At 58.8% G+C, this 115,343-nt stretch carries 94 protein-coding genes, 5 tRNA genes and 2 pseudogenes (2 of these 101 cut by a window edge); 69 read left to right on the top strand and 32 right to left on the bottom strand.

From position 1 onward, the window contains the following. The 5 genes from codY to C1713_RS10900 all read left to right on the top strand — a co-directional run. Positions 1 to 104, top strand: the end of a protein-coding gene (codY, locus tag C1713_RS10925; RefSeq protein WP_009443033.1) for a GTP-sensing pleiotropic transcriptional regulator CodY. It extends 727 nt beyond the left edge of the window; only the last 104 of its 831 coding nucleotides appear in the window; its start codon lies off the left edge, out of view; it ends in the stop codon at positions 102 to 104. Between the two features lie 295 nt (positions 105 to 399). Beyond that, a tRNA-Glu gene (locus C1713_RS10915) sits at positions 400 to 474 on the top strand. Positions 475 to 479: 5 nt separating this feature from the next. Then, positions 480 to 556, top strand: a tRNA-Asp gene (locus C1713_RS10910). Positions 557 to 567: 11 nt separating this feature from the next. Next, positions 568 to 643: transfer RNA gene (locus tag C1713_RS10905), tRNA-Phe, on the top strand. 83 nt (positions 644 to 726) lie between these two features. Then, positions 727 to 1,332 (top strand): DedA family protein, encoded by a 606-nt coding sequence (locus C1713_RS10900; RefSeq protein ID WP_102493924.1) that lies wholly within the window; start codon positions 727 to 729, stop codon positions 1,330 to 1,332. A gap of 54 nt (positions 1,333 to 1,386) precedes the next feature. Here the strand turns inward: C1713_RS10900 and brnQ are convergent, their stop codons facing one another. Continuing rightward, a complete protein-coding gene (gene brnQ, locus C1713_RS10895; RefSeq protein WP_420542805.1) occupies positions 1,387 to 2,775 on the bottom strand; it encodes a branched-chain amino acid transport system II carrier protein in 1,389 nt (462 codons plus the stop codon). Positions 2,776 to 3,050: 275 nt separating this feature from the next. Here brnQ and C1713_RS10890 point away from each other — a divergent pair, with 275 nt between their 5' ends. The 13 genes from C1713_RS10890 to C1713_RS10830 all read left to right on the top strand — a co-directional run bounded on the left by C1713_RS10890 (position 3,051) and on the right by C1713_RS10830 (position 14,875). Continuing rightward, a complete protein-coding gene (locus C1713_RS10890) occupies positions 3,051 to 3,422 on the top strand; it encodes a PTS glucitol/sorbitol transporter subunit IIA (RefSeq protein ID WP_102493923.1) in 372 nt (123 codons plus the stop codon). 193 nt (positions 3,423 to 3,615) lie between these two features. Then, a complete protein-coding gene (locus tag C1713_RS10885) occupies positions 3,616 to 5,202 on the top strand; it encodes an ArnT family glycosyltransferase (protein WP_102493922.1) in 1,587 nt (528 codons plus the stop codon). 146 nt (positions 5,203 to 5,348) lie between these two features. Continuing rightward, positions 5,349 to 5,729 carry a desulfoferrodoxin family protein gene (locus C1713_RS10880; RefSeq protein ID WP_009443028.1) on the top strand — a complete coding sequence of 127 codons (381 nt, stop codon included), beginning with the start codon at positions 5,349 to 5,351 and terminating at the stop codon, positions 5,727 to 5,729. A 191-nt stretch (positions 5,730 to 5,920) separates the two neighbouring features. Continuing rightward, the gene (gene prmA, locus C1713_RS10875) at positions 5,921 to 6,874 is read left to right on the top strand and encodes a 50S ribosomal protein L11 methyltransferase (RefSeq protein ID WP_102493921.1); all 954 of its coding nucleotides are present in this window, start codon (positions 5,921 to 5,923) and stop codon (positions 6,872 to 6,874) included. Further along, entirely contained in the window at positions 6,871 to 7,614 is a 744-nt protein-coding gene (locus tag C1713_RS10870; protein WP_102493920.1) for an RsmE family RNA methyltransferase, read from the top strand. Before prmA ends, C1713_RS10870 begins: the two co-directional genes overlap by 4 nt. A gap of 13 nt (positions 7,615 to 7,627) precedes the next feature. After that, positions 7,628 to 8,167: a TlpA family protein disulfide reductase gene (locus C1713_RS10865; RefSeq protein WP_102493919.1), complete on the top strand. Its 540-nt coding sequence runs from the start codon at positions 7,628 to 7,630 to the stop codon at positions 8,165 to 8,167. A gap of 27 nt (positions 8,168 to 8,194) precedes the next feature. After that, a complete protein-coding gene (locus C1713_RS10860; RefSeq protein WP_009443024.1) occupies positions 8,195 to 8,878 on the top strand; it encodes a cytochrome c biogenesis CcdA family protein in 684 nt (227 codons plus the stop codon). A 116-nt stretch (positions 8,879 to 8,994) separates the two neighbouring features. Continuing rightward, on the top strand, positions 8,995 to 9,528 hold the full coding sequence (locus C1713_RS10855; RefSeq protein ID WP_102493918.1) for an ECF transporter S component: 534 nt from the start codon (positions 8,995 to 8,997) through the stop codon (positions 9,526 to 9,528). Positions 9,529 to 9,590: 62 nt separating this feature from the next. Then, positions 9,591 to 10,487, top strand: a complete 897-nt coding sequence (locus tag C1713_RS10850; protein WP_245871114.1) for a choline/ethanolamine kinase family protein — start codon at positions 9,591 to 9,593, stop codon at positions 10,485 to 10,487. Next, on the top strand, positions 10,487 to 11,413 hold the full coding sequence (locus tag C1713_RS10845) for a DMT family transporter (RefSeq protein ID WP_102493916.1): 927 nt from the start codon (positions 10,487 to 10,489) through the stop codon (positions 11,411 to 11,413). Before C1713_RS10850 ends, C1713_RS10845 begins: the two co-directional genes overlap by 1 nt. Positions 11,414 to 11,428: 15 nt before the next feature. Next, the gene (locus tag C1713_RS10840; RefSeq protein ID WP_102493915.1) at positions 11,429 to 12,241 is read left to right on the top strand and encodes an NTP transferase domain-containing protein; all 813 of its coding nucleotides are present in this window, start codon (positions 11,429 to 11,431) and stop codon (positions 12,239 to 12,241) included. Positions 12,242 to 12,347: 106 nt separating this feature from the next. Beyond that, positions 12,348 to 13,994 carry a hydroxylamine reductase gene (gene hcp, locus C1713_RS10835; protein WP_102493914.1) on the top strand — a complete coding sequence of 549 codons (1,647 nt, stop codon included), beginning with the start codon at positions 12,348 to 12,350 and terminating at the stop codon, positions 13,992 to 13,994. A gap of 203 nt (positions 13,995 to 14,197) precedes the next feature. Beyond that, positions 14,198 to 14,875, top strand: a complete 678-nt coding sequence (locus C1713_RS10830) for a hypothetical protein (protein ID WP_314798558.1) — start codon at positions 14,198 to 14,200, stop codon at positions 14,873 to 14,875. 23 nt (positions 14,876 to 14,898) lie between these two features. On the opposite strand, the gene nikE is transcribed toward C1713_RS10830, so the two are convergent. The 4 genes from nikE to C1713_RS10810 are packed head-to-tail and all read right to left on the bottom strand — an operon-like array spanning position 14,899 to position 19,824. Further along, a complete protein-coding gene (gene nikE, locus C1713_RS10825; protein ID WP_102493912.1) occupies positions 14,899 to 16,518 on the bottom strand; it encodes a nickel ABC transporter ATP-binding protein NikE in 1,620 nt (539 codons plus the stop codon). After that, entirely contained in the window at positions 16,519 to 18,036 is a 1,518-nt protein-coding gene (locus C1713_RS10820) for an ABC transporter substrate-binding protein (protein ID WP_102493911.1), read from the bottom strand. Positions 18,037 to 18,058: 22 nt separating this feature from the next. Next, complete coding sequence (locus C1713_RS10815) at positions 18,059 to 18,898, bottom strand: ABC transporter permease (protein ID WP_102493910.1); 840 nt, start codon at positions 18,896 to 18,898, stop codon at positions 18,059 to 18,061. After that, positions 18,892 to 19,824: an ABC transporter permease gene (locus C1713_RS10810; RefSeq protein ID WP_102493909.1), complete on the bottom strand. Its 933-nt coding sequence runs from the start codon at positions 19,822 to 19,824 to the stop codon at positions 18,892 to 18,894. Before C1713_RS10810 ends, C1713_RS10815 begins: the two co-directional genes overlap by 7 nt. Before the next feature lie 254 nt (positions 19,825 to 20,078). On the opposite strand from C1713_RS10810, the gene serA reads away from it, so the two are divergent. The 12 genes from serA (at position 20,079) to C1713_RS10745 (ending at position 40,402) form a co-directional block, all read left to right on the top strand. Further along, positions 20,079 to 21,659: a phosphoglycerate dehydrogenase gene (serA, locus tag C1713_RS10805; RefSeq protein WP_050342913.1), complete on the top strand. Its 1,581-nt coding sequence runs from the start codon at positions 20,079 to 20,081 to the stop codon at positions 21,657 to 21,659. 145 nt (positions 21,660 to 21,804) lie between these two features. Continuing rightward, positions 21,805 to 22,674 carry a zinc metalloprotease HtpX gene (htpX, locus tag C1713_RS10800; protein WP_102493908.1) on the top strand — a complete coding sequence of 290 codons (870 nt, stop codon included), beginning with the start codon at positions 21,805 to 21,807 and terminating at the stop codon, positions 22,672 to 22,674. 386 nt (positions 22,675 to 23,060) lie between these two features. Further along, positions 23,061 to 23,768, top strand: a complete 708-nt coding sequence (gene deoD / locus C1713_RS10790) for a purine-nucleoside phosphorylase (protein WP_102493906.1) — start codon at positions 23,061 to 23,063, stop codon at positions 23,766 to 23,768. 229 nt (positions 23,769 to 23,997) lie between these two features. Further along, positions 23,998 to 24,603: a cytidylate kinase-like family protein gene (locus C1713_RS10785; RefSeq protein ID WP_102493905.1), complete on the top strand. Its 606-nt coding sequence runs from the start codon at positions 23,998 to 24,000 to the stop codon at positions 24,601 to 24,603. Positions 24,604 to 24,615: 12 nt separating this feature from the next. Continuing rightward, positions 24,616 to 26,037 (top strand): glycoside-pentoside-hexuronide (GPH):cation symporter, encoded by a 1,422-nt coding sequence (locus C1713_RS10780; protein ID WP_102493904.1) that lies wholly within the window; start codon positions 24,616 to 24,618, stop codon positions 26,035 to 26,037. 54 nt (positions 26,038 to 26,091) lie between these two features. Continuing rightward, positions 26,092 to 29,223 carry a beta-galactosidase, LacZ type gene (gene lacZ / locus C1713_RS10775; protein ID WP_102493903.1) on the top strand — a complete coding sequence of 1,044 codons (3,132 nt, stop codon included), beginning with the start codon at positions 26,092 to 26,094 and terminating at the stop codon, positions 29,221 to 29,223. Positions 29,224 to 29,262: 39 nt separating this feature from the next. Next, a complete protein-coding gene (locus tag C1713_RS10770; RefSeq protein ID WP_050342927.1) occupies positions 29,263 to 30,432 on the top strand; it encodes a galactokinase in 1,170 nt (389 codons plus the stop codon). A gap of 18 nt (positions 30,433 to 30,450) precedes the next feature. Continuing rightward, the gene (galE, locus tag C1713_RS10765; RefSeq protein ID WP_006689981.1) at positions 30,451 to 31,440 is read left to right on the top strand and encodes a UDP-glucose 4-epimerase GalE; all 990 of its coding nucleotides are present in this window, start codon (positions 30,451 to 30,453) and stop codon (positions 31,438 to 31,440) included. Between the two features lie 12 nt (positions 31,441 to 31,452). Next, a complete protein-coding gene (locus C1713_RS10760; protein ID WP_102493902.1) occupies positions 31,453 to 32,961 on the top strand; it encodes a UDP-glucose--hexose-1-phosphate uridylyltransferase in 1,509 nt (502 codons plus the stop codon). 196 nt (positions 32,962 to 33,157) lie between these two features. Then, positions 33,158 to 34,207: a LacI family DNA-binding transcriptional regulator gene (locus tag C1713_RS10755; protein ID WP_102493901.1), complete on the top strand. Its 1,050-nt coding sequence runs from the start codon at positions 33,158 to 33,160 to the stop codon at positions 34,205 to 34,207. Positions 34,208 to 34,240: 33 nt separating this feature from the next. Continuing rightward, positions 34,241 to 36,466, top strand: a complete 2,226-nt coding sequence (locus C1713_RS10750; protein WP_102493900.1) for an alpha-galactosidase — start codon at positions 34,241 to 34,243, stop codon at positions 36,464 to 36,466. A 147-nt stretch (positions 36,467 to 36,613) separates the two neighbouring features. Further along, the gene (locus tag C1713_RS10745) at positions 36,614 to 40,402 is read left to right on the top strand and encodes a phosphoribosylformylglycinamidine synthase (protein ID WP_102493899.1); all 3,789 of its coding nucleotides are present in this window, start codon (positions 36,614 to 36,616) and stop codon (positions 40,400 to 40,402) included. A gap of 445 nt (positions 40,403 to 40,847) precedes the next feature. On the opposite strand, the gene C1713_RS10730 is transcribed toward C1713_RS10745, so the two are convergent. From C1713_RS10730 to nadE, 5 genes are all read right to left on the bottom strand, one after another. Then, positions 40,848 to 41,948, bottom strand: coding sequence for a metal ABC transporter permease (locus tag C1713_RS10730; protein ID WP_102493898.1), 1,101 nt, complete (start codon positions 41,946 to 41,948; stop codon positions 40,848 to 40,850). Next, positions 41,941 to 42,816, bottom strand: coding sequence for a metal ABC transporter permease (locus C1713_RS10725; protein ID WP_102493897.1), 876 nt, complete (start codon positions 42,814 to 42,816; stop codon positions 41,941 to 41,943). The genes C1713_RS10730 and C1713_RS10725 overlap by 8 nt, the downstream gene beginning before the upstream one ends. Before the next feature lie 3 nt (positions 42,817 to 42,819). Then, the gene (locus C1713_RS10720; RefSeq protein WP_102493896.1) at positions 42,820 to 43,542 is read right to left on the bottom strand and encodes a metal ABC transporter ATP-binding protein; all 723 of its coding nucleotides are present in this window, start codon (positions 43,540 to 43,542) and stop codon (positions 42,820 to 42,822) included. A 247-nt stretch (positions 43,543 to 43,789) separates the two neighbouring features. After that, positions 43,790 to 44,740 carry a metal ABC transporter solute-binding protein, Zn/Mn family gene (locus C1713_RS10715; RefSeq protein ID WP_102493895.1) on the bottom strand — a complete coding sequence of 317 codons (951 nt, stop codon included), beginning with the start codon at positions 44,738 to 44,740 and terminating at the stop codon, positions 43,790 to 43,792. A gap of 137 nt (positions 44,741 to 44,877) precedes the next feature. Further along, a complete protein-coding gene (gene nadE, locus C1713_RS10710; RefSeq protein WP_102493894.1) occupies positions 44,878 to 46,545 on the bottom strand; it encodes an NAD(+) synthase in 1,668 nt (555 codons plus the stop codon). 65 nt (positions 46,546 to 46,610) lie between these two features. Between nadE and ybaK the strand changes: the two genes are divergently transcribed. Beyond that, positions 46,611 to 47,096: a Cys-tRNA(Pro) deacylase gene (gene ybaK / locus C1713_RS10705; RefSeq protein WP_039981064.1), complete on the top strand. Its 486-nt coding sequence runs from the start codon at positions 46,611 to 46,613 to the stop codon at positions 47,094 to 47,096. A 234-nt stretch (positions 47,097 to 47,330) separates the two neighbouring features. Further along, positions 47,331 to 48,824: a threonine synthase gene (thrC, locus tag C1713_RS10695; RefSeq protein WP_170950817.1), complete on the top strand. Its 1,494-nt coding sequence runs from the start codon at positions 47,331 to 47,333 to the stop codon at positions 48,822 to 48,824. Here thrC and C1713_RS12510 read toward each other — a convergent pair. Beyond that, positions 48,824 to 48,955, bottom strand: a pseudogene (locus C1713_RS12510) (secretion protein HlyD); the annotation flags it as partial. The gene thrC and the pseudogene C1713_RS12510 overlap by 1 nt on opposite strands. A gap of 162 nt (positions 48,956 to 49,117) precedes the next feature. Here C1713_RS12510 and pckA point away from each other — a divergent pair. From pckA to ftsZ, 17 genes are all read left to right on the top strand, one after another. Further along, positions 49,118 to 50,737 carry a phosphoenolpyruvate carboxykinase (ATP) gene (pckA, locus tag C1713_RS10685; RefSeq protein ID WP_102493892.1) on the top strand — a complete coding sequence of 540 codons (1,620 nt, stop codon included), beginning with the start codon at positions 49,118 to 49,120 and terminating at the stop codon, positions 50,735 to 50,737. Positions 50,738 to 50,754: 17 nt separating this feature from the next. Then, positions 50,755 to 52,875 (top strand): ATP-dependent DNA helicase RecG, encoded by a 2,121-nt coding sequence (gene recG / locus C1713_RS10680; RefSeq protein ID WP_009442990.1) that lies wholly within the window; start codon positions 50,755 to 50,757, stop codon positions 52,873 to 52,875. Between the two features lie 70 nt (positions 52,876 to 52,945). Beyond that, complete coding sequence (dapB, locus tag C1713_RS10675) at positions 52,946 to 53,734, top strand: 4-hydroxy-tetrahydrodipicolinate reductase (protein WP_050342958.1); 789 nt, start codon at positions 52,946 to 52,948, stop codon at positions 53,732 to 53,734. A 10-nt stretch (positions 53,735 to 53,744) separates the two neighbouring features. Continuing rightward, positions 53,745 to 54,776 carry an aspartate-semialdehyde dehydrogenase gene (locus C1713_RS10670; protein ID WP_102493891.1) on the top strand — a complete coding sequence of 344 codons (1,032 nt, stop codon included), beginning with the start codon at positions 53,745 to 53,747 and terminating at the stop codon, positions 54,774 to 54,776. 254 nt (positions 54,777 to 55,030) lie between these two features. After that, a complete protein-coding gene (mraZ, locus tag C1713_RS10665; RefSeq protein ID WP_009442987.1) occupies positions 55,031 to 55,474 on the top strand; it encodes a division/cell wall cluster transcriptional repressor MraZ in 444 nt (147 codons plus the stop codon). Continuing rightward, complete coding sequence (gene rsmH, locus C1713_RS10660; protein WP_009442986.1) at positions 55,471 to 56,412, top strand: 16S rRNA (cytosine(1402)-N(4))-methyltransferase RsmH; 942 nt, start codon at positions 55,471 to 55,473, stop codon at positions 56,410 to 56,412. The genes mraZ and rsmH overlap by 4 nt, the downstream gene beginning before the upstream one ends. Positions 56,413 to 56,424: 12 nt before the next feature. After that, positions 56,425 to 56,793, top strand: a complete 369-nt coding sequence (locus tag C1713_RS10655) for a cell division protein FtsL (RefSeq protein WP_009442985.1) — start codon at positions 56,425 to 56,427, stop codon at positions 56,791 to 56,793. A 6-nt stretch (positions 56,794 to 56,799) separates the two neighbouring features. Then, positions 56,800 to 58,290, top strand: coding sequence for a UDP-N-acetylmuramoyl-L-alanyl-D-glutamate--2,6-diaminopimelate ligase (locus tag C1713_RS10650; RefSeq protein ID WP_102493890.1), 1,491 nt, complete (start codon positions 56,800 to 56,802; stop codon positions 58,288 to 58,290). Then, complete coding sequence (locus tag C1713_RS10645) at positions 58,287 to 59,693, top strand: UDP-N-acetylmuramoyl-tripeptide--D-alanyl-D-alanine ligase (protein ID WP_102493889.1); 1,407 nt, start codon at positions 58,287 to 58,289, stop codon at positions 59,691 to 59,693. The genes C1713_RS10650 and C1713_RS10645 overlap by 4 nt, the downstream gene beginning before the upstream one ends. After that, complete coding sequence (gene mraY / locus C1713_RS10640; protein ID WP_009442982.1) at positions 59,693 to 60,679, top strand: phospho-N-acetylmuramoyl-pentapeptide-transferase; 987 nt, start codon at positions 59,693 to 59,695, stop codon at positions 60,677 to 60,679. Before C1713_RS10645 ends, mraY begins: the two co-directional genes overlap by 1 nt. A gap of 52 nt (positions 60,680 to 60,731) precedes the next feature. Beyond that, on the top strand, positions 60,732 to 62,114 hold the full coding sequence (gene murD, locus C1713_RS10635) for a UDP-N-acetylmuramoyl-L-alanine--D-glutamate ligase (protein ID WP_102493888.1): 1,383 nt from the start codon (positions 60,732 to 60,734) through the stop codon (positions 62,112 to 62,114). Then, a complete protein-coding gene (murG, locus tag C1713_RS10630) occupies positions 62,111 to 63,226 on the top strand; it encodes an undecaprenyldiphospho-muramoylpentapeptide beta-N-acetylglucosaminyltransferase (RefSeq protein ID WP_102493887.1) in 1,116 nt (371 codons plus the stop codon). The genes murD and murG overlap by 4 nt, the downstream gene beginning before the upstream one ends. A 5-nt stretch (positions 63,227 to 63,231) precedes the next feature. Next, entirely contained in the window at positions 63,232 to 65,580 is a 2,349-nt protein-coding gene (murC, locus tag C1713_RS10625) for a UDP-N-acetylmuramate--L-alanine ligase (protein WP_102493886.1), read from the top strand. Next, the gene (locus C1713_RS10620; RefSeq protein WP_009442978.1) at positions 65,577 to 66,305 is read left to right on the top strand and encodes a cell division protein FtsQ/DivIB; all 729 of its coding nucleotides are present in this window, start codon (positions 65,577 to 65,579) and stop codon (positions 66,303 to 66,305) included. The genes murC and C1713_RS10620 overlap by 4 nt, the downstream gene beginning before the upstream one ends. Beyond that, positions 66,306 to 67,007 (top strand): DUF881 domain-containing protein, encoded by a 702-nt coding sequence (locus tag C1713_RS10615; protein WP_102493885.1) that lies wholly within the window; start codon positions 66,306 to 66,308, stop codon positions 67,005 to 67,007. It abuts the gene before it with no gap. Further along, positions 67,004 to 67,375 (top strand): small basic family protein, encoded by a 372-nt coding sequence (locus C1713_RS10610; RefSeq protein ID WP_009442976.1) that lies wholly within the window; start codon positions 67,004 to 67,006, stop codon positions 67,373 to 67,375. The genes C1713_RS10615 and C1713_RS10610 overlap by 4 nt, the downstream gene beginning before the upstream one ends. Positions 67,376 to 67,497: 122 nt before the next feature. Beyond that, positions 67,498 to 68,751, top strand: a complete 1,254-nt coding sequence (ftsZ, locus tag C1713_RS10605; RefSeq protein ID WP_009442975.1) for a cell division protein FtsZ — start codon at positions 67,498 to 67,500, stop codon at positions 68,749 to 68,751. 190 nt (positions 68,752 to 68,941) lie between these two features. Here the strand turns inward: ftsZ and C1713_RS10600 are convergent. From C1713_RS10600 to ald, 9 genes and pseudogenes are all read right to left on the bottom strand, one after another. Continuing rightward, positions 68,942 to 69,502, bottom strand: a pseudogene (locus C1713_RS10600) (Rpn family recombination-promoting nuclease/putative transposase); the annotation flags it as partial. Positions 69,503 to 69,529: 27 nt separating this feature from the next. Beyond that, on the bottom strand, positions 69,530 to 69,736 hold the full coding sequence (locus tag C1713_RS12505; RefSeq protein ID WP_245871108.1) for a hypothetical protein: 207 nt from the start codon (positions 69,734 to 69,736) through the stop codon (positions 69,530 to 69,532). 28 nt (positions 69,737 to 69,764) lie between these two features. Next, positions 69,765 to 70,124, bottom strand: coding sequence for a chorismate mutase (aroH, locus tag C1713_RS10595; RefSeq protein WP_102493884.1), 360 nt, complete (start codon positions 70,122 to 70,124; stop codon positions 69,765 to 69,767). A 4-nt stretch (positions 70,125 to 70,128) separates the two neighbouring features. Continuing rightward, on the bottom strand, positions 70,129 to 71,724 hold the full coding sequence (locus tag C1713_RS10590) for an ABC1 kinase family protein (RefSeq protein ID WP_102493883.1): 1,596 nt from the start codon (positions 71,722 to 71,724) through the stop codon (positions 70,129 to 70,131). Positions 71,725 to 71,793: 69 nt separating this feature from the next. Next, a complete protein-coding gene (locus tag C1713_RS10585; RefSeq protein ID WP_102493882.1) occupies positions 71,794 to 73,419 on the bottom strand; it encodes an ABC-F family ATP-binding cassette domain-containing protein in 1,626 nt (541 codons plus the stop codon). 17 nt (positions 73,420 to 73,436) lie between these two features. After that, on the bottom strand, positions 73,437 to 74,192 hold the full coding sequence (locus C1713_RS10580; protein ID WP_102493881.1) for a glucosaminidase domain-containing protein: 756 nt from the start codon (positions 74,190 to 74,192) through the stop codon (positions 73,437 to 73,439). Between the two features lie 49 nt (positions 74,193 to 74,241). After that, positions 74,242 to 75,513, bottom strand: coding sequence for a nitrate reductase (locus C1713_RS10575; protein ID WP_102493880.1), 1,272 nt, complete (start codon positions 75,511 to 75,513; stop codon positions 74,242 to 74,244). Positions 75,514 to 75,680: 167 nt separating this feature from the next. Further along, complete coding sequence (locus C1713_RS10570; RefSeq protein WP_102493879.1) at positions 75,681 to 77,111, bottom strand: amino acid permease; 1,431 nt, start codon at positions 77,109 to 77,111, stop codon at positions 75,681 to 75,683. A gap of 117 nt (positions 77,112 to 77,228) precedes the next feature. Beyond that, positions 77,229 to 78,350 carry an alanine dehydrogenase gene (ald, locus tag C1713_RS10565; RefSeq protein ID WP_050342991.1) on the bottom strand — a complete coding sequence of 374 codons (1,122 nt, stop codon included), beginning with the start codon at positions 78,348 to 78,350 and terminating at the stop codon, positions 77,229 to 77,231. 531 nt (positions 78,351 to 78,881) lie between these two features. On the opposite strand from ald, the gene alr reads away from it, so the two are divergent. Further along, complete coding sequence (gene alr, locus C1713_RS10555) at positions 78,882 to 79,988, top strand: alanine racemase (RefSeq protein ID WP_102493878.1); 1,107 nt, start codon at positions 78,882 to 78,884, stop codon at positions 79,986 to 79,988. Between the two features lie 60 nt (positions 79,989 to 80,048). Next, complete coding sequence (locus C1713_RS10550; protein ID WP_102493877.1) at positions 80,049 to 81,263, top strand: DUF819 family protein; 1,215 nt, start codon at positions 80,049 to 80,051, stop codon at positions 81,261 to 81,263. A 73-nt stretch (positions 81,264 to 81,336) separates the two neighbouring features. On the opposite strand, the gene C1713_RS10545 is transcribed toward C1713_RS10550, so the two are convergent. Both C1713_RS10545 and C1713_RS10540 read right to left on the bottom strand, forming a co-directional pair. Continuing rightward, on the bottom strand, positions 81,337 to 82,641 hold the full coding sequence (locus C1713_RS10545; RefSeq protein WP_102493876.1) for a threonine/serine exporter family protein: 1,305 nt from the start codon (positions 82,639 to 82,641) through the stop codon (positions 81,337 to 81,339). Positions 82,642 to 82,816: 175 nt separating this feature from the next. Further along, positions 82,817 to 84,166: an MFS transporter gene (locus tag C1713_RS10540; protein ID WP_009442941.1), complete on the bottom strand. Its 1,350-nt coding sequence runs from the start codon at positions 84,164 to 84,166 to the stop codon at positions 82,817 to 82,819. 144 nt (positions 84,167 to 84,310) lie between these two features. Here C1713_RS10540 and C1713_RS10535 point away from each other — a divergent pair, with 144 nt between their 5' ends. Continuing rightward, complete coding sequence (locus C1713_RS10535; protein ID WP_009442940.1) at positions 84,311 to 84,991, top strand: Crp/Fnr family transcriptional regulator; 681 nt, start codon at positions 84,311 to 84,313, stop codon at positions 84,989 to 84,991. 66 nt (positions 84,992 to 85,057) lie between these two features. Here C1713_RS10535 and C1713_RS10530 read toward each other — a convergent pair whose 3' ends face one another. After that, complete coding sequence (locus C1713_RS10530; RefSeq protein ID WP_102493875.1) at positions 85,058 to 85,717, bottom strand: IMPACT family protein; 660 nt, start codon at positions 85,715 to 85,717, stop codon at positions 85,058 to 85,060. Further along, positions 85,714 to 86,340 carry a polysaccharide deacetylase family protein gene (locus tag C1713_RS10525; RefSeq protein ID WP_009442938.1) on the bottom strand — a complete coding sequence of 209 codons (627 nt, stop codon included), beginning with the start codon at positions 86,338 to 86,340 and terminating at the stop codon, positions 85,714 to 85,716. Before C1713_RS10525 ends, C1713_RS10530 begins: the two co-directional genes overlap by 4 nt. A gap of 155 nt (positions 86,341 to 86,495) precedes the next feature. Here C1713_RS10525 and C1713_RS10520 point away from each other — a divergent pair, with 155 nt between their 5' ends. From C1713_RS10520 to bioB, 10 genes are all read left to right on the top strand, one after another. Further along, a complete protein-coding gene (locus C1713_RS10520; RefSeq protein WP_102493874.1) occupies positions 86,496 to 87,869 on the top strand; it encodes an amino acid permease in 1,374 nt (457 codons plus the stop codon). A gap of 28 nt (positions 87,870 to 87,897) precedes the next feature. Further along, a complete protein-coding gene (locus C1713_RS10515) occupies positions 87,898 to 90,003 on the top strand; it encodes a methyl-accepting chemotaxis protein (RefSeq protein ID WP_102493873.1) in 2,106 nt (701 codons plus the stop codon). A gap of 37 nt (positions 90,004 to 90,040) precedes the next feature. Beyond that, on the top strand, positions 90,041 to 92,512 hold the full coding sequence (gene leuS, locus C1713_RS10510) for a leucine--tRNA ligase (protein WP_102493872.1): 2,472 nt from the start codon (positions 90,041 to 90,043) through the stop codon (positions 92,510 to 92,512). 51 nt (positions 92,513 to 92,563) lie between these two features. Continuing rightward, on the top strand, positions 92,564 to 93,712 hold the full coding sequence (locus C1713_RS10505; RefSeq protein ID WP_102493871.1) for an HD-GYP domain-containing protein: 1,149 nt from the start codon (positions 92,564 to 92,566) through the stop codon (positions 93,710 to 93,712). A gap of 142 nt (positions 93,713 to 93,854) precedes the next feature. Continuing rightward, positions 93,855 to 95,897 carry an excinuclease ABC subunit UvrB gene (gene uvrB, locus C1713_RS10500; protein WP_102493870.1) on the top strand — a complete coding sequence of 681 codons (2,043 nt, stop codon included), beginning with the start codon at positions 93,855 to 93,857 and terminating at the stop codon, positions 95,895 to 95,897. Positions 95,898 to 95,910: 13 nt separating this feature from the next. Further along, complete coding sequence (uvrA, locus tag C1713_RS10495) at positions 95,911 to 98,739, top strand: excinuclease ABC subunit UvrA (protein WP_102493869.1); 2,829 nt, start codon at positions 95,911 to 95,913, stop codon at positions 98,737 to 98,739. A 222-nt stretch (positions 98,740 to 98,961) separates the two neighbouring features. Continuing rightward, a complete protein-coding gene (locus tag C1713_RS10490; protein ID WP_006689918.1) occupies positions 98,962 to 99,879 on the top strand; it encodes an AEC family transporter in 918 nt (305 codons plus the stop codon). Between the two features lie 13 nt (positions 99,880 to 99,892). Next, the gene (locus C1713_RS10485) at positions 99,893 to 101,059 is read left to right on the top strand and encodes a metallophosphoesterase (protein ID WP_102493868.1); all 1,167 of its coding nucleotides are present in this window, start codon (positions 99,893 to 99,895) and stop codon (positions 101,057 to 101,059) included. Then, positions 101,046 to 102,488 (top strand): O-linked N-acetylglucosamine transferase family protein, encoded by a 1,443-nt coding sequence (locus tag C1713_RS10480; RefSeq protein ID WP_102493867.1) that lies wholly within the window; start codon positions 101,046 to 101,048, stop codon positions 102,486 to 102,488. The genes C1713_RS10485 and C1713_RS10480 overlap by 14 nt, the downstream gene beginning before the upstream one ends. Before the next feature lie 82 nt (positions 102,489 to 102,570). Continuing rightward, entirely contained in the window at positions 102,571 to 103,581 is a 1,011-nt protein-coding gene (bioB, locus tag C1713_RS10475) for a biotin synthase BioB (protein ID WP_006689915.1), read from the top strand. A gap of 58 nt (positions 103,582 to 103,639) precedes the next feature. On the opposite strand, the gene C1713_RS10470 is transcribed toward bioB, so the two are convergent. From C1713_RS10470 to C1713_RS10455, 4 genes are all read right to left on the bottom strand, one after another. Next, positions 103,640 to 104,338 (bottom strand): Crp/Fnr family transcriptional regulator, encoded by a 699-nt coding sequence (locus tag C1713_RS10470; protein WP_006689914.1) that lies wholly within the window; start codon positions 104,336 to 104,338, stop codon positions 103,640 to 103,642. Between the two features lie 2 nt (positions 104,339 to 104,340). Further along, positions 104,341 to 104,865: a flavin reductase gene (locus tag C1713_RS10465; RefSeq protein ID WP_102493866.1), complete on the bottom strand. Its 525-nt coding sequence runs from the start codon at positions 104,863 to 104,865 to the stop codon at positions 104,341 to 104,343. A 96-nt stretch (positions 104,866 to 104,961) separates the two neighbouring features. Continuing rightward, a tRNA-Val gene (locus C1713_RS10460) sits at positions 104,962 to 105,037 on the bottom strand. Between the two features lie 39 nt (positions 105,038 to 105,076). Then, positions 105,077 to 105,153, bottom strand: a tRNA-Val gene (locus tag C1713_RS10455). Between the two features lie 205 nt (positions 105,154 to 105,358). Here C1713_RS10455 and C1713_RS10450 point away from each other — a divergent pair. Beyond that, the gene (locus C1713_RS10450; RefSeq protein WP_102493865.1) at positions 105,359 to 106,501 is read left to right on the top strand and encodes an amidohydrolase; all 1,143 of its coding nucleotides are present in this window, start codon (positions 105,359 to 105,361) and stop codon (positions 106,499 to 106,501) included. A 50-nt stretch (positions 106,502 to 106,551) separates the two neighbouring features. Here C1713_RS10450 and lgt read toward each other — a convergent pair whose 3' ends face one another. The 4 genes from lgt to C1713_RS10430 are packed head-to-tail and all read right to left on the bottom strand — an operon-like array spanning position 106,552 to position 111,223. Continuing rightward, positions 106,552 to 107,376 carry a prolipoprotein diacylglyceryl transferase gene (lgt, locus tag C1713_RS10445; RefSeq protein ID WP_102493864.1) on the bottom strand — a complete coding sequence of 275 codons (825 nt, stop codon included), beginning with the start codon at positions 107,374 to 107,376 and terminating at the stop codon, positions 106,552 to 106,554. Positions 107,377 to 107,389: 13 nt separating this feature from the next. Further along, positions 107,390 to 107,941 carry a phosphoribosyltransferase family protein gene (locus C1713_RS10440; RefSeq protein ID WP_102493863.1) on the bottom strand — a complete coding sequence of 184 codons (552 nt, stop codon included), beginning with the start codon at positions 107,939 to 107,941 and terminating at the stop codon, positions 107,390 to 107,392. 4 nt (positions 107,942 to 107,945) lie between these two features. Next, positions 107,946 to 109,259, bottom strand: a complete 1,314-nt coding sequence (locus C1713_RS10435) for an aspartate aminotransferase family protein (protein WP_009442919.1) — start codon at positions 109,257 to 109,259, stop codon at positions 107,946 to 107,948. 17 nt (positions 109,260 to 109,276) lie between these two features. Further along, positions 109,277 to 111,223 (bottom strand): peptidase U32 family protein, encoded by a 1,947-nt coding sequence (locus C1713_RS10430; protein ID WP_102493862.1) that lies wholly within the window; start codon positions 111,221 to 111,223, stop codon positions 109,277 to 109,279. A gap of 341 nt (positions 111,224 to 111,564) precedes the next feature. Between C1713_RS10430 and C1713_RS10425 the strand changes: the two genes are divergently transcribed. The 6 genes in view from C1713_RS10425 to C1713_RS10400 are tightly spaced (at most 12 nt apart) and all read left to right on the top strand, a layout consistent with a single transcriptional unit that may run on beyond the window. Then, positions 111,565 to 111,918, top strand: a complete 354-nt coding sequence (locus tag C1713_RS10425; protein WP_009442917.1) for an NADH-quinone oxidoreductase subunit A — start codon at positions 111,565 to 111,567, stop codon at positions 111,916 to 111,918. Beyond that, on the top strand, positions 111,909 to 112,448 hold the full coding sequence (locus C1713_RS10420) for an NADH-quinone oxidoreductase subunit B (protein WP_050343041.1): 540 nt from the start codon (positions 111,909 to 111,911) through the stop codon (positions 112,446 to 112,448). Before C1713_RS10425 ends, C1713_RS10420 begins: the two co-directional genes overlap by 10 nt. Beyond that, positions 112,445 to 112,933 carry an NADH-quinone oxidoreductase subunit C gene (locus C1713_RS10415; protein WP_102493861.1) on the top strand — a complete coding sequence of 163 codons (489 nt, stop codon included), beginning with the start codon at positions 112,445 to 112,447 and terminating at the stop codon, positions 112,931 to 112,933. The genes C1713_RS10420 and C1713_RS10415 overlap by 4 nt, the downstream gene beginning before the upstream one ends. Beyond that, complete coding sequence (locus C1713_RS10410) at positions 112,933 to 114,033, top strand: NADH-quinone oxidoreductase subunit D (protein WP_102493860.1); 1,101 nt, start codon at positions 112,933 to 112,935, stop codon at positions 114,031 to 114,033. The genes C1713_RS10415 and C1713_RS10410 overlap by 1 nt, the downstream gene beginning before the upstream one ends. Before the next feature lie 12 nt (positions 114,034 to 114,045). Continuing rightward, on the top strand, positions 114,046 to 115,092 hold the full coding sequence (gene nuoH, locus C1713_RS10405; protein ID WP_006689899.1) for an NADH-quinone oxidoreductase subunit NuoH: 1,047 nt from the start codon (positions 114,046 to 114,048) through the stop codon (positions 115,090 to 115,092). 12 nt (positions 115,093 to 115,104) lie between these two features. After that, a protein-coding gene (locus C1713_RS10400) for a 4Fe-4S dicluster domain-containing protein (protein WP_102493859.1) crosses the window boundary here: on the top strand, positions 115,105 to 115,343 show its start. Its footprint extends 391 nt past the window's final position; only the first 239 of its 630 coding nucleotides appear in the window; the start codon lies at positions 115,105 to 115,107; the stop codon falls past the right edge of the window.

The raw sequence follows: 115,343 nt of genomic DNA, 5'->3' as shown, positions 1-115,343 counted from the left end.
TTGTGCGTGTCACGAACTCGTATCTCATGGAGAAACTGCCGGAACTCGAAGAGTACGCCGCTGATGTTCAGTGGGCGAATCTTGGCAGCGGGATGACGCTCTGAGATCGGATTTTATATTGTATGTAGATTGTAAGGAATCGCTGATAAAATGAGGTCTGTCAGATTGGTGTAGATTTTTTGTCCTATCAAGGAGACAAACCGGACGCATAGCTGAAGCTATGTGGAGGATTTGTCGACGAAGAGAGGGCGAAAAAGATGCGCTAAGATGACAGGACTGAATTTATCAGTGCTTCCGTAAATAAAATTTGTTGACAAGTGGGGTAAAATCCCATATAATGGCGTTCGTGAATGTGCGGCGGATGGTCTGCAAGGATCATCCGCCGCACAACGCGGATACGGCGCGTTGGTCAAGTGGTTAAGACACCGCCCTTTCACGGCGGCTTCACGGGTTCGAATCCCGTACGCGTCACCAGGAACGGCCCGGTAGTTTAGTTGGTTAGAATGCCGCCCTGTCACGGCGGAGGTCAGGGGTTCAAGTCCCCTTCGGGTCGCCATTTTTCCTTTTGCCTCGGTAGCTCAGTTGGTAGAGCAGGGGACTGAAAATCCCCGTGTCAGTGGTTCGATTCCGCTCTGAGGCACCACCTTGTAGCTGAGTCTCCGGTGCATCGTGTACGCACTGGGGATTTTTTGTTGGACGTTCTCTGTCTTGAAGGAGCGCATACCCGTGGAGCACTTTACGCAGATATTTCTCTCATTCATCGCCTCATGGGGCTATGTCGCCGTTGCCGTCCTCATGGCAGCGGAGAACGCGTGCATTCCCATTCCCAGTGAGCTGATTCTTGGCTTTGCCGGCTATCTCATCTTCGCGGGACACATGTCGTTCGAGGGCGCACTCCTTGCGGGCATGGTCGGCGGGCTCCTCGGCTCGCTCTTTGCCTATGAGATCGGCGCGCGCGGCGGGCGTCCCTTTGTGGACAAATATGGAAAATATTTCCTCATCAAGCAGTCACACGTAAATGTCGCACAGGACTGGTTCGACCGCTATGGACTCAAGGCGGTGTTCTTTAGCCGCATGCTGCCCGTCGTGCGCACCTTTATCTCGCTGCCGGCAGGATTCGCCCGCGTCGACCCGAAGCGCTTCTTCCTCTATACGATTGCGGGCGCGCTCCCGTGGACGGCGGCGATCCTCTACGCCGGCATGGTGCTCGGTGAGAGATGGACCGACCTCATGGAATACGGACACGAGGCGAGCATGATCTTCGTCGTTGTCGCCGTCATTGTGATTGTCGTCCTCTACCTGCGCTGGCGGAGAAAGAAGAATAGAAAATAAAAATGGCTTGTTGCACGAAACTGCAAATTTCGTACAACAAGCCCTCTTTTATGTCTATGTATCTGCTTCCTTGGGCGCCGGCGCTGTCTGAAAGAGCGAGACGCAGAGTCCAATGAGTGCACCGATGGCGGCGGGACAGACCCACCCCATCATGATCCCATAGAGGGGAATGGTTTGACGCAGCAACTCATGCAGAGCGGCGGGACACAACCCTGCCGCATGAAGACTGTCGATCAGCGAGAATATGAGTGTGAGAAAGATTGCTCCCTGATAGATGCTCTTTCGCCAGCCAATGAAATGATCGAAGAGCGAGAGAATCACAAAGACGATGACGAGCGGGTAAATCGTGACGAGGAAGGGCACGGCAAGCGTAATGATCTGGGTCAGCCCGATGTTCGAGGCGGCAAAGCTGAACAGAATGGAGATCAGAAGGAGCCGTTCGTACGAAATGCGGCCCTTTAGCAGCTTGTTGAAGAACAGGGCAGCACTCGACGTGATGCCGCAGCACGTTGTCAGACACGCCAGCCCGATGATGACGGCGAGCAGCAGATTGCCCGATGCGCCGAAGAAAATCCCGACGGCACCCGCGAGAATCTGCCCGCCGTTCTCTGACTGCCCCAGTACCGAGGCACTTGTCGCACCAATGTAGGCGAGCGATCCATAGACCGCCGTCATGAGCGTCACCGTGATCAGTCCCGAGATCAGACAGGCCGAGCCGATGGCATGGCGATCTGTGATCCCGCGCATCTGAATCGCATTCGTCACGAGTGCACCGATGGCGATCGAGGCAAGTAGATCCATTGTCTGATAGCCGTCCTGAAATCCCTGTGCGAATGGCGCCTCTAGGTAGGCGCCTGTCGGCGCAAGGATGTTCCCCAGCGGCGCGTGGAACGCCTGAGCAAAGAGGATAAAGAGAACAACGAGTAGAGCAGGGGTCAGCATCTTGCCCACGCGGTCGATGATCTTGTTCGGGTTCAACGAGAGATAGTAGGACGCAGCAAAGAAAATCGCCGTGTAGATCAGCTGCCCTAGTGCAAAATTCTCCTCCGTGAGGAACGGGCGGATACCGATCTCAAACGAGACTGCGCCCGTGCGCGGCATCGCAAAGAGCGGGCCGATGATGAGATAGAGCAGGATGAGCAGCACCGTCGCAAAGCGCGGCCATGTCTTTTCGCGCAGCAACGGCGTATATTCCCCGCCTGTCAGTGCGATCGCCGTGATGCCGAGCAGCGGCAGACCGACGCCCGTCGCCATAAAGCCGATCATCGCAAGCAGGGTATGCTCACCTGCCGCCTGTCCCAGTGCGGGCGGAAAGATCAGATTTCCCGCGCCGAAGTAGATGGAGAACATCATAAATCCGAGCGTCAAAAGATCCTTTTTATTTAACTTGTTTATGATTGATCCCTCCGAATCATATCCAAAAATTTCGATAAAATAGTTCAATTTGCATTATTACAGAATTGGGTCGGTATGTCAAGAAAGCATCGACGCCATTTCATGGGATATGCCGTGAATAATTTTATCTCTTGATCCCTTCATTTTATCCGCGGTTCCTTTACTAATCGGCGAATATATAGTATGATACAACTGATAACGATGATAATCTGATTTGTGGTCCTGTCACGGAGAGGATTGGTCTCGACCAGAAACGTTGTGACGTAAAACAGGTGTAAGGGGGACGTTTCTGTCCCGTATGGTGAAAGGCAGGAGTAGGCAGTATGAAATTCTATTGCGAAATTACGAGCATCGGTGAGGAATCCCTTCTGTTCCTAGATGATCCGAATGCCAACTTCATCATCATCTTTAACAATAATGCACCTGCGGAGCTGGCAGAGTTCTCCGTGCTGCACACGCCTGCGAACTACAACGCGGATCCCGCCGTCGGCGATACGCTGATCATCGGCGACAAGGCATTCACGATTACGGCGATCGGTGATGAGGCGCTGCACACGCTGCGGGAGCTCGGACACTGTACGCTTTCGTTCAAGGGCGGCGATACACCCGAACGCCCCGGCTGCATCATGCTGCAGGGCGATGCTCCTCTCGTCAAGGACGACATCAAGATGGGCGTGACGATCGAAATCTACTAACCGATGCGTCCAAGGGAGTCGCCGCAGATGCGGCGGCTTCTTTTTGCATTCTACATCAGATGCTCGACGCACAGTGCACATGATTTGCGTGCGGTTTGCGAGTATCGCCGGTGTAGGGACGTCAAATGATTTCAAAAAAATATCTTTCTATGGTACAATGCAGGGGATTGAAATGTAATGGGGGCATATCTGCATGAACGATGAGAAAAATCTTGCGTGGCCGGTCTATCTTGTCCTGCTCGCGGTGGTCTCGTTTCAGATCTTTTACGGCATCGGCGGATTGGCTTTGCTCGATCCCGATGAGCCGGTCTATGCGGAGACGGCGAAGGAGATGATCCGCTTTGGCGACTATCTTTCGCCGCGCATCTACAATGAGTTCTGGTACGACAAGCCGCCCATCTTCTACTGGCTGGTTGTGGCGTCGCTCAAGTTGTTCGGCGGATTCAGTGAGCTTGCGGCACGCCTGCCGGCATCGTTTATGGCGATTGGTTCCGTTCTTCTGACCGCACTGGCGTCGGCGCGTATTTTCGGTGCGCGTACGGGATTCTGGGCGGGCATGATCACGGGGACGAGCGTCTTTCTCATGTATATGGGAAAGGCGTCCGTCACGGATACGACGCTGCTCTTCTTCATGACGGCGGCACTCTTCCTATTCATTCATCGGCAGTACTGGCTGATGTACCTTTGCTGCGGACTTGCTGTTATGACGAAGGGGCCGATCGGTATTGTCTTCCCCGGCGGCATTATCTTCTTCTACCTGCTGCTTACGCGTCAGCTGGAGCTTTTGCTCCGCATGCATGTCCTGCGCGGCGTGCTGCTTGCCGCGCTTGTCGGTATGCCTTGGTACGTCTATATGTATACGGTACATGGGATGCCGTTCATCCACGACTTTATCGGCTTTCACAACATCAGCCGCTTTGCGCATCCGCTCCATCCTGTGCGCGACCACTGGTATTTCTATATCCCCGTCGTACTGCTCGGCTTTTTCCCGTGGACGGGGCTGCTCATTCAGTCGGTCAAGAACGCCTATCGTCACAGCTTCGGTGAGGAGGCGGAGCAGCTTGCGTTCTTCCAAGTCTGGTGGATCTTCGTCTTTGTCTTTTTCTCGTTTGCCCAGACCAAGCAGGTCTCCTATATGCTGCTCCTCGTTCCGCCGCTTGCGACCATCATCGGATGGAACCTCGCGCAGATGCTCGACGACTGGCGACAGACACATTTCGGCTGGGCTGGCGGCAGTGCCGTTCTCTTTCTCGTGATGGGGATTGGGTGGCTGCTTGCGGGAGACGGGCTTCCACAGCTCGCGGAGGGCGGACTTTGGCTGGGGACGCTGACACTCATCCTCGGTGCGGCGATCATCTACCATATCACCGCCTCGCATCGCCTCATGCTTGCCGCATGGCTGCACGTCATCATGGCCGTGGTGACGATGGTCATCGGCTTCGGCGTCATGATGCCGGCTGTCGAGGGAATTTTTAGCGTCAAGCAGGTTGCACGCGACTACGCAGCAGAGTATCATCCCTCCGCCGAGGAGGAGGGGCGCGTCCTCTACATCGATAAGCAGCTGCGCCCCGGCGTGATGCTCTATACGGATATCCCGGGACTTGAGGCGGATGTCAATCAGCCGGAGGAGCTCACCGCGATACGGGACGATCCACGCTCGAAGTACATCATCATGCGTGACTTTATGTACCAACGCAAGATCAAGGAACTCGGCGCGGAGCGCTGGCAGCTCGTGGAGGAAAAGGATGGACTCTGCATCTTCCGCGATGACGGGCCATAAAAAATTTTTTTGAACCAAAGAAGGATAATTCTATTTTGTGGAGAATTATTATTTGTGAAAAAAGATGAAATAGATCATATCTATGGCATCTGATACTCCACATTTAGGACTTTGCTGTGTATTATTGATTATTTAGGAGGATATTTATGTCAGTATTTTATCTTGCGGGAAAATCCCATGTTGTTGAGGTCTACGGCGATGAGGCACTCTCTCTTGCGTGCGGCGATACGCCGCTGAAGGAGCTGAAGCCGAACACGGTCGATGCGGCACAGGAGAAGCATGTTCCCGTGCCGACCTACGATGCGGCGAAGCATGAGGTGACGGTCAGCGTTGGCTCGGTGGCGCATCCGATGACGGAGGAGCATCTCATCAACTGGGTGATGCTCGTCACGAAGCGCGGCACGCAGCGTGTCAATCTCACGGCAGTGGATGCACCGACCGTTACGTTTCGTCTCGCTGACGGCGATGCGCCGGTCAAGGTGCTTGCCTACTGCAATCTCCATGGACTCTGGCAGGCAGAGATCTGAGCTTTAGTTTATCCGTGATCTCTTGAACATGGATAGCCGCTGCACGTTTGTATGGCGGCTGTTTTAGGAAGCACGGATAAACAGCCCCTTGGATTGTGCAAATGAAAAATCAGTCGCAATTCTCTCTGTACTCATGTATAATAAAATTATCGCATGAGCGATGCAGAAGAACGGCGACGGGGGGCGATGGTATGCGCTGGGCACAGGTGAGTGTTGTGACGACGCATGAGGGCGCAGATCTGATCGGGAATATTCTGATGGAGCTGGGCGCTGCGGGGACGGAGATCGATGATCCGTCTCTCGTGAATACGTACATCGATGCAGGGCTGTGGGACTATACCGATCTGCCGCGTGCCGAGGACACGGAAACTGTGACGGTGCGCGCCTATCTGCCTGAGGATGAGCGGCTCGAGAGCAGTCTCCTCACCCTCACGGAGCGCATTGAAGGGCTGCGTCGAGCCGATGCTCCGATCGGAGCAGGGACAGTTTCCCATGTCTTTGTCGCGGATGAGGACTGGGCGGAGACGTGGAAGGCGTATATCCACACTGAGAAGATCGGGCGGCGCATCGTTGTACGCCCGACATGGGAGGAATATACGCCGTTGGGGGATGAGATCGTCATCGATCTCGACCCCGGGGCGGCATTCGGAACGGGGGCACATGCGACGACAGCGATGTGTCTGCGCTGGCTTGAGCACGTTGTCTGCCCAGGGATGCGCGTCTATGACGTGGGATGCGGCTCGGGCATTCTCGCGATTGCGGCGTCGAAACTCGGTGCGGGCGAGGTGATCGCCATGGACTACGATCCCGTTGCAGTCTCCGTCGCCGAGGAAAACATCAAACAAAACCACGTCACGAACGTCGTCGCTCTGCAGAGCGATCTTCTCGCTGTATGTCGTGGAATGGCGCCGGCCGAGTTGATCACGGCGAACATCATCGCAGATATCATCATCCGCCTGTTTGACCAGCTGGACCAACATCTGGCGCGGGGCGGTGTCCTCCTCGCCTCGGGCATCATCGACGACCGCATCGACGATGTGGAGCAGGCGGCAAAGGAACACGGCTTTACCGTGCTCGATATGACCTGTGAAAAGGAGTGGGCGGCGATGATCATCCGCCGTACAGCGGATCTCGAAGAGGCATGAGACAGGTATTTTATCCCGGCGTGCTAACGGAGGATATTGCCATTACGGGGGGCGACGCCCATCATCTCGCCCGTGTCATGCGCGTCCAAATCGGCGACGTGATCACGGTTGTCGACGCGGCAGGACAGGCAGCGGAGATGGTGGTCACGGAACTCACGCGTGATACCGTGCACCTCCGTATGCAGCGCGTATTGCCTGCGGAGACAGAGGGCAGAGAGGTCATCCTCGTGCAGGCGCTCCTCAAAGGAGAAAAAATGGACTTTGTCGTCCAAAAGGCGGCAGAATTGGGTGCCGTATGCATGTGCCCCATCGTGACAGAGCACGTCGTCGTGCGTTATGACGCGAAGAAGGCGGCGGTAAAGGCGGCACGCTGGCAAAAGATCGCCGATGAGGCGGCCAAGCAGTGCGGACGCAGGATGTTGATGAGAGTGGCGCCGATCGTCTCACTCGCGGAGCTGCTGCAGGATCCGGCGTACATCGGTGCCGCTGATACAGTGACCGTCTTTTGCTATGAGCAGGAGGAGCGGCAGTCAATGCGTACAGTACTGCGCGGCACAGAGGCGCGGCGCGTGACGCTCATCGTTGGTGCGGAGGGGGGCTTTTCCCCTGCTGAGGCAGCGGCACTCACGGCGGCAGGCGGGCGGTCCGTCTCACTGGGACACCGCATTCTGCGGGCAGAGACGGCATCGCTCACAGCACTTGCCGTGACACAGTATGAACTTGGAAATCTTGATACATAATAGAGGAACAACAATGAAGAAGTATACAATATGTTTGGCGGCACTCGTCGCACTCAGTGTGTTCACGGGCTGCGGCAGCAGCAGTGCGGCCGATGAAGGGCGTGCTGCGGGCGCGCAGACGCAGGAGGCGCAGAATGCAGGACACGGGCTCGTGGGGGAGGCGGCACCGAAATTTGCCGTGAAGAATCTCACGGGCGAGGACGTCTCTGTCGAGGCGAAGGGCAAGCCCTACATCATCAATTTCTGGGCGACGTGGTGCCCGCCTTGTCAGGCGGAGATCCCGGATCTCGCGGCGTTCTATGCGGCACATCGGGAGACGGTGGATTTTTACGCCGTCAATTTGCAGGAGGAGGTACCTGCGGTTCAGAAGTTTTTGACGGAGCGGCAGGCGGAGCTGCCCGTTGTGCTGGATGCAAAGGGGAAGGCGTCGACGCTCTACGGCGTGCGTGCCATCCCGACGACTGTCGTCGTGAATGCAGAGGGAACCGTGATCTACCGTAAGACGGGTGGTGTGACGAAGGCGGAGCTGGAAGATGTCATCAACAAACACTGAGAGCTTTGTCGTTGGAGGGCACACCGCATGGAACTGACCCTCCTCGGCGGCGCATTCCTCGCGGGCGTGCTTTCCTTTCTCTCCCCCTGCGTCCTGCCCCTTCTGCCGACCTTTTCCCTGATTTTGGCGAAGAATAGCCGACAGGACGGGCGGGAGGCACAGCGTCTCTACGTCAATACAGCGGCATTTCTGGCAGGGTTTACCGTCGTCTTTGTCCTGCTTGGGGCGACGGCATCCCTCCTCGGCGCATGGCTTTTCTCCTATCAGGAGATCTTGCGGCAGGGCGCGGCGCTGCTCGTCATACTCATGGGACTCTTCATGACGGGATGGATCCGCATCCCACTCCTTCTGCGCGAGTATCGCCCCTTTCAGCGGCGCGGCTTTGACGGCGTCGGCGGGGCATTCCTCCTCGGGTGTGGCTTTACACTCGGCTGGACGCCGTGCACGGGTCCTGTGCTCGCAACGATCCTGCTTTATGCAGGCAGCGCGGCGACCGTCGGGGCGGGGGCTCTGTTGCTCCTCGTCTACAGCATGGGCTTTGCCGTGCCGTTTTTCCTCCTCGCTGTGATTTGGCGGCGCCATATCATGAAGCTGCGTGGCTTCTATCAGTATCTGCCGCGCATTCAGCAGGCAGCGGGCGTCGTGCTTATCCTCCTTGGTATTCTGCTCTGGGCGGATGGACTAAGCTATCTCGTTCGGATTTTGTCTTAGGGAATCGCTAATTTTATCCATGTTGTTTGAACCAACGGTCTTCCTTCAATATGAGGGGAGACCGTTTTCTCATTGAAGTTTAAGACAGTGTGTGGTATGGTATAGACAGTGTATTCATGGAGGTAGATATGAAAACATACGAAAGAAATGCCGCAGGATTTTCCATGCGTGAGATTGTCTTTACGGGGCTGATGACAGCTCTTGTCTTTGTGGCGACCTATGTGCCGCATATACCGATTCCGCTCGGCTACGCGCATCTCGGCGATGCCGTGATCTTCCTGCTCGCCGTGCTTGCACCGCGCCGCAGCGTCCTTTTCGCCGCGTGCCTTGGCTCAGCGATGGCGGATATTTTCGGCGGCTTTGCACTGTGGGCAGGGCCGACCATCCTCATCAAGCTCATCATGGCGGAGATCGTCTGCCGTTTGGGACGAAGCAGTGCTGTTCCGGCGGGACGCGCGCGGTGCGCGGCGGCCTTTCTCCTCGCAAGCCTTTGGATGGCGGCAGGATATACCCTCGCAGGAGCCATCCTCTACGACGGTATGGCGGCGGCACTTGCCTCCACACCGGGGCTCATTGCCGAGGGCATTGCGAACAGCATCCTTGCACTCCTTCTGGTGCCTGCCCTTCGAGAGCATATTCCGCGGTGGTGACAGCGGAACAGTAGGGTACAGGAAAGTGCTTCCCTAATGTGCAAGAAAGAAGAATGGATTCGATGAATGAAGCGCAGGAGCAGTTGATCCGGCGGACGATTCGACTGCATTTTGGGCAGAGTGCCGCCAAAGGGATTCTTCTGCCGCTGAAGGAAGGTATGACGAATGATTCGTTCCTCTTTGCTGCGGATGGGAAAAAGTATATTTTTCGCTGCAATGGAGAGGGGACGGAGCGTCTGATCGACCGCGAAAACGAGAAGGCGATCTATGAGCTGCTGTCTGCCACGGGCATCACGGAGCGCATCGTGGCACTAAGTACGCAGCCGGGGTATAAGATTTCGCGTTACTATGAGCACTCCCATGTCTGTGACCCTCATAATGAGCAGGAAGTCACTTCCTGCATGGAGGCACTGCGTTCTTTTCATGAGCGCAGGCTGCGCGGAGTAAAAGTATTTGACCCGTTTGCCGAGCTTCTCTTTTATGAGACGCTGATGCCGGCGGAGGCTCGCAGAGGCAGTACCTACATAGCCGTGCGGGAACAGGTGTTTTCGCTTCACTCCTTTGTCGCTCCGTTTTTGGCGGAGGCGGCGACACTCTGCCATATTGATGCCGTCTCGGATAATTTCCTCTTTGTGGAGGGGCGTGAGCGCCCCTATCTGATTGATTGGGAGTATGCAGGTCTGTCAGATCCGCTGATTGACATCGCTATGTTTGCCATCTATGCCGACTATCGTGAGGAGGAGACGGAGCAGCTCATCGCGGCATACTTCCCTGAGGGCTTTGATGCTCTGGCACGTGCACGCATCCATACCTATATGGCGGTGGGCGGACTCCTCTGGTACGATTGGAGTGTCTATAAAAGCTCGCTCGGCGTGACATTCGGTCCATACGAGGAGAGTCAGTTCCGCTTCGCGAAGGAATACGCCGTCAAAGCGCGGAAAGAGTGGGAGATGCTGTGATGGTGCGCGATCCGATGTGGGTGATGCTCGGTATCGTAAGCGGACTCCTCTGGGGCTGCAACAACTATCTCTACGGTGTTGGTGCATCGGCGGCAGGGGCAGGGCTTGTTGCCGGCATTGGCTTTCCGCTCGCCTGTACGGCGGTCAACGATATGAGTGCCGCGATTTTTTTGCTCGCAGTGAATGGCCTACGCGGGACATTTCGTGCAATACGTACGGTCGTTAGCCGATCCGGCCTCTTTCTCTGTGTCGCCGCCCTGCTTGGCGGGCCGATTGGACAGCTCTCCTACTGCCTTGGCATCCTGTGGGCGGGACCGACCTATGCGCTGGCACTCTCGGCTCTCTACCCTGTCGTTGGCTGTCTTTTGGCGCGTCTGCTCCTGCATCAGCAGGTTACACTGCGCATGGGCATCGGTATCGTTCTTGCTGTTGCCGGCGGGGTGATCACGGGGGCTGTACCGCCGGATCGTGCGCCGCTGCTCCTCCTTCCGGGAATGGCGTGTGCGCTCCTTGCCGCTCTCTGCTGGGGCGGTGAGATTGTGCTGGCCGTACGTGGTATGGCAGACATCGAGCCGGATCTTGCCATTACGCTGCGTGAGTGCATCTCGGGAACGGTTTTGCTGGGGATCACACTGGTCTTTTTCTCGGACGATGCTCCTCTGCAAGCACTTTCCGCAGCTCCTCTGCCCTTTATGACCCTCGCCGCCGCAGGCGCTGTTGCGGGCGCGTCCTATTTTCTCTGGTATGCGGTCAATCGTGCCATCGGCTGTGCACGTGGGATGGCGACGAATGCGTCCTATATTATATGGGGCGTATTGCTGCAATGGGGCATTGCCGGGGCGGAGATCTCGGGACAGATGGTGCTGGGCTGCGGCCTCGTCTTTCTCGGAGTCCTTCTTGTATCGCTGTATCCGCATTCTGAATGAGCCGATGATTGAGGCATGGGAGACGATATGACCAAAGATGCATTTGATGCGGCAATCGCATCGCTTGATGCGGATGATGCCGTGCGGCGGGCACAGGCAGCGGAACGCCTTGCCCCCTATCGCGTGACAAATGCGGTACTGATGGCGGCAGGTTATGGCAGTCGTCTTGCGCCCATCACAGACCATACGCCGAAGGGGCTTCTGCGCGTCCGCGGTGAGGTGCTGGTCGAGCGTCAGATCGCACAGCTCCGCGCGGCGGGAATTGCAGACATATTTCTCGTCGTCGGATATCTGAAGGAACAATTTTCCTATCTGGCATCGGATCCGCACATTCATCTGGTCGACAATGAGGACTATCATTGCTGCAACAATACGTCGTCCATTTTTCGTGTGCTCGACGTGCTCGATAATACCTATATATGCTCGGCAGACAATTACTTTACGGAGAATGTTTTTACACCGTATGTCTACCGCTCCTACTATGCGTCGGTGTATGGCGATACACCCAGCGAGGAGTACTATCTCACCGTGGACGGCAATGGACGCATCACCGAGGTGCAGATCGGCGGAGCGCATGGATGGTATATGCTCGGGCAGGCATACTTCTCGCGGGCGTTCAGCGCGCGTTTTGCTGCGCTCCTGCGCGAGGCGTATGAGCAGGATCCATCCGTGCGCGGTCTGCTCTGGGAGCAGTTCTATATGCGCCATATTGAGGAACTCGCGCTCGAGCGGCGGGAGTATGCAGACGGCATCATTTATGAATTCGATTCGCTGGCGGATATACAGGCGTTTGATGAAGGATTCCCAGTGGACTATTACATAAACTGAGAACTACTATTGATTATTCTCTAGTAACATATGTTACGTCGATGGAGTATTCCCTTTGCTATAATCGGACACAAGAAATGTGGATTTTCGCAAAGGAGAGTTATCTATGGATGCTAAGATGTTTTGCTTTCAGTGTCAGGAGACGGCAGGCGGAAAGGGCTGCACGGTGCAGGGCGTCTGCGGCAAGAAACCGGATGTCGCGGAGATGCAGGATCTCCTCGTCTATGTCACGAAGGGGCTTGGTGCGGTGACGACGGCGCTGCGTGCGGCGGGCAAGAAGGTCTCAGTGGAGACGAATCACCGCATTACGATGAATCTGTTCGTGACGATCACGAATGCCAATTTTGACCGCGAGGCGATCATGGATGTGATCGAGGAGAGCCTCGCACTGAAGGCACAGCTTCTGCGTGAGCTTGGCGATGTGTCGAGTCTCCCGGCGGCGGCGCAGTGGACGGGCGCGCGTGCGGACTTTGCGGCGAAGGCCAAGACGGTCGGCGTGCTCGCAACGGAGAATGAGGATGTGCGCAGTCTGCGTGAGCTGACGATGTACGGACTGAAGGGACTTTCGGCGTACATGGAGCATGCAAATGCACTCGGTTATGAGGATGAGGAAGTGGATGCGTTCCTGCAGAGCGCCCTCGCAAAACTCCTCGACGATTCGCTGGACGGCGATGCGCTGACAGCGCTTGTCCTTGAGACGGGCAAGTGGGGCGTTGCGGGCATGGCGCTCCTTGACAAGGCGAATACGGAGAGCTACGGCAACCCCGAGATTTCGAAGGTGAAGCTTGGCGTCAGAAACCGCCCCGGCATTCTCATCTCAGGTCATGATCTCAAGGATCTCGAGCGTCTCCTCGAGCAGACGAAGGGGACGGGCGTCGATGTCTACACGCACGGCGAGATGATTCCTGCGCACTACTATCCAAAGTTCAAGAAGTACGACAATCTCGTCGGCAACTATGGCAATGCGTGGTGGCAGCAGAAGGAGGAGTTCGAGAAGTTCAACGGGCCGATCCTCATGACGACGAACTGCGTTGTGCCGCCGAAGGACAGCTACAAGAACCGTCTCTTCACGACGGCGGCGGTCGGCGTGGAGGGCTGCACGCATATTCCCCTCGTGAACGGCGAGAAGGATTTCACGCCTGTCATCGAGTGCGCGAAGAAGTGTGCACCTCCGACGGAGCTGGAGACGGGCGAGATCGTCGGCGGGTTTGCCCATGAGCAGGTCTTTGCTGTGGCGGACAAGGTAGTCGAGGCCGTCAAGAGCGGCGCGATCAAAAAGTTCGTCGTGATGGCGGGCTGCGACGGCCGTATGAAGTCGCGTGAGTACTATGCGGACTTCGCTGAGGCACTGCCGAAGGATACGGTGATCCTGACGGCGGGCTGCGCAAAGTACAAGTACATCAAGAAGAATCTCGGCGACATCGGCGGCATTCCGCGCGTGCTCGATGCAGGACAGTGCAACGACTCCTACTCGCTTGCCCTCATCGCACTGAAGCTGAAGGAAGTGTTCGGTCTTGACGATGTGAACAAGCTGCCCGTGGTGTACAACATCGCGTGGTATGAACAGAAGGCGGTTATCGTTCTGCTTGCCCTGCTCCACCTCGGCGTGAAGAACATCCACCTCGGTCCGACGCTGCCCGCATTCCTTTCGCCGAATGTGGCAAAGGTGCTTGTGGAGACGTTCGGCATCGGCGGCATCACGAATGTGGCGGATGACATGAGAGCGTTCGGCATCGAGGGTGCGGCGGTATAAGCCAGCCATCATTGATTTTTGAAAAAAGCGTCTGTCGTGCATGGCAGACGCTTTTATTATTGTTGTGTTTATGATATGATACGTATGATAGAGAGATTAGAAAATGTAAGGGGGAGGTTATGCAGAGGTTCAGGAGGTTTTTTCGTATTGCACAGATATTATGGGAGAATCTGCGTGCATTTCGTCCGCCAGCGGCCTTTTTGGTGATCGGTCTTTTTTGCTGTGGATTTATCCAAGATTTTGGCTCTGCCTATGTCGCTGTCCTGATGGCGCTCCTCACGCTCTTGGTCTATTTCCTCGGGCGCAGGCTTGGCGACTTGGGCCAGTTGATGATCGGCATCGCTTTTTCGCTCTGTGTGGTCGGAGCCATGACGGCATCGATCTTTATCGGGTATTTTTTCTATTCCGATTTCTCGCCGAATGGGCGGGAGAACTATGCGGAGATACGGCGCGATTTTTTCCCGCATGAGATTCCGTCGACAGCGTATGATGTCACGGTGTGGAGCCGCGTCAGCTTTGGGCGGGGATGGGATGAGTCGTATCTTTCCTTTGGTGATACAAAGGAAAATATCCGCAAATATGAGCTGCAGGGGCGCGAGCGCTCAGAACTGCGCACGCGGCATCCCTATATCAACAATACGATCCGTGTGCCGCGGATCGTGGTGGACGAGAGCAAGGTGCTTCCGCGCTTTGCCGCGCTTCCCCTTTGGCAGCGCATTTTCTTTGACTATGTGCCGCATCCGGCAAAGTGGGAGGAGCTGACGGGGAAGTATGCCTTCTATGTGTGGAACAGCAGCGATGATTTTGACCGCCCGCGCGCGGACATCATCGGCATCTCCGAGGATGGTACACATGTGATTTTTTACGCGGTGGGGAGATAGGGAGCTTGTTTATCAGTGCTTCCCTATAATACGGCGTGCAGCAGCTCCTTGGTATCGCGCTCATGCGGTTCGCGCAGGATGTCTGCCGTTCTGCCCTGTTCGATGATGCGTCCGTGCCGCAAGATGAGGATGCGATCGGTGATGGAGCTGACGAGGGGGAGGTCGTGGGAGATGAAGAGGAGGCTCATGCCGTGCTCTTTTTGCAGGCGACGGAGGAGCGTGATGATTTTCTCCTGCACACAGGTATCGAGTGCCGAGGTCGCTTCGTCACAGATGAGGATGTCAGGTGATACTGCCATCGCGCGTGCGATGGCGGCGCGTTGACACTCGCCGCCGCTGACCTCGTGCGGGTACCGCGTGGCGTAGGAGGCCGGGAGTTCCACTTCATCGAGGAGGGCGGCGACGCGGCGGTCGACGGACTGGGTATCGGACGGGCAGAGGTTACAGATGGTTTCGCGGATCGCTGCACCGATGCTGCGGCGCGGGTTGAACGAGCCATGTGCGTCCTGAAACACCATCTGGATACGGCGGCAGAGCTCTTTGCGCACACGGCCCGATGCGCCGACGACGTTTTTCCCCGCGAGCAGGATGCGTCCCTCTGTCGGGGTGAGCAGTCCTGTGAGGAGCTTCGCTGCAGTGGTCTTTCCGCTGCCGCTTGCGCCGACGAGACCGAGGCGTTCGCGTTCATACAGAGAGAAGGTCATGGCATCGACCGCCTGCGTCCGCGCAGTGTCTCCGTCAAAGTGCATGGAGACGTTTTCAAAGCGCAGGAGCGGGGGCTTCGTGCAGGACGTGCTTTTCGGAGAACTGATCTGTGTGCGGGATGGGATCTGCGGGAGCACGCTGATCCGGGGGACAGAGGCAAGCAGATTCTTGGTGTCCGCACACTGCGGATGGGCCAGCAGCTCCGCCGTTGCGCCCTGTTCGATGATGCGTCCGTGCTTCATGACGGCGGCACGGTCGGCGATGTGGCGCAGCACGCCGATATTGTGCGTGACGAGGAGCATTGCTGTGCCGTCCTCGTCGCGCATGGTGCGCAGGATTTGGAGCATCTGCCGCTGGAGCGCGGCATCGAGTGCCGAGGTCGGTTCGTCGGCGAGCAGGAGGCGCGGCCGCAGGACGAGTGCGAGTGCTATCGCGGCGCGCTGCGCCATCCCACCTGACAGTGTGAAGGGATAGGCGTCGAGGATGTGATCGGCGTCAGTGAAGCCCATGCGGCGCAGGAGCTCTGCCGCGCGCTCCGTGATCTCCGCATCTGCGTATGTGCCGTGTGCCCGCATCGCCTCGGCAAACTGTGTCCTGATGCGGCGCGTCGGGTTCAGTGACGCACCCGCGTGCTGAAATACGATGCCCATTTCCGCGCCGCGCAAACGGCGGTAGTCTTCCGCTGTGCACGCAGCCAGCTCGCGCCCGTCGAATCGGATCGTGCCCGCGCGGCGGATGAGCCCTGTTTCGCGTATGCCCATGATTGCTTTGAGCAGGGTGGACTTGCCGCTGCCGCTCGCACCGACGATGCCGAGCACCTCACCCGGCGCGACCTGCAGCGTGATGTCGTGCAGGATGGCACTGTCCCCGTACCCTGCGCATAGCCCGTCGATCTGCAGGAGGGAAGGCGTCCCATGGCATTCGTTTTTTTCAGCCATTTATTCTTTGTCCAGGTCTTTGGTTACCTGATAGTAGTCCGAGGGCGTAGAGAGGAGACCGCGCAGGCCCTTCGCCATGCCGACCTGCATGGTGTTGAATCCGATGAAGTCCATCGCGCGGTCGTCGATCACCTGCTGCTGGATCTGGTTGACGAGCTGGATGCGCTGTGCGGGGTCAAAGGTGACCGCAAGCTGCGTCAGGGCCTGATCTGCGGCGGCACTGCGGTAGCGCCCATAGTTGGCAACGCCCGTACTGCCTACCGCGTCGCGCAGGAAGGCGTAGGGGTCGCCCGTCGGCATGGTGACGACGGAGTAGATACCGAGGTCAAAGTCACCGCTGCTAAAGAAGGTGGACTTCTCGTGCGGATGTACCTCGATCTTTATCCCGACATGGCGGAGCTGTGCCTGCATCTCCGTGGCGATAGCCTCCGAGGAGAGGCGACGGTAGATGCTGAGACCGATGACGAGCGGGACGCCGTTCTTCTCGACGATGCCGTCGCCGTCGCTGTCCTGATAGCCCGCCGCAGCGAGGAGTGCACGCGCCTTTTGGAGGTCATAGGAGAGCGGTGCCGGAGCACGGTAGGGCGTCGATGGGAGAAAGGCACCGCTCGCGGCGGTCATGCCGCCCTTGAGGTACTGTGTCCCGATGATGTCCTTGTCGACGCCGCACATGATCGCCGTACGCACGGCGGGGTCGGTGAGACGGTCGAAATTCATATAGAGCTGATAGACGCGCGCCTGCGGCGTGCGGATGAGGGTGAATTTGTCCGATGCGGCAATCGTCTCCGCATCCTCAGGATTGAGGTCGAGGGCGGCGTCGATCTCTCCGCTCTCAAGTGCCATGGCGAGAGCGGCAGGGTCGGGAATCTTCGTGTAGATTACTTCGTCTGCGCGTACCGTGCCGTCCCAGTAGTGCTCATTTCGCGTCATGACGGCGGAGAGGTAGGGCTCGTAGGAGGCAAGGGTGAACGGGCCCGTGGCGATGGGGGCCTGATCAAAATCCTCCGTGCCTGCGACATCGAGGATGATGGCGTACGGGTCACAGAGGTCGTTCACCAGTGTCGCATACGGCTCTTTCGTGCGGATGGTGAGGACGTTCCCGTCGGCTGTGTACGCTGCACCGCGCAGCCATGCGGCACGCGGATTGACCTCCGCCGTGCGCTGCAGAGAGGCAGCGACTTTCTCGGCGGTCATTTTTTCCCCATTGGAGAAGACAACGTTATCTTTCAGCGTGATGCGCCAGTCGGTCGGGCTGATGTTTTCGGCACGCTCTGCCAGCCATGGCTGCGGACGCATCTCGTCATCCAGACGAAACAGTGTCTCGCCGATGCCGCAGCGCAGAACGAACCAGCCGGCCCACTCCTTTGCGGGATCCATTGTACTGTCCGTTACGTCGAGCGTTCCGCCGACATGGATGATTTTTTTCTCGGTTGCCGCATTCTGTGTGCCGCAGCCGAGGAGGGCAAAGGAGAGCGCGGCGAGTCCGAGTGCGCATAGGCGGTTGAGTATCTTGTTCATTGTTCTTCCTCCTGTGGGAAAATCATAGCTTTCGCATCTTTGGGTCGAGATGGTCGCGCAGGGCATCACCGAAGAGATTGAATACCATCATGACGGAGATCATGACGATGCTCGGTGCAAGTGCTGCCCACGGTGCCTGCCGCAGATACTTTTGTCCCTCGCTGATCATGGCGCCCCACTCGGCATCGGGAATTTTGACGCCGATCCCGAGGTAGGAGAGCGCGGCAAGCCCCATCATCATCGTACTGATGTGCATGACGGCAGTGGTGATGAGCGTCCCCGCGATGTTCGGCAGGATGTGCACGAATAGAATGCGCATCCTGCTGCACCCCGAGAGCCATGCTGCCTGTACGTATGTCTCTTCTGCTGCTGCCAGCGTCATGCTGCGCGCGAGGCGTGCGTACTGCGTCCATGTTGTCAGCATGAGGGCGAGGATGGCGTTCATCAGTCCGCCCCCGAGGATGCCCGCGACGGCGATCGCGAGGATGAGGCTCGGAAATGCCTGCACGATATCCACGATGCGCATGAGTAGGGCATCCGTGCGTCCGCGGAAGAAGCCGGCGAGGAGTCCGATGAGACTGCCGCCCGTGCCTGCGATGAGGATGATGAGCAGAGCGGCGCCGATGGATGTCCTTGCGCCGAAGAGGATGCGTGAGAGGAGATCTCTGCCGTAGTTGTCCGTTCCGCCGGGGTGTGCAGCGGCCGGCGGCTGCAGGATCAGCTGCGGATCGGTGGCGTACGGATCGTATGGGGCGAGCTGTGCTGCAAAAAGACTGACGACGAGGATGAGTACCGATGCGACCGCGAGGAGACGCAGGAGCGGGGGCATGTTATGCACGGCAAGTGCGGCCTTCCTCAGCATCCCCTGATCCTCGGGTTGAATCGGCGATAGGAGAGGTCGGTGAGCAGGTTGACGACAAAGTAGGCGAGGACCATCCAGACGACGGCTGCCTGGATGACGGGGTAGTCACGGCTGCTGATCGCCGTCATGAGGAGACTGCCGACGCCGGGGCGGCTGAAGAGTGTCTCGATGATGACCACGCCGCCGAGCAGAGAGCCGACGGAGATGGCGGTCAGCGTGATGACGACGCCCATGATATTTTTGAGGACATTTCCAAATAGAATGCGGCGTTCGGGTATTCCGCGCGCGCGCAGGCCGATGATGTAGTCCTTTGCGAGCTCGTCGAGGGCCGCCGCGCGGATCTGCCGTATGTAGCGCGCCGACATGATGAGTGCAAGCGCCGCCGTCGGCAGCACCATGCCGATGGGGGAATTGCCGGCGAGCACGGGAATCCAGCCGAGCTGATAGGAGAACAGAAACATGAGGAAGATGCCGACGATAAAGCTCGGCACGGAATTTCCGATAAAGGTGAGGAAACGAACGGTGCAGTCCAGTGCACTGTTCCGATACGCGGCAACAGCGATGCCGAGCGGCAGGGAGATGAGGAGCGTGAGCAGCATCGCACCGCCTGCTATAGTGAGCGTGTAGGGGAGCGCCTGCAGGAGCAGAGCGGAAACGGGGCGGTCACTGCGGTAGGATGTCCCCATGTCTCCGTGGAGAAAACGCATGAGCCAGTCGCCGTACTGGACGGACAGCGGGCGGTCGAGCCCCATCTCCGTGCGCATCTGTGCTGCCGCTGCGGGATCGACGGCGATGCCGCCCAGCGAGAGACGCACGCTGACGGGGTCGCTCGGTGCAAGGTGAATCAGCGCGAAGGAGAGCACGGTGATGCCGAAGAATACGGGAATAAACTGTGCGCAGCGGCGCACGAGAGCGGATAATGTCATGTGTGCCTCTTTCCACGAGAAATATCATAGAAGGTTTTCCTGTCTTACCAGATGAAAATTAGTATATCGTCACGCGTCGAACATTGTCAACGAGAAATAAAAATATTCCATACTCTTTGATAATTTTTCTCAGAATAATACGATATGTATATGTGAGAGAGTACGGTTGTCTGTCGGAAAGATTTGACCTGTTTTCTTCTTTTGTCTATAATAGGGACGTTACTGTGTATGATAGGACGTGGGAGGGCATACGGATGAAGATTTTGGCTGCGGACGGGATTTCGCCTGAGGGTATCGGTCTCTTGACGGACTATGAGGTCGATGTGCGTGATAAGATCTCGCATGAGGAACTGCTGGATGTGATCGGAGACTATGATGCGCTGATGGTACGCTCGGCGTCGAAGGTGACGGCGGACGTCCTGGAACGCGCGGGGAAACTAAAGATCATCGGGCGCGCGGGCGTCGGTGTGGACAACATTGACGTAAAGGCGGCGACGGAGCGCGGCATCATCGTCATTAACTCGCCGGGCGGCAATACGATTGCCGCGACGGAGCATACAGTCGCGATGATGCTCGCCATGGCGCGCAACATCCCGACAGCGGATGCGACCATGCACGCGGGGCAGTGGAACCGCAAGGCATACGTCGGCGTTGAGCTGCGCGGCAAGACACTCGGTGTCATCGGCATGGGGCGCATCGGCGGCGGCGTCGCAAAGCGCGCCCTCGCCTTTGACATGAATGTGATCGCCTATGATCCCTACATCAACGAGGAGCGGGCAAAGGCACTCGGCGTGACCGTCGGGACGCTCGATGACATCATCGAGCAGGCGGACTTCATCACGGTGCACATGCCGCTCACGAAGGAGACGCGCGGCATGATCTCCATGGCGCAGATGCGGCGGATGAAGCAGGGCGTCCGCCTCGTGAACTGCGCGCGCGGCGGCATCATCAACGAGCACGATCTCGCCGAGGCCGTGCGCGAGGGAATCGTCGCGGGGGCGGCGATCGACGTCTTTGAGAGCGAGCCGCTCGCGGAGGACAGCCCCCTGCGCAATGTGCCTGGCATCGTCCTCACGCCGCACCTCGGCGCGTCCACGGTAGAGGCACAGATCGGCGTCTCAGTGGATGTGGCAAAGGGCATCCGTGCCGCACTGCGCGGTGAGCCGGTGCTCGCGGCGGTCAACATGGCACCTGTCTCAAAGGAAGTCATGCGTGTGATCCGCCCCTACATCGCGCTCGCCGAACAGCTCGGGTGTACAGCGTGCTCTCTCGCCGAGGGACCCATCTCGCAGGTCGAGGTCGTCTACAACGGTGAGATCACTGAGGTCAATACGAGCTTCCTCACGACGGCCATTCTCAAGGGGATGCTCAACCCCATCCTCGAGAGCGAGATCAACTACGTCAACGCACCGAGTGTGGCGAAGTCGCGCGGCATCAAGGTCTCTGAAATTCGCGAGAAGGAGACGTCGCACTACTCGACGCTCATCACCGTGCGCGTGACGGCATCAGGCGGCACTTCCGAGGTGCAGGGCGCGCTCTTCGGCGAGGAGGGGCGCATCGTTCGCATCAACCGCTTCCGTGTCGACGTTGACCCGCACGCACGCATTCTCATCTGCCCGCACATCAACCGCCCCGGTGTCATCGGCACGATTGGCTCGATCATGGGCGCGGCAGGCATCAACATCTCCTCTATGCAGGTGGGAAAGTCCGATCGCAAGGGCATGAACATCATGGTACTCACCATCGATCACGACATCTCCGATGATGTGCTCGCGCGCGTGCTCGCTGTCGAGGGCATCTTTGATGCGAAACTGGTCAATTTCGAGGCAATTTAAGGGAAGCACGGATAAATTCAGCACGAGCGCGTTGACATATCCTTTATCAGCGATTCCCTGCGAAGATTTCAGGCTTTTTCCATAAATGCCCTGTATGATATAGTCAAAAGGACAAAGATTTGACAGATAAAGGAGAAATGAAGCTATGAACACACTGAAAACAACAATGCTCATGGCGCTCCTGATGGCGCTGATGGTCGCCCTTGGCGGCGTATTCGGCGGACATACAGGCATGACCATCATGCTCATCATTGCGATAGGGATGAACTTCTTCTCGTACTGGTTCTCCGACAGCATGGTGCTCCGCATGTACAATGCACGGGAGATTGACCGTACGGATGCACCGGAGCTCTACGGCCTGGTCGAGAAGCTCGCGGGGAACGCGGGGCTTCCGATGCCGCGCGTCTGCATCATCAACGAGGACGCGCCGAACGCATTTGCGACGGGGCGCAATCCGTCCCATGCGGCTGTCGCCGTTACGACGGGGTTGATGCGCGTCCTCGACTACAACGAGATCTCGGGCGTGCTCGGGCATGAGCTGGCACACGTCAAGCATCGCGACATCCTCATCTCGACCATCGCCGCGACGATGGCGACCGTGATCTCCTACGCGGCGAACATCGCCCAGTTTGCGGCGATCTTCGGCGCGGGACGCTCGAGCGACGACGACCGCGGCGGCATCATCGGAATGATCGCAACGGCGATTATCGCGCCGATCGCAGCAGCTCTCATCCAGATGGCGATTTCGCGTTCGCGTGAGTACAGCGCGGATGAGGGCGGCGCAGAGATCTGCGGCAACCCGAACTACCTCGCAGCGGCACTCGAAAAGATCGAGTACTATGCCGTGCACGGCGCGCCTCTCCCGGAGGCGACGCCGGAGACGGCACACATGTGCATCATCAATCCATTCTCGGGACATGACTTCTCGTTCAAGAGCCTGTTCTCGACGCATCCTGCGACGGCGGAACGCATCGCGCGTCTGCGCGAGCAGGCACAGCGGATGCACATTCGCTGAGTGTATGTAAGAGTCTCGGACACCGATTCCTGTGGTGTTCGAGACTTTTTGCATTCCATTTAGGAATCGCTGATAAAATGAAGTCCGTCAGATTGGCGTAGATTTTTTCGTCCGATTGAGGAGGCAAACCGGACGCATAGCCAAAGCTATGTGGAGGATTTGCAGGCATTGAGCGGGCAAAAAAGATGCGCTAAGATGACGGTGCTGAATTTATCAGTGCTTCCTTTATTGCGTTTGCCCTGACATCATCATATAATGAAAGCCTAGCAGGAGGAGGATGGTATATGCTCGCAAAATCGGCGAATCTGCATGCGCGTGTTGATCCAAGGATCAAGGAGGAGGCAGAGCTTGCCACAGATGATGAGGACTAAGGAAGGAGAACGACAATGAGTTCACTGCATATTGCTGCCGAAAAGGGAGAGGTCGCGGAGCGCATCCTGCTGCCGGGTGATCCGCTGCGTGCGAAGTACATCGCGGAACATTTTCTCGATGGGGCGAAGGAGTACACGTCCATCCGTAATATCCTCGGGTATACGGGGACATATCATGGCGTACCCGTCTCCGTGCAGGGGACAGGAATGGGGATGCCGTCGATCTCGATCTATGTGAATGAGCTGATGGACTGCTACGGCGTGCAGAAGCTCATCCGCGTCGGCACATGCGGCGGAATGCATGAGAAGGTAAAGCTGCGCGACGTGTTCATCGCACAGGGCGCGACGACGGACTCGGGCATGATCCGCAGCATCTTCGGCAGTTCGATCAACTATGCGCCGCTCGCGGACTACGAACTTCTCTCTGCCGCCGTGGAGAATGCAAAGCGCATGAATCTCCCCGTGCGTGTCGGCAATGTGATCTCCGTTGACCGCTTCTACGATGAGGAGATCGACAACAACAAACTCCGCGCCTATGGTGTGCTCGCTGTGGAGATGGAGGCGGCGGCACTTTACACCCTTGCGGCAAAGTACGGGCGGCAGGCACTCGCACTCTTTACCGTGAGCGATCATCTGCTGACGGGCGAGAAATGCACGGCGGAGGAACGGCAGACGACGTTCAACGATATGATCAAGATTGCCCTTGAGACAGCAGTCGGGTAATAGACAAAGACAGCATCACACAAGCAGCGCACGGGAACGCGATTCTCGTGCGTTATTTTTGTGGAGAAACAAAATTATTTTTTCGTGATTTTAAAAAAGAAAATGTTTGCATTTTTGAAAAACATATCGTATAATAAAAACCGTAAATGTAAACGTTTACTATAACGGATTTGGAAGGAGCGACATCGCGCGCATAACGATGCTGCATCCATTTGAAGGAGGGAATTGCATGGAGGAGAAAAAGTACATCATCACGGTCGGCCGTCAGTATGGCTGCGGCGGCCGTGAGCTCGCTGAGATTCTCGCGGAGAAACTCGGCGTGCATCTCTACGATCGTCAGATCGTGCACATGGCGGCGGCAAAGCTCGGGATCAACGATCTGCACGAGAAGGATCTCTTGGAGCTCGAGAATACGGTGAAACCGCTCTCGTCGCGATTCATTCCGTTTCATTCCTTTGGCATGGCGATGGGGGAGTCGAGCCAAGGGATGTTCATGGCCGAGTCGAATGTCGTGCGCAAGCTCGCAGATGACGGCCCGTGCATTTTCCTCGGCCGCTGTGCGGACTATGCACTGCGCAAGCGCGACGATGTTTTTTCGATCTTCGTCTGCGCAGATGATGAGTTCCGTGAGGAGCGCGGACGGACGATCTACGAGGGGAAGTCGCTGAAGGAGCTGAACCGCGAGAACGAGAAGCGCGCGCGCTATTACGACTACTACACGGGGCGCAAGTGGGGCGACGGCGCGAACTACGATCTCGTGGTTAAGACGGGGCGTGCACCGCTCGCGCAGATTGCGGACGGCATCATCGCCTATATGCATGCGGTAAAGGGGTAAGGAGGAACTCTTATGGCATCTCCGAAGAGCAAGTTCTGGTCACGCATCGCCTATGCCTGCGGTACGTTCGGGCACGATGTGTTCTACATGATGCTGGCGACGTACTTCATGATTTTCGTCACGAGCAATCTGTTCCACTCCGACAACCATGAGCACGATGCCTATATGATCGGCATTGTGACGACGATCATCCTTGTTCTGCGTATCGCCGAGCTGTTCATCGATCCATTTATCGGCAATACGATTGATAAGACCAAGACGCGCTGGGGCAAGTTCAAGCCGTGGGTGCTCGTCGGCGCGTTCGTCGCGGCGATCTCGCTTGCGATTCTCTTCACGGACATGGGCGGCCTGACGGTGTCGAACCCGATGCTCTATCTCGTGCTCTTTGCCCTCATTTATCTCATCATGGACGTGTTCTACTCGGCAAAGGATGTTGCGATCTGGTCGATGATCCCCGCGCTCTCGTTCGACTCGCATGAGCGCGAGATCACGGCGACGTATGCACGTATCGGCTCGGTGTTCGGCGCGCAGATGATTACGGCGATTGTCATGCCCGTCGTCCTCTACTTCTCGCTGAATGAAAACGGCGGTGCAGGCGACGGGACGGGCTGGTTCGCCTTTGCCGTGATCGGCGGCGGCATTGCAACGCTCGGCGCGGTGATCCTCGGCCTCGGGACAAAGGAGGAGACCTCCGCCCTGCGTGAGAACAAGACGGAGACGTCGTTCAAGGACGTGTTCTCCGTGCTTATCAAGAACGATCAGCTGCTCTGGATCGCGATTGCGTATCTTGTTTTCGTTCTTGGGCAGAATATCATCAACAATTTCAACCTCTACTATTTCATCTATGTGCTCGGCGACGCGAAGCAGTTCTCGTTCCTCGGCGTGATCAATGTCATCATCGGGCTGCTCGCCGTGGCACTCTTCCCGACGCTCACGATGAAGTTCAGCCGTCGGCGGCTTTTCTTCGGCTCGGTTTCGGTGATGCTGGTCGGCATCATCCTCTATGCGCTTGCGGGGACGAGCGTCATCATGACGCTCTTTGCGGCCGGCCTCTTCGCCCTCCCGCAGCCGCTGATCTTCCTCGTCGTGCTCATGACAATCACAGATACGGTGGAATACGGCCAGCTGAAACTCGGACATCGTGACGAGGCACTTGTCCTCTGCGTGCGTCCGTTGGTGGATAAACTCGCGGGTGCCGTCACGGGCGGCCTCATCGGCATCACGGCGATCTGGGTCGGCATGACGAGCGGCGCGACGGCGGCGACGATTACGCCGGAGAACCTTTTCAACTTCAAACTCGTGATGTTTGCGGCTCCCTTTGCACTCATCCTGATCGGTACGGTCATCTACCGCGCAAAGGTGACGCTGACGGAGGCGGAGCACGCACGCATTGTCGAGGAGCTCGAAGACAAGTGGCATGAGATGAATCAGTAATAGGATGGGAAGCGGTCGTTTGCGGCCGCTTTCTTTGCCAAATGGAGGTTTCTGATGGGCTTTGATTTCAGCAAACTGAGCGACCCGCGTTATTTCGCGGAGAATCGTCTGCCTGCACACAGCGATCATCGTTTTTACCGCGATGAGACAGAGCTCGCGCGCGGCATATCGTCCTTTGAACGCACGCTTGGCGGTGTTTGGCAGTTCGCCTATGCACGGAACATCGACGCCATCCCGCAGGATTTTACGGCGGCGGACTACGACTGCCATGACTGGGAGACGATCCATGTGCCCGCGCACATCCAGATGGAGGGGCATGGCGTCCCACACTATACGAATACGACGTATCCGTGGGACGGGCACGAGAGCATCGTGCCGGGGGAGATTCCGACGCGGGAGAACCCCGTCGGCTGCTATGTGAAGTACTTCGCCGTACCCGAGGGCTGGGACAATGTGTTCATCTCCTTTGCCGGTGTCGATGCGGCACTCGCCCTTTATCTCAACGGGCATTTTGTCGGCTACAGCGAGGACAGCTGCACGCCGTCGGACTTCGATCTGACGCCGTATCTCGTGTCAGGCGAAAATAAGCTGGCGGCGATGGTGTTCCGCTACGCGAGCGCGAGCTGGCTGGAGGATCAGGACTTCTGGCGGTTCTCGGGGATCTACCGTGATGTCACGCTCTATACAAAGCCGCAGCACCACATCGAGGATGTCGCTGTCCGTGCAATGCCGATGGAACGGGACGGATACACGGACGGACAGCTTGATGTGCACCTCACGTTCGGTGATGCGGCAGAGAAGAACGTCGAGATCCTGCTCTGCGACGAGGATGGGGACTGTATATGGGAGGATGAGGCGTGCATCTTCGCAAAGACGCATACGATTTCGGGAGAGCCCTTCTGTGTGCACCTGTGGAGCGCAGAGTATCCTTTCCTCTATCATCTTCTGATTCGCGTGCGCGACGCGGCGGGGACGCTGCAGGAGGTCGTACGCATACGCGTTGGCTTCCGTGCGTTCTGCCTGCGCGACGGACTGATGCAGATCAACGGGAAGCGCATTGTGTTCAAGGGCGTCAACCGTCACGAGTTCGACTGCGACCATGGGCGGGCGATGGATCCTGCGCTCTTTGAGCAGGATCTCATCGCGCTGAAGCGTGCCAATGTCAACGCGATCCGCACGTCACATTACCCGAACAGCAGCCGCCTCTATGAGCTCGCGGATCTTTACGGTTTCTATGTGATCGACGAGACGAATCTCGAGACGCATGGCTCGTGGATGAGGAACGGCGCGTGTGAAAAGGATGCGAACAGTCTGCCGGGCGATCATGAGGAGTGGCTGCCCGCCGTGCTCGACCGTGCACAGTCGATGTACGAGCGCGACAAGAACCATCCGTGCATCCTGATCTGGTCGTGCGGCAACGAGTCCTGCGGCGGGCGCAATATCTACGAGATGAGCGCGTACTTCCGCCGTGCTGACCCCACGCGACTCGTGCACTACGAGGGGATTTTCTGGGATCGCAGCTATCCGATGTCGAGCGATATGGAGAGCCAGATGTATACGAAGGCGGCGGACATCGAGGCCTTTCTGAAGAAGCATCGGGACAAGCCTTTTATCGCGTGTGAGTACACGCATGCGATGGGCAACAGCTGCGGCGGCATGCACAAGTACACGGAGCTGGCAGAGCGCGAGCCGCTCTATCAGGGCGGCTTTATCTGGGACTTCGGCGATCAGGCGATCCGTCGGCGCGGACGCGATGGGGAGGAGGTATTCCTCTACGGCGGCGACTTTGGCGACCGTCCGTCGGACTACAATTTCAGCGGCAACGGCATTTTCTTTGCCGACCGCCGAGCGACGGCGAAGCTGCAGGAGGTGAAGTATAACTATCAGGACTTCACCCTGCGCCCTGCATGGAACGGGGTTGAGATCGAGAACAAGAGCCTCTTCTCCGATGCGGATGACTATGAGCTGCGGATGACGCTCCTCCTCGACGGGCGAAAGGTCTGGGAGACGCGGCAGCTGGGACATTCCGTGGCGCCCGGAGAGACGAAGTTCATTGATATGGCATTCTCCAAGATGCCGTATCTCGGCGCAGGGGAGTATGTGCTGACGGCGTCGCTCTGCCTGAGGCATGAGGAGCTGTGGGCCCCTGTCGGCTATGAGATTGCCTTTGGACAGGCGGTCGTCGTACCGCCCGAAGGAGCGGCAACGCGCCTCTTGGATGTTCTCGAGAGCTGTGATGCCGCACCATACTGCGTGCCGCTTGGCGCCTGCGGAGATCTGCGCATCGTCGTGAGCGACATCAACCTCGGCGTGCAGGGGGCAGGCTTTTCCCTCATGTTCTCGAGTGCGCAGGGAAATCTCGTCTCCTACCGCTATGGCGGGCGCGAGCTGATCGAGGAACTGCCGCAGCCGAGTTTCTGGCGTGCGCCGACGGATAACGACTACGGCTGTCATGCGCCGGCGGATACCGCACAGTGGAAGCTCGCGAGTCTCTACCGCCGCTGCACGCAGATCGCGTGGAGCACGGACGATGCGCCGCTCACCGTCATTGACGGCTATTTCGGCAAGGCGGGAACAGGCGAGCGGCGTGCAGCGCGCGTCACCGTGCGCTTTACCTATGCACTCGCGGCACAGCCCGCCGCCCATTGCACGGTCACGTATACGGTGGACGCTGCGGGCGCGGTGGATGTCGCACTGGACTACGAACCGACGGACGGGATGCCCGCGCTGCCGGACTTTGCGATGCTCTTTACGCTCGCGGCGGACTATGACCGCATCCGCTACTACGGCTATGGCCCGAAGGAGAACTACGCCGACCGCCATCGCGGTGCGCGTCTCGGCATCTACGAGAGCACGGCGGCAGAGGAGGTCGAGCCGTATCTGCGCCCACAGGAAACGGGCAATCATTGCGGTGTGCGCTGGATCGAACTGCGCGATCGCAGCGGACACGGGCTGCGCCTCACGGGGGCAGAGCCCATGGAGGCGTCGGCGCTGCCCTATGGCCCGCACGAGCTTGAGAATGCGCGTCACGCATACGACCTGCCGCGCAGCGCGCACACCTACCTGCGTGCATCGGCGGGGATGTGCGGCGTCGGCGGCGACGACAGCTGGGGCGCTCCGGTCCTCACGGAGTATACGCATCCGAATGCGGCGCGGCATCTGCGCTTTACGATGCAGGGAATCTAACGACCTTTGGCGAAATGATAATAAATGGAGGGCGCTGATATGAAGATATTGGACGAAATGCAGGAAGTCTTTCGGGAGAAATTTGGTGCGGCACAGACGCACGCATATTTCTCGCCGGGACGCGTGAATCTCATCGGTGAGCACACGGACTACAACGGCGGGCACGTCTTCCCCTGTGCGATCTCCCTCGGGACGTATGCGCTCGTCGCACCGCGCACGGACGGCATCTCGCGGCTCTACTCGATGAATCTGCCGGAGCAGGGCGTGGTGCAGTTCCCCATGCACGGCGCGGTGAAGAGCGATGCCTACGGCTGGGCGAACTATCCCATCGGCGTTGTGCGCGTGATGGAGGATGCGGGGCATCGGGCGGCGCACGGCTTTGACATTGTCCTCTATGGTACGCTGCCGAACGGCGCGGGCCTTTCCTCCTCGGCCTCCATCGAGGTGCTGATGGCGGTCATCCTGAACGATGAGCTGAACCTCGGCATTGATATGGTGGAACTAGTGAAGTTCTCGCAGAAGGCAGAGAATGAATTCGTCGGCATGAACTGCGGCATCATGGATCAGTTCGCCGTCGGCATGGGAAAAAAGGACTGTGCGATCCTCCTCGACTGCAATACGCTTTCCTATCGGTACAGCAAGCTGGCACTCGACGGCTGCAGCATCGTCATCACGAATACGAACAAGACGCACAGCCTCGTCACCTCGGCGTATAATGAGCGGCGCGCCCAGTGCGAGTCGGCACTGAAGGCACTGCAAAAAGTAAAGCCGATCAAGGCTCTCGGCGAGCTGACGAATGCGGAGTTCGATGCCATTGCATCGGCAATCCCCGATCCCGTCGAGCGTCGGCGCGCACGCCATGCTGTCTACGAGAACAACCGCACGCTGGAGGCGGTGAAGGCACTCGAGGCGAACGATGTGAAGCGTTTCGGTGAACTGATGAATGCGTCCCACGTCTCCCTGCGTGACGACTACGAGGTGACGGGGCCTGAGCTCGATACACTCGCGGAGCTCGCATGGCAGCAGAACGGCGTCCTCGGCTCGCGTATGACGGGCGGCGGATTTGCAGGATGTACGGTCAGCATCGTGCGCGACGCGGCGATTCCCGCATTTGAGAAGAATGTGGGCGATGCCTATACGGCAAAGATCGGCTATGCGCCGAGCTTCTACGTGGCAAATATTGCGGACGGCGCACGCCGTCTCTCATAAGAAAGGAGAAGGATATACATGGCTATTTTGGTCTGCGGCGGCGCAGGATACATCGGCTCTCATGCCGTTCATGCACTGGTGGAAAAGGGCGAGCAGGTCGTGATCGTGGACAATCTCCAGACGGGGCACCGTGGGGCGCTGAACCCTGCGGCCACGTTCTATGAGGGAGATATTCGCGATGCGGCGGTGCTCGATAAGATTTTCACGGAGAACAAGATCGAGGCAGTCATCCACTTTGCGGCGAACTCCCTCGTGGGGGAGAGTGTCGAAAAGCCCCTGCTCTATTTCAACAACAATGTCTACGGGATGCAGGTGCTCCTCGAGGCGATGGTGCGCCATGGCATCGACAAGATTGTCTTTTCCTCGACGGCGGCCGTCTACGGCGAGCCGAAGCGCGTTCCCATTCACGAGGACGACGAGACGCACCCGACGAATCCGTACGGAGAGACAAAGCTCACGATGGAGAAGATGATGAAGTGGGTCAGCCGTGCGAACGGTGTGCGCTATGTCTCCCTGCGCTACTTCAATGCGGCGGGGGCGCTCCCCGACGGCTCGATCGGTGAGGATCACGCGACGGAGACGCATCTCATCCCGCTCATCCTGCAGGTGCCGCTCGGAAAGCGCGACCATATCACGGTCTTTGGCGAGGACTATCCGACGCCCGACGGAACGTGTCTGCGTGACTACATCCACGTGGTCGATCTTGCGGATGCACATGTGCGTGCGCTGGACTATCTGCGGCAGGGCGGCGAGAGCAATATCTTCAACCTCGGCAACGGGCAGGGATTCTCGGTCAAGGAGATGATCGCCGCCGCGCAGAAGGCGACGGGACGCTCGATCAAGGTGGAGATCGGTGCACGCCGCGCGGGCGATCCGGCACAGCTCATCGCGTCGAGCGAGAAGGCACGCACGGTGCTCGGCTGGAATCCGCAGTTTACGGACGTGGAGCAGGTCATCGGCACGGCGTGGACGTGGCACGAGAAGCATCCGAACGGCTATGGGGACTGAGGGAGGACTGTCATGAGTGACATACAGCGCAGCATCAGCCGCCTCCTGCATTTTGCGCGGCAAAAGGGGCTGATCGCCCCTGACGATGAGGTGTACGCCGCGAACCGCCTGATCGACGTGCTCGGCGTGGAGGAGTATGTGCCGCGCGTCGTCGATGAGACGCTCGAGACGGCGACGCCCGTGCTCGAGGAGATGCTTGACGATGCGGCGGCACGCGGCTTGATCGAAAATACGGTGAACGAGCGCGACCTGTTCGATACGCGCATCATGGACTGTGTGATGCCGCGTCCCTCGGAGGTCGTGCGGGAGTTCCGCGCGCATTATGCGGCATCGCCGCAGGAGGCAACGGACTGGTACTACCGTCTGAGCATTGCATCGAACTACATCCGCAAGACGCGCATTGATCGGAACATCGCGTGGAAGACGGCGACGGAGTACGGTGATCTCGATGTGACGATCAACCTCTCGAAGCCCGAGAAGGATCCGCGCGACATCGCAAAGGCGAAACTCGCGAAGGCGTCCTCCTATCCGAAATGTCTGCTCTGCCGTGAGAACGAGGGCTATGCAGGACGGGCGAACCATCCCGCGCGCGAGACGCACCGTCTCATCCCGCTCGATCTGTGCGGAGCACCGTGGTTTCTCCAGTACTCGCCCTATACCTACTACAACGAGCACTGCATCATCCTGAACGGCGATCATGTGCCGATGCAGATTTCACGCCATACATTTGAGAATCTGGCGTGTTTCTTACGGCTGTTCCCGCATTACTTTGCCGGCTCAAATGCCGATCTGCCGATTGTGGGCGGCTCGATTCTCTCGCACGATCACTATCAGGGCGGACGCTATACGTTCGCGATGGAGCGTGCGGCAACGGAGCAGGAGTACGCGTTCAAGAACTATCTGACGGTGCGTGCGGGACGCGTCAAGTGGCCGATGTCGACCCTGCGGCTCACCTCACCGGATGCGGATGCGCTCATCGACCTCGCGGAGAAGATTCTCGCGGCATGGCGCGTCTACAGCGATGCGTCGGTGGAGATTCTCGCGGAGACGGACGGCACGCCGCACAATACGATTACCCCGATTGCGCGGCGGCGCGGCGAGGACTTTGAGTTCGATCTCGTGTTCCGCAACAATCGGACGACGGCAGAGCATCCGCTCGGGCTCTTTCACCCGCACGCGGAGGTGCACCACATCAAGAAGGAGAACATCGGCCTGATCGAAGTGCTGGGGCTGGCGATCCTGCCCGCGCGTCTCAAATCGGAGATGGAGCAGATCCGTGCGGAGCTGCTGCGGGGAGCGGCGGACATCGCGGGAATCGCGGACATCGAAAAGCATGCGGACTGGTATCGCTCGGTACGTGCGGCGCATACGACGGTCACGGAGGGAAATGTCGATGGGATTCTGCGCGACGAGATTGGAAAGGTGTTCCTGGAGGTGCTCACGCACGCAGGTGTGTTCAAGCGTGACGCGGCAGGAATGGCGGCGTTCGACCGCTGGATTGAAAGCATAGCGGGCGTGTAGATGTCTGCGTACTCCTCGCAAACACCTCGTTACGCAAACGGTCGTACACTTATCTGCCTAAATACCTGCGGACTTCTTAAACGTGCTTCGCTTGAACGAAAGAAATCCGCAGGGGGCAGAACGTGTACTTCCCCCGTTTGCTTCACTAGGGTTTGCTTAGGAGTATCGCATGACAATGATACAGGGGGAAGAGAGAATGAAGGCGACGATCGTTGATGTGGCGAAGGAGTCGGGCGTGTCTGTCGCGACGGTTTCGCGCGTCGTGAACGGGAACTATCCCGTGCGTGAAAAGACGCGGTTCAAGGTGGAGAACGCCATCAAGAAACTGGAGTATGTACCGAATCTGCAGGCACGCGAGCTGAACACGCAGCGTTCCTCGAGCATCGGCGTCGTCGTACCGGGCTTTGACAATATATTCTTTGCCGAGGTGCTGGACGGGGTGGAGGAGCATCTGCGGCAGAGTTCCTACTCGCTGCTGCTCGCCTGCGCACAGAACGATCCTCGGCGCGAGGAGGCGTGCGTGCGGGACTTCATCACGCGCAATGTCTCAGGGGTGATCGTCGTCAGCCCGAACACGGAGACGGCAGCGACGGAGTTCTACGAGACGACGGCGGCGCGGCTTCCCATGGTCTTTATCAACAGCGCGCGGGAAATTCCGGGCATATCGCATGTGACGAGCGATCAGCGCGGCGGCGCCCGTGCGGCACTCGAACATCTATTTCGCTACGGGCACGAGCGCATTCTCTTTGTCCGAGGCGAGAACAGCGATTCCTATCGTGTGAAGGAGGACGTCTACCGTGCCGTTATGCAGGAGCGGGGGATGTTCCATGCGGAGGATATCGTCAGCATCGGCGACGGCAATCGCATTGAGACGGTCGAGAACACCATGTTCATCCTCATGGATCAGATGCTTGATTTTGCACCAACAGCGATTTTTTGCTGCAACGACCTCATGGCGATGGGAGCGGTCAACGCCTGTCAGCGTATGGGACGGCGCGTTCCGCAGGACATCTCGGTGATCGGCTATGACAACACGGTGCTCAGCAAGTACACGGCGCCGCAGCTCACGACCATCGACCAGCACATGGGCGATCTTGGGCGGGAGGCGGCACGCCTCATGCGGAAGCGGATCGAGGAAGGGACGGCGGAGAATATCGTACGCGCAAACACCGTGGTGGAGCGTGAGACGACGGGGTTTCACGTGGAGGAAGATACGGGACTGCAGAGATTCGCCCGCCTTGCATAGCGTTTTCATCACACAACCGAAGGGGGGATATACATGAATATCATCTATCATGAGCAGGGCAGAGTCTTTCATCTCTTCAATGATTCGATCAGCTATATCTTCATGGTACTGCCGCACGGCGGGCTCGGGAGCCTTTACTTCGGTGCGGCACTCCGCGACCGCGAGGGCTTTGAGCATCTCTTTGAGCGTGCGCATCGCGGGATGTCGGCGTGTGTCTTTGCGGACAGCCGCGACTACTCGCTCGATGCGATCCGACAGGAGCTGCCGACCTACGGCTCGTCGGATTTTCGCCGTCCTGCGCTGAATGTGCTGCAGGAGAACGGCAGCCGCATTCTCGATCTGCAGTTCAAGGACTGGCGCGTGGAGGACGGCAAGCCGAAGCTCGCGGGGCTGCCCGCCACCTATGTGGAGTCGCCAAGTGAGGCAAAGACGCTCATCATCACACTGGAGGATGTGCCGACGGGGCTGTGTGTGGAGCTCCTCTACACGATCTTTGCCGAGGGGAACGCGATTGCGCGCAGTATGCGCTGCCACAATGCGGGTATGGAGATGCTGCACCTGCAGAAGGTGATGAGTCTCTCGATTGACCTGCCCGATACGGACTATGAGTGGCTGGAGCTGACAGGGGCGTGGGCGCGTGAGCGCCACGTGGAGCGGCGCGCGCTCGCCACGGGCATCACGGCGATTGGCAGCCGCCGCGGACACTCCTCGGGGCAGTACAATCCCTTCGTCGCTCTCGTGCGCCCCGAGACGACGGAGATGCAGGGCGAGGTGCTCGCCGTGAGCCTCGTCTACAGCGGCAACTTCGAGATGCTTGCCGAGGTGGACAACCACGGCGTGACGCGTCTGCAGGCGGGCATTCACAGCACGGATTTTGACTGGATCCTCGCCACGGGCGAGACATTCCAGACGCCGGAGGCGGTGCTCGTCTGGTCGGACGAGGGGCTGAACGGCATGAGCCGCACGTATCACCGCCTCTACCAGCGGCGGGTGGCACGCGGGACATGGCGCGATAAGGGACGCCCCATCCTCATCAATAACTGGGAGGCGACCTACTTCGACTTTACGGAGGAGAAGCTGCTCGCGATTGCGGATGTGGCGGCGAAGTGCGGCGTGGAGCTCTTCGTGCTCGATGACGGCTGGTTCGGTGCGCGCACGTCGGATCATGCGGGGCTCGGTGACTGGACGGTCAACCGCGACCGTCTGCCGAACGGGATTGACGGGCTCGCGGAGAAGATCGAGGCGCGCGGCATGAAGTTTGGCATTTGGGTCGAGCTTGAGATGGTCAATGAGGACTCTGATCTCTACCGCGCACATCCCGACTGGGTGCTCTCCGTCCCGGGGCGGAGAAAATCACTCGGACGCTCGCAGTGCGTGCTCGATTTCTCCCGTCAGGATGTCGTCGATAATATCTATGAGCAGATGGCGGCGATCCTCTCAAGCGGCAAGGTCTCCTACGTAAAGTGGGATATGAACCGCAGCATTACGGAGTGCTGGTCACACGCGCTTCCTGCCGCACGGCAGGGCGAGGTGTTCCACCGCTATATTCTCGGATTGTACGATCTCTATGAGCGGCTGACGACGGCGTTTCCGCACGTGCTCTTCGAGTCCTGTGCGTCGGGCGGCAACCGCTTCGACCCCGGGATGCTCTACTACGCGCCGCAGGCATGGACGAGCGACAACTCGGATGCCGTCGAGCGGCAGAAGATCCAGTACGGTACGTCGATGTGCTATCCGCTGAGCAGCATGGGCAGTCACGTCTCGGTCGTGCCGAACCATCAGGTGAACCGCGTGACGCCGCTGCACACGCGTGCGAACACGGCGTATTTCGGTACGTTCGGCTACGAGCTTGATCTAGGCAAACTCAGTGCAGAGGAGATCGCCGAGGTCAAGGACGAGATCGCCTTTATGAAAGAATATCGTGAGATCTTCCAGTTTGGTACATTCTACCGCCTGCAGAGCCCCTTCGAGCACAATGTTATGGCGTGGATGTGCGTGAGCGGCGATCAAAAGACGGCGATTGTCGGCTGGTACCGCACGCTGAACCGCGTGAATGACCGCTTTGCGCGCGTGCGCCTTGCGGGACTGCTGCCGGACACCCTCTATGAGGACAGCCGCAGCGGCGCGCGCTGCTACGGTGACGAGCTGATGCACTACGGGCTGATTACGACGGATGGGACAACGGGCGAGCCGCATCCCGAGAATGGGCTGACGACGGATTTCGACTCGCGTCTCTACGTGCTGAAAGCCGTGGAATAAGACAGCTTGACGACATTGGGGCACTGCATGAAGCAAAAAACTTCGTGCAGTGCCCATTTTCTTGCTGCCGCATGAATCCGTCATTGCAAAATGTGCAGAATTTCGTTAGAATAGAAGTGTAGACCACATGGAAGAAGGGAGATTCTTATGGCCGTCAAGCGAATCTTCGTCGAAAAGCGTCAGGGCTTTTTTGACGTTCCGGCACAACGCCTTTGCAGTGATCTTGTGGAGACGTTCCGTCTGACCGACCTGCGCGCGGTACGCATGATTACGCGCTACGATGTGGAGGGACTGAGCGACGAGGAGTTCGAGCAGGTTCGCGACATCGTCTTTGCCGATCCACCGGTTGACACCGTCTATGAGGATGCACTGCCCTTTTTCGCCGATGCGAAGATCTTTGCCATCGAGCCGCTGCCGGGGCAGTTCGACCCGACGGCTGCGGCGGCTGCGGAGTGCGTGCAGCTCGTGACGCAGGGGGAGCGTCCCACGGTGCGCACGGCGCGCGTTATTGTGCTCATCGGCAGGATCAGCGATCTCATCGTTGAAAAGATCAAGGCATATCTCATCAACCGCGTGGAGAGCCGCGAGGCGTCGCTCGCCACGCCGGCGACGCTCGAGGTGCAGCCTGCGATGCCGGGGGATGTGGAGGTGCTGACGCAGTTCAACACACTTTCGCGCGAAGAACTGGCACGTTTTCACGCTGCCCACGGCTTTGCCATGAGCGAGGAGGATCTCGCTTTTGTGCAGGAGTACTTCCGCAGTACGGAACGCCGCGCACCGACGATCACGGAGCTGCGCGTCATCGATACGTATTGGTCGGATCACTGCCGTCATACGACGTTTACCACGGCGATTGATGCAGTAACCATCGAGAACGGCTCTTTCTCATTGCCAATCATGGAGACGTATCAGAAGTACACGGACGACCGCAAGGCACTCTACACGGATAAAAAGCGCGATATGACGCTGATGGATCTTGCCGTGATCGGGATGAAGGCACTGCGCGCGGAGGGTAAGCTGGACGATCTCGATGTGTCAGAGGAGATCAACGCGTGCAGCATCCATATTACCGTGGATGTAAACGGGAAAAATGAGGACTGGCTCCTCATGTTCAAGAATGAGACACACAATCACCCGACGGAGATCGAGCCGTTCGGCGGTGCGGCGACCTGCCTTGGCGGTGCGATCCGCGATCCACTCTCGGGGCGTTCCTATGTCTATCAGGCGATGCGCGTGACCGGAGCAGCCGACCCGCGCACGCCGATAGAGGAGACGCTGCCCGGAAAGCTCCCGCAGAAGAAGATTACGCTTGGTGCTGCCGAGGGCTATAGCTCCTACGGCAACCAGATCGGCCTTGCGACGGGACAGGTGCGCGAGATTTACCACAAGGGCTATCTCGCCAAGCGCATGGAGATCGGCGCAGTGATCGGGGCTGCGCCTGCTGCACAGGTCGTGCGTGAGCGCCCCGTGCCCGGCGATGTCATTATCCTGCTCGGCGGACGCACGGGACGTGACGGCATCGGCGGTGCGACCGGCTCATCGAAGCAGCATACGGAGCAGTCGCTGACGACCTCGGGCGCCGAGGTGCAGAAGGGCAACCCGCCGACGGAGCGCAAGCTGCAGCGGCTGTTCCGCAATCCTGAGGTCAGCTGCCTGATCAAGCGGTGCAACGACTTCGGAGCAGGCGGTGTCGCCGTGGCCATCGGTGAGCTTGCGGATGGGCTGACGATTGACCTCGATGCTGTTCCGAAGAAATATGAAGGGCTGGACGGTACGGAGCTCGCGATCTCCGAGTCGCAGGAGCGCATGGCAGTCGTGCTCGCTCCGCAGGATGTGCCTGCGTTCCTGCGGCACGCAGATGCGGAGAACCTCGAGGCGACGCGCGTCGCCGTAGTGACGAAGGAACCGCGTCTCGTGATGCAGTGGCGCGGCAAGGACATCGTGCGCATCGCGCGCAGCTTCCTCGCGACGAACGGCGTGCGCCAGCACGTCCGCGTTGCTGTGGCAGCCCCGAACGAGCAGGCGCCGTATCTGCAGCAGGTTCCGCCGCTCGTGCGCAAGGCAGGACGCTCGCTTGAGGCCATGTGGCTTGCGAATCTGCGTGACCTCAATGTGTGCAGTCAGAAGGGGCTCGGTGAGCGGTTCGACGGGACGGTGGGCGCAGCCTCCGTGCTCATGCCGTTCGGTGGAAAGTACCAGCTCACGCCGTCGGAGGCGATGGTTGCAAAAATCCCCGTGCGTTACGGTGAAACGAATACGGCGTCGGCGATGGCGTTTGGCTTTGATCCTGATCTCTCAACGTGGAGCCCATTCCATGGCGCGGCGTATGCCGTCATCGAGGCCGTGGCGAAGATTGTCGCCGTCGGCGGCAGAGCGGATCGGGTGCGGCTGACGCTGCAGGAGTACTTTGAGCGGCTCGGCACGGACCCAAATAAGTGGGGCAAGCCCTTTGCGGCGCTCCTCGGCGCGCTGCGTGCCCAGCATGAGCTCGGGATTCCTGCCATCGGCGGCAAGGACTCGATGTCCGGCACGTTCGAGCAGCTGAATGTTCCGCCGACGCTCGTGGCCTTTGCGGTGGCGACAGTGCCTGCAGATGAGGTGCTCTCGCCGGAGTTCAAATACCCCGGCAACCGTGTTATCATGATTCCTGTTCCGCGTGATATGCAGGATCTTCCTATCTTTGAGCGTCTGCGCAAGAACTTTGCGAAGGTGCATGAGCTGATCCACGGGCAGAAGGTGTTCTCCGCGCAGAGCGTCGGCCGCGGCGGCGTTGCGGCGGCACTCTCGAAGATGTGTCTCGGCAACAACCTCGGCTTTAAGTTTACGACCTATATTCCGCAGGATGATCTCTTTAAGCCGCTCTATGGAACGATCCTGCTCGAGGTGGCATCTTCGTTCGACCTCAATGCGAACCTTGCGGGCATGGGGGCAGTCGAGATCGGCGTTACGCGCGACGTGCCGAGCATCATCACGGATCTCGACACCATTGTGCTCGCCGATGTCAAGACGGCGTACACCGAGCCGCTCGAAAAGATCTTCCCGACGACGGTGTCGCACACGCATCGCCAGATCGATCGCCCGACCTTTGCTCCCTATACGAAGGGGAAGCACAAGAGCAGCTCGCTCAAGATTGCAAAACCGCGTGTCTGCATCCCCGTGTTTCCGGGGACGAACTGCGAGTACGATTCGGCGCGCGCATGGGAGCGCGTCGGCGCAAAACCTGAGATCATGGTCGTGCGCAACCTTACGCCACAGGCGGTCGAGGAGACCGTGACGGTGATGGCGGAGACGATCAAGCGCGCGCAGATCCTCATGCTGCCGGGCGGCTTCAGCGGCGGCGATGAGCCTGACGGGACGGGCAAGTTCATCGCGGCGATGTTCCGCGCTCCGCAGATTGCCGAGGCGGTGCATCGACTCCTGCACGATCACGATGGTTTGATCCTCGGGATATGCAACGGCTTTCAGGCACTCCTGAAGCTCGGCCTTTTGCCCTACGGCGAGATCACGGATCTCGACGAGAATACGCCGACTCTGACGTACAACAACATCGGGCGGCATGTTTCGCAGACCGTGCGCGTGCGCGTCGCGTCGAATCTCTCGCCGTGGCTCTCGGGGGTCAATGTCGGTGATACGCATACATTGGCGGTGTCCCATGGAGAGGGGCGCTTCTATGCGGATGGACATACGGTGGCAGCACTGCGTGTGCGTGGTCAGATCGCCACACAGTACGTGAACGAGAAGGGTGAGCCGACGCTCGATCAGCCGTATAATCCGAATGGATCGGTCAACGCCATCGAGGGCATTACGAGTCCCGACGGACGCATTTACGGGCGCATGGCACACGCCGAGCGCATCGGGAAAAATATCAGCATGAATGTCCCCGGCGAGATGAATCAGATGATCTTTGAATCGGGCGTGGGATATTTTATACGGTAAAAGACGAAAAACATTCCTCCCTCGTTTTAGGGAGTACAGATAAAACAGTCCTTCAGATTGGTGTAAATGTTTCGGCCGACAGGGAGGAAAACCGAATGCGGAATGATGCTCTGCACTAGATTTCCGCCGAAGTGCGGGCAAAGAGATGTACTAAGATGCCGGTGCTGAGTGGATATCCGTGTCTCCTTTCATCCGTTGGACTAGAAAGCGCAGGAAAGTGACTTCCTGCGCTTTTTGCGTATGGATGGTCTTCGGCGGTTCGTCATATCGGCGGCATTGTCTTAGGGAATCACTGATAAAATGAAGCCCGTCAGATTGGCGTAGATTTTTCGTCCGAACAAGGTGGAAAACCGGACGCAGAGTGGTGCTCTGTGGAGGATTTTCCGCCGAAGTACGGGCAAAAAAGATGCGTCAAGATGATGGTGCTGAATTTATCAGTGATTCCTTAGATGAAATATCGTTCGCAGAGCGCCTTGTACGCCGCCGCCCCCGCATCGGTCAGCAGATAGTAGCTGCCCGCGCGATGGAGGAGGTGCTGATCGATCAGCTCGCGGCTGACGCGGCGCACCTTCGACGCATCCCATTTCAGATGGTCGCCGATCTCGTTCGCGTGGTTTTCTGCACTCTCAACGCGTTCTGCCGTGTGTCTGCCGATGTGGAGCAGGAAGAGGTCGCGCTGCATCTGCTGCATACTTCTTTTGCGGCGGATGTAAGTCGTGACTGCCCCTTTCGGCCCCATGAGCAGGGCAAGCAGGTAGACAAGCATATTTATGACCGCGCAGAGTCCTGCAATCGAGGCGTTCATATGCACGGCAAGTGCGTAGCCGAGCGCGGAGTTGGCCATGCTGACGAGGAGGGCGAGGAGGAGCGTGTGCGACAGGTGCTTTGTAAAGAGCAGTGCCGTCGCACCGGGGGCGATGAAAAACGAGATGACGAGGATCGCACCGACCGCGTCGAATGCCGCAACGGTCGTGAGCGAGGTGAGCGACATAAAGGTGTAGAAGAGGATGCCCGTCGGCACGCCGATGAGCCGTGCGTATTCGCCGTCAAACGCGGAGACCTTGAGCTCCTTGTAGAATACGGTGATAAACGCTGCAATCAGGAGGGCGAGCCCGCCCATCTTGAGCGCGGCAGCGGGAATCTCCACGCCGCCGATCCCGACCGTGTTCAGCCCCGCATAGATAACTTCGCCCATGAGCACCATATCGGTATCGAGGTGGGCATTCCCCGCATATTTGCTGATGAGAATGACGGCGAGCGCAAAAAGCAGGGGAAAGATGACACCGATCGCATCGTCGTATTTGACAAGGCGCGTCTTGCCGAGCAGTTCGACAAGCGACACCGTGACGACACCCATGAGTGCCGCACCGAAGAGCAGCCACGGCGAACCGAGATCATGCGTTACGAAGAAGGCGAGCACGATGCCGAGCAGGACGGTGTGACTGATTGCGTCCGCCATCATGGAGAGACGGCGCAGGATGAGGAATACGCCGAGCGGTGCGCACGCTGCCGCCGTAAGCAGGAGTACGAGCAGTGCGTCATCCATGTGTGCGCCTCCGTTTCAACACTCTGCCGAGGATGCCCTTTGTCCCGAAAACAATGGAAAAAAAGGCAATCAGCGAGGCGACGAGGATGATGGACGGCCCCGTCGACATGCCCTGTTCGAGTGTGCTGATGTATGTTCCGATGAGCGCGGAGACCGCACCGATGAGGCTGCTCAGGAAGAGCACGCGTGCAAAGTTGTTCGACCACTGATTTGCGGCAACGCAGGGGATAATGAGGAAGGAGCTGATGAGGATTGCGCCGACCGCCTTGATCCCGATGCCGATGACGGCAATCGTCATGACGAGCAGGAGGAGGTTCAGCAGACGGCAGGGCAGTCCGACGACCTCGGCATACTCCGCATCAAAGACGAAGAGTTTCAGCTCCTTGTAAAAGAGCAGCAGGAGCGTGAGCACGAGGGCGGAGATGGCGGCGATCAGCAGGACATCCGCCTCAAGCATGTACGCCGCCTGTCCGAAGATGTACGTTCCGAGTCCCGCCTGTGACGCGCCTGCGTAGTCGGGATTTCCTTGGATAAAACTCTTGAGTGCCATGCCAAGGCCGAAGAAGCCCGAGAGGAAGATTGCGAGATTTGCATCAAGCCCCAGACGCTTGTCCCTGTGTGCGAGCTGGATGAGCGCGTAGCTTGCCGCCCCTGCCGCGATTGCTCCTGCGAGGAGGATGACGGGGCTGCGTGTCGCGAATGCCATGTAGGCAAGGATGATGCCGGGGAAGGTCGAGTGCCCAATCGCATCGCCGATGAGGCTCTGCCCCTTGTAGACGCTGAATGCGCCGACGGGGGCGGCGGCGACGGCGAGGAGAACGCTGCCGAGCGCAACGATCTGAAAGGTGTAGTTCGTCAGAATGTCCATCGCTCACTCCTTCACGCGGTAGGCGCGCGCGAGTGCCGCCTCCTTATCGATGTCTGCGAGATAGCCCGATGCCTTTACCGTGCGGTTCAGCACGACAAGATAGTCGAAATAGGCATCGAGCGTGCTGAGATCGTGATGGACGGCGATGACCGTGCGCTTTTCTTTCTGTAAATCCATAAACTTGTCCATGATGATGCGTTCCGTCGTCTCATCAACGCCCGCAAGCGGCTCATCCATGATGTAGAGCTGTGCGTCCTGCGCGAGTGCGCGCGCGATAAAGACCCGCTGCTTCTGCCCCCCCGAGAGCTCCGAGATCTGACGGTCGGCGAAGTCTGCCATCTTCATCTTGTCGAGTGCCTCCATCGCAAGCGCGCGATCCTCCTTGCCGGGGCGGTGAACGAGCCCCAGATGGGCATAGCGTCCCATGAGCACAACATCGAAGACCGTCGTTGGGAAGTCCCAGTGCACCGAGCCGCGCTGCGGCACATAGGCGATCTGTTTGTGCACGGCAGAGAGCGGCTTTCCCCAGAGCAGCACCGCACCCGAGACGGGCTTAAGGAGCCCGAGGATCCCCTTCAGCAGGGTGGATTTGCCCGCGCCGTTCGGCCCTGCGATCGCACAGCGCACGCACTCCGGCACGTCGAGGTCGATGTCCCAGAGCACGGGGGTATCGCGGTATGCCATTGTGAGATCTTCGATATGTATGACGCTGTTCGTTCCTTCCATTCTGCGCCTCTTCTGTATGGTTTCTTTATCCGTACGAACTCCACGCAAACGCCTCGTTACGCAAGCGGTCGTGTGCTCGTCCGCCTAAATACCTGCGGACTTCTTAAACGCGCTGCGCTTGAACGAAAGAAATCCGCAGGGGGCGGGTCGCACACTCGCTTCCGCTTGCTCCACTAGGGTTTGCTTAGGAGTGTCGTATGGTTACGTTTCCGTTTGTTCATAACATCTGACAGCGAACATTTTTCTGCTACTTCAAATGTGAAACAATCAGATCGATGTTGCTGCGGTACATCGTGATATAGGTATCGCCCTTCTGGCCCTCGGGTGCAAGAGAATCCGAGAAGAGCTCATTGCCCTCACCGCCAACGATCTCCACGTCGAAGCCCTTCGTCCTGCAGACCTCCTGCAGCTTCTTCATGCGCTCGGGGTTCGTCGTACTCTCGGCGAATACCGCCTTGACCTTGTGCTCGACAATGTAATTTGCCGTCTTCTCGATGTCGGCATTCGCAACCTCGGAGTCCGTGCTGACCCCCTGCGGCGCGATGACATTCACGTGGTAGCGGTGGGAGAAGTAGTTGAACGCATCGTGCGGCGTGACGAGATTGCGCTGCCCCTCGGGAATCTGTGCGATCTTCTGTGTGATCTCGGCATCAAGCGCGTCGAGGTCTGCAAGATACTTCTTCAGATTCTCCTGAATCTCCTTTTCATGCGTGGGGAGCAGGTTGATGAGCTGCGCTGCCGCCTCCTCCGTCGCCTGCTTGTAGAGCGCGACATCAAACCAGAAATGCGGATCGACGATCTTCTTGCCGTCCTCCTCCATGTAGTTGATGTTCGCGTCCGCAAAGTTCTTCGTGACCGCGACGCCTTTCTTCTCAAGCACCTCTGCCATCTTGCCCTCGAAGTGCAGGCCGTGGTAGAGGAGGAGATCCGCCTTCTTGATCTTCTCAAGGTCGGCGGGCTGCGCGACGTAGAGGTGCGGATCCTCACCTGCGGGGATAATCAGCTCGATGTTCACATAGTCGCCCGCGAGCTGCTTTGTCATATCCTGTAAAAATGAGGTTGTGACCGTCACGGTTTTCTTCGTGTCGGCTGCCTTGTCGCCGCCTGTGCCTCCTCCGCCGCAGCCGACGGCGACCAGTGCCATCATGGCGAGTGCGAGGGTGAGCAGGAATCGTGGGAATAATTTTTTTGCGTGCATATTTGCACCATCCTTTCATTTGTATTGAGAATAGCACAAAAATTGAATCTTGTAAATGAGAAAATTTCTCAATTCAAAATTGTTTTATGAAAAAACGCCCCGTGAAAATTCACAGGGGCGATAAGATCCGTTTTGTTTTATTTCTGGAGCAGTTTCTCTTTGAGTGCGCGGTAGCGAATCGTCTCGTACGCGCCAATCTGGGACTCGGGATGGTCACTGCCGTAGGCACGCCCGCTGACGGACAGCAGCGGCGGTGACTGGATGCGCTTTGCGACTGCCATGCCCGTATAGAGCCTCCACCAGCGTTCGAGGTCGGCGATGAAGTCCTCTGCCGTGGGGAAGTAGGTCTTGACGAGTCCCTTTTCGCAGCCAATATAGGCCTCGAGGTCGTCGTCCGCATAGTGTGTGAGGATGTCCTCGGGATTCCGATCCGCCTCGACGAAGGCACGGAAGAGGTAGTCGTGATACGGATAGTGGATGGGGTCGCCCTTGCCCTCGTCCACGTTTTGCGCGTCGGAGAGCTCCGCACTCGGCACGATGTCGATGATGCCCTGTGGGATGGTCTCGCGTCCGTAGACGTGTTCGTTCAGGTAGCGTGCGAGGTCATAGACCTGATATTTCCAGAGATCGGCGAGCGCACAGAGGAAGCCCGCGAGGTCACCGTAGAGGGTCGCATAGCCGACGGTGGTCTCCGCCTTGTTCCCGTTGCAGGTAAAGCCGGCGCCCCATGCGGCGGCGATCGTCCCGAGGACACGACCGCTGCGGTTGCGTGCCTGCATATTCTCACGGACGAAGGAGGAGATCGTCAGATGTTCACCGGGAGCCGCAGCTGCCCCCTCGATGGGGATCTCGCTGAGCTGTTTTGCCGTGTATGAGATGCTCTCCTCGATGGGGACGATCATGTGGCGACAGCCAAGATTCTTTGCGAGCTGGGCGGCAAGCCCTTTCGTCGTCGCGGAGTTGAACTTGCTCGGCATGTTGACAAGCAGGACGTTCTCCGCGCCGATGGCATCGACGTAGAGTGCGGCGGAAACAGCGGAGTCGATGCCGCCTGAGATACCAATGACGACGCGCTTCATGTAGATGCGCGCGAGGAATTTCCGTACGGCGTAGCGGAGCGTGCGGTAGATGGGCGCAATGGCAGGCTCTGCGGGTCTGTCGGCAGGGGCGGGGAGTACTGCCGTGTCGACGATGGTCATGCCGTCCTTGTAGGCGGGCGTGATGAGGGCACGCGCACCGTCCGCGCGGAATGCCTGTGCACTGCCCGCAAAGGTGTAGACGGTCTTGCCCTTGTCCTGAAGGCCGAGCGTGTTGACGTAGAGGAGCACAGCACGCTGTTCCTGTGCCGTCTTGGCGAGGGTGCGTGCCTCAAAGCAGAGCGGGAAGGGACTGGCGTCGGCGGCGAGGATCACATGCTCTCCCGGCAGATCATAGAGGAGCGGGGAGAAACGCGTGCCCGCACCGTGGAGCGGACGGCGTGCAACCTCGCGCAGGACGCCGTCGCGTGCGTGCAGGAGGGTGCGCGAGAGCCCGCAGCAGCCCTCTCCGCCAGCAGCGACATTGCCGAAAATGACGGTGATGCCGTCCGCTGCAGCGGCGATCTCCTCGGCGTAGGCCGTGCAGTCACGCACGAAGGACGGCTGCTTCCATACACTGCCGAGAAAGAGGCCTGAGAGGCTGAGCGCAGGGAAGAGGGCGAGCTCAGCGTGTGCGTCCTTCGCCTCACGGATGCGTTCCGCCATGGCCACGGCGTTGAGATCCGGGCGGCCGGGGATAATCTCCATTGAGATCAGTGCAATTTTCATTGGATTCTTCCTTTCAAATTGATTTTTCTTCCCCCACAATGGTATAATCAGACACGGTGAGTGAAATGGCAAAAAAGAAAGTGCAAAAGACGAATGCGGCACGGATTCTGGACAGGCTCGGCATCGACTATGACCTGCTGACCTATCCCGTCGATGAGAACGATCTCTCGGCGAATCACGTCGCGGAGGTGACAGGCATCCCGCCCGAGCGCATCTATAAGACGCTCGTGGTGCGCGGTGACCGCATGGGCGTGTTCATGGCGGTCATCCCGGGCGCGGGGGAGCTTGACCTGAAGGCTGCCGCCGCCGCAAGCGGCAACAAGCGCGCGGAGATGGTGCATCTGAAGGAAGTCTTTGACCTCACGGGCTACGTGCGCGGCGGATGTTCTCCGCTCGGCGCGAAGAAAAGCTATCCCGTCTACTGCGATGACAGCATGATGCAGCAGGAGCGCATTTGTGTGAGCGCGGGGCGGCGTGGCGAGCAGCTCTCGCTCCTGCCCGCCGATCTCATTCGTGCGGCCGAGGCACAGACGGCACATCTCGCACGCTAAGGAATCACTGATAAAATGAGGTCTGCCAGATTGGCGTAGATTTTTTCGTCCGAACGAGGTGGAAAACCGGACGCAGAGTGGTGCTCTGTGGAGGATTTTCCGCCGAAGTGCGGGCAAAAAAGATGCGTCAAGATGGTTGTACCGAATTTATCAGTGCTTCCCTAAGCACGACAACATCGCCCAAAACACGAATCATAGTATAGCACAGATGCAGGGCAATGCCCAAATGAAAGGATGTATACAATGGATTACTTCAGCACGCGCGGAGGCGCGGAGCGTGTTTCCTCTGCTGCGGCGATTCTCAAGGGGCTTGCCTCGGACGGCGGGCTGTTTGTGCCTGCGTCATTCCCGCAGATGCCGCTTTCCGCCATCGAGGAACTGGCGAGCCTCTCATACGAGGAGCGTGCCGTACACATCCTGCGCCTTTTTTTGACAGACTATACGGAGAAGGAAATCGAGGGCTGCGTGCGCCGCGCCTATGGGCAGACATTTGACGATGTGCGCCGTGCCCCTGTGACGTCGGTCGGAGATCTCGAGGTGCTCGAACTCTGGCATGGCCCGACGAGCGCCTTCAAGGACATGGCACTCCAGCTTCTCCCGCAGCTGATGAGCACGGCGCGCGTGAAACAGGGAGAGAAGGACACGATTCTCATCCTTGTCGCCACCTCGGGCGATACGGGCAAGGCGGCACTCGAAGGTTTTGCTGATGCCGAGGAAATCCGCATCATGGTGTTCTACCCCGACGGCGGCGTCAGCCCCATCCAGCGACTTCAGATGGTGACGCAGGCGGGAGACAATGTCCGCGTCATGGCCGTGCGCGGCAACTTTGACGATGCCCAGCGCGGCGTGAAGGAGATCTTCGGCGATGCGGCGATGGCAGCGGAGCTCGCCGCCGCCCATACCAAGCTCTCCTCAGCGAATTCTATCAACTGGGGGCGGCTCGTGCCGCAGATCGTCTACTACTTTAGCGCCTACGCCGATCTCCTCGCGGCGCAGAAGATTCAGGCAGGCGATGCTGTGAACTTCACCGTGCCGACGGGGAACTTCGGCAACATCCTCGCAGGTTACTATGCAAAGCGCATGGGACTGCCCGTGGGCAAACTCGTCTGTGCATCAAACGAGAACAATGTGCTCACGGATTTCCTGCGTCGCGGCATCTATGATCGCCGCCGCCCCTTCCATCAGACGATGTCGCCGTCTATGGACATCCTCATATCGAGCAATCTCGAGCGCCTGCTCTATCATCTGACAGAGGACACGGCGCAGGTCGCCGCGTGGATGAGGTCGCTCGCGGAGGAGAGCGTGTACGACGCGAGCATGATTCTTCCTGCGCTTCACGAGAATTTCTGGGCGGGATTTGCAGACGATGGAGAGACGACAGAGGAGATACGTCAGATCTACGAGCATACGCGGTATACACTTGACCCGCACACAGCGGTTGCCTATCGTACGGCAGAGAGCTATCGCCGTGAGACGGGCGATCTGCGCCCGATGATCGTGCTCTCCACCGCAAGCCCATATAAATTCGGCACGAGTGTCCTGCATGCGATCGGTGCGGATGTAGAGACACGGGATGACTTCGCTCAGATGGAGTGCCTGCATGAGCACAGCGGTATGCCGATTCCGCCGCGCCTTGCCGCACTGCGTACGGCACCTGTCCGTCATGAGGAGGTCTGCGAAAAGGACGGGATGCGCGACACCGTGCTGGACTTTGCACGTAGAGTTTGAGGAAGCACTGATAAACTCAGCACCGCCGTCTTAGTATATCTTTTTCGCCCTGTCTGTGCCCTAGAATCCTCCACATAGCTTTGGCTATGCGTCCGGTTTGTCTTCTTGACAGGACAAAAAATCTGCACCAATCCAAGGGACTGTTTTATCAGCGATTCCTTGAATCGCGGAATTTTTTCACAATAAAAGAGGGTTTTTCGTATTTATGTAGAATTGTGACAGAGTGTGAGATGAGAGAAAAAATCACTCATCCCGCATCCATGACGCCAATCTTTTGGAAGGAAGAGGTAACTATGGCAACAATTGATCTGACACAATATGGTATCACGGGGACGACGGAGATTGTCCACAATCCAGACTACGATCAGCTGTTCCGCGAGGAACTGCGCCCTGATCTCGAGGGCTATGAGCGCGGACAGGTCACGAATATGAAGGATGCCGTCAACGTCATGACGGGCATCTATACGGGACGTTCGCCGAAGGACAAATACATCGTGGATGACGAGACATCGCACGATACAGTGTGGTGGACATCCGACGCCTACAAGAACGACAACCATCGCGCCTCACAGAAAGCGTGGAACTCTGTTCGTGAAATTGCCATCCGCGAACTCTGCAACAAGCGCCTTTTCGTTGTTGATGCGTTCTGTGGTGCCAACGAAAATACCCGCATGGCCGTCCGCTTCATCGTCGAAGTGCCTTGGCAGGCGCATTTCGTGACGAATATGTTCATTCGTCCGACGGCAGAGGAGCTCGAGAAATTCAAGCCCGATTTCGTGGTCTACAATGCGGCAAAGGCGCGCGTCATGCACTTCGGCGATCTTGGCCTGAACTCCGAGACGGCGGTCATGTTCAACCTCACGAGCCGTGAGCAGATCATCGTCAATACGTGGTATGGCGGCGAGATGAAAAAGGGTATGTTCTCGATGATGAACTACTATCTCCCGCTGAAGGGCATCGCCTCCATGCACTGCTCGGCAAATACGGATATGAATGGCGAGAATACGACGCTGTTCTTCGGCCTCTCCGGTACAGGCAAGACGACGCTCTCGACGGATCCCGAGTGCCTGCTGATTGGCGATGATGAGCATGGCTGGGATGATGAGGGAATCTTCAACTATGAGGGCGGCTGCTATGCAAAGGTCATCAACCTTGATCCCAAGGCAGAGCCGGACATCTACAACGCCATCCGCCGCAACGCTCTTCTTGAGAATGTGACGGTTGATCTCGCTGGACATGTGGACTTTGCGGATAAGACCGTGACCGAGAATACGCGCGTCTCCTATCCGATTGATCACATCGAGCACATCGTGCTGGGCAAGGTCGCGAAGAAGTCAGCGGGTCCTCATGCAAAGCACGTCATCTTCCTCTCTGCCGACGCATTCGGCGTGCTGCCGCCCGTCTCGATCCTGACGCCGGAGCAGACGAAGTACTACTTCCTCTCGGGCTTCACGTCGAAACTCGCGGGCACGGAGCGCGGCATCACCGAGCCGACCCCGACGTTCTCCGCGTGCTTTGGACAGGCGTTCCTCGAACTCCATCCGGCAAAGTATGCGCATGAGCTCGTCCGCAAGATGCAGGAGCACGGCTCGTGTGCTTACCTCGTCAATACGGGGTGGAACGGTACGGGCAAGCGCATCTCCATTCAGGATACGCGCGGCATCATCCACGCAATCCAGAACGGTGCGATTGACAGTGCGCCGACGAAGAAGCTCCCGTACTTCGACTTCGAGATCCCGACGGAGCTGCCGGGCGTCGATCCGAAGATTCTCGACCCGCGCGACACCTATGCAAGCCGCGTGGAGTGGGATGAGAAGGCAAAGGATCTGGCCGCACGCTTCATCAAGAACTTTGACAAGTATGCAGGCAACGAGGACGCAGATGCGCTTGTCGCCGCAGGCCCTCAGCTCTGATGATTTCTTAGATATAAATGGAGGCTGCCGCAGAAATGCGGCAGCCTTTTTTGAAAGAATGGAGGAAGCGCGTGAATCTGACGGACAGTGTGAATGCCGTGCGCGGCGTCGGCGTCAAGAAGGCGGCTCTCTTGGCGCGGCTCGGCGTACGGACGGTGTACGACCTCCTGACGTTCTATCCGCGTGCCTATGAGGATCAGAGCCGCATCACGCGCATCATGGATCTCGCGGCAGGGACGCGCGCGACCGTGCACGGCGTGATTCAGCAGGTGGTGGAGCGGCAGACGCGGCGACGCGGCTTTACCGTCCTTACGGCCCTCGTTGGTGATGGGACAGGGTATGCGCAGGCGGTCTGGTTCAATCAGCGCTTTTTGAAAGGTAAGCTGCGCGCAGGACAGCGCATTCTCCTCACGGGGAAGGTGGATTATGCCTATGGCGGAGGCGGGCAGATGGCATTCTCGCCCGTCACATCCTTTGCTTTGCTCGGATCGCAGGAGGACGCCACGGCGCATCTCGGTATTCTGCCGGTCTATGCGGCGACGGAGGGTCTGACCCAGAAACAGCTGCGGCAGATGACGGCGGATGTGCTCGCACATGCGGGCGAGGCGCTGATGGAGACTCTGCCGGAGCAGATTCGGGCGGAGTATCATCTGATTGGGCGCGCAGCGGCATTTCGTCAGATTCACTTTCCAAAGGATACGGAGGAGCTCGCAGCGGCACGGCGGCGGCTCGCCTTTGAGGAGCTCTACCTCATCCAGTGCGGGCTGCTCGCGCTCAAAAAACAGACGGCGGAGCACGAGGAGGGGATTGCCCACCGGGCGAACGGTGCGCTCATTGCGCGTGTACGCGATGCGCTTCCCTTTGCCCTGACCGAGGATCAGGAGAAGGTCTGGGCGGAGATCTCGCGCGATATGGAGGCTCCGCTGCCCATGCGCCGCCTCGTACAGGGGGACGTTGGCTCGGGCAAGACGGCGATTGCGCTCCTTGCCCTCGTCAAGACAGTGGAGAGCGGCTGTCAGGGCGCGCTGATGGCACCGACGGAGATTCTTGCGCGCCAGCACTATGACGGCCTGCGGGAGCTTCTGACGCCGCTCGGCATCCGCGTGGGCTTCCTCTCGGGGCGGCTCACAAAGAAGGAGCATACGGAGGTGCTGTCCGCTCTCGCCGCACATGAGATCGACATCATCATCGGAACGCACGCGCTGATTCAGGAGGGCGTGGCGTTTGACAGCCTCGGACTCGTGGTGACGGATGAGCAGCATCGTTTCGGCGTGGCACAGCGCTCCGCGCTCGAAAAAAAGAGCGGCGTCGTGCCCGATGTCCTCGTCATGACGGCGACGCCAATCCCGCGGACGATGACGCTGACGGTCTACGGCGATCTGGATGTCTCGCGCATCGAGCATCTGCCGCCGGGACGACAGCCCATCCGTACATTCCTGCGCGATGAGACGGCGCGGGCGAAGATCTACGCCTTCGTCCGCCGCGAGATCGAGCGTGGGCGGCAGGCGTATGTCGTCTGTCCCCTCATCGAGGCAAACGAGGAGAGCGATCTGCCGTCGGCAGAGGAGGTTTACGCGGAACTCTCACGCGGCTCTTTTTGCGGCATCCGCTGCGGGCTTGTCCATGGACGCCTGAAGGCAGCAGATAAGGAGGCGGTGATGCGCGGCTTCTACGCAGGGGAGATCAAGCTGCTCGTGGCGACGACCGTGATCGAGGTGGGCGTTAATGTGCCGAACGCGACGGTTCTCGTGGTCGAGCACGCGGAGCGGTTCGGGCTGGCACAGCTGCATCAGCTGCGTGGCCGTGTGGGGCGCGGCAGTGATGCGTCCTACTGCATCCTCATTGCGGGGCGGCAGGTAGCAGGGGCGGAGCGGCTGCGCGTGATTGAGGAGACGAGCGACGGCTTTCGTCTGGCGGAGGAGGATCTGCGGCTGCGTGGCCCGGGGCAGTTCTTCGGGGCGATGCAGCATGGGCTGGGCGATTTGAAGATCGCCGACGTGCTCGCTGACATGGATTTGCTTCTCCTCGCGCGGCGTGCCGCACTGGCAACCGTCGATGATCCTGCGGCACTCGATTTTGTCCGTCCGGCACTCCTGCAGCAGTATCGCGAGCAGTTTGAGCACATACGGGAGGTATGAGTGTATTCCTTGACAGCGGTGGATTCTCTGCGATAGAATAGGACAGATGATAACATAGGAGGGGATTGCCTTGACAAATGTTTTGGTCAATGGTGCCTGCGGACGCATGGGACGCGCAGTGCTGAAAGCCGTGATCGAGGATCCAGAGCTGACGCTTGTCGGTGCGGTGGACATCAATGCGTGCGGCGACAGCGGCGAACTCGCAGGGCTGACGAAGAACGGCGTGCTCGTGGAGACCGACCTCGCGGCAGCACTCGACCGCTTGCATCCGGACGTGATGATCGACTTCACACGCCCCGATGTCGTCTATCAGAATGTGCTGCTGGCACTCACGCATAAAGTGTCACCCGTGGTTGGGACGACGGGCATCTCGGAGGAGCAGCAGCGGGAGATCAAGGCGGCGGCAGAGAAGAATGATACGCCGGCGTTTATCGCACCGAACTTTGCCATCGGCGCGGTGCTGATGATGCTGATGAGCCGCATGGCGGCGAAATACATGCCCGAGGTGGAGATCATCGAACTGCACCACGACAACAAGCTCGATGCACCCTCAGGCACAGCCGTGCGGACGGCGGAGATGATCGCCGAGATGCGCGAGGCGCATGAGCAGGGGCATCCCTGCGAGAAGGAGACGCTCGACGGTGCGCGCGGCGCGGACTTTGAGGGCATGCACATCCACAGCGTACGCCTGCCAGGCTATGTCGCACATCAGGAGGTCATCTTCGGCGGGCTCGGGCAGACCCTCACGATCCGCCACGACTCGATCAACCGTGAGTCGTTCATGCCGGGCGTCGTGCTCGCCGCGAAGAAGGTGCGCTCACTCACGTCGCTCACGGTCGGATTGGATAAGCTGCTGTAAGGGGAAGAATATGAAGAAATATCGTGTCGCAATACTCGGCGCAACGGGCGCGGTCGGACAGGAATTCCTGACACTCATCGAGGAGCGAAAGTTCCCGTTCTCGGAGCTGCGGCTGCTCGCGTCCAGCCGCTCCGCAGGGAAGAAAATCGCGTTTATGGGCAAGGAGTACACGGTGCAGGAGACGACGCCGGACTCCTTTGAGGGAATTGACATCGCGCTCTTTGCGGGCGGTGCGGCAAGCAAGGAGTTTGCTCCCCACGCCGTCAAGGCAGGGGCGATCGTCATCGACAACTCGAGTGCCTTCCGCATGGACCCGGAGGTGCCGCTCGTCGTTCCCGAGGTCAACCCCGAGGCCATCAAGGCGCATAAGGGCATCATCGCGAACCCGAACTGCTCGACCATCATCATGGTCATGGGGCTGAAGCCGCTCTACGATATCGCGAAGATCCGCCGCATCGTCGTGTCGACCTATCAGGCGGTCTCCGGTGCGGGCAAGGAGGGCATGGCGGAGCTCGAGGAGCAGGTGGCAGCCCTCGCCTCCGGCAAAGAGCCCGTGGCAAAGGTTCTGCCCGTCGGCAAACTGCCGAAGCATTATCAGATCGCGTTCAACCTCATCCCGCAGATCGACGTCTTCAAGGACAACTTCTACACCAAAGAGGAAATGAAGATGATCGACGAGACAAAGAAGATCATGAGCGACGACCGTATGCGCATCACGGCGACGACGGTGCGCGTACCCGTCTACCGCAGCCACGCCGAGTCCGTCAACGTCGAGTTTGAGGACAAGGTGACGCTTGAGGCGGCGCGTGCGGCGATTGCGGCGTTTCCGGGCATCATCCTGCGCGACAACCCCGCAGAGCAGGAGTATCCGATGCCGCTCTTCACCTCGAACAAGTATGATGTGGAGATCGGCCGTCTGCGTTGCGATGAGTCGCAGGAGAATACGCTGAACTTCTGGATCTGCGGCGACCAGATCCGCAAGGGCGCGGCACTCAATGCACTCCAGATCGCAGAATACATGATCGCACACGATCTCGTTTGAACGACAGCATAAAAAGGACTTGCTTCCAGTAGGAGGTAAGTCCTTTTTTATGTTTGTCTCATCTCCGAGAAATGGAAAGAAAGTCTTGTATATTAGGGCTTACAGAAGATTTCATCCATTGTATACCAAGAAAACCGAATGTGTGTTTTCTTGAAAAAAATGCCTATTTTTGCTATAACTGTAGATAAAAGTGGTGGATTGTGGTGAATTGTGTCATATAGTGGCGATAGAATCCTGAAAGGTGGTGCGGCCGGATGTTCATGGGGGAGTATACCCACAGCATTGATGCCAAGGGCCGCGTCATCCTGCCTGCCGATTTTCGACAGGAACTCGGAGTCTCGTTCATCATCACCAAGGGCCTTGACGGCAGCCTGTTTCTCTTTCCTCAGGCAGCGTGGGATGAGTTCACGGCGAAGCTGCGGACGCTCTCGATTGCCGATCCGAATGCCCGCGCTTTTGTGCGCTTTTTTATCGCGGGGGCGCGGACGCTCGAATGTGATAAACAGGGGCGATTCCTCGTGCCTGCCAATCTGCGTGACTATGCGGACATCGGGCTGAAGCAGGATGTGATCCTCACGGGCGCGGATACGCGCATCGAGGTCTGGGCGAAGGAGAAATGGGCACGCTATGCAGGTGAGGTCGATCCGAACATCACGGAGATCTCGACGCAGCTGGCGGGCTACGGGATTACGATATGACAGAATTTCACCATGTGAGCGTCCTGCCGGAGGAGGTAGTGGCCGCGCTGAACGTCGTCCCCGGCGGCATCTATGTGGATGCAACGCTCGGCGGCGCGGGGCATGCACAGCGTATTGCCGCGCAGCTGTCGGAGCAGGGCCGCCTGATCGGCATCGATCAGGACGAGACGGCGATTGCCGCCGCGCGTGAGCGGCTGGCGGATGTCCGCTGTCAGGTCTCCCTCGTGCGGGATAACTTTCGCCATCTCACCGCGATCCTCGCGGCAGAGGGCGTTTCCTCCGTGGACGGCGCGCTCTTTGACCTCGGCGTGTCGTCGCCGCAGATCGATACGCCGGAGCGCGGCTTCTCCTATATGCAGGACGCACCGCTCGATATGCGCATGGATCAGAGAGCGCGGCGCAGTGCGTACGATGTGGTCAATACCTATACGGCGGAGCGGCTCACGGAGATTTTCTACACCTATGGAGAGGAACGCTGGGCAAAGCGCATTGCTTCCTTTATTGAAAAGGAGCGCCAGACGCATCCCATCACGACGACAGGAGACCTCGTTGCCGTGATTGACCGCGCTGTACCGAAGGAGGTGCGCGCGCGCGGCGGACATCCCGCCAAGCGAGTGTTTCAGGCACTCCGCATTGAGGTCAACGATGAACTCGGGATTTTGGAGGGGGCGCTGACAGCTGCCGTAGATGCCCTGAGGATAGGGGGACGGCTCGCGGTCATCACCTTTCACTCCCTCGAGGATCGCATCGTAAAGAATACACTGCGGCGGCTGGCACAGGGCTGCATCTGTCCGCCGCATACGCCGATCTGTGTCTGCGGGCATACGCCCGAGGTGCGGCTCATCGGTAAGGCGCGTGCGGCGAGTGCCGCCGAGTGCCGTGTGAATACGCGCGCGCGCAGTGCAAAGCTGCGTGTGGCAGAAAAGATCAAGCGATAGGAGGGAGCGCACATGTTGGCGCAGAAAGAAGAGTATCTCAGTCATGAGCCCGCGTCGGCTCCGACGGAGATGATGGAGCCCCCGAAGGAACCGCTGATTCGTCATGAACTGAATACGAATCTGCGGAACTGCCTGCGCGCCATTTTCTTCCTCATCGCATTCGGCGCCATGGTGGTGACGCTGCTCGGCGGCATCGGTGCACAGAGCGGCTACACCCTCCTCGAGACGCGCCAGAAAGCAGACCAACTGGAGCAGGAGAACGAGCGGCTCAAGATCGAGATCGCTCAGCTGAAATCGCCGTCGCGCATCGAGTCGATTGCTGTCGACCGGCTCGGAATGCGCGTGCCGCGCAATACGTATTTTTCGCATGAAGGGGAATGAGGTTCTATGACGAAGCGTTTGGAGGAACTCGCCGCACTCCTGCCGGGAGCGCGCATCGTGGGGGATGCGCAGACGGAGATTACGTCCATTGAGCGTGATTCGCGCAGGGCGAGGGAGGGCACACTCTTTGCCTGCATCGTCGGCGCGCACGTCGACGCACACAGCTTCATACCAGATGTGGCGCGGGCAGGAGCCCGCGCTGTTTTGACAGAGCGGGCCTCGGTGGATGTTCCCGCAGGGGTCGCCGTCCTCTACGTGCCGAATTTGGAGAAGGCGTTGGACACGATCGTCCCGTTCTTCTATGATTACCCGGCGCGTGCCATGCGTGTCGTCGGCATCACGGGGACGAACGGTAAGACGACGACGAGCTATCTCGTGCGCGCCATCCTGCGCCATGCGGGGCATCGTGTCGGGCTGATCGGGACGATCCAGGCGATGATCGAGGACGAGGTACTGCCGACGTCGAATACGACGCCTGACATCATCGTGCTTCAGCAGATGCTTGCCGAAATGCGCACGCGCGGCATGGATACGGTCGTCATGGAGGTATCCTCTCATGCGCTTGCACTCGGGCGCGTGGCAGGAATTGAGTTCGATACGGCGGTCTTTACGAATCTGACGCAAGATCATCTTGACTTCCATAAAACCATGGAGAACTATGCGCGCGCCAAGGCGCATCTCTTTGAGCTCGTGTCCGCCCCCGGTGCGAAGGAGGGCAAGACGGCAGTGTTGAACGCTGACGATGCGGCATCCGAGACGATGCGCGCCTATACGCGCTGCCCGATCATCACCTATGGCGTTGACCATCCGGCCGATCTGACGGCACAGGATGTGCAGCTCGCGTGCGACGGCATGGAGCTGACGCTGATGCATGGCGGGAAACGCCTCTTTCACCTGCATACGGGTATCACGGGGCTGTTCAACGTGCACAATGTGCTCGCTGCCGTCGGTGCGAGCCTCGCCGAGCAAGTGGCAGCGACGGATATTGCCGCCGCACTCACGGCGTTTACGGGTGTGCCGGGACGGTTTGAGCTCGTGCGCGAGGGGCAGGATTTCGCTGTGATCGTGGACTATGCGCATACACCGGACGGGATGGAGAACGTCCTGCGCACGGCACGCGCGGTGACGAAGGGGCACATCATCGCCGTCTTTGGCTGCGGCGGCGACCGTGATCGGACGAAACGCCCCATCATGGGACGTATCGGTGCGGAGATGGCGGATATCGCCATTCTGACCTCGGACAATCCGCGCACGGAAGATCCCGCCGCGATTGTGGATGAGGTGGAGCGCGGCGTGCTCCCTGTGATTGGGGATAAACCGTACGAAAAGATCGTGGACCGCCGTACGGCGATCTTCCATGCCATAGGGCGCGCACAGGCGGGGGATACGGTTGTCATCCTCGGCAAGGGACATGAGACCTATCAGATTCTAAAGGACGGAACGATTCACTTCGACGACCGAGAGCAGGCGCGTGAGGCGATAAGGAGCAGGGCATGAGAAACGGACTGACATGGGACGAGATTTGCACGGCGACGGGGGCGTCTGTTCGTCGTGGGGGCGTCGCAGGGGATACGGTTCTGCCCATTACGACGGACACGCGCAAGGTCGTGGCGGGCGATCTCTTTGTCGCGCTGCGCGGGGAGCACTTTGACGGCACGGCGTTTGCGGCAGAGGCACTTGAACGCGGTGCAGCGGCGGTTCTCGTCGATCAGAAGACACCTGCGGCCGCACTGACGGCGCTCGATACGGCGCGCGGCGGCGTCCTCGTGGCAGAGGATACGCTCCGCGCCTATCAGGACATCGCGCACGCATGGCGCGTGAAGTTCGACATCCCCGTCGTTGCGATTACGGGCTCGAACGGCAAGACTACGACGAAGGATCTCACGGCGGCGGTGCTCTCGGGGCGCGGCAAGGTCTGCCGTACGGCGGCAAACTACAATAATGAGGTCGGCCTGCCGCTGACGCTGCTCGGCATCACGCCGGAGGACACGGCGGCGGTCGTTGAGATCGGGATGCGTGGGATGGGGCAGATCGCAGCGCTCGCGCCGATCACCGCACCCTCGATCGGCATTGTAACGAATGTATGCGAGGTGCACATGGAGCTCCTCGGCTCGATCGAGAACATTGCCAAGGCAAAGGCGGAGCTGGTGACGGCGATTCCCGCCGGCGGCACAGTGATCCTCAACGCTGACGACTCACGTGTCGCGGCAATGCGCAGCAGTGCGGCGGATGGGGTGCGCGTTATGACGTATGGCATTTCCGCTGCTGCGGATGTGCGTGCCGAGGCACTGCAGTGCATGGCAGACGGCTCGCGCTTCATGGTGACATGGGACGGCGAGCGTCATGAATACGCCATTCCTCTGCCGGGACGGCATAATGTCAGCAACGCGCTGGCGGCGCTCGCGGCGGGCTTTGTCCTCGGCATGACGCCACAGGAGATGCAGGTGGGACTGACCCACCTCACGGCGGAGAAGATGCGCTATGAGGTGCATCAGGTCGGCGCGTGGACGCTGATCAACGACGCCTACAACGCCAGCCCCTCCTCGATGCGCGCGTCACTTGAGACGACAGCGGCACTCTACCCCGGGCGGCGCATTGCCGTGCTCGGGGATATGCTCGAGCTCGGCGCAGCGGCGGAGAAGGCACATCGTGACGTGGGCAGACGGGCGGCGGAGCTGGGGTTTGCCATGGTCGTGACCTATGGAAAACAGGCGCAGTGGACGCATGAGGCAGCAGAGGCGGCAGGCTGCCCGGCCTGTTATCATGCCGCCTCCCATGCCGATGCGGCGGCCTATCTGCGCAGCCATCTCATGGACGGCGACACCGTCCTCTTTAAGGGCTCGCGCGGGATGCGCATGGAGCAGATCATCGCTGCATTGACGGGGGAGGGAGCGCACTGATGGAAGCCCTCCTCGAATCCCTGAGCCCACAGCTGCGTCTCCTGCTGTCCGCTGTGACGGCACTCGCCATCGTGCTCTTCAGCGGTGTGTATTTTCTGCCGCTCCTGCACCGCCTGAAATACGGGCAGAGCATCCGCGAGGAGGGGCCCGCGAGCCATCAGCAGAAGAGCGGCACGCCGACGATGGGCGGCGTGATGATCGTGCTCGCCGTGACCGCGGCAACGCTGCTCTTCGCACCGCTCACGGTGACGACGCTGCTCGCGCTCTTCATCTTTCTCGGGCATTTCCTGCTCGGCTTTGCGGACGACTACATCAAGGTGGTCAAGAAGCGCAACCTCGGGCTGCGCGCCTATCAGAAGCTGCTCGGACAGCTCGGTATCGCCCTTGTCACCATCCTCATTGGGCGACATCTCCTCGGGCATGATACGAGCGTCTGGGTGCCCGTCCTCGGAACGTCGCTCGATATCGGCGCATGGTACTACGTCCTCGTCGTCTTCGTCCTCGTGGGCACGTCGAACGCAGTCAACCTGACGGATGGTCTCGATGGTCTGGCGGCGGGAACCGTGGCGGTCGCCGCACTCTTTTATGCAATGCTCCTCTATGGGACGGACAGCAGCCTGATGGCGTTTTCCGCCGCAATAATAGGTGCATGCGTCGGCTTTTTATGGTATAATCATCATCCGGCACGCATCTTTATGGGCGACACGGGCTCGCTCGCCCTCGGCGGTGCGCTCGCAGGCATAGCGATTCTCTCGCGGACGGAGGCACTGCTGCCCATCGTGGGCATTATCTTCGTCTGTGAGGCACTCTCCGTCATTCTGCAGGTCGCGTCGTTCAAGACGCGCGGCAAGCGGATTTTCCGCATGAGCCCGATTCATCATCACTTCGAGCTCGGCGGCTGGCGCGAAACACGCGTGGTCTATACGTTCTGGGGCGTTGGTGCCCTCGGCGCATTGCTCGCGTGGGTACTTGTGCTCGTGTCGTAGCGCTCTGCGCTACGCAAACTTTTGAATGATTTACCAAGGGAGATATCGGGAATTGTCCTATCATAATCAGTCGGCACTCGTCATCGGCGCGGGTATCAGTGGATTTGCGGCGGCAAAGTATCTGGCGGCTCAGGGCGCACAGGTGGTGCTCTCGGACGCAAAGGACGAGACGGACGCCGAACGCGATCCGCTCACCCAGCAGCATATTGAGGATTTAAGGGCGCAGGGCATCACCTGCGTCTTTGGTGCACAAAGGGAAGAACTGCTCGGCGGGGTGGATCTCCTCGTCCTTTCCCCTGCCGTGCCCGAGCGCATCCCCCTCGTACAGGCGGCGCGCGCGCGCGGCATCCGCGTCACGACCGAGGTGGAGCTGGCGGGCGAGATCGCCCGTGCGCCGATCTGCGCCATCACGGGGACGAACGGCAAGACGACGACGACGACCCTGCTCGGCGAGCTTCTGCACGCGCATTTTCCTGTGGTCGGCGTGGGCGGCAACATCGGCGTTCCACTCATCGACGTGGCACAGGAGACGCCAGCCGAGGGAGCGATTGCCGCTGAGATCTCAAGCTATCAGATGGAAGCGACCACGCATTTTCATGCACACATTGTCGCGGAGCTGAACATCACGCCGGATCACATCGTGCGCCATGGCTCGATGGAGGTCTATCAGGCGATGAAGGAAAAGCTCTTCGCCGCGCAGACGGCGGAGGACTATCTCGTACTGAACGCCGATGATCCGCACACGCGCGGCATGGCAGAGCGCGCGGCGGGGCGCGTCTGCCTGTTCAGCCGCAGGGAGGAACTGGCGGAGGGGGCGTGCGTCCGTGCGGACGGCATGATCGTCATTCGCTGGGACGGTGCGGAGCACGTCCTGATTCCCGCCGATGAACTGGGCATCCCCGGTGCGCATAACGTGGAAAACGTACTCGCGGCGTCGGCGATGGCGCTCTTTGCCGGAGTGACGCCCGCGGAAATGCGCCCCGTTCTGCGCGCCTTCAAGGGCGTTGAGCACCGCATCGAGTTTGTGCGCGCACTCGCGGGGGTCAGCTACTACAACGACTCGAAGGCGACGAATACGGACTCCGCGATCAAGGCACTTGAGGCGTTCGACGGACACATCATCCTCATCGCGGGCGGCGACGACAAGCTGACCGATCTGGGGGAGTTTATGGAGCTTGTGCACGCGCGCGTCGATGAGCTGATCCTCGTCGGTGATGCGGCAGAGCGGTTTGCGGCAGCCGCGCGGGATGCGGGCATTCCGGAGGCACAGATCCACCGCGTCGGCTACCACATGGAAAAGGCCGTGCATTTGGCGCGCGAGCTCGCAGTGGAGGGGCAGATCGTCCTCCTCTCGCCTGCCTGTGCGAGCTTTGATATGTATGGCGGCTACGAGGAGCGCGGGCGCGATTTCAAGAGGCTTGTGAACGAACTATGAACATCATCGTATCGGGCGGCGGCACGGGCGGTCACATCTACCCTGCACTCACGATTATCCGCGCGATCCAGCGGCGCGAGCCGTCGGCACGCATCCTCTACGTCGGTACCCCCCACGGTCTGGAGGCGGACATCGTGCCGCGCGAGGGGCTGAACTTCATCGCCGTCGATCTCGCGGGCTTCGAGCGGCATCTCTCGTTCGAGAATGTACTGCGGGCATGGCGTGCTGTGCGTGCCGTTGCGCGGGCGCGCGGCATCGTGCATGGCTTTCATCCCGATATCGCCATCGGGACGGGCGGCTACGTTGCGGGGCCGATTCTCCTCGCGGCGAGTCTCGCGGGCGTCCCGACGCTCGTGCAGGAGCAGAACGCCGTGGCGGGGGTGACGAACCGTATCCTCTCCCGTTTTGCGACGGCGATCGCCGTCGGGATGGAGGATGCGCGGCGCGTCTTTCCCGCGGAAAAGACCTACGTCACGGGCAACCCCATCCGTCCCGAGGTGCTCACAGCAACGCGGGCGGAGGGTGCGGCGGCGTTTGACTTTGATCCGTCGAAAAAGACGGTGCTCGTCTCGGGCGGCAGCCGTGGGGCGCGTACGATCAACCGTGCCATGGTCGAGGTAATCTGCCTCGCGGCGCAGCAGACAGAGGTACAGTACCTCCACGTCACGGGCGCGGAGGAGTACGAGGATACGTGCGCGCGCATTCGCAATGCGGGCGTCGATGTATCGCAGTATCCGCATCTGCGCGTTGTGCCGTATCTCTACAATATGCCGCAGGCGATGGCGATGGCGGATGTTGCCGTCTTTCGCGCGGGGGCGACAGGGCTGGCGGAACTTGCGGCACGGGGGGTGCCCGCGATCCTCATCCCGTATCCGTATGCGGCGGAGAATCATCAGGAGAAGAATGCACGCGCCATGGAGGCGGCGGGCGCAGCTGAGGTGATCCTCAACCGCAGCCTCGACGGCACGGTGCTGTCGGCGGCACTTGACCGTCTGCTGGCCGACGACGCGCGCAGAGATGCGATGGCGGCGGCGATGAAACGCCTCGGAAAACCTGAGGCGGCAGAGGAAATTGCAGCACTCGCGCTGCGTATCGGAAAAAGAGAAGGGTGAATACGTTGCTCAAGGAATTGAAGGGGATTCAGAAGATTCATTTTGTCGGAATCGGCGGGGCGGGGATGAGCCCCTTGGCCAAGATCCTCCTCCAGCTCGGCTACACGGTATCCGGCTCGGACACGGGCAACTCTCCGCTCATCGGCGAGCTTGCCCGTCTTGGTGCGCATGTGTGGACGGATGGTCAGCATGCGGAGCACGTGCGCGGCGCAGATGCCATCGTCGTCTCCACGGCGATCCCGTACGATAACCCCGAGGTGATTGCAGCGTGGGATCTGCGCATCCCCAAGCTCCATCGTTCGGACATCAATGCGGCACTCGTCAACGAGTACGACGGCATCGCTGTCGCGGGCTCGCACGGCAAGACGACGACGACCTCGATGATCGGCGTAACCCTTGACCACGTCGGCGTATCGCCGACCATCATCGTCGGCGGTGAGGTGCCCGATCTCGGGACGAACGCGAAGCTCGGCACGAGCCGCTACCTCGTCTCGGAGGCGGACGAGAGCGACGGATCCTTCCTCAAGCTGCGTCCGCATATCGCCGTGGTGACCAACGTCGAGGACGACCACATGGATCACTACGGAACGATGGAGAAGATCATCGCGGCATTCCGTCAGTTCATCGAGCAGGTGGATACGGACGGGACGGCAGTGCTCTGCTTTGAAAACGAAATCCTGCGCAATATCGCACGCGAGACAGCGCATAAGGTCGTTTCCTACGCCATCGACCATGAGGCGGATTACCGCGCATCGAACATCGAGACGCGCGGCTCTGTGATCTCGTTTACCGTTCATGAGCGCGGGACGGAGATGGGGCGCGTGCTGCTCAATATTCCGGGGCGCCACAACGTCCTCAACGCGCTCGCCTGTATCGCCGTTGCGCGCCTCGCGGGTGTGGAGTTCCCTGCGATTTGTGACGCACTCGCCCAGTTCCACGGTGCGAAGCGTCGCTTCCAGACGAAGGGAAAGGAGCGCGGCGTCTGGGTCGTGGACGACTATGCGCATCATCCGACGGAGATCGCCGTCACCCTTGCGGCAGCACGGCAGACGAACCCCGAGCGGCTTATCTGCGTCTTTCAGCCGCATCGCTACTCGCGGACACAGCTCCTGCGCGCGGAGTTTGGAAAATGCTTTGCGGATGCCGACCTGCTTCTGATCACGGATGTCTATGCGGCGGGAGAGACACCGATTCCGGGCATCAGCGGTGAGACCGTGATGGAGGAAGTCGTGCGTCAGACGGGACAGGACGTTGTCTACCTGCCGGACCGTGCGGATCTCGAACGCTATCTCGCCCAGCAGGTGCGTGCGGGCGACCTCGTCATCACGATGGGCGCGGGCAACATCCTCGAGGTCGGTGAGACACTCGTCGCGCAGCTGCGCGCAGGAACAGCGGGGACGGCAGGTATCGCGGAGTCGGATGCGTATCCGATCGTCGTCGTCATGGGCGGCCCCTCCTCCGAGGCAGAGGTCTCGCGCCGCTCGGGTGCTGCCATCCTGCAGGCACTCTGCGCCAAGGGCTATCCCGCCGTCGGCATGGAGCTGAACCCCGCAACCTTTGCCGAGGAGATTCAGACACTCCATCCCGCGATTGTATTCAACGCCCTTCATGGAAAATACGGCGAGGACGGCATCCTGCAGGGCACGCTCGACATGCTCGGCATTCCGTATACGGGCTCTGGTGTGCGCGCCGCTGCGCTGACCATGGATAAAATCATGGCAAAGCGCGTACTGGCCGCCGAGGACATCCCGACGCCGCGCTGCATGAGCTTCTATGCGAGCGAGCGCACGGCGGATACGCCGCGTGAGATACGGACTGCATTCTCCCTGCCGCTCGTCGTCAAGGCACCGGAGCAGGGGTCGAGCATCGGCGTCTACATCGTCACGCGGGACGAGGAGCTCTCGCCAGCGCTCGATGCGGCGTTCTCCTACGGGGATGAGGTGCTCGTCGAGGAGTTCATCGAGGGGCGAGAGCTGACCGTCGCTGTCTGGGGTACTCCAGCCGCGGCAGAGGTCATGCCCGTCATCGAGATCCGGTCTGTTTCGGGACGCTATGACTACGACAGTAAGTATACCCCGGGGGCATCGACACATATCGTCCCGGCACCGCTCTCCGATGCGTGCCGCAGCGAAGTCGAGCAACTGGCACGCCGTGCGTACGCCGCCTGTGGCTGCAGCGGTCTCGCGCGCGTTGATCTCCTGCTGAGCGCAGAGAATCGTCCCTACGTCATTGAGCTGAACGCCGTACCGGGCATGACAGAGACCTCGCTTGTCCCGGATGCGGCGCGTGCGCTCGGCATCGAGTTCCCCGAGCTGTGCGAAAGGATCCTCGCGTTGGCGGGGTATCGGCGATGAGCTCTCGTCGCATCCTGCGCGGGGCGTTCTACCTCCTGTGTGCGAGCGGCATCATTGCCGTCCTCGTGTACTCGCCGCTCTTCACCTTTCAGCAGCTCGTCGTCCATGGAAACGTGCATCTCGATGAGAATGAGCTCTGTGAGATCGCACGGATCCACTACGGGCAGCGGCTCTTTGAGCTAAAAACCGACGAGATGACGACGAATCTCCTGCGCGACCTGCGCATCGAGTCCGCCGTCGTCCGCCGCCAGCTGCCGCACAAGATCGAGATGGACATCGTCGAGCGCATTCCCGTCGCGACGGTCGCCTGTGACTACGGCTATCTCGACTTTGACCGACAGGGCAAGGTGATTGCGAGCTATCGCTCGCTCAAGGGCGCGGACATTCCAATCATCACAGGTGTCAAGCTGCGCGACCTCTACATCGGCGACGACAACAACGACCCGCAGGTCGCACAGGCGATCAGCTTCCTCGCGCGCATCGACCCCGCAGACATCGGCGAGATCTCGGAGGTCAGCCTCAGAAATCCGGACGCCGTCGTCGCCTATACCAAGACGGCGCTCCCCATCCGCCTCGGGCAGCTGACGGGGATCCCGGACAAGGCGGCACTGACACAGGACTTCCTGCGCGACCAGAAAACCACACGGCATACCGTTGAGTATGTGGATTTCAGCTATGATGCGCCGTTCATCAAGCTGGCAGACAAAACAGCAGAGGGAAAATAAATGGAACAATTCCGGCGCGGCGGGTGGCTCATCGCCCTCGTCTGTGTATTGATTGGATTTATGGTCGCCGTACAGTTCCGTACGGCGCAGGACGCGAAGGGAAGTCTCTCCCAGCAGCGCATCGAGGAGATCTCCGACCGTCTGCTCCAGACTGAGCACGAGCGCGACGAACTGAGTGAGGAACTGCACAAGATGCAGACAGCGGCGGTGAGTACGGACAATCAGCAGGATAAGGATCTCCTGCGCTATCGCGCGGCACTCGTGCCACTCGAGGGTGAGGGCGTGGTCGTGCGCATGGACGACAGCACGAAGCCCGTCAAGGCGGGGGAGAACCCGAATCTCTATGTCATCCATGACGACGACCTCCTGCGTGTCGTCAACGAGCTGCGCGCTGCAGGCGCAGAGGCCATCGCCATCAATGGACAGCGCCTGACGGGGACATCCGAAATTCGCTGTGCGGGGCCGACCCTCTCCGTGAACAACGTGCGCTCGTCCGCACCGTTTGAGATTCGCGCCATCGGCGATAAGAAGTCTCTCGAAAATGCTCTGCGCATGCGCGGCGGCGTGGCGGAGACACTCGGCGTCTGGGGCATCCAGCTCGACATCAAGGCGAGCAACGATGTCTATATCCCACCGTACCGCGGCAGCATACGGCAGTCCTATGCCCGTGAGACAGCAGAGCGTGAGGAGGAAAGCAAATGATCTACATCGTCATCGTCAGCGTTCTCCTCGGGCTCGTGATCGGTTACAGCAGCCCGCTCGTCATTCCCGTTGCGTATTCGAAGATCTTCTCCGTCGCCCTCGTCGCCGCCCTCGACGCCGCCTTCGGCGGACTGCGCGCCGTCGTCTCCGAGCGGTTCGACAAGCGCGTCTTTGTGACGGGATTCTTCTCGAACACCCTGCTCGCGGCGGCGCTCGTCTTTATCGGCGACCGCCTCGGCATCGACCTGTACTACGTCGCCCTGCTTGCGTTCGGTTTCCGTATGTTCAAGAACCTCGCCATGCTGCGCCGCTATCTCCTGCGCGACTATCGCGGCGGTGGACACAAGTCCATGCTGCGCAATCCCTGAACGCAGAGCGCATTCACATCGGTTTGTAAAAATTTTTCTACACTATAGAAATGTAGCGGATTTCATGGTAAAATATACGAGGAAAAATACTGTCTATTGATAGATTCTGTGATAAATCCTACATGGAGGCTGAGACTGTGTTCGAAATGGATGATAACTTTGAAGAGCTCGCAAAGATCATCGTCATCGGCGTCGGCGGCGGCGGCGGAAACGCCGTCAACAACATGATCGACTCCGGTCTGCAGGGCGTTGAGTTTGTGGCGATCAATACGGATTCGCAGGCACTGCTCCAATCCAAGGCGGCTGTCCGTATCCAGATCGGCGAGAAGCGTACGCGCGGACTCGGTGCAGGTGCGCGCCCGGAGATCGGCGAGGCGGCGGCGACAGAAAGCCGCGAGCAGATACTAGAGGCACTGCGCGGTGCGGATATGGTCTTTATCACGGCTGGTATGGGCGGCGGCACGGGAACGGGCGCAGCTCCCGTCGTGGCGGAGTGCGCGCGTGAACTCGGCGCACTGACCGTCGCCGTTGTGACGCGTCCCTTCTCCTATGAGGGAATGACGCGTGCGCGCAACGCAGACTCGGGCATCGAGAACCTGCAGCAGCACGTTGATACCATCATCACCATCCCGAACGACCGCCTGATGAAGATCATCGACAAGAGCACGCCCGTCACCGAGGCATTCAGCAAGGTGGATAACGTCCTCTGGCAGGGCGTCAAGGGCATCACCGACCTCATTACGAATCAGGGCGTCGTCAACCTCGACTTTGCCGACGTGCATACGACCATGGCAAACGGCGGTGCTGCGATCATGGGCATCGGCGAGGCGCGCGGCGAGGGTGCATCCGTTGCGGCAGCAAAGGCGGCGATCGAGTCGCCGCTCCTTGAGACCAGCATCGAAGGCGCGACCTCTGTCATCCTCAACTTTACGGGATCGAAGAACCTCAGCATGTTCGAGGTCAACGAGGCATCTGAGTGGCTCAACAGCATGATTACGAATGCGGCAAACGGCCGTCAGGCGAACATCATCTGGGGTATCGGTGTCGATGACAGCTTGGAGGACAGCGTCCGCGTCACCGTTGTCGCGACGGGCTTCGGCGCGAGCGCGGGGAGCGCACCCGGTACCGCTGCGGCACAGGAAGAGACGACGACAGGCATCTCCGAGGACTGGATCCGCATGCCGGGGCTCGGCAGTGCATCGAGTACGCCAAAGGAGCCCGCGCGTCCCGCACAGCCGCAGGCACAGGCGCGTCCCGCCGCTGCGATCGTTCCGCCCTCCGGCGGACAGCAGAGCCGCATGAACGTCGTTGAACCGAACAGCGGTGCAGGCGGCACGGACATCATCGACATTCCCGCGTGGATGCGCAAACGGTGAGCAGAGAACCGTCGCACAGAGGGATTGCGTAGTAAAACTAGATACAATTCACGATAGAGAAAAGAGGCTGTTGCACGAAACAAACGTGCAGCAGCCTCAATTTTGTGCAAAAAGCACAGAAACCAGTGTCTTCAAACACCGGCTTCTGACGTAAAATATGTGTATGCAACAAATGACGCAGACTTCCTCATTAGAGGAGTGCCAGATACTTTGGTTGATCGTCCTTTGCAATGTTTAGTGCATCCATTGCGACCTCGGCAGTAACCCCCATTCGCTGAATGAGACTTTTGATGTTCTTTAGGCGCTCCGTTTCTGCCCCCTGAACTTCTCCGTCTTTTCGTATTTCTTCCATTATCTTACACATAGCTGCAACCCCCTTTTCGTCTTCTTTGAAAAAGCGTACGCGCTCGGCGAGTACATCGCTGTACATATCATTTGGATCACTGCAAAAGAAGTCATGCATGAGACGCCCCAGCAAGCTTTCACTCCGGCATTCTCCATTGACATAGAGAATATGAGCACCGTCGTCGAATATCTCCTCAGTATCTTCGAAGGTTCGACGCACCTTGTAGAGCGGTTTGCTACGTTTCCATACGTCATGTTCGGTGATAAAGATGACGTAGGTTTCCGGCAGATCGGGGAAGAGTGTTCCCTTGCTGACCTCACGCGAATTAATCATGCTGCTGTTGAACCTCGCTCGACGTGGAATTGCCCCCTCGTCGCTGCGTTGTATCTCCACATCGTAAATGGTCTCGCCATCGGTCGCAAGTGCGTCGAATCATACGGCACGTCCATAGAGATTTGGCACACTCTGCTGGGTAATAACTTCTGTCACGCGTAGACGATCATTTCCCATGATAGCACGGAGTACGACCTCCATGCAGGGGATATTTCCATCAAAGCAGGTGTTAAAGAACGTGTCATCCATCAACCGAAGCTGTTTGATTTTCTCAAGGTATCGACGTTTCTTTTGTTCCATATCCATGCGCATTACCTCGGATCAAATGATCTGCCTAACTCTCCAAATCCGGCCGCAGCTCTGCCGCTGCACGCAGATAGATATGATGGATGTCGCTCTGCGGCAGATCCGTGTTGACGAGGAGAAGGACGCGGATGCAGCGCGGGAGGCTGCCCTCGATGGCGCACTGGCGCGCGTCAAAGAGGGGAACGAGGTCGAATCCGCGGATGCGGCGCACGCCCGCCGTGGGGAATGCCGCCGTGAGATCCTCGGTGACGCTGAAGATGGCAGCACCGATGTCAGCGGAGGTGATATTGTTCGTGCGCAGAATCTCCGTGACGAGTTCCTGTGCCGCCTGCCAGATTTCTTCCTTTTCGTTGCGCCCAACGGTAATGGCGCCGCGTATGCCGCGCATAGCTCTACACTCCCTTGTGAATGTCCCAGATGAGCCGCAGGCTCAGGATGAATGCGATGAGATAGCCGAGAATGCCGAGGAGGGGAATGCCGCCGATCTGCGGCTGCATATTCGTGGTGCAGATCGTGCTCGATGCGATGAGGAGTGCCGCACAGAGGAGCGAGATGATGAGTTTGTTGATCATCTTATCGAGACGCTGTACAGGCTCCTCTGACCCCGTGAGGTCGATGTTGAGCTTCGTCTGCCCACCCATGGTCATCTTGAGGAGGTCGGCGAGCTGCTCCGGGATCTGCACGGATTTGCGCAGGAGCATGATGCCCTCCTGCCGTGCCTTTGAGAGCCCCTCGCGCCACGTCATGCCCTGCACAATCCCAAGGGAAAGGCTGCGCGCAAAGATCTCAAGGAAGCTGACCTCAGGCGCGCAGCGGCGCATGACAATCTCAACGGTCATGACACCGCGTGCAAACATAGCAAGTCCGCTCGGACAGCCGATGTGATGCATCCGCAGGATGCTGAGAATCTGATTCGTCAGAACGCCCATGTGTACGTCGGTAAAGTCGAGCGAGCCGTACTGCTCCATCATGACATCGATGTCCTGATAAAGCTGCGCGTGGTCGATGCGTCCCTTGACGATCCCGAGGGCGAGGATGGCTGCCTTCATCTCGAAGGTATCGTGCGTGGCGAGTGCCATGATCGCGCGCCGCAGAGCCGTGCGGTCACGGTTGCTGAGACGCCCCATCATGCCGAGGTCGAGCCAGACGATGTTGCCGTTGCGGATGCGGATGTTGCCGGGATGCGGATCTCCGTGGAAAAATCCATCCTCGATGATCTGTTTGGCGTAGTTCTCGCCGAGCCGCCGCCCGACCTGAGTGACGTTGACTCCTGCGGCGTGGAGAGCATCCGTCTGGTCGAGCGGGATGCCGTCAATATACTCCATGACGAGGATGTGCTGCGTTGAGAGATCGCGCAGGACGCGCGGGCATGAGACGAAGGGATTATCGCGATTGAGATGCGTAAATTCCTCGATATGGCTCGCCTCGATGAGAAAGTCCATCTCCTGCTTGGCGATATTCCACATCTCGTCCATCAGCGTGCGAAAGTCTACGACATCGTCGCTGCTGACGAGACGGATGAGAGTGGCGGCACGCTTCATGAGCGTGAGGTCAGTACGCATGATCTCGTGGATGCCGGGACGCTGCACCTTGATGACGACCTCCTCGCCCGAGGCGAGTGTGGCGCGGTGTGCCTGCGCGATGCTGGCAGAGCCGAGCGGCGTGCTGTCGATCGTGCGAAAGACCTTGTTCCAGTCGCGATTGTACTCCTGCTCGACGATGGAGAGGATGATGGGGAAGGCAAGAGGCCGTGCTGCCGTCTGGAGCTTCATCAGCTCATCGCAGTACTCCGTCGGCAGAAAGTCAGGGCGCATGCTCATGATCTGGCCAAACTTGACAAATGTGGGGCCGAGATCCTCGAAGATGGCGCGCAATTTCTCCGGTGTAAGGCCGTGGACGATGTCGTGACGGCGCAGTACCGTTACCATTTCACGCAGCCGCAGTGCGGCGTTTTTGTTTTCGGTGCCTTGCAGCAGTGCGCCGAGCATCATCTCACCTCCCCCCGTATGGGTTCATATACCTGACGATCATGCCCGCATGATCCAGCATCTCGTCACTTACTTTGCCGCTTTGTACTTCTCCGCGAGCTGCTGCTTTACCGTCTCGTTGCTCAAGTACTCGTCGTAGGTCGAGATGCGGTCCACGACGCCGACGGGCGTGATCTCGATGATGCGGTTCGCGACCGTCTGTGTGAACTCATGGTCGCGCGAGGCAAAGAGAATCGTGCCCGAGAAGGAGATCAGACCGTTGTTGAGGGCGGTGATCGACTCGAGGTCGAGATGGTCGGTCGGCTCGTCGAAGATGAGCACATTCGCGCCCGAGAGCATCATGCGCGAGAGCATGCAGCGGACGCGCTCGCCGCCCGAGAGCACCTCGGCACGCTTCTGGCTCTCCTCACCCGAGAAGAGCATCCGTCCGAGGAAGCCACGCACGAATGTCTCGTCCGGATCCTTGGAGTACTGGCGCAGCCAGTCCACGAGGTTGAGCTTTACGCCGTCAAAGTAGTCAGAGTTATCTGAGGGAAGGTAGGTCTGCGTCGTTGTGACGCCCCATTTGAACGTGCCCTCGTCCGCTTCCTCCTCGCCCATGAGGATCTTAAACAGCATTGTCTTTGCCGCGCCGTTTGGCCCGACGAAGGCGACCTTGTCACCCTTCTTGAGGGTGAAGCTGACATTTTTTAGCAGCTGACGGCCGTCCAGCTCTTTGGAAAGCCCCTCGACGGTGAGCAGCTGATCGCCCGCCTCGCGGTCGGGGGTAAAGGCAATGTACGGATAGCGGCGTGCCGACGGCTTGATGTCGTCGAGTGTGATGCGCTCAAGCAGCTTCTTGCGCGAGGTCGCCTGACGGGACTTTGCGGCATTTGCGGCAAAGCGTTGGATGAAGGTCTGGAGTTCCTTGATCTTCTCTTCCTTCTTCTTGTTCGCATCCTTTGCCATCTGGAGCGCGAGCTGACTGGACTGATACCAGAAGTCATAGTTACCGGCGTAGAGCGAGATCTTGCCAAAGTCCACGTCGCAGATGTAGGTGCAGACCTGATTGAGGAAGTGGCGGTCATGCGAGACGACGATGACCGTGTTCGGGAAGTCCGCGAGGAAGTTCTCGAGCCAGTTGATCGAGGCAACGTCGAGGTGGTTTGTCGGCTCATCGAGCAGGAGGATGTCGGGCGAGCCGAAGAGTGCCTGTGCGAGCAGGACGCGTACCTTTTCCGATGGGGTGAGTTCGTTCATCTTGAGATGATGCTTGTCGTCCGAGACGCCGAGACCGTTCAGCAGCTGTGCCGCCTCCGTCTCTGCGTTCCAGCCGTCGAGCTCGGCGAACTCTGCCTCGAGCTCCGAGGCGCGCATCCCGTCCTCGTCGGAGAAATCGGGCTTCTCGTAAAGTGCATCCTTTTCGTCCATGATCTCCACGAGACGCGCGTGTCCCATGATGACCGTACGCAAGACCTCGACCTCATCGTAGGCATAGTGATCCTGCTGCAGGACGGCGAGACGCTCCCCGGGCGTGATCTCCACGATGCCACTCGTCGGCTCGATGTCGCCTGAGAGCAGCTTGAGGAAGGTCGATTTCCCCGCGCCGTTCGCGCCGATGATGCCGTAGCAATTCCCGGGGGTGAACTTCAGATTGACATCCTTGTAGAGGACACGCTTGCCGAACTGCAGGCTGAGATTGTTGACGGTAATCATCTATCCGTACTCCTTTTCTATTTGCGAAGGATGGCGCGGAACATCGAGAGAATGCTCTGACCGTACGAGTCGCCGGGGACAGCCCAGCGGCCGTTCAGATCCTGCCAGTTGCCGAGCGTACCCGTGCCGTAGACGCTGCGCACGAGGCTGTAGCGCGGGTCAACGACGGGGAATGCCGGCTGACGCGTGGAGGCGTAGGCGAGCAGATGCTGAATGTGGGCGCGGACACCGAGCTGCGAGGTGGCAAAATACGCGCCCTTGACCTCCGAGCTCGTCGTTCCCAGTCCGCAGTAATTGTTCTGGTCGGGCGTGACCGTACCGCCGTAGCGGAAAAAGCCCGTTTCCTTGAGTGCCTGTGCGAATGCGACATCGGGGCGGATGCCCTCGCGCTCCCCCTCCTCATAGTAGTAGGAGACGAGCTCCTTCGGTGAGACCGAGATGGCGGGATAGGGATTCACGCTGAGGAGATAGTCCACGCACTGCTGCTGGCTCGCGAGCGGTGTTCCGATGATCGCCGTATCGTACTCCGAGAGCGTCTTGGGGACGCTGAGGGGCGGATGTTGTTCTGCTTCCTCTGCCTCCTCTGCTTGTCGCATGAGATTGCTGATCCGTGCGCGGAAATCGTCCGTCGACGTGTCCGTGCCGCGCTCCGTGTGCACCTTTGTCGCCGTATTTGGGTCATAGATGCGGCGTGCGTCGGCGCTGTTTGCTGTCAGAATGAAAAGACCAAGGGCTGCGGCGAGTGAGCCGCGCAGAAGAATATCCTTACGCAAGAAAATGTACCTCCCATATTGCGGGCACGCGGAGAGCCTCTGCGTGCCTTTACGGCAGCCATGGAAAGAGCTGCGACAGAATAAGAATGACCGTCAGCACGATCGTGCTGCGGTGTATGGCATGATGTGCCCCGCCCGCTGCCATGAGCAGCACCCATGTCAAGAGGGCAAGCGTCAGCCCCGTTCGCAGGTCGTAGGACGCGAGGACGAAGACGGCGAGGACGGCGGCATCGTATAGCGTGAGACGTTTTGCGCTCTGCAGCTGCACGAGCGCACGCTGCAGAAGGATGAGCCCCAGCATGGCAAGAGCAAGCGCCGGTGCGGCGGGAAACTCCGCCAGTGCCGCGAGCAGCGGCGCACAGGGGAGCAGCAGGAAAAGCAGCAGAGCCGTCCCCATTGCTGTGGTCGGGATGCCGCCGATGCGCCGCTCCTCCGCAGCGGGCAGTGCCGCAGAGATCGGAGCGATACTGAGCGGGAATGCGCCGAGGAGACTGCCGATGCCGCTGATGGCAAAGAGCCGTGCGAGCGGCACGTCGGGTTTGGCGGGGGGGCGCTCTCCCTCTGCCGAGAGAACAGCAGCACTCTCCACCGTGAGTGCGATGAGGAGTGTTATGCCGAGCCCGATGGTGGCGGGAACATTGAGTGTGTCCTGTCCTCCTGCCATGAGCGGCAGAGCAAGTTCTGGCTGCAAAAACGGCGCAGCAGGGATTTCCCAGAACCCCTCCGCCCATGTGAGCAGCAGAACGATGCCAATACCGATGGGCAGAGCCAGCTCTTTTTGCCGCACATAGAGCAGGAGTATGAGGAGAACGCCGACGAGCGTGAAGTACGTCAGCGGGTCGGAGAGCATACCGCCCATCGTGAGTGCCCACGGCGACGGCAGGAGAATGCGTGCCGCCTGCGCCGCCTGCGTCAGCATCCCGAGCGCGAGTGACAGCAGGAGGCCCGTGCGAATCACGGGCGGGAGTGTGTCGATCATGCGCCCCATGGATGCGGCGCGCATCAGCAGTACACCAATGAGTGATGTGACGGCAGAGACAATGAGTACATCCTGCCATGCAATGCCGCGCGCGATGATCTCCTCGTAGACCAGCCATGCCGTGATGGCAGGGGAGGGGAGGAGAACGCGCGGTGCACTATTGCGTGAGACGATGAGCGTCCCGACCGCAGCGGCGAGCACGCCGCCCGTATATGCGCCCGCAAAGGGCATCCCCGTACGCGTGAGCAGTGCTGCCGTCGCAGTGAGCACGAGCACAGCGGCACAGATGAGGACGAACGCACGACAAAGTGCCGCACCAATCCACCCGTACCGCTCGTTCATGTCGCTCTCCTACATTACTCAAAACACTTCTATTTTAACACAAAAATAAACGTCGTGCCATAGTCCGCTGTGAAATCTATCTTCCATGGCAGCGAGAGGACAAAAAAACTGCTGCAGGAAGACATTTCGTCTTCCTGCAACAGCTAGCAGTCGACAGGAGAAAATACTTAGGACGATGCGGTGCTGTCACTGTAGGATGATTCACTGTTCGCACTACTTGAGGAGGCCTTATCCCAGCAGCGATGCTTTGGCGCATAGCTGTTGTAGAAGAAGAAGCCAAGTACCATCAGCACGATGAACGTGATGTTCGTGACCGCCGACAGCGACCAGATCAGGTACAGGCAGACCGCCATGCCGATCGGTGCGAGGAGGTAGAGCGCCGGGAAGTGGAACGTGCGCGGCAGCTCGGGGGAGTTGCGGCGGAGCTGGATCAGCCCGACAAAGACGATGAAGAATGCCGCAAGAACACCGGTGTTCGCGAGCTCAACGATGTAGAGCATCGGCACGCAGCCTGCGATGAACGCGATGAGCGCCGAACCGACGAGCGTGATGAAGTACGGCGTGCCATACTTCGGATGGATGTTTGCCATCGACTTCGGGAGGAAACCGTCACGCGACATAGCAAAGAAGACGCGTGCCTGACCGAAGATGTAAACGATGAGGGTCGTGATCATACCGAAGAGGATGCCAACCGTGACGAGGTTTGCGAGACTCGTGTAGCCGATGAGGCGCAGGCAGTAGGCGACAGGATCTGCGCGATCGAGATCCGTGTAGGGGATCGTCGCCGTGAGGACGAGTGCCACAACGGAGTAGATGCAGAGGCAGACAAAGACCGATGCGATGATGCCGATCGGGAGACTCTTCTCCGGCGTCTTGCACTCCTCGGCGGAGGTTGCGACCGTATCGAATCCCATGAAGGAGAAGAACACGACCGCTGCGCCTGCCATGATGCCGCCGGCACCGAACGGGAGGAACGGATCGAGGTTCGCCGCTACCGCATGGGGCGTCGTGACAACAACGTAGGCGACAATCGCGCACAGCGTGAGCGAGATGAGGATCGTGTTGAGACGCGAGCTCTCCTTCGTACCGTGAGCAAGGATGACGCCGATGATAAGTGTGATGACAACAGCGGGCAGATTGATGATACCGCCCTCAGGGAGCGTCGTAAGGAGTGCCTTCGGTATCTCCATGCCGAGGGATGCCATCATCCCGGAGAAGTAGGCGGAGAATCCGACGGCAACCGCACTCGCGGTGACGATGTAGCCGATGATCAGCGACCATCCGCAGAGGAACGCCATGCCCTCACCGAGGGAGGCAAACGTATAGGCGTATGCGCTGCCCGCCGCCGGGATGAGCGATGCCAGCTCTGCGTAGGCGAGACCGACGAGCATACAGAGGAGACCTGCTGCAATAAAGGAAAGAACAATACCGGGCCCCGCATAGCGTGCCGCACCAATACCGGTCAGAACGAACACGCCCGAGCCAATGATGCCGCCGATGCCAAGGAAGGTCAGATCCATGGTGCTCAGCGTTCGGATCATACCGCTGTCCTTACGCTGGGCACTGAAGTCTTCCAGTGTTTTTTTCTTAAAAAACATAAAGCCTTCACGCCTTTCTTTCAAAATATTGTAAAACAAAACCTGTAAAAAGGGGCTGTTTCACAGCACATATTGATATATGAGAGTGAAACAGCCCCTCAGCAGTCAGTTCACAAATTACTTAAGGAACTCATCGATGGACTTGAACGGGAGGTTCAGCGCCTTACCGACCGCCTCGTTCGTGAGGTGACCGTCGATGGTGTTGAGACCATACTTCAGGCCGGGCACCTGCTGGAGGGCAGCCTTGTAGCCCTTCGTCGCGATGTCAACCGCGTAGGAGATCGTCGCATTGGTGATGCCAAGCGTCGAGGTGCGGGAGACAGCGCCCGGAATGTTTGCCACGGAGTAGTGGACAACGCCGTGCTTCTCGAACGTCGGATTCTCATGCGTCGTGCAGTGGTCGCACGTCTCGATCGAGCCGCCCTGGTCGATGGCAACGTCGACAACAACGGAGCCCTTCTTCATGGTCTTGATCATTTCCTCGGTGACCAGGATCGGGGTGCGTGCGCCCGGAATGAGGACGGAGCCGATGAGGAGGTCAGCTTCCTTGACCCACTTTGCGATGTTGTAGCTCGAGGAGAACTCGGTGACAACACGGCCGCCGAACATATCGTCGAGCTGACGCAGACGCTCGATCGAGAGGTCGATGATCGTGACGCGTGCGCCGAGACCAACAGCGATCTTGGCTGCGTTCGTGCCGACGTTGCCGCCGCCGATGATGACGACCTGACCAGCGGAGACACCTGCGATGCCGCCGAGGAGAACACCGCTGCCGCCGTAACGGCTCTCGAGGAACTGTGCACCGATCTGGACAGACATACGGCCTGCGATCTCACTCATCGGAGCGAGCAGCGGGAGACCGCGGCCCTGCTTGCCGAGAACCGTCTCATAGGCAATACCGACAACCTTCTTCTGAAGGAGTGCCTTCGTGAGCTGGGGTTCTGCTGCGAGATGGAGGTAGGTGAAGAGGATCTGACCCTCATGGAAGAGGTCATACTCGGACTCCAGCGGCTCTTTTACCTTAACAATCATTTCCGAACGATCAAACAGAGCCTTCTTGTCCGAGACGATCTCGGCGCCGACTGCCTTGTAGTCGGCATCCGTGAAGCCGCTGCCAACACCGGCACTCTCCTCGATCAGAACCGTATGACCGGCACGGCGCATTGCCTCAACACCCGAGGGAGTCATACCGACGCGGAACTCATTGTTTTTGATTTCCTTTGCAACGCCTACAATCATGTTTTTTCCTCCTACTACATAGATAAAATACAGAAGGGTTTAAACGACTAAGTAATCTCTAGAGGTATACCTTGATTATGATATTAGCATAATTCAGATATTTTTGTCAAGTATTGAAATTTAGTGAAAATATCGATTGAAGTAGACTTGAACTCACAATTCCGCGAATTTTTCACAAAGTATGAAGGATAAAAAGAATGATATTATTTTGCATAATGCAATAAAAAGCTGTGATTTACGTGGAGGCACTGTGATATATGTCAATCTCTGTATGCAAGAATTTCAATTCCGATATAGCCGACTGTCCATCATTGTGATATACTCCTGTTAATCATTTTTCATGAAAAATTTTTAGGAAATTGCTGATCCAATGAAGTTCGTCAAATTGACGCAGATTTTTTCATCCGAATGAGGAAATAATCGGATGAAAAGTAATGCTCTGTGGAAGATTTTCCGCCATAGTGCGGAAGAAGATGCGTCAAGATGGGGCGGTGAATGTATCGGTGATTTCTTTAGAAGGACGAGGATGCTATGCTGCGATATACTGCGTGGGCAGAGGTTGATCTGAACGCAATTGCCCATAACTATCGCGAGATACGCAGGCGTATCGGAAAAAAGACAAAACTCTGTGCTGTTATCAAGGCGGATGCCTATGGGCATGGTGCGGTCGCCGTCGCGCGCATTGCGCTCGATGAGGGTGCGGACTACCTCGCTGTAGCGACGCTTTCGGAGGCACTCAAGCTGCGTGCGGCGGGATTTACGACGCCACTGTTGATCCTAGGGCTGATCGGAGCGGAGAGCGCGAGCGAGATCGTCTACGATAATATCACACAGACGGTTTGTCAGATGGATCTCGTTGAGGCTCTATCGCAGGAAGCGGTGCGGCAGGGGAAGACAGTCAAGGTGCACCTCAAGATCGAGACGGGGATGGGACGCATCGGCGTCACTCCAAAGGATGCTGCGGATATGGCACGGCGCATTGTCGCGCTGCCCAATGTGGAGCTGGAGGGGCTGTCGTCGCATTTCGCTTTAGCAGATACGGCGGATCAATCCTTTACGGCGCATCAGATGCGGCTTTTCCAAGAGGCGTGTGACGCGATCGAGGCGATGGGGATTCATGTTCCTCTAAAGCACATTGCTGCCTCGGCAGCGGTCCTGGAATATCCTGATGCAGATTTTGATATGGTGCGCGTAGGGATTATCCAGTATGGACTTTGGCCCTCGTCTGAGGTCGTGCGCAGTATGGATCTGCATCCCTGCATGAAGTTCTGTGCACGCATTGTCTTCATTAAAACGATTCCTCCCGGGGAGTCTGTCGGCTATGGGCGGACGTTCATAGCGGGGCGTGAGACACGTATCGCAACGCTGACGGTTGGCTATGCGGATGGTTACATCCGTGCCTACGGGAGTGGGGCGGTCGAGGTCTGCGGACAGCGTGCCCCTATCGCGGGACGGATCTGCATGGATCAGTTCATGATTGATGTCACGGATATTCCCGAGGCACAGGTGGGGGATGTGTGTACGCTGTTTGGTTCGGAAACGCTGTCTGTGGATGAGGTCGCCGCATGGGCACATACGATCAACTATGAAGTCCTCTGTCTCATCTCTACGCGTGTTCCACGCGTTTATATTGAGTAACTGAGGAATTTGTGATATTGTTTGTTCGATGTTTTATCGATCCATGAGAAAGGGGCTTCTATGAATACACTAGTCAGTCCGGAGAATACATGGGTGCTCATGAGCGTTATGCTGCTGGCTGTGGCAGCGTCGATTTATCTTGAGCAGACGTATGTGTGGGCTTCCCGCATCACGGGCGCGGTGATTGCGCTCGTCGTCGCACTCATTTTAGTCAATACGGGGGTCATACCCGTTCATGCAGAACTCTATGACGATGTTGTCTGGGGTTATGCTGTTCCGATTGCGATTCCCTTGCTTCTTTTGCAGAGCAATATGCAGAAGATCTGGCATGAGACAGGGCGTCTGGTGATCATTTTTCTGATCGGTGCGGCAGGGACGATCTGCGGTGCATTGATTGGATGCGCACTCCTCGGGGCTTCCATCGACGGGCTGCCGAAGGTAGCGGCGATGATGACGGGGTCGTATATCGGCGGCGGCGTGAATTTCACCGCACTTGCCGATGCATTCAAGGTCAACGGTTCGCTCGTCTCGGCAACGACAGTCGCGGACAATCTCAATATGGCAATTTATTTTCTGATCCTTCTCGGTATTGCGGGAAATGCGTTCTTTCGCCGCATCTACACGCATCCGCTGATCGATGCAGTGGAGAGGCATGGCGCATCCGACGACGGGAAGACACTCGCGGCAAAGTATTGGGGACGTAAGGATATTTCTCTGCGCGATATTGCGATGTGCATGACCTATGCTGTCGTTGTCGTTACCGTGTCGAAATTCATCGGGGCGACGTTCAGCGCGCTGATTCCCTCTGATGTCAGCTGGTTTACAAAGATGTCCAATACGTTCCTCGGCAGTCAGTATGTCTGGATTACGCTAATCTCTGTGATCTTTGCCACGTTCTTTGAAAAACAGGCGTCCTCGTTGAACGGTGCGCAGGAAATCGGCACGTTCTTTATCTACATGTTTTTCTTCGTGATCGGTGTTCCTGCATCCATTATGGAGATATTGATGAACGCGCCGCTTCTCTTTGTGTTCTGTCTGATTGTCGTTGTTGTGAATATGCTGTTCTGTCTGGTCGGCGGGAAATTGCTCGATTTTGATCTGGAGGATATTCTTATTGCGTCCAATGCAAATATCGGCGGGCCGACGACGGCGGCAGGGATGGCCATCTCACAGGGGTGGAATAAGCTGGTCGGCCCCGCAATGCTCGTCGGTACACTGGGGTATGTGATTGGAACGTATCTCGGCATTATCGTCGGCAGCTTGCTCGGCGCGTAGGGGCTTGAAAATACCAAAGGGCATGATCTCCAATGTGGGAATCATGCCCTTTTGGCGTGTTGATGGAGCTGTATCAGCGCTCGGATGCGCGTGCCTTGATGATGGCGTTGATCTCGTGCTGCTGCTCTTGTTCGATGCGCCGCTGGATGAAGATGTTCGGGATAGAGACGCCGACAACGACGGCGAGGATGATGGTGACACCGTTGACGCCGAAGCGCAGCGCCTCGAGCAGTTCCTCGACGGAGATGGTCTGGATGTGGAGGACGGCGAAGAGGAGACGATAGAGGAGAACACAGGGGATGAGCGGGATAACTGGCGGGATGATGAGAAGGGTGTTTGGCGTGTGGACAATATGGATGACCTTGAGTGCCGCGATGCCGACGAAGGCCGCCGCCACGAAGGAGCCGAGTGCCTGTGGTTGTCCGAATTCGAGCATGAGAACGTTGCGGATGAGCATAGTGACGATGCCTTCGACGGCGACGATGGCGAGCAGCCTCTTCGGTGTGTTGAACATGACGGAGAATCCGCCGGCAGCAAGTGCGGCCGCGATTGCCTGATTGAGGTAGGTATCTGTGGGCTGGATATGGACATCGGAGATGTTTCCCACACCGGCGATAAGAATGGCAAAGGCAATGCCGAAGGTCATGCCGCCGATGATAAGCATGGTATCCATGGCGCGCGTCATGCCCGATGTGGTGAAACGGTTCAGTACGTCACTTGCCGCATTGATGGACGGCAGTCCGGGCATGAGGAAAATGGTGCACGCAACGAGCGCGTACCACAGTGTACCAAGTCCAAGTGCAGCGGGGATGGCCCACGCAAATATGGTGGCGACAAATCCGGTAATCATGGCACAGGCATAGGGATTGAAAGCATACTTGTTGCTGAGGCGATGTGCGATGAAGCCCATGAGTGCCGCAATGGTGGCGACGAGAGACTCTTCCCAGCTCCCGCCGAACAGCTTGCACGAGCCGCCCGAGCCGACGGCAGCGCCGAGCGCGATGCCCCAATGCGGGTAGCAGAGTGCACGTGCACGGATGCGTGCGATGGCGTTCTCGGTGGCAGCGATGGGCGTGTTGCCGCGCAGGATGCGCCAGGTGAGTTTGCTCACGGCGGCGAGAACGGCGAGGTTCACGCCATGTTTCATGCACTTGCGGAACTGCGTAAAGGAGCGTTCGTCGTCGCAGACGTTCAGCATAAGCGTTGTGTAGGTAATGTGGGATTGGATGTTTTCAGCAGGGATGCGCAGGTGGACTGCCGCGCGTTTCATATCGCGGATGACGCGTGCACAGTCGGCACCGTTCTCCATCAGCGCCTGTCCAATGTCCAGCAGGAGCTTCATTTTGTAGTTGAGTGTCTTGTTGTCATCGTCCGCCATATTTCGAATTTCTTTGCGCCCCACAGTAGGATACTCCCTTCCTTGTCTCCCTATTTCTCTTTGATGACGCTATTATAACATAGACTTTGGCTGTGTAAAATACTGATGCATGGGAGAGGCGAGGGCAAAAAAAGGACCGCCAAAAATGGCGGTCAGTATGTGCGTCAAAGATCACTCAGCACTTGATGCCCGAGCCCTTGCGTGCGTAGAAGAACCATGTGATGATGATGGTCAGAACAGTGAAGGCGATGAGAATGTAGAATGCAGGAATAACGCTGCCCTGTGTTCCGTATGCCCAGCCAAAGATCTTCGGGATGAGGAATGCGCCGTACGCCGCGATCGCCGCCGTGAAGCCTGTGACGAGTGAGGCGTGTACAGGACTGTCAAAGACAAACGGGATCATGCGGAAGGATGCGGCGTTGATGAAGCCGGTCGAGAAGAAGAGCACAAGGAACGCGCCAAAGAAGAGCGCAAAGTTATGTGCCTGAATACCCATAACGGTGGCAATACAGGCGATAAGCATGAGGAGCAGCGAGTAGAATGTGACCTGTGAGCCGCTGTTGACCTTGTCTGTTACCCAACCGCCGATGGGGCGCACGCCCGCACCGATGAACGGTCCGAGGAATGCAGCATAGGCAAAGGAAACCTCGGGGAACTCGCGATTGACAAGAAGTGCAAGCGCAGCAGAGTAGCCGATGAACGAACCGAAGCCACAGGTGTAGATCACGGTAATGAGCCACGTATGTTTATTGCCAAAGATGGACATCATGCTGCGCGGACTCTGCTTTGGGATGGGCAGGTTGTCCATGAACATCCAGACGAGGATCAGGGTCAGAGCGGTCGGAATCGCCCAGAAGTAGCAGACATTCTGAATGTAGATCTCTTTGCCCGCCTCATTGAGGAGCGGTGCGCCGAAGAGTCCTCCAAAGCTCATGCCGAGGAGCATGGGGGCGGTCAAGTAGATGAGCGAGACACCGAGGTTGCCAATGCCGGCGTTGATGCCGAGAGCAAGCCCTTTCTGCGACTTCGGGAAGAAGAAGCCGATGTTCGCCATCGAGGATGAGAAGTTTGCGCCTGCGATGCCGATGCCCGCGACGAGAAGGACGAAGGTGTCATAGGTCGTCGCGGTGTCTGTGAGTGCATTCCCCAGACCAATGAGCGGGATGAGGAGCAGCGCGGTCGAGATCAGCGTCCAATTGCGTCCGCCGAGCATGGCGGGGAGATAGGTGTAAACGAGACGCCCCGTCGCCCCGACAAGCCCCGGCAGGGCTGCGAGGGTAAAGATCTCATTGTCCGTAAAGTGAAAGCCAATGTGGTTGAGCTGGGCGGCGATTGTCGCCCACATTGTCCACGCAACGAAGGCGAGGGTCAGCGCCCATGTGGAAGTATAGAGGTTCTGCTTGGCGATGCGTTCGCCCCAGCGTTTCCAGAACACCTCATTTTCAGGGTCCCAATGCTCAAGAATTTCTCGGCGTGTTGGATTCTCGCCAAGGACGGCGAGAATGTCCTTATTTTCCATTTCCATCTCTCCCTTATATATCGCATTAATAAATGGAATTATAGTGAAAAAAAATTACCTTGTATGTGACGAATATCACATGAACTTTTCTGTTTTTTCGATAGGATAAATTATAATGTTACTTCGTATCACAGAAGGGGGGGGGACGGAGTGGATAAGGAGGCGCTCATTCAAGAACTTGCATCGATTCCGGGCAAGGTGGTTTCGCTGCACGATGGGGCGTTTCTCTATCGTGAGGGTGCACCGGCGCACTATTTCTATATTGTGCGCTCGGGGCATATCTTCGTGGTCAAGTACGGCGCATCGGGGCGTGTCTTGGCGCTGCGCCTCGCGACGAAGGGGAGCCTCGTCGGAGAGCTGCCGATCTACGAGGATGAGCCGACCTATCTCTTTAGTGCGATTGCGCGCAGTGCCGCCGAGGTCTACGCCATCGAGTTCCCCGTACTGGAGGCGTATCTCGAAAAGCATCCGCACCTCGCTGTCGCACTGCTGAAGCTGATCGGGATGCACATGCGCAAGCAGCACCTCAAATTCCGCGACCTCGTGCTCTACGGGAAGAAGGGAGCACTCTGCTCAACGCTTCTCCGTCTGGCCAACAGCTACGGGATGGAGACGGACGAGGGAATACTGATCTCCGTACCGCTCACGAATCAGGAGCTCGCGAACTACTCTGCATCGGCGCGGGAGAGTCTCAACCGCATGCTCGCCGAGTTGAAGAAGAGCGGTGTGATCGATATGCGCGGGCATCTGATCCTCATCAAGGATATCGACTATTTGAAAAAGACCATCCACTGCGAGAATTGCGGGGTGGAGATCTGTAATATTGAGTGAATCGGGGACACAGAATAGGGGCCGCTGTACGAAGCGAAAACTTCGTGCAGCAGTCCCTGTCTTTGTCTATTCGCATGGAATTCCCTGATACGCCGTTGCGCCGCGGGTGCAGACGGCGCGCCCCGCTGTGAGATCGGTCAGCTCCGCCGTGCGGCGTGCGATGTCGTCGGGCGGGACACGGAGGAGACAGGTGACGCGCTCTGCGTATGTCGTTTTTCCTGCGATCAGTGCCTCTGTGCGGATGTAGCGCTCGACGGCGGCGAGCAGGTCGTAATCGATCGTGACGGACAGCTCGCGCAGGAGTGTCATGCGCAGCTTGGGGGCGGCGTCAAGCCCCAGCCCTGCCGCATGGGCGTATGCACGGATGAGCCCGCCCGCGCCGAGCTTGATCCCGCCGAAGTAGCGGATGACGGCGACGGCGATATCCGTGATGCCGCGTCCCTTGATTGCTTCGAGGATGGGGCTGCCCGCCGTCCCGCCCGGCTCTCCGTCGTCACTTGAGCGCTGCCGTGCGGCATCCGCGCCGAGGACCATGGCGTAGGGCGCGTGGCGCGCATCGTAGTGCTCCTTTTTCAGTGCGGCGAGCCATGTGCGCACCTCGTCCTCGTCCTCCGCGTGTATGACGTAGGCGAGGAAGAGGGAACGCTGGATCTCATACGAAACAGGGGAGACACCGCCCTCCGGTATCTCCCCTGTGATGGTCGTGTAGTCACGATCCATACTCATTTGTTCTTGCGGTTGAAGTACTCGACGATGCCCGCATCGAGCAGTACGTAGGTCGGCCCCGTGCTCGCGGTCAGCTCGCCCGGCTGAAAGATGGGGCAGACGAAGCCGCGTCCGCCGAGGAAGTAGTCGGTCGGAAGCTGACGCACGGATTTTTCGGGCTGGATCGGCGTATTGCGTCCGTACTCGTTGTAGAGGTGACCGTTCACCGCCTCGCCGTCGAGATCGGACGGCGTGACGTGCACGAAGAAGGAGAGCGGCAGACGCTGTCCCGTCTTCTTGTAGTAGACGATGCCGTAGTCGTGGCGTGCGGGCTGATTGGCGTGCAGGTCATAGCGCAGCTCCGTGAACGTCACAGACAGGAAGTTTTCGTCGTCGAGATGTACGCGATAGCCGAGCTCGCCGCGGAAGAATGCCCCGCTCTGGTACTGAGCGCGGAATGTCTCCGCGAGTGCCTTCATATCAGTGTTGATGCGATCAGCGACCGCACTGTCATCGAGACTGATGACGGGGTAGGCGATGGACAGGTTCTGCGCGGCCTCCCGATGCTCGCTGAGGGCGGCGGACGAGGTCCCCGTGATGCCGACGACGAGCGCGAGAGCAATCAGTAAAGCTCTGAATTTCATAGTGAGTGCTCCTCCTTTTCATACTTAATTGAATCATAATAAAAATTTACGTATTTGTCAAATAAATGATAGTAATTGACGCGCTCTTGTAGTATGATGAGAGCGCATTTTTTATACAATATATATTCGAGGAGAAAGGTTGTGTTACGGAGCCAATGGGCGAGTCGACGATGAAACGGAGGCTGAAGAACAGACATCTTCAGCTCATCTCTCTCGGCGGTGTGATCGGGAGCGGATATTTTCTGGGGACGGGCTACGTCCTCGAGCAGGCAGGGCCTGCGGCGGTGATTTCCTATCTGCTGGGCGGCATCATCGTGCTCGCCGTGATGCTCTGCCTCGCAGAGCTGGCGGTGGAGCAGCCGCTCTCGGGCTCATTCGTCGTCTACGCGCGCGAGAATATCTCGGCGACGTGGGCGTGCGGTGTGGGCTGGTCCTACTGGGTGACGTGGGTGTCCTACGTGCCCTCGGAGATGATTGCTGCGGGCATCATCATGAATTCATTCCTGCCCGAGGTCGGGACGATCTGGTGGGCGGTGCTGTTTGGGCTGCTCGTCACCCTCCTCAATCTGTTTCGCGTCGATAAATTCGGCGAGAGCGAGTTCTGGCTCGCCCTTGTCAAGATCATCGCCCTCGTGGCGTTCAGCGTCGTTGCGCTCCTGATCTGTCTCGGGCTCATCGGCGATGAGGGCTATATCGGCACGGGCATCCTACTCGGCAGCGGCGGCTTTGCCCCGCACGGATACGCGAGTATTGCGCTGACGATGGTCATCATCCTCGTCAATTTTCAAGGGACGGAGATCATCGGGTTGGCAGCGGGGGAGACGGCGGATCCCGCGCGCAGTATTCCGACGGCGGTGCGCAATGTGACGTGGCGCATCATCGCGCTCTACATCATCCCGATTACGCTGCTCGTCTCGATCCTGCCGTGGGATCACGCGTCTCTCTCCAAGAGCGTCTTTGCGGCAGCGCTTGCCGAGCATGGATTTTCGCATCTGGGGGCGCTGTTCTCGTTCGTCGTGCTGACGGCGGCGCTTTCCTGCTCCAACTCGGGGCTCTACGGCGCGGCACGCACGGTGCACGCGCTCGCGACGATGGAGATGGCGCCGCGTGCGCTCGGTGGGCTCAGCCGCAAGGGGATTCCCTCGCGTGCCATCTATGCCTCGATTGCCTTTTGCTGGGGCGTGATTGCGCTCTACGCGCTGCATCCCAATGCGGCGCTCTATACCTATCTGCTCGCACTCTCGGGGTTCTCGGGCGCGGTCGCGTGGATCTCGATCTGCTGGAGCCAGTATCGGCGGCGGCGCAGGCTTGAGGCGGCGGGGACGGTGTCCCTCCTGCGCTATCGGATGCCTCTCTTCCCGTATGTCACGCTGTTCGGGATCTGGGCGCAGGTGCTCTGCCTCCTCTTTATGGCGTTTACCCCCGAGCTGCGCTCTGCGCTTTATTTGGGCGTACCCATGCTCGTCGTCCCCATGCTTCTTTACCACTTCTTGCGCAGGGGCAGGGCACATGATATAATTAAAGAATAGGGAGTTTTTTTCGTAGGGAGGAATGTTTATGTTTGGGCTCTTTGATAAAAAGAAGGAAGCGGAGGTTTCGCTCGCTGACCGCATTGCAGCAAAACCGTTGGCGGCAGCAGGTGCACAGCAGGGAGCGTCCGCCGCAAAGCCGCGTGTGCCGTTCGCGGGACTCGGCAGCGTCGGCGCAGGCGATATGAAGTCTGCCTATCTCTCGCGCAGCGAGCTGACGGCAGAGCGTCTGCGCGATCTCTACGATGTGCCGGGCGGCCCTGCGATTGTGCTCGGCTTCGTCTCGTCCGATCTCCCCATGGCGGAGATTGCGCGTACAGTACAGACAGCATCACCTCCCGATGTTCAGGTTTTGCTCATCTCCTCGTGCGGGGAGCTGACACATACGCCGGGGACACGCTCCTACTATATGGATGCGAAGGACGGACGCGCAAAGGTGCTGCTGCAGGTCTACAGCAAGCGCATGATCGCGCAGACCCACATGATGACAATTCCCCTGCACAACGAGGACATACGGCGCGGTACGGTGGAGTTGACCCCTGACGAGCGCATTAAGAGAATCCGCGAGGAGGTTGACGCACAGCGCGTTCCATTCCCCGTGCGCTTTGACAATACCTTTGCCTTTGTCTATATAGACGGCGTGACGGCGTGCGAGTCGTTCGTGCTGAAGGCACTCTATGACAGCGAGTTCCTGCCCTGCCCCTACATCGGCGGCAGCGCGAGCGGCGCGCTCGATTTCTCCCACACTTATATCTACAACGGAAAACAGGTACTTGAGAATCACGCCGTCGTGCTCGTTGTTCGGCTTGCCGATGATTACCGCTACTCTATTTTCAAGACTCAGGCGGCAGAGCCGACGGGGGATAAGTGGACGATCATCGGATCGGATGCGACGCTCCGTACGGTGGAGACGGTTGCCGACGCAGAGGGGCATCCCGTGCCCTTTGCCGATGTACTGATGGAGCATCTCCATGTCTCCGACGTGAATGCACTCAGTGATGCGCTTGCCGGCTATACCTTTGCCTCGCACGTCGGCAAGCAGTATTTCATCCGCTCGCTGCAGCAGTTTGACGCGGCGGAAAAGCGGTTCCATTTCTACTGTGACATTACGGCGGGTGAGGAGATCTTCCTCATGCGGCGGGAGAACTTCGTCAAGACGCTGAAGGATGAGTACGCCGCATACGCAAAGGGCAAGCCGGCGCCGATCGGTGCAGTGCTGAACGACTGCATCCTGCGGCGCCTGACCTTTGCCGCAGATCTCGCAGGAGCGGATCTCTTCGATGGGATGCCAATCGCGGGGTTCTCTGCCTTTGGGGAGATTGCCGGTCTGCACATTAATGAGACGCTGACGGCAATTTTCTTCTATCAGCTCTCGGGCGGTATGTTCAGTGACGGCTATATGGATCGTTTCCCGTCGAAGTACGCGCTGTATCAGAAGACGTATCTCGAGCATGAGATCAGCCGACGCGCGATCATCGCGCATCTGCGTGAGGGGATCATTCAGGAGTTTGACAGCTACCGTCAGCAGATGATGGGACTCTCGGATGTCATGGAGCATGTGGCGGAGAGCGTTGAGAACGTCTCCGGGCTCGTCAACCAGATGAGCGACGGCATCGGCGATCAGGGCAATATGACGAAGGAACTGCTCGCACGAAATGCTTCGATTACACCGAAGCTGGAGCATCTGACCGAGAGTACGAAAAAGATCGAGCAGGTCATGCACATGATCACGGAGATCTCCGCGCAGATCAACCTGCTCGCGCTCAACGCCGCCATCGAGGCGGCACGTGCGGGCGAGATGGGACGCGGGTTCGCCGTCGTCGCAGGAGAGGTGCGCAAGCTCTCCGAGAATACACGCGAGCGGCTGGAGGCGTCCGATGAGGCGATCCGCGAGCTCCTGCATGATGTGAACGAGATCGATCAGATGCTCGCGCAGAATCAGGAGTTCGATACGAAGGTCGAGGACTTCGAGCAGGACTTTGACGGGCGCGTGACGGATATGAAGAGCAGTCTCGCGAGCGGTGTCGATGCGATCCGTCATTCGAGTGGCTCGCTGGAGAGGGCAGGGGCGCTTGGCGCGGCACTGTCGAAACGCGTGGAGGAATTGGATGCGGTGCTCCGCTCCATTCGATAAGTAATGGCATTTGATATTTGGGAGGAGCTCGAGTAGAGTGGAGAGATATTGTCCGCAGGAGATTGAAGCAAAGTGGCAGAAGATCTGGGAGACGGAGCACAGCTGCCACACGGAGATGGATGCGACGAAACCGAAGTACTACGCGCTTGAGATGTTTCCGTATCCGTCGGGAAAACTTCACATGGGGCATGTCCGCAACTACTCGATCGGCGATGTGATTGCGCGCTTCCGCACGATGGAGGGGTACAACGTCCTGCACCCGATGGGGTTTGACTCCTTCGGCATGCCCGCCGAGAATGCAGCGATCAAGAACAAGGTGCATCCGGCGGAGTGGACGTATGCGAACATCGCGAACATGGAGAAGCAGCAGCGTGCGCTTGGGCTTGCCTACGACTGGGACCGCGAGGTCATCACCTGCCGTGAGGACTACTACCGCTGGACACAGTGGCTGTTCGAGCTGTTCTACAAGAAAGGCCTTGCCTACAAGAAAAAAGCATCCGTGAACTGGTGCGATACCTGCGGCACGGTGCTCGCGAACGAGCAGGTCGAGGACGGCAAGTGCTGGCGCTGCAAGTCCGAGGTGCACAAGAAGGATCTCGCACAGTGGTTCTTCAAGATCACGGACTATGCCGATGAGCTCCTCGCCGATCTCGACAAACTCCCAGGCTGGCCCGAGCGCGTCAAGACGATGCAGGCCAACTGGATCGGACGCAGCGAGGGCCTTGAGTTCCGCCTGCCTGCGCCCGCGCTCGATGCGGAGATTCCCGTCTACACGACGCGTCCCGACACCGTGTTCGGCATGACCTTTGTCGCGCTCGCACCCGAGCATCCTCTCGTAGAGAAGATCTGCGCCGTCAGCGACAAGGCAGAGGAGATCCGTGCGTTCTGTGCGCGCGTCAAAAAGCAGTCCGATATTGAGCGCTCCTCGAGCGAGTCGGAAAAAGAGGGTATTTTCACAGGGATTACCTGCACGAATCCGTTCAACGGGGAGCAGGTCGAGATCTGGGTCACGAACTACGTCCTCTTTGAGTACGGCACGGGCGCGGTCATGGCCGTCCCGTCGGAGGATCAGCGCGACTGGATGTTCGCGGAGAAATACGGCATCCGCAAGATCCTCACGATCCGCCCGAAGGACGGAGAGCTGTGTCTCGAGGACATGACAGCGGCATATACCGAAAAGGAAGGCATCCTCATCAACTCCGGCAAGTTCACGGGGATGGAGATGCACGCGGCGATGCAGGCGATCATGGATGAGGCGGAGGCACAGGGATACGGCAAACGCCGCGTCAACTACCGCCTGCGCGACTGGCTCATCTCACGCCAGCGCTACTGGGGTGCGCCGATCCCCATCATCAACTGCCCGAAATGCGGCGAGGTACTCGTCCCGGAGGCAGAGCTGCCCGTGCGTCTCCCCGAGGATGTCTCATTCGAGCAGGGAGCAGTCTCGCCGCTCTCGTCGAGCGAGCACTTCCTCCACTGCAAATGTCCCAAGTGCGGCGGCGATGCGACGCGCGAGACGGATACGATGGACACGTTTATCTGCTCCTCGTGGTACTACTACCGCTATACGGATCCGAAGAACACGGAGCGTCCCTTTGACCGCGACAAGGTGAACTACTGGGCTCCCGTCGATCAGTACATCGGCGGCATCGAGCACGCGATCCTGCATCTCCTCTATGCACGCTTCTTCACGAAGGTACTGCGTGACGCAGAGATGCTCGACTTCGACGAGCCGTTCACGAACCTCCTCACGCAGGGCATGGTCATCAAGGACGGCGCGAAGATGTCGAAGTCGCTCGGCAACGTTGTCTCGCCCGAGGAGATCATCGATCGCTACGGAGCGGATACGGCACGGCTCTTCATCCTCTTTGCCGCGCCCGTGGACCGTGACCTCGACTGGAGCGATCAGGGCGTCGAGGGGGCGTACCGCTTCCTCGGGCGCGTGTGGCGTATCCTCGGACAGTTCGCAGAGACGATCAAGGGCGCGCCTGCGTCCTACGATGCAGCAACGCTCAGCACAGAGGAGACGGAGCTGCGCCGCGTGCTCCACGCGACCATCAAGAAGGTCACGGAGGACGTGCGCGACCGCTTCATGTTCAACACGGCGATCTCCTCCATCATGGAGCTGGTCAATGCGCTCTACGCATTTCAGGACAAGGAGCTCACGCCGGGGCTCGCGCGTGAGACGGCGAGCGCACTCGTGCGGATGCTCGCGCCGTTTGCACCGCACATCACGTCGGAGTTGTGGGCACAGCTCTTCGGCGGGAACGTTCACGCAGAGACGTGGCCACAGTACGACGCGGCGGCACTCGTGCAGGATGAGGTAGAGATCGTCCTGCAGATCAACGGCAAGGTGCGCGACCGCGTCAAGGTCGCCACGGGACTTGACCGTGCGGCGCTGGAGCAGCTCGCAGCGGAGCTGCCGCGTGCGAAGGAACTCACGGCGGGCAAGACCATCGTCAAGGTTGTCTGTGTCCCCGGCAAGCTGGTCAATATTGTTGTGAAGTAAGGTGTAACGTCAGGGAAAAGTAACATCATAAGATAAGGGAGAGAGAACATTATGCTGAAAGCGTTTGCAGTACGAAGCCTGCTGCCGGAGATGCTGATTGGCCGTACGGTTTATGATGGTGACAGCGAGAACGTACTCGTCGAGGGCGGCACGGTACTGGACAAAGAGACGATCAAGCTGCTCAAGAAAAAGGGCATCGCCTCTGTCTATGTCGATGAGGACAGCATTATCGTTGCCGTTCAGAAGGAAAAGGCAGTCAAGGCGGAAAAGGCAGCCGTTATCGGCAGTGGTCCCGCTCCCGAGCGCGAGATCAAACTGGACAGCAAATACGAAGAGGACTATCGCTACGTCTACGGCGAGATGGAGAAACTCTTTGCCGAGGCAGCAGAGACCGGAAAGCTCAACATGAGCATCCTGCAGGACGTGATGTCGAGCGGCCGTCTGCGCGACCTCTACAAGGAGGGAGCAACGGCCGTCTCCATGATGTACAGCATGAATCAGGGGGGCAACTACAACCTGCATCACTGCGTACATCTCGCCATCCTCGGTGGGCTTATGGCGAAGTGGATGGGCCTCGTGGGCATCGACCGTCAGAACATGGTGCTGGCAGGGCTTTTCCTTGATATCGGGAAGCAGATGATTCCGAAGGATCTGCTTGAGAAGAAGGGCCTCCTGACCGAGGAGGAATTCGACATCCTGAAGAATCACGTTGTTGAGAGCTTCAAAATCGTGGAGAACAGTGAGCTCGAGGGACGTACCGACCTCATGAACGGCATCATCCAGCATCATGAGCGCGACGATGGCACGGGTTATCCCTCGGGGCTGAAGGGGGATGCGATCACGACCTTCGGCAAGGTGCTCGCCATCCTCGACTGCTACGATGCGATGGCATCCAGCCGCAGCTACGCGGCGAAGCGTTCCCCGTTCGAGGTGTTCAAGGTACTCTATGCCGACGTACTGGACGGAAAGCTTGACTCGGAGTACGCCGTTCTCTTCATGCGCAAGATGAATGCCGCACTCAACGGCTGCTGGCTCCGTCTCTCGGACGGTTCAGCAGGACGCATCGTCTACGTCGACGAGTCACGCGTCACGGCGATGCCGGTCATCCAGCTCGCAGATGGCGGCTTCATCGACCTCAACACCGTCAAGGATATTACCGTCGTCGAGATCATGACGGCGGCAGATGTCGGCAAGCTGTAAACGGATGATGCTCAAAGCACCCGTATGGGTGCTTTTTTCATGGAAATCGTTGATGAGATAGGGAAAAATTCTGCGCTTCCATTGTACCCCTTGACGTATGCGATATAATGAAAAAATAGCTTTTCGTGAAGGAGGGGAACGCATGGCGATGGTGCCAAAACTTAATACAACGCAGTTCGAGGGGGAGATCCCGTTCAAGGTCGTCGCACCGTTTGAACCGATGGGCGATCAGCCTCAGGCGATTGCCGATCTTGCCGGCGGCATCGAGAACGGCATGACGGCACAGGTGCTGCTCGGAGCCACGGGCACGGGAAAGACCTACACGATGGCAAAGGTCATCGAGCACGTTCAGCGTCCGACCCTCGTCATCGCACACAACAAGACTCTCGCCGCGCAGCTCGCGAGTGAGTTCAAGTCATTTTTTCCCGACAACTACGTCGGTTACTTTGTCAGCTACTACGACTTCTACCAGCCCGAGGCGTACATCGCCCAGACGGATACCTATATTGAAAAGGATGCGTCGATCAACGATGAGATCGATGAGCTGCGCCACTCCGCGACCTGTTCGCTCTTTGAGCGGCGCGACGTCATCATCGTGGCGAGCGTCTCATGCATTTACGGACTCGGCTCACCGGAGAGCTATCACGAGATGGTTCTCTCGGTGCACAAGGGGCAGACAATCACGCGCGAGGAGATCCTGCAGAAGCTCATTTCCATCCGTTACGAGCGCAACGATATCGCGTTTGAGCGCGGACGTTTCCGTGTGCGCGGCGACGTGATTGAGATCTTTCCCGCAGGGTACAACAACCGCGGTGTGCGCATCGAGATGTTCGGCGACGAGGTGGAGCGCATCATCGAGTTCGACGTGACGACGGGCGAGGTTTACGGCGAGCGGCTTCACTCCATGGTGTTTCCGGCGTCCCACTACGTCACGGACGATGAGGATATGAAGATCGCCATGGCTGACATTCGCACGGAGCTTGCGGAGCGGCTCGCCGTATTGAAGGGCGAGGGCAAACTCCTTGAGGCACAGCGGCTGGAGCAGCGCACGAACTATGACCTCGAAATGATGCAGGAGATGGGCTACTGCTCCGGCATCGAGAACTACTCGCGTCACCTCACGCACCGTGCGCCGGGCGCGACACCGTACACTCTCCTCGACTACTTCCCTGAGGACTTCCTCATCATGATCGACGAGTCGCATGTGACACTGCCGCAGATTCACGCCATGTACGGCGGCGACCGCAGCCGCAAGGTCTCGCTCGTGGACAACGGCTTTCGCCTGCCGTCCGCGTTCGACAACCGTCCGCTGACGTTCGAGGAGTTCGCGGCGCGCATCAATCAGATCGTCTACGTCTCCGCGACGCCCGGAAAATACGAGATGCAGCAGGCACAGCAGGTCGCCCAGCAGATCATCCGCCCGACGGGACTCCTCGATCCCGAGGTCGAGGTGCGTCCGCTCGCAGGGCAGATCGACGACCTCATGGGCGAGATCCGCCTGCGCATCGGGCGCAATGAACGCGTCCTCGTCACGACGCTCACCAAGCGCATGGCAGAGAACCTCACTGAGTATCTGCGTGAGGCGGGCGTTAAGGTGCGCTACCTCCACTCGGACATCGCAACCATCGAGCGCGCGGAGATCATTCACGATCTGCGCGCGGGCGAGTTCGACGTGCTCGTTGGCATCAATCTCCTGCGTGAGGGGCTCGATATGCCGGAGGTCTCGCTCATCGCCATCCTCGACGCGGACAAGGAGGGCTTTCTGCGCTCCGACACCGCACTCATCCAGACCATCGGACGTGCCGCCCGCAACGCCGGCGGGCACGTCATCATGTACGGCGATGTCATCACGGGCTCGATGCAGCGCGCCATCGACGAGACGGAGCGCCGCCGTGCGATACAGCAGGAGTACAACGAGGAGCACGGCATCGTGCCAAAGACCATCGAAAAGCCCATCGTCCCGCTCATCGAGATGACGCTTGTCGCGGCTGAGGATAAGAGCCCGTACGGGAAGAAGGACGGCAAGGCAAAGAAAAAACTCGGCAAAAAGGAGCGCGAGAACCTCGTCAAGAGTCTTCTGCGCGAGATGCAGCAGGCGTCGCGTGCACTGGAGTTCGAGCGTGCGGCAGAGCTGCGCGACATGATCGTCGAGCTCGAGGGCGAACTGCCGAAGAAGAAAAAATAAGGACATACAGATAATGAATGAATACATCAAGATCGAGGGGGCACGCGCCCACAATTTGAAAAATATTACAGTGCAGATACCGCGCGATAAATTAGTTGTGGTGACGGGGCTCTCCGGCTCGGGGAAGTCCTCGCTCGCATTTGATACGATCTATGCCGAGGGGCAGCGCCGCTATGTGGAGTCGCTGTCTGCCTACGCACGGCAGTTCCTTGGGCAGATGGACAAGCCCGATGTGGACAACATCGAGGGGCTGTCGCCTGCCATCTCGATTGACCAGAAGACGACGAGCCACAATCCGCGCTCGACGGTCGGGACGGTGACGGAGATCTACGACTATCTGCGCCTGCTCTATGCGCGCGCGGGACGCCCGCACTGCCCGAACTGCGGCAAGCCGATCACGCAGCAGAGCGTCGATCAGATGGTGGATCGGATCATGCAGCTGCCCTCAGGAGCAAAGCTCCTCATCATGGCGCAGCTCGTGCGCGGCAAGAAGGGCGAGCACAAGAAGGTGCTCGAACAGATTCGCCGCGAGGGCTATGTGCGCGTGCGCATCGACGGAGAGCTGCATGATCTCAGCGAGGAGATCGCGCTCGAAAAGCAGAAGAAGCACACGATTGAGATCGTCGTAGATCGCCTCGTCGTGCGCGAGGGCATGGAGAGCCGTCTGGCAGACTCCCTGGAGACGGCGCTCCACGCAGGTGAGGGCGTGGTCTACGTACAGGTGGTGGACGGCGATCTCCTCATGTTCAGTGAGAACTTCGCCTGTGTGGACTGCGGCATCTCACTGCCCGAGATCGCACCACGCATGTTTTCATTTAACAGCCCATTCGGCGCGTGCCCCGTCTGTACGGGGCTCGGCAGTCACAAGGAGTTTGACCCTGCGCTCGTCGTTCCCGACCCGACGCTCAGCGTGGCAGACGGTGTCTTTGCACCGCTCTCGAAAAATCCGAATTCCTATGGGATGCGGGCGATCACAGCACTCCTGGCGGCGCATGACTACGATGCGCATACGCAGTGGAACCGCATGGACAAGAAGACGCAGAAGATGCTGCTCTATGGGTCGGATGAGTATGTTTCCTTCCAGTACACGAATATGTTCGGCGAGGAGAAGGAATACCATGTCCCGTACGAGGGTGTTTTGCCCGCACTCACGCGCCGCTATCGCGAGACGGACTCGGAGGAGATGCGCGAGAGCTACGAGGACTATATGACTGATACGCCGTGCTCGGCGTGCCACGGGGCGCGATTGAAGCCCGAGGCGCTCGCCGTGACGGTCGGCGGGAAGAATATCGCCGCACTCACGGCCCTTACGATTCGTGAGGCAGATGCGTTTCTAACGGAGGCAGAGCAGGATTTTACGCCGCGTGAGGCAAAAATAGCCGGAGAGATTTTGAAGGAAATTCATGCACGCCTCCATTTTCTCCTCGATGTGGGACTCGACTATCTGACGCTCTCGCGTGCGGCATCGACGCTGTCGGGCGGAGAGGCACAGCGCATCCGCCTCGCGACGCAGATCGGCTCGGGGCTGATGGGGGTGCTCTACATCCTTGATGAGCCGAGCATCGGGCTGCATCAGCGTGACAACAACCGCTTGCTCGCGACCCTTCGGCATCTGCGTGACCTCGGCAATACGCTCATTGTTGTGGAGCATGACGAGGATACGATGTACGCCGCCGATCATATCATCGATATTGGCCCCGGCGCAGGAGAGCATGGCGGCGAGGTGGTTGCAGAGGGAACGGCGGCAGAGATCATGAAGAATCCTGCATCCATCACGGGGCAGTATCTCTCACGCAAAAAGTTCATCCCCGTGCCCGCAGAGCGGCGCAGGGGAAACGGCTATTTTCTGGAGATCGTGGGTGCGGCGGAGAACAATCTGAAGAATGTCAATGTGAAATTTCCGCTTGGCACGCTAACGCTTGTGACGGGCGTGTCCGGCTCGGGCAAGTCGACGCTCGTCAACGAGATCCTCTATCGCGGTGTCGCCTCGCGGCTCTACCGCGCGAAGGGAAAGCCCGGCAAGCACAAGAAGATCAAGGGGCTTGAGCATATCGACAAGGTCATCAACATCGATCAGCAGCCGATCGGACGCACGCCGCGCTCGAATCCCGCGACCTACACGGGGGTGTTCGATGCGATCCGCGAGCTGTTCAGTCAGGTGAGCGAGTCGCGTATGCGCGGCTATAAGGCGGGGCGGTTCAGCTTTAACGTGAAGGGCGGACGCTGTGAGGCGTGCCGGGGCGACGGCATCCTGAAGATCGAGATGCAGTTTCTTCCCGATGTCTACGTTCCCTGTGAGGTCTGCAAGGGGGCGCGCTACAACCGCGAGACGCTCGAGGTGCACTACAAGGGCAAGACCATCGCCGAGGTGCTCGACATGACGATTGACGAGGCGGTGGAGTTCTTTGCAAATGTGCCGCGCATCGCGCGCAAGCTCGAGATCATCCGCGACGTGGGGCTCGGCTACATCCGCCTCGGACAGCCTGCGACGACGCTCTCGGGCGGTGAGGCGCAGCGCGTCAAGCTTGCGACGGAGCTGGCGCGGCGCAGCACGGGAAAGACGCTCTATATCCTCGATGAGCCGACGACGGGGCTGCATGCGGCGGACATCCACAAGCTGCTCCTCATCCTGCAGCGGCTCGTAGACGGCGGCGATACGGTGGTCGTCATCGAGCACAATCTCGACGTCATCAAGACGGCGGATCACATCATCGACCTCGGTCCCGAGGGCGGCACGGGCGGCGGCACGATTGTCGCCCAGGGAACGCCCGAGGAGATCGTGCAGGTGAAGGCATCCTATACGGGGCGCTTCCTGAAGCCCCTGCTGGAAGAGAAACATTGATGTCTCGAATGAATGTGATGCAAAGCCCCAAAGCGAACCCTAGTGGAGCAAGTGAGGAAAGCATGCGACTCGCCCCCGGCGTACTTCTTTCGTTCAAGCGAAGCGCGTTTAAGAAGTGCGCCGGTATTTAGGCGAATGAGCACGCGATCACTTGCGTAACTAAGTGTTCGCGAGGCGCTTGCATGAAAGAGAAATAACTGAAATAAAGAAGGTAATGTAGAAATGCTGATTTTAGGGCAGATGATCGTATTCTTTCTGATGATTTTTGCAGGGGCGCTTGCCCGCCGATACAAGATCATCATTCCGAACAATCAGGAGCAGTTTTCCTCCCTGATTGTCAATATCGCGTGCCCCTGCCTCATCATCTCCTCAGCGATGCACGCACAGGAGCACATGGATCTGGCGCAGGTTATTGACACCTATCTCGACTACGCCATTCTCCTCGTGATGATGTGCGCCGTCGGTTTCCTGCTGCCGATTCTCCTGCGCTATCGCGGACGTTTGCGCGGTGCGGTGAACCTCTCGTTTTGGTTCAACAACTCACTCTTCATGGGGCTGCCGCTTGTGCAGGGGGTGTACGGCGATCAGGCGGTCGTCTATATGACGCTGTTCTTCATTCCCGTCAATCTGCTCTTTTTCATCTACGGCGTTTCCTCCATCAGCATTCATAAACAGCGCGGTCTTGAGATGGTGCGCATGCTGCTGAATCCCGGCATCATCGCCTCGCTGATCGCCTGCGTGATCTACTTCGGTGAGATTCCGACAAATCCGCTCCTCCTGCAGGCGTTTACGATGATCGGTGCGATGACGGCGCCGCTCGCGATGATGATGATCGGCGCATCGCTGAAGGATATCCACATGCGCCACATGCTGACCGACCACAAGCTGCTCGTCTACACCTTTCTCAAGGCTGTGGTGCTGCCCATCCCCATTCTCTTTGCGATGAAGTTCTTCGTCACGAATCCCTACATCCTCGGCTGTAGCCTCGTCATCGTCGCCGCGCCGACGGGCGGTATGGTGGCGATGGTCGCCCTGCTCTACAACAAGGTCGCCTATCCGCTTATGACGGAGATCATCGCGCTCTCGACGGTCATCTCCGTGGCGACGATACCGTTCGTGTCGATGATTACGGGAATTTGACAGGGAGGTACATTTGCCCATCTTTGTTCTGATCTTAGTGTCTGCCATAGCCCTAATCGCAGGGCTGTCTGTATTTTTCCTGCGGTACCTGACGGAGGGACGGCGGCTGCGCGCGGCGCGTGCGGCGATCGTCCTCTTTGATATCCTTGGCGTCGGCGCGATGCTCTTTCTTTTTGCTTCGCATCGGACGGAGGGCTGGGCGGGGATGCTCGCCCTGCCGATCTTCCTGGGCTGCGTTGCGCAGATCATCGCACTGCTTCTGACGATGCTCGCCGTCCTCGTGCGTGCGGCAGTCCGCAGGATGCGCGGCGTCCCGTACAGTCCCGCACGGCGGCGCGTGCTGCAATGTGCCGCACTCTATCCGACGGCGGGAGCACTGCTCGGCAGCTACGGGGCATTCATCGAGCGGACGGCAGCCGTGCGCCATGACTATCGCATCCCCGTGAGGAATCTCCCGTCTGAGGCGGAGGGGCTGGTGATTGCGCAGATCAGCGACGTGCATCTCGGTGCGTTTTTCTCTGTGGAGGAATTCGATGCGCTTCTCACCGAAACAGCGGCAGGGGGGGCTGATCTGCTCGCCGTGACGGGCGACCTCTTTGATGCGGAGCATCTGAACGAGGCGGCGGCTGCGGTGCTTGAAGCCCACGCAGAGGATTTTCCGCGCGGGATCTGGTACTGCATCGGCAATCACGAGTACTTTCGGCGCAATGCGCTCCCCATTGTCACGCAGATGGCACGCAGGGGGCGCGTTCATGTTCTCCTCAACGCAGCGGAGCGCGTTCCGGGCTGCGGCGCGCTCTACCTTGCGGGCACAGATTATCCCTTTGCACGCGGGGATGCATTCTACACGGAAAAGGCAGAGTTCTTTGCGGCAGCGATGGAGGATGTTCCTGTACATGCGGTGACGGTGCTCCTCGCGCATCATCCCGAGTTCATCGATGATGCGGCGGCAGACGGGCGTGTCCCTCTGACGCTGACGGGACATACGCACGGCAGTCAGTTCGGCATTCTCGGACAGCCCATTTTCCCCGTCTTTAAGTATACGCGCGGGATGGTGCGCATCGGGGAGAATTATGGCTATGTGCACACGGGCAACGGCAGCTGGTTCCCCCTGCGGATCGGCTGTCCGCCCGAGACGGCGTATTTTAGATTGGAGCAAGCGACGTATGAGCTGGATTGAGGACTACAATGCCCTGCGTGAGGATATTCATACGGGGTACATCTACGAGGCGATTGAGGCGATTCTCTATATGCGTGCGCACGAGGAGATCCCCGCAGACGAGCAGTGGCGTTTCTTTGAGATGATGGGAATGTGCTGCTGTGCGCTTGCCGATACGGAGGGGGCGATTGCTGCATACTTCGAGGCGGCGACCGAAGACGAGCGCCTGTGCCTTCAGCGGGAGCATTTCTCCCGTTACCTCTATTTCTGCCATGCAGCGGCGCAGCTGACACCGAAGGAGCTGCAGCCGCAGTTCGCGATGTGTGCGTCGCTCTATCAGCGCGAGGAGCCGCTGCCGCCGCGTGCTTCCGTCCATCACGCGCGGCTGCGTATCGGCTTCCTTGCGCCGCAGTTTGACCATACGGCGTTCTATAGCGCACTGGCCGTGCATCTGACGGAGCAATACGATGTCTATGCCTATGCGCTCACCGACCGCACGAATGCACCTGCGTCGTGGGCAGCAGCGGGTGTTCATACTGCTGTGTTCGCGCAGGGGACGCCGCAGGAGCAGGCGGAGCGCATCTGTGCAGATGAGATCGACATCCTGATTGACCTCGGCGGGCATCGGGACGGCGGTGCGACGCTCCCCGTGCTCGCGCTGCGCCCTGCGCCCGTACAGCTGGCGGGATTGGATGCAGCCTCTACAACAGGGATGCCCTTTGTCGATGCGTTCCTGACGGATGCGCTGCTCTCTCCTGCGGGGACGGAGGAGTTCTACAGCGAGGAGCTGCTGCACCTGCCGCATGCATTGTGCTATGCGGCGGATGATGCCCTGCGCTGTGCGCCTCTTGCGGAGCGTGCGGCAGATGCACCGCTGACCTTCGGTGTGACGCAGGACTTCATGTGCATCAACGAGGAGGCACTGAAGGTATGGGGACGCATCCTGAAAAAACTCCCTAAGGCGCAGCTCATCCTGCAGGATACGGAGGACAGCCCTCTGCGGGTGACGACGATTGTCGAGATGCTGGACGGGCTGAAACTGCCCATGAAGCGCATCTTTGTGAAGCCGGGCGGTGCGGGAGCTTTGGACGATGGCACTGTCGATGTCGTCCTTGATACCTTCCCCTTTTCCGGGGCGGCTGCGGCGGCGGAGGCGCTCCTCCACGGCGTTCCCGTTGTGACCCTGTGCGGGGAGACGCATACGGCGCGGCGCAGTGCGTCCGTGCTCGCGGCGGCGGGGCAGATGCAGTGGATCGCGGCCGATGCTCGTGCCTATGAGTGCATTTCCTGTGCGCTCGCGGAGGATGTAGCCGCTCTGCGTACGCGCCGCGCCGCACTGCGTGACGCAGTGCTCGCATCTCCTCTGACGGATCTGGCGGCGTATACGGCATCCGTCGCGGAGGCATTGGACAGCTATTGGGATGCGCATGGAGCAAAGGTAAACCAATAGACAATATTTAGTTGACGTAATAAAATTCCTGCTCTATAATAGACCTCATACGTACGATCTATGATAAGGCAGGGATTTTTTTATGCAGAAACGCCGTATTGCTGAACTGACGCAGAAGATTATCGCGGGCTACCGCGTCCGCCGTGAGGATGACCGCTCGATATTCATGGATGCTCCGCTGGAGGAGCTGCAGGAGGGCGCACATCGCCTGCAGCAGCAGTTCTGCGGAAACCATATCGATCTGTGTACGATCATCAACGGCCGCAGCGGCCGCTGCGGGGAGAACTGCAAGTACTGCGCACAGGCGGCGTGTCACAAGACGGGCGTGGAGACGTATCCGTTCCTACCGCAGGAGGAGATCATCGCTCATGCGAAGGCGAATCAGGATGCGGGGGCGAACCGCTTCTCCATTGTTACTTCGGGCGGGGCTCTCTCAGGTGAGGAGTTCGAGCGGGCACTCGATGCCTATCGTGCGATGCGGAAGTCGCTGACGATTGATCTCTGTGCGTCGCATGGCCTCCTCACGCGCAGTCAGCTGCGCCGCCTGCGCGAGGCGGGGGTGACGAGCTATCATCACAACATCGAGACATCGGAGCGGTATTTCCCGCAGATCTGCACGACGCATACGTACGCCGACCGCATCCGCACGATCAAGGCGGCACAGGCAGAGGGGATGTGTGTCTGCTCGGGCGGCATCATCGGCATGGGCGAGACGTGGGCGGATCGCTTTGATATGGCGTTCGCCCTGCAGGAGCTCGGCATCGAGTCCATCCCCATCAACTCGCTGATGGCGATTCCGGGGACGGCACTGGAGCATCTCGCTCCGCTCTCGGGTGAGGACATCCTGCGTACAGTGGCGATCTTCCGCTTTATCAATCCGACGGCGAACATCCGCCTCGGCGCAGGGCGCAAGCTGCTCCCGGAGAACGGTGCGACGGCGTTCCTCTCCGGAGCGTCTGCCTCCATCACGGGCAATATGCTCACGACCTCGGGTACGACGATCGCTCAGGATATGGAACTGCTGAAGGAGCTCGGCCTGACGAACCGCGACGAGGACTGCAGTGTGCACACGGGCTCGTGCGCGGCACGATGATTCATCAAAAACAAGGACCGCCAACGAAGCTGAAATGTTTCGTTGGCGGTCCTTTTGGTTATAGATAACTCTCAAATTTTTCCATATCCGTGATGCAGATCTTTCGTCCTGCCGCCGTGATGATGCCATCGCGCTGCATTGCACTCAGCTCACGTGAGAGGGAGGGGCGGCTGACGGCGAGATCGGCAGCGATGAACTCACGGCTGACGGAGAGTGCTGCACATCCGCTCTCGTCGATGTGGGGCAGGAGATAGCGGACGATCTTTTCGCGCAGCGTACCGCTTGCGAGCACTTTGAGCTTTGTGTGCATCGCATACGCCTTGCCCGCGAAGATGCGCATGAGGTTGCGCTGAACGAGAAGGGCAGAGCGGTGCGGTGTCTTGCCGATGTCCAGCGTAAAGAGTCTGCTCGATACCTCGAGCAGGGTTGTCCGTCTTGTCGTAGAGACGTACATATCGTAGGGGCGCTGCAGCACCTCGTAGACCTCACCGAACATATCGCCCGGGTGATTGATCTCTGTGATGAAGATTTGGCGCCCTGAGCGCGTGTCTTTGAGAATGTGAACCTCGCCTGCAATCAGAATGTAGAGCGAACGAGGCATATCACCGTCATGGAAGATGATGGTGTCCTTCGGATAGGTATGCAGACGCACATCGCTTGAGGCAAGCAGCTCTTCCACGTCATCCTCGTTCATGTCACGAGCGAGAGAGGAAGCGGCGAGGATGCGTGCAGCAGTTTCCTTGTCGTTCGTTGACATACTTACTCCTTTACCAGGATGCTATCGATCTCTGCGATATACATCGTGTGGTAGTCATGCTCCGGATAGTAGGTTTGGGGAAAATCCTCCTGCCCATTTACCGCAGCGTTCGTAAAGCAGGAGGGATCCAATTTCTGCGCATAGAGCTTTTTCGTGAGCATGGTGAGGCGCGCCTCCTCAAAGTAGATATAGCTACCGTGCTCCTTCTTCGTCAGCGCGTATTTTGCGATCTTGTCCTCATCGCGCCCGGACACCGTTCCAAAATACTGCATCATGGGCTTATACTTCTTCTCAAAGATCGAAAGGGTGATGCCGTCGGATGCGTCGACGAACTCTTTCGTGTAGCGCGTCGGACGAATGAAAACATAGGCGACCGGGCGTGCCCAGAGAAAGCCCAGACCGCCCCACGACGCCGTCATGCCGTTGACCTTTCCGTCGTGTACAGCGCTGACCAGCATCCAGTCCTGACTGATCAGCTTGAACACATTCTCCGTTAGATCCATGGGGCGAATTTCCTTGATTGCCATCATATATACCTCCTAGAATATTCTGTGTTGACCCTCATTATAGCATAGGAGAGCGCACAAAAAAACCGCCCCGTGGGACGGTATCAGATATCTTTATGGTGCTCACTGAGGGATTCGAACCCCCGACCCCCTCCATGTGACGGAGATGCTCTACCAACTGAGCTAAGTGAGCCTAAGAAAAAATCCGCACAACTGCGGATGAAAAATCAAATGGTGGGGTTAACAAGATTCGAACTTGTGACCTCCTCGATGTCAACGAGACACTCTAACCAACTGAGCTATAACCCCATTTGTTGTCGCTCATTTCCAAACGACAGAACGAATTATAACAGATGAAATACAGCCTTGTCAACCCGAAATTTTCAAAAACTTGGCGGCGCGAGAATCCTCCATTTATCGGTTCAGGATCAAAGTGCGGTTGACAAGACAGACAGCGCAATATATAATTCGGTTATAACATATCGAATATATATGGATTAAAAGGGAGAATATCATGGATGCAATTGAGGATATAGAGGCATTCATCGTAGAGGAATTTGAGTGGTTCCATCGTCACCCCGAGCTCTCCTACGAGGAGGTCGAGACGACGAAGCGCATTCGCGCCGCCTTGGAGCGGGCGGGGATCCACATTCTGGATCTGCCGCTCAAGACAGGACTGGTCGCGGAGGTCGGGCAGGGGGAGCCGCTCGTTGCGCTGCGCACCGATATAGACGCCCTGCCGATCGAGGAGCAGACGGATCTGCCATACCGCTCGGAACATAGAGGACGGATGCACGCCTGCGGGCACGACTTCCATATCTCGTCGGTGCTCGGCGCGGCGCTCCTGCTCAAGCAGCATGAGGCGGAGCTCACGGGGCGCGTGCGCATCTTCTTCCAGCCGGCAGAGGAGGCACCGGGCGGTGCGAAGGTACTCATCGAGGCAGGCGCGTTGAGGGACGTTGCAGCGATTTTCGGTCTGCACGCCTCGCCCCTCATGGAGGTCGGCACGGTTGGCATCTCGGCGGGAGCGGTGATGGCAGCGGTGGATCGCTTTGTTTTCCGCTTTCATGGCACGGGGACGCATGCCGCACATCCCGAGTCCGGCGTCGATCCGATTGTCCTTGCGGCGGCGTTCATCCAGTCCGTGCAGACGGTTGTCGCACGTAATCTCAATCCGTTCTCCGCAGGGCTTGTGAGCGTCACGCATATTGCGGCGGGGAATACGTGGAACGTGATTCCCGAGGAGGCACTCGTCGAGGGGACGACGCGCAGCATGAATGCAGAGGAGCGTACGCACATCCGCGCGCGTGTCTGTACTCTCGCAGAGCAGCTGGCAGCATCCTACGGTGCCGCGGTGGAGACGGATTGGTACGAAGGACCTCCCGCAACGTGCAACGATGGCTTTTGGGCATCGTACGCCGCGGAGAAGGCGAAGGAGCGCGGGCTGAATGTCGTACCCGCACCGAAATCGCTCGGCGGTGAGGATTTTGCCTTCTATCAGGAGAGAGTACCGGGGGTGTTCGTTCTCGTCGGTACAGGGCTTGCACCTGCTCTCCACAATCCGGGCTTTCGCGTCGACCCGCGTGCCCTTACGCCGACAGCGGACTATCTGGCGGAACTCGTGCGCGGCGCATTGGGGAAAGTACGGGAACGATAGTTTATCCGTGATGAAAAAAGCTGCCATTTTTTGGCAGCTTTTTTCGTATATTATTTCTTTCGATGCGATTTCTTTGCGACGTGATCCTTGATCGGCGCAGGCGAGGGCGTATCGCGCCAGCCGAGCCAGAGGAAGAAGCCGAGGGCGATGAACCCAAAGACGAGGCTTCCCGTTTGCGCGCTCGTGAAGAGTCCAAAGTATTTCTCTGTATAGTCACCGCGCAGATACTCGAGCGCGAAGCGCGCGAGACTGTAGAGCATGATATAGAGGGCGAAGCACTGCCCGCGCGCATGACTGCGCGCGCGGAAGAGGAGGAGGAGTGCGAAGATGACGATGTCGAGCTGCCCCTCCCAGACCTCTGCCGGCCAGAGCGGCTGTGCACCGTACGTGTGGTAGGCGAGAGTCGCCGCGGGATAGAGGATGCCGAAGTCTCCGCCGGTCGGTGCGCCGAAGGCGTCGCCGTTGAGGAGGTTCGCGCAGCGCCCGAGTGCCTGACCGAGGACGATGGCGGGCGCGACAACGTCGAGGAAGTGGATGGTGTCGAGCCCCTGCTTTCGGCTGTAGAGAATGCCGACAAGTACGCCGAGAAAGACGCCGCCCTGGATGGCCATGCCGCCCTGCCAGACGTTCAGCAGTTCGGTCAGATGGTGCTGATAGTAGTCCCAGTCAAAGAAGAACACATCCCAGAGCCGCGCACCGAGGAGCCCTGCGATGCCGCAGTAGATGCCGATGTCGGTGATGTACTTCTCGTAGCCGCGCCCGTCCGCCTTTGCGAGGTAGTAGGCGACCCCTGTGGCAAGGAAGATCGAGAGGGAGATCACGACGCCGTAGGCACGGATGGGAAAATCTCCGATGTAGAAGAGATATTGATGCACGAAATGCCCCTTCCTATGCGGGCGCAAAGAGCGGCAGTGTCTCAAGGAAGATGATGTCTTTCCGATGTGCCGCGTCGCCCTCGGCGAGAACGGCCGCCTGTCCGATGACGTGCGCTCCCGTCTTTTCGGCGAGATGGGCGAGTGCCTTCATCGAGCCGCCCGTGCTGATCACGTCGTCGAGCAGGAGGACGCGGCGTCCCTTGATGCGTGCGATGTCATCCGCCGTGAGGTAGAGCCGCTGTTTGCCAAGCGTCGTGATGGACTCGTCCTCGACCCAGATGGGATCTTCCATGTACGCCTTGATGGATTTGCGTGCCGTGATGTAGTAGGGCATGCCAAGCTGCCGTGCGAGTTCCGCCGCCAGGGGGATGCCCTTCGTCTCGGCGGTCATAAGGATCTCCGTGTCCGCCGGAATCACCTTTGCCAGCTCGCGTGCACACGCCGTGCACAGCTCCACATCGCCCAGCATGACGAAACCTGCGATCGCCAGGTGTTCGTTGAGGTTCAGGATGGGGAGACTGCGGCGGCAGCCTGCGACGGTGAGTTCATGGTAGCGTTTTGCCATAGCGTTAGAGTCCTTTCTCCGTCAAGATGATCTCCACCGCATTCAGCACGTCGCTGATGTTCTGTTCCGTGATGATGAGCGGCGGCTGAAATGCCATGACGTTGCGGGCGATGCCGTTTTTGCCGACGATGAAGCCGCGGTTCTTGAGCTCCTCGAGCACGGCATCCAGCTCGGCAGGGGCGGGGGATTTGTCCGCGTGGACAAATTCTGCGCCGACCATCAGCCCGAGGCCGCGAATGTCGCCGATGATGGGATGCCGCGCTGCAATCTCCTGCAGCCCTGCACGCAGCTGTGCGCCGCGCCGCTCGGCGTTCCCCATGAGATCATGCGACTCGATATAGCGGATGACGCCGAGTCCTGCCGTGGAGGAGACGGGATTGCCGCCGAGGGTCGATGCGCCGGGCTTCTTGTATTTGTCGGCGACTGTCGGCGTCGCGATAAATGCACTGATGGGCGCACCGTTGCCGAGTGCCTTTGCCATGGTCATGATGTCGGGCTGCACATCGTAGTGCTCGATGCCGAACATCCTGCCCGTGCGCGCAAAGCCCGTCTGCACCTCGTCCGCGATGAAGAGCGTGCCGAAATGCGTGAGGATCTCCTTGATGCGCTTGAAGTAGCCGGGCGGCGGGACGACGATGCCCGCGTTGCCCTGGATGGTCTCGGCGATAAAGGCGGCGGGGCGCCCCGATGTAACTGTTCGGATGATGTCCTCGACCATATTGGCACAGGCAAGGTCACAGGCGGGGTATTCCTTCCCCATGGGACAGCGGTAGCAGTAAGGATTCGGTGCAAAGCTGATGCCTCCGACGGGGTTCGGGTCGGTGCGCCACATGGCAATGCCCGTCAGGCTCATCGTCAGTTTCGTGCGCCCGTGGAGTCCGCTGCGCAGGGCGATGAACTCGCTGCTGCCCGTAGCGATCTCGGCAAGCAGTGCCGCGCCCTCATTTGCCTCCGTGCCTGTGGAGCAGAAGAAGCTTTTCTGCAGTGCGCCCGGGGTGATGCGGGCGAGCTGCTCGGCGAGATTGACGAAGTTCTCCGTAAGGTAGATGTTGCAGACGTGCTGGAGGGTATTGACCTGCTCCGTGACGGCGGCGTTGATCTCGGGGTTGCAGTGCCCGCAGTTGATGACCGAGACGCCCGCGAAGCAGTCGAGATACGCTCTCCCCTCGCTGTCGTAGAGGTACTGCATGGAGCCGCGTACGATCTGGCGCGGGTCGCTGTAGAAATGCCCCAGACAGGGCATGATGTACTTCTTTTTCTTTTCCAGTATGGCAGCTGCGCCGATGTAGGAGTGTTCGCTGATAGAATCTGTTGCCATGAAATATACTTTCTTGATTAAATCGAATTGCGGCTCTGACGGAAGCGGTAAGTTCCGATGCCCAAGGGGCGCGGAGCAATCTCTGTGAGGCGGTCAAACTCCGCCGCACGATAGCCGTCGCCGCCCGCGGCGAGACGGTCGAGTGCCGCACGGTAGATGCGGACGATCTCCGCCGTCACGTCCGCCGTGTAGTCCTGCGCCTCGATGCGGTACGAGCCGAGCCCATTGAACTTTTCGAGGTAGGGGTAGAGGCACAGATCCTTGGCAAAGTAGATGTGACTGCGCCCGTACTGGTCGATGCGGATCGAATGGACGCCGCCTGCCTCGTCACGGAACGCATAGTGCGTGTCGAGCAGCTCGGGCGAATCGAGGTCGTTGTATGCGGGCAGCGACATCGCGGGGAAGTTGTAGTCGCAGATCATGGACTCGTACGCGCCGTGGACGACCGCCTCGATCGGCAGGACGGAGTTCTCGACGATCTCGCGCAGCTGACGGAAGGACAGCTCATAGGAGGCCGTCGCCATGGTGAGCCCGTTTTCCTTGAGGAAGGTCGCGGCGAGATGGTTAAAGAGGTTGAAGGAGTGATCTGCCTGAATGGGAAGCTTCGTGAGCGTGCGCGCGAGCTTCAGCGTGCCGAGGTTGCCGACCATGACGCCGTCCACTCCGATGTCATTGAGGGCAGTGAAGAACTGCTCGAGCTCTCCGCATTCGCGGCGCATGGTTGTGCGCGGTGTATTCACGATGATGTGGGCGCGTCCTGCCGCGTCGCGCACGAGTGCCTCATAGTCGCGCAGCGTCCACGGACGCTGCGGACGGAATGCCTCACCGCCGACGTAGACGGTATCAGCGCCTGCGTCGATGGCGGCGCGCGCCGCCGCGGGAGTGCCGACGCGGACACTCAGGCGACGACTGGGTTCGTTTTCCTTTGCGATCGGCGGCTCCTCGCGCAGCACCTCGTCGGCAAAGCCCGCCTCCTCGATCGCCTGACTGAAGAAGCGCGGCTCGCGCTCGCCCGTCATGCCGATGTCGATTGCTGTCGGCTGTCCAAATGCGAATGTGGTCGTGTAGTCGCGCACACGGTTTTCGTAGAGGCTGCGCCAGCCCTCCTCATCCGTCGTATAGCCGTTCGGATCGGCGATGTAGGCGTCGATGGCGGCACGATAGGTAGAGACGAGGCGGCGGATGAATTCCGGCGCACGCATCCGCCCCTCGATTTTGAACGAAAAGACACCCGCCTGTATGAGAGCGGGGATGGCACGATACATGCACATGTCCTTGAGCGCGAGCTTGTACGGTCCGGGGCTGGACGCGTCGAGCACCTCTCCCGTCTCCTCGTTGATGAAGGCAAACGGCCAGCGGCAGATCTTCATGCAGCGCCCGCGGTTGCCGCTCTGCCCAAAGAGAACGCCCGAGTGGATGCACTGCCCGCTCTCGGAGATGCACATATCGCCGTGCATGAAGTACTCCACCTCGATGCCCGTGCGCGCACGGAAGAGGGCGAGCTCGGAGAGCGTCATCTCACGGCCGACCACGATGCGCGTGATGCCGTACTCCTTGAGCTTTTCGATGGCGTATTCGTTGTGCGTATTCATCATGACCGAGGTGTGCAGGGGTACGGTGATGCCCATCTCGTGCACGAGCTCGAGCACGGCAAAGTCCTGTACGAGAATCGCATCGGGGCGGATCTCCTCCAGATAGGCGAGATAGTCGCGCAGAGCCGGCAGCTCCTCGTTGCTGATGAGGTTGTTGAGGGTTATGTAGAGGTGGACGTCATGGGCGTGGGCGTAGTCAATCGCCTCCTTGAGCCGCGCGTCGTCGAAGTTAAAATCGCCCTCGTGCAGGCGCATATTGAAATGTTTGCCGCCCAGATAGACGGCGTCCGCGCCGGCATCAATCGCTGCCGTCATGGCATCCCATGTGCCGGCAGGTGCAAGCAGTTCGACGGATTTACGGTGTAACAGCATTATGTAAAGTCTCCTTTGTTGCCGGAGGTGCCGCTGACAGACAGGGACACTCCTCCATCATTGTTTCTGATTATAGCAGGAAATACCATTTCTTTCAAATAAGCATGGCCTTCTTTTCCCTATCGTTTGATGGAGTTTATCAATAGAAAGTTTTTCGCGCTGTATCTTGTAAAAAAGGCACTTTTCAGGTATGATGATATATAGATTTTATCGTTTATACTGACAATTATAAATACAACGTCTGTTAAGCCGTGATTATATTTTTTTGCCCTTGAATTATTGTTTTAAATTATTTACTTTTCCTATGTATTTATTAATTCTTCTATAAGGAGGGCTTATGTATGGGAGAATATGGAAGCTTGGGCATTTTTCTTCTCGTAGCGTTGTTTTTCCCCGTCATGGCACTGGGACCGGCATTCCTGCTGCAGCCGAAGAAGCCGTCGCCGCAGAAGTACATTCCCTACGAGTGCGGTGTCGATTCGATCGGGTCGCCCTACGTCCAGTTTCGTGCGGGGTATTTCCTCTACGCGCTGCTGTTCATCGTCTTTGACATAGAGACGGTGTTCCTCTACCCGTGGGCGGTGGAGTTCCGCATGCTCGGCGCATTTGCGCTCATCGAGATGTTCATCTTCGTTGGGATTCTGGTGCTCGGCCTTGCCTATGCGTGGCGAAAGGGGGATCTCACATGGAAATAGCAGAGCGCGTCCCGGAGTGTCTGCGGGAAAATGTCTTTGTCGTCAAGTTGGATGAACTGCTGCGCTGGGCGCATGCAAACTCGATCTGGCCGCTGTCCTCGGGGCTGGCCTGCTGCGCCATTGAGATGATGACCACAGCGACGGCACGGTTCGACCTCGCACGATTCGGCTACGAGGTGTTCCGTCCCTGCCCGCGTCAGGCGGATCTCTTCATCGTCGCGGGGACGCTGACGTGGAAGATGGCGCCGGCAGTCGTGCGTCTCTATGAGGAGATGCCCGAGCCGAAGTATGTGATTGCGATGGGGGCGTGCGCGATTGCGGGCGGCCCCTTTGCGGATTCGTACTCGGTCGTCTCGGGGGTCGATGAGCTCCTGCCCGTGGATGTCTACATCCCGGGCTGTCCGCCGCGCCCCGAGGCACTGATCGACGGCATGCTGAAGCTGCGCGAGAAGATCCTCCATCCCGAGCGCGTCCGCGCGGAGCGGGCCTACTGGGCAGAGCGGGCGGCAGAGAGGGCGGTGAACGCATGAGGAACAAGTATGTGACGCCTGCAATGCTGGAGGCACTCAAGGTCGCCTTTTCGTCGGCGGAGTACGATGTGGAGGCAGAGCGTCCCGCACTCTATATTGCTGCCGAGGAGCTCCTCGGCCTGCTGCGCGTTCTGCGTGACGACGGGACACTGCAGCTGACGCGGCTGGAGAATGTGACGGCGGTGGACTGGAAAGACCGCTTCGAGATGGTCTATCATCTCTTTTCACCGACGGAGCTGCACTGGCTGACGCTGAAGGTAATGCTGCCGCATGATGTGCCCGTGCTCCCCTCGGTGACGCCCGTGTTCCCCGGCGCAGAGTTCGAGGAGCGCGAGGTGTATGATCTCATGGGCATTGTGTTCACGGGTCACCCCGATCTGCGGCGTGTCTTCCATGCGGACGATTTTGTCGGGTATCCGCTGCGCAAGGACTTTGTCCCGCCGCCGCCGCCCGCTGTCCCATCCTTTCGGAAGGAGGAGTCCTGATGCTGCGTACCGAGACCTATACGCTCAACATGGGTCCCCAGCATCCGTCGACGCACGGCGTGCTGCAGGTGCAGCTCGAGCTGGACGGCGAGCGCATCGTGAAGGCGACGCCGATCATGGGCTATCTCCATCGCGGGATTGAGAAGCTGCTTGAGGCGCGGACGTATGCGCAGGGGCTTCCCTATACCGACCGCCTCGACTACATCTCTGCCATGAACAACAACTTCGGCTATGCGCGTGCGGTGGAGGAGCTGGCGGGGATCGAGACGACGCCGCGCGCAGAGTACATCCGCGTCATCATGGCGGAGCTGAACCGCATCAACAGTCACCTGATCTTCATCGGGACGCTTGCAAATGATCTCGGCGCGTCGACGGGAATGCTCTATTGTTTCCGCGACCGTGAGAAGATCCTCGATATTTTCAATCTCGTCTGCGGGGCACGTCAGACCTTTCACTATATCCGCATCGGCGGGGTAAAGGAGGATCTCTCGCCCGAGGCGGCGGAGATGATCCGCGTCTTTGTCGACAGCGTGCCTGACTTCCTCGCGGAGTACAACCGTCTCCTCACGGGCAACGAGATTTTTGTCCGCCGCATCCGCGGCACGTCGCCCATGACGACGGAGGAGGCACTCGCGTGCAGTATGACTGGGCCAAACCTGCGCGCGACGGGGCTCGCCTTTGATCTGCGCAAGGTGGACGGCTACAGCGTCTATGATGATTTTGACTTCGATATCCCCGTGGGTGAGCATGGCGATAACTGGGACCGCTACATGGTCAAGCTCGCCGAGATCGCGGAAAGCGCGAAGATCGTGCGGCAGGCAATCGACGGACTGCCCGAGGGCGACTTCATGGCAAAGAAGGTGCCCAAGGTCATCAAGCCGCCCAAGGGCGAGGTGTTCAGCCGGACGGAGGGAACGCGCGGGGAGCTCGGCTTCTACATCGTCAGCAATGGTACGACGAAACCGTACCGCATTCACATCCGCCGCCCCTCGTTCGTAAATATGCAGGGGCTCGATCCAATGTGCCGCGGCATGCTCATCGGCGACTCGGTCGCCGCCTACTCGTCCATTGACCCGATCATGGGCGAAGTGGACTGCTGAGAAAGGAGACGAATGATGGAGAGCTCTTTTCTTTCTGCGATTGCGGTGGGGCTGGACGGACTCATCTACCGCCTGATCCCGATTCCGTTCGTGGTGGATCTTGTGATGACCTTCGTCGGTATTGCCATCCTGCTCGGTATCATCTCGATGGCGGCGATTGTCTTTACCTACACGGAGCGCAAGATCTGCGCGTTCATCCAAGTGCGCATCGGCCCGAACCGCGTGGGCGGAAGATTCGGTCTGCTGCAGCCCGTTGCGGATATGCTGAAGCTGATGAGCAAGGAGGACATTATGCCCGCCGGTGCGGACAAGGTGGTCTGGGCACTCTCGCCCGCGCTGCTCTTTGTCCCCGCAGCGCTCGTCTACGCGCTTTTCCCGTTCGATGCGGGGGCGGTGCTCGCCGATGTCAACGTCGGTGTGTTCCTCCTCTTTGCCATCTCGGGGCAGGCAGTGCTGCCGTTCCTCATGGGCGGCTATGCATCGAACAATAAGTATTCGTTTATCGGCGGCATGCGCATCGTTGGGCAGATGCTCAGCTATGAGGCGCCGCTCCTCTTCTCCCTGCTCGGCATCATTATGCTGACGGGCTCACTGCGCCTCGACGATATCGTCCAGATGCAGGCGCAGAACTACTGGTTTATCTTCATGCAGCCGCTCGCGTTCATCATCTTCCTGATCGCAGCGGTCGCCGAGACGAACCGTACGCCGTTTGACCTCGTGGAGGGCGAGTCAGAGATTATCGCAGGACCGTTTACGGAGTACTCGGGGATGCGCTGGGCGCTGTTCTTCCTCGCAGAGTACGCGAACCTCCTGACGGCGGCGATCCTCGCGACGACGTTCTTCCTCGGCGGCTACAGCGGGCCGTCGTTCCTGCCGGGATTCGTCTGGTTCGGCATCAAGGCGGTGCTCATGGTGTTGCTCATCATGTGGTTCCGCTGGACGTTCCCGCGCACGCGCGTGGATCAGATCCTGACGTTCGGCTGGAAGGTGCTCGTCCCGCTCTCGATTCTGAACGTTGTTCTGACGGGCGCGCTGATGTTCTGGTTCGGTATCGTTTAAGGGGGGACGCACATGTTTGGAAAAGGCCTTTTGACCGGCATGAGTGTCACATGGAAGCATCTCTGGGGCAAGAAGGAGACGGTCTGCTACCCCGAGGAGAAGCTGCCCATGACGGATAATTTTCGCGGCGGCAATCTCGCGATGGACTGGCGCGTCTGCATCGGCTGCTCGATGTGCGCCAATGCGTGCCCGAACAAGGCGCTTGATCTGACAATTGTCCCCGATGCGAAGAAGAAGCGCCACATGAAGTC

This window comes from Centipeda felix (assembly GCF_900186465.1).
Lineage (GTDB): Bacteria > Bacillota > Negativicutes > Selenomonadales > Selenomonadaceae > Centipeda > Centipeda felix.
This window is presented reverse-complemented; position numbering and strand designations above follow the sequence as displayed.

Excerpts from the sequence above, each read along its gene's own strand:
- C1713_RS10890 (WP_102493923.1), top strand. The coding sequence starts at position 3,051 with ATGAAATTCTATTGCGAAATTACGAGCATCGGTGAGGAATCCCTTCTG.
- C1713_RS10885 (WP_102493922.1), top strand. The coding sequence starts at position 3,616 with ATGAACGATGAGAAAAATCTTGCGTGGCCGGTCTATCTTGTCCTGCTC.
- C1713_RS10880 (WP_009443028.1), top strand. The coding sequence starts at position 5,349 with ATGTCAGTATTTTATCTTGCGGGAAAATCCCATGTTGTTGAGGTCTAC.
- prmA (WP_102493921.1), top strand. The coding sequence starts at position 5,921 with ATGCGCTGGGCACAGGTGAGTGTTGTGACGACGCATGAGGGCGCAGAT.
- C1713_RS10870 (WP_102493920.1), top strand. The coding sequence starts at position 6,871 with ATGAGACAGGTATTTTATCCCGGCGTGCTAACGGAGGATATTGCCATT.
- C1713_RS10865 (WP_102493919.1), top strand. The coding sequence starts at position 7,628 with ATGAAGAAGTATACAATATGTTTGGCGGCACTCGTCGCACTCAGTGTG.
- C1713_RS10860 (WP_009443024.1), top strand. The coding sequence starts at position 8,195 with ATGGAACTGACCCTCCTCGGCGGCGCATTCCTCGCGGGCGTGCTTTCC.
- C1713_RS10855 (WP_102493918.1), top strand. The coding sequence starts at position 8,995 with ATGGAGGTAGATATGAAAACATACGAAAGAAATGCCGCAGGATTTTCC.
- C1713_RS10850 (WP_245871114.1), top strand. The coding sequence starts at position 9,591 with ATGAATGAAGCGCAGGAGCAGTTGATCCGGCGGACGATTCGACTGCAT.
- C1713_RS10845 (WP_102493916.1), top strand. The coding sequence starts at position 10,487 with ATGGTGCGCGATCCGATGTGGGTGATGCTCGGTATCGTAAGCGGACTC.
- C1713_RS10840 (WP_102493915.1), top strand. The coding sequence starts at position 11,429 with ATGGGAGACGATATGACCAAAGATGCATTTGATGCGGCAATCGCATCG.
- hcp (WP_102493914.1), top strand. The coding sequence starts at position 12,348 with ATGGATGCTAAGATGTTTTGCTTTCAGTGTCAGGAGACGGCAGGCGGA.
- nikE (WP_102493912.1), bottom strand. The coding sequence starts at position 16,518 with ATGGCTGAAAAAAACGAATGCCATGGGACGCCTTCCCTCCTGCAGATC.
- C1713_RS10820 (WP_102493911.1), bottom strand. The coding sequence starts at position 18,036 with ATGAACAAGATACTCAACCGCCTATGCGCACTCGGACTCGCCGCGCTC.
- C1713_RS10815 (WP_102493910.1), bottom strand. The coding sequence starts at position 18,898 with ATGCTGAGGAAGGCCGCACTTGCCGTGCATAACATGCCCCCGCTCCTG.
- C1713_RS10810 (WP_102493909.1), bottom strand. The coding sequence starts at position 19,824 with ATGACATTATCCGCTCTCGTGCGCCGCTGCGCACAGTTTATTCCCGTA.
- serA (WP_050342913.1), top strand. The coding sequence starts at position 20,079 with ATGAAGATTTTGGCTGCGGACGGGATTTCGCCTGAGGGTATCGGTCTC.
- htpX (WP_102493908.1), top strand. The coding sequence starts at position 21,805 with ATGAACACACTGAAAACAACAATGCTCATGGCGCTCCTGATGGCGCTG.
- deoD (WP_102493906.1), top strand. The coding sequence starts at position 23,061 with ATGAGTTCACTGCATATTGCTGCCGAAAAGGGAGAGGTCGCGGAGCGC.
- C1713_RS10785 (WP_102493905.1), top strand. The coding sequence starts at position 23,998 with ATGGAGGAGAAAAAGTACATCATCACGGTCGGCCGTCAGTATGGCTGC.
- C1713_RS10780 (WP_102493904.1), top strand. The coding sequence starts at position 24,616 with ATGGCATCTCCGAAGAGCAAGTTCTGGTCACGCATCGCCTATGCCTGC.
- lacZ (WP_102493903.1), top strand. The coding sequence starts at position 26,092 with ATGGGCTTTGATTTCAGCAAACTGAGCGACCCGCGTTATTTCGCGGAG.
- C1713_RS10770 (WP_050342927.1), top strand. The coding sequence starts at position 29,263 with ATGAAGATATTGGACGAAATGCAGGAAGTCTTTCGGGAGAAATTTGGT.
- galE (WP_006689981.1), top strand. The coding sequence starts at position 30,451 with ATGGCTATTTTGGTCTGCGGCGGCGCAGGATACATCGGCTCTCATGCC.
- C1713_RS10760 (WP_102493902.1), top strand. The coding sequence starts at position 31,453 with ATGAGTGACATACAGCGCAGCATCAGCCGCCTCCTGCATTTTGCGCGG.
- C1713_RS10755 (WP_102493901.1), top strand. The coding sequence starts at position 33,158 with ATGAAGGCGACGATCGTTGATGTGGCGAAGGAGTCGGGCGTGTCTGTC.
- C1713_RS10750 (WP_102493900.1), top strand. The coding sequence starts at position 34,241 with ATGAATATCATCTATCATGAGCAGGGCAGAGTCTTTCATCTCTTCAAT.
- C1713_RS10745 (WP_102493899.1), top strand. The coding sequence starts at position 36,614 with ATGGCCGTCAAGCGAATCTTCGTCGAAAAGCGTCAGGGCTTTTTTGAC.
- C1713_RS10730 (WP_102493898.1), bottom strand. The coding sequence starts at position 41,948 with ATGGATGACGCACTGCTCGTACTCCTGCTTACGGCGGCAGCGTGCGCA.
- C1713_RS10725 (WP_102493897.1), bottom strand. The coding sequence starts at position 42,816 with ATGGACATTCTGACGAACTACACCTTTCAGATCGTTGCGCTCGGCAGC.
- C1713_RS10720 (WP_102493896.1), bottom strand. The coding sequence starts at position 43,542 with ATGGAAGGAACGAACAGCGTCATACATATCGAAGATCTCACAATGGCA.
- C1713_RS10715 (WP_102493895.1), bottom strand. The coding sequence starts at position 44,740 with ATGCACGCAAAAAAATTATTCCCACGATTCCTGCTCACCCTCGCACTC.
- nadE (WP_102493894.1), bottom strand. The coding sequence starts at position 46,545 with ATGAAAATTGCACTGATCTCAATGGAGATTATCCCCGGCCGCCCGGAT.
- ybaK (WP_039981064.1), top strand. The coding sequence starts at position 46,611 with ATGGCAAAAAAGAAAGTGCAAAAGACGAATGCGGCACGGATTCTGGAC.
- thrC (WP_170950817.1), top strand. The coding sequence starts at position 47,331 with ATGTATACAATGGATTACTTCAGCACGCGCGGAGGCGCGGAGCGTGTT.
- pckA (WP_102493892.1), top strand. The coding sequence starts at position 49,118 with ATGGCAACAATTGATCTGACACAATATGGTATCACGGGGACGACGGAG.
- recG (WP_009442990.1), top strand. The coding sequence starts at position 50,755 with ATGGAGGCTGCCGCAGAAATGCGGCAGCCTTTTTTGAAAGAATGGAGG.
- C1713_RS10670 (WP_102493891.1), top strand. The coding sequence starts at position 53,745 with ATGAAGAAATATCGTGTCGCAATACTCGGCGCAACGGGCGCGGTCGGA.
- mraZ (WP_009442987.1), top strand. The coding sequence starts at position 55,031 with ATGTTCATGGGGGAGTATACCCACAGCATTGATGCCAAGGGCCGCGTC.
- rsmH (WP_009442986.1), top strand. The coding sequence starts at position 55,471 with ATGACAGAATTTCACCATGTGAGCGTCCTGCCGGAGGAGGTAGTGGCC.
- C1713_RS10655 (WP_009442985.1), top strand. The coding sequence starts at position 56,425 with ATGTTGGCGCAGAAAGAAGAGTATCTCAGTCATGAGCCCGCGTCGGCT.
- C1713_RS10650 (WP_102493890.1), top strand. The coding sequence starts at position 56,800 with ATGACGAAGCGTTTGGAGGAACTCGCCGCACTCCTGCCGGGAGCGCGC.
- C1713_RS10645 (WP_102493889.1), top strand. The coding sequence starts at position 58,287 with ATGAGAAACGGACTGACATGGGACGAGATTTGCACGGCGACGGGGGCG.
- mraY (WP_009442982.1), top strand. The coding sequence starts at position 59,693 with ATGGAAGCCCTCCTCGAATCCCTGAGCCCACAGCTGCGTCTCCTGCTG.
- murG (WP_102493887.1), top strand. The coding sequence starts at position 62,111 with ATGAACATCATCGTATCGGGCGGCGGCACGGGCGGTCACATCTACCCT.
- C1713_RS10620 (WP_009442978.1), top strand. The coding sequence starts at position 65,577 with ATGAGCTCTCGTCGCATCCTGCGCGGGGCGTTCTACCTCCTGTGTGCG.
- C1713_RS10615 (WP_102493885.1), top strand. The coding sequence starts at position 66,306 with ATGGAACAATTCCGGCGCGGCGGGTGGCTCATCGCCCTCGTCTGTGTA.
- C1713_RS10610 (WP_009442976.1), top strand. The coding sequence starts at position 67,004 with ATGATCTACATCGTCATCGTCAGCGTTCTCCTCGGGCTCGTGATCGGT.
- ftsZ (WP_009442975.1), top strand. The coding sequence starts at position 67,498 with ATGGAGGCTGAGACTGTGTTCGAAATGGATGATAACTTTGAAGAGCTC.
- C1713_RS12505 (WP_245871108.1), bottom strand. The coding sequence starts at position 69,736 with ATGGATATGGAACAAAAGAAACGTCGATACCTTGAGAAAATCAAACAG.
- aroH (WP_102493884.1), bottom strand. The coding sequence starts at position 70,124 with ATGCGCGGCATACGCGGCGCCATTACCGTTGGGCGCAACGAAAAGGAA.
- C1713_RS10590 (WP_102493883.1), bottom strand. The coding sequence starts at position 71,724 with ATGCTCGGCGCACTGCTGCAAGGCACCGAAAACAAAAACGCCGCACTG.
- C1713_RS10585 (WP_102493882.1), bottom strand. The coding sequence starts at position 73,419 with ATGATTACCGTCAACAATCTCAGCCTGCAGTTCGGCAAGCGTGTCCTC.
- C1713_RS10575 (WP_102493880.1), bottom strand. The coding sequence starts at position 75,513 with ATGAACGAGCGGTACGGGTGGATTGGTGCGGCACTTTGTCGTGCGTTC.
- C1713_RS10570 (WP_102493879.1), bottom strand. The coding sequence starts at position 77,111 with ATGTTTTTTAAGAAAAAAACACTGGAAGACTTCAGTGCCCAGCGTAAG.
- ald (WP_050342991.1), bottom strand. The coding sequence starts at position 78,350 with ATGATTGTAGGCGTTGCAAAGGAAATCAAAAACAATGAGTTCCGCGTC.
- alr (WP_102493878.1), top strand. The coding sequence starts at position 78,882 with ATGCTGCGATATACTGCGTGGGCAGAGGTTGATCTGAACGCAATTGCC.
- C1713_RS10550 (WP_102493877.1), top strand. The coding sequence starts at position 80,049 with ATGAATACACTAGTCAGTCCGGAGAATACATGGGTGCTCATGAGCGTT.
- C1713_RS10545 (WP_102493876.1), bottom strand. The coding sequence starts at position 82,641 with ATGGCGGACGATGACAACAAGACACTCAACTACAAAATGAAGCTCCTG.
- C1713_RS10540 (WP_009442941.1), bottom strand. The coding sequence starts at position 84,166 with ATGGAAATGGAAAATAAGGACATTCTCGCCGTCCTTGGCGAGAATCCA.
- C1713_RS10530 (WP_102493875.1), bottom strand. The coding sequence starts at position 85,717 with ATGAGTATGGATCGTGACTACACGACCATCACAGGGGAGATACCGGAG.
- C1713_RS10525 (WP_009442938.1), bottom strand. The coding sequence starts at position 86,340 with ATGAAATTCAGAGCTTTACTGATTGCTCTCGCGCTCGTCGTCGGCATC.
- C1713_RS10520 (WP_102493874.1), top strand. The coding sequence starts at position 86,496 with ATGGGCGAGTCGACGATGAAACGGAGGCTGAAGAACAGACATCTTCAG.
- C1713_RS10515 (WP_102493873.1), top strand. The coding sequence starts at position 87,898 with ATGTTTGGGCTCTTTGATAAAAAGAAGGAAGCGGAGGTTTCGCTCGCT.
- C1713_RS10505 (WP_102493871.1), top strand. The coding sequence starts at position 92,564 with ATGCTGAAAGCGTTTGCAGTACGAAGCCTGCTGCCGGAGATGCTGATT.
- uvrB (WP_102493870.1), top strand. The coding sequence starts at position 93,855 with ATGGCGATGGTGCCAAAACTTAATACAACGCAGTTCGAGGGGGAGATC.
- uvrA (WP_102493869.1), top strand. The coding sequence starts at position 95,911 with ATGAATGAATACATCAAGATCGAGGGGGCACGCGCCCACAATTTGAAA.
- C1713_RS10490 (WP_006689918.1), top strand. The coding sequence starts at position 98,962 with ATGCTGATTTTAGGGCAGATGATCGTATTCTTTCTGATGATTTTTGCA.
- C1713_RS10480 (WP_102493867.1), top strand. The coding sequence starts at position 101,046 with ATGAGCTGGATTGAGGACTACAATGCCCTGCGTGAGGATATTCATACG.
- bioB (WP_006689915.1), top strand. The coding sequence starts at position 102,571 with ATGCAGAAACGCCGTATTGCTGAACTGACGCAGAAGATTATCGCGGGC.
- C1713_RS10470 (WP_006689914.1), bottom strand. The coding sequence starts at position 104,338 with ATGTCAACGAACGACAAGGAAACTGCTGCACGCATCCTCGCCGCTTCC.
- C1713_RS10465 (WP_102493866.1), bottom strand. The coding sequence starts at position 104,865 with ATGGCAATCAAGGAAATTCGCCCCATGGATCTAACGGAGAATGTGTTC.
- C1713_RS10450 (WP_102493865.1), top strand. The coding sequence starts at position 105,359 with ATGGATGCAATTGAGGATATAGAGGCATTCATCGTAGAGGAATTTGAG.
- C1713_RS10440 (WP_102493863.1), bottom strand. The coding sequence starts at position 107,941 with ATGGCAAAACGCTACCATGAACTCACCGTCGCAGGCTGCCGCCGCAGT.
- C1713_RS10435 (WP_009442919.1), bottom strand. The coding sequence starts at position 109,259 with ATGGCAACAGATTCTATCAGCGAACACTCCTACATCGGCGCAGCTGCC.
- C1713_RS10430 (WP_102493862.1), bottom strand. The coding sequence starts at position 111,223 with ATGCTGTTACACCGTAAATCCGTCGAACTGCTTGCACCTGCCGGCACA.
- C1713_RS10425 (WP_009442917.1), top strand. The coding sequence starts at position 111,565 with ATGGGAGAATATGGAAGCTTGGGCATTTTTCTTCTCGTAGCGTTGTTT.
- C1713_RS10420 (WP_050343041.1), top strand. The coding sequence starts at position 111,909 with ATGGAAATAGCAGAGCGCGTCCCGGAGTGTCTGCGGGAAAATGTCTTT.
- C1713_RS10415 (WP_102493861.1), top strand. The coding sequence starts at position 112,445 with ATGAGGAACAAGTATGTGACGCCTGCAATGCTGGAGGCACTCAAGGTC.
- C1713_RS10410 (WP_102493860.1), top strand. The coding sequence starts at position 112,933 with ATGCTGCGTACCGAGACCTATACGCTCAACATGGGTCCCCAGCATCCG.
- nuoH (WP_006689899.1), top strand. The coding sequence starts at position 114,046 with ATGATGGAGAGCTCTTTTCTTTCTGCGATTGCGGTGGGGCTGGACGGA.